The sequence below is a fragment of the Nocardiopsis dassonvillei genome (assembly GCF_964273065.1).
GTDB lineage: Bacteria > Actinomycetota > Actinomycetes > Streptosporangiales > Streptosporangiaceae > Nocardiopsis > Nocardiopsis dassonvillei_B.
In genome coordinates this window covers 4436296-4549899 of sequence record NZ_OZ186815.1, presented here as the reverse complement: position 1 = coordinate 4549899, position 113604 = coordinate 4436296, and the positions used below count along the sequence as shown (strand labels likewise).

The window sequence follows — 113604 nt, the reverse complement described above, 5'->3', positions numbered from 1 at the left end:
TCGTCCCCGTGCTCCGCCATCAGCGGCTCCAGCAGGGTGAGCGCCCCCAGCGGGTCCTTCTCCACCAGCGCCTCGGCCAGGCGCAGCCGCTCCACCTCCGCGGGCAGGCTCCGGCCCGGCCGCCGCCCGGCCCGGTCCAGGAACGCGCCGATCTCCTCCGGATGGCGGGCGCCCTCCAGCGCCAGGTCGCCCACCAGCAGGGTGGGCGAGGTGCGCACGCCCCGGGCCCGGCCGCGCAGCAGCAGCTCGCGTACCTCCCGGTCCCCCTCGCCCGCCCGCAGCAGGCGGCCCCCGTCCGCGAAGCCCGCCCGCTCAGCGGCCTCCTCCAGGGCCTCGTGGGAGCCGATGTCCCCGGCCTCCACGAAGTGGGTCCGCATGACCTCCTCGGCGACCGCGCCCTGGAGGGCGGGGCCGCCCTCGCGCTCGGCCAGGTGCAGCAGCCGGTGCGCGTCGTGGGAGCCGACGCGCCAGACCGCACCCCACCGGGGGAAGCCCTCGGCGGCGGCCGCCTCGGCCACCCGGGCCCGGTTCTGCTCCGGGGTCAGGTGCGGGGCGCACGCCCGGAGGGCCGTGTCCACGGAGGGATCGCGCAGCAGCTCCTCCAGCGGCCGGGCCCGCTCCGGGGCGGTGGGGTCGATTCGGTAGGGCCGCCACACCACCTCCACGGGCTCCCCGCCGCGCGCGGCCAGGGACCGCTCCACGCGCCGCTTGCCGATGTACGCCCAGGGGCAGACCACGTCCGCCCAGATCTCCATTCGCGTGTTCATGCGGAGAGGCTAAGCGACAACCGTCGCTTAAGCAACACCTGTTGTCTATACGACGGACGTCGTAGACTGGGGGCGTGAACCCCGACGACCCGCGCGCCCGCCGCACCCGCGCCGGCCTGCGCGCCGCCCTGCTGTCCCTGCTCGCGGACACCGCGCCCGACCGCGTCACCGTGTCCGCGGTCGCCCGGGAGGCGGGGATCAACCGCGCCACGGTGTACCAGCACTACGCCGACATCGACGCACTGGTGGCCGACGCCATGGAGGACGCGCTCGCGCACGTGGCGCGCTGCGCCGCCCTGTGCCCGCTGGAGGCCCCGGACGAGGGCGCCCCGGACCCGCTGGTGGACCTGTTCGCACACGTCATCGGGCATGCCGCGCTCTACCGGACGCTGCTGGCCGGCGAGTTCGCCCACCGGCTGCGCGCGGGTGTGGCCGGGGAGCTGGAGGAGCGGTTCGCGGCGGGCGCCCGGCCGCCGGGCACCGACGGGGTACCGGACCGGGCGCTCGCCGCCCACCTGTCCGGCGGCCTGGTCGCCCTGCTCACCGACCTGGTCGCGGCGGACGCGCCGGCGGTCTCCGCCGAGGAGGCCGCCGAGGTCGCCTGGCGCCTGCTCGCCCCGGTCCGGTACCGCTGAGGGGGAGCCCACCGGGGACGGCGGAGGGCCGTGCGGTGACACCGCACGGCCCTCCGAGGGTCCGGCCGCCGGTCAGGCGGCGGTGTGGTAGATGTTCTGGGCGCGTTCGAGGCCGTCGGTGAGGACCGTGCGGACCGCGTCGGCGGCGCGCTCGACGTTGAGGTCGAGCTCCCCGCGCTCGGTCGAGGAGAAGTCGCGCAGCACGTAGTCCGCCGGGTCCATCCGTCCGGGCGGGCGGCCCACCCCGAACCGGACCCGCAGGTAGTCCGGGCCGCCCAGGGAGGCGGTGATGGACTTGAGCCCGTTGTGCCCGCCCGAGCCGCCGCCCTTCTTGAGCTTCAGGGCGCCGAAGTCGATGTCCATCTCGTCGTGCACGACGACGACCCGCTCCAGCGGCACCTTGTAGAACCTGGCCAGCGCCGACACCGGCCCGCCCGACAGGTTCATGTAGGTGCGCGGCTTGGCCAGCACCACCGCCGTGCCGTCCAGGCGGGTCTCCACCGCCTCGGCGTGCGCCCTGTGCGCCTTCCAGCGCTCGCCGCCCGCCAGGGCGTCCACCACCATGAAACCCGCGTTGTGCCGGTTCCCGGCGTACTTGGGCCCCGGGTTGCCCAGCCCGACGACCAGCCAGCGCTCGGTCTCCGCCATGTCCTTGTTCCTCCAGCGTCCCCACACGGGAACGAGCCTACAGACGAAAGACCGAGCGCGCGGCTCCGGTGGGAGCCGCGCGCTCGGTCGGTGTACGGTGCCGGCGACTACTCGGCGGCGGCCTCGGCGGAAGCCTCGGAGGACTCGCCCTCACCCTCGGTGGGCTCCTCCTCGACGCGCGGGGCGGAGACGTTGAGGACGATCGACTCGGGGTCGGTCACCAGGGTGGCGCCGGCCGGCAGCTTCAGCTCGGCGGCGGTCACGGTGGTGCCGATCTCCAGCCCGGTGATGTCGTACTCGACACCCTCGGGGATGTGGGTGGCCTCGGCCTCCACGGTCACGGTGACGAGCTCCTGGGTGAGCACACCGGCGCCCTTGATCTCGCCGACCAGGTTGACCTGGAGCTCGACCTCGACCTTCTCGCCCTTGGAGACGACGAGCAGGTCGACGTGCTCCAGGAAGCCCTTGATGGCGTCGCGCTGGACGCTCTTGGGGAGGGCGAGGTTGTCCTTGTCCAGGCCCTCGAGGCGGAGCAGGACGTTGGGGGTCTTCAGGGCGAGCATGAGCTCGTGGCCCGGCAGGTTCAGGTGGCGGGGCTCGGTGCCGTGGCCGTAGAGGACGGCCGGCACCTTACCCGCGCGGCGGGCGCGACGGGAGGCGCCCTTGCCGAATTCCGTGCGGGGCTCGGCAGCGATACGTACCTCGGACACGACAAAACTCCTCGGGTTCAACCCCGTAGCACGGGGAACACGACTCCAGTAGTACGAACGATTCCCGCTCTCGGCGGGGAAGCGGCGGGGTCTCCCCGGTATGGGGACGCGACCGCCCTGGTTCCAGGCGTGCCCGGCGAGTCGCCACCGGACCCGTCCGGCCCGGGAACGCTCGTCGCGCACCCCTGCCCACGCGTCCGCACGAAGCCGAACGAGGCTCCGCTCGGGCACGGGGACACTCGGCCAAGTCTACTGGTTCCGGGGACGACTCCGAACACGCCCCACCACTCCCCCGCTCCCGGCCGTGCCACCACCGGGGCGGCGTGTCGGCGGGGGAACGGACATCCGGGCGGGGGATACGTCCGCACATCCCCCGCCCGGCCGGGTCCTACTCGAACAGGCTCGTGACCGAGCCGTCGGTGAAGACCTCACTGATCGCGCGCGCCACCAGCGGCGCGATCGACAGCTGGGTGAGCTTCTCGAACGACCGGGACTCGGGCACCGGCAGCGAGTTGGTGATGACCACCTCGGAGATGCGCGAGTTCTGCAGGCGCTCGGCCGCCGGGCCGGACAGCACACCGTGCGTGGCGGCCACCAGGACCTGCTCGGCGCCCTGCTCGAACAGCGCGTCGGCTGCCTTCACGATGGTGCCGCCGGTGTCGATCATGTCGTCCACCAGGACGCACACGCGGCCCTTGACGGTGCCGACGACCTCGTGGACGCGGACCTGGTTGGCCACGTCCGGGTCGCGGCGCTTGTGGATGATGGCCAGCGGGGCGCCCAGCCGGTCCGCCCAGCGGTCGGCGGTGCGCACGCGGCCCGCGTCGGGGGAGACCACGGTGATCTCGGAGCGGTCGACCCGGTTCGCGATGTGGTCGGCCAGGATCGGCAGCGCGAACAGGTGGTCCACCGGACCGTCGAAGAAGCCCTGGATCTGGTCCGTGTGCAGGTCGACGGCCATCATGCGGTCGGCGCCGGCGGTGCGGAACAGGTCGGTCATCAGGCGGGCCGAGATGGGCTCGCGGCCGCGGTGCTTCTTGTCCTGGCGGGCGTACCCGAAGAACGGGGTGACGATCGTGATGCGCTTGGCGGAGGCGCGCTTGAGCGCGTCCACCATGATCAGCTGCTCCATGATCGACTCGTTGATCGGGTCGGAGTGCGCCTGGATCACGAAGGCGTCCGAGCCGCGGACCGACTCCAGGTAGCGGACGAAGATCTCACCGTTGGCGAAGGTGTCGAACCGGGTGGGGACCACCTCGATCCCCAGTTCCTTCGCGACCTCCTCGGCCAGGCTCGGGTGCGTGCGCCCCGAGAACAACATCAGGTTCTTCTGGCCGGTGGCCTTCATCCCGGTCACGTGTTTCTCCCCCACAGTCACTACTGATCGTCGGCTCTGTGCCGCTCTGCGTCCTCGACGCCCTCCGCGTCCTGGGCCGACTGCGCCCGCCGCGCCGCCTCGGCCGAGGCGGTGCCCGGGCGCTTGCGCGCGGTCCACCCCTCCACGTTGCGCTGCCGGTGCCCCTCGGACACGGCCAGCGCACCGGGCGGGACGTCGTCCCGGACCACGGTCCCGGCCCCGGAGTAGGCGCCGTCGCCCACGGTGACCGGCGCGACGATGGTGTTGTCGCTGCCGATGCGCACGTGGTCGCCGATGGTGCTCCGGGACTTCTCGACCCCGTCGTAGTTGACGAACACCGACGAGCAGCCGATGTTGCTGCCGACGCCGATGTCGGCGTCTCCGACGTAGGTCAGGTGCGGGACCTTGGAACCGCTGCCGACGTTCGCGTTCTTGATCTCCACGAACGCGCCGGCCTTGGTCCGGTCGGCCAGGCGGGTGCCCGGCCGGAGGTAGGTGTAGGGGCCGACGTCGGCCCCGGGGCCGATCTCGGCGCGGTCCGCGGTGGTCCGGCGGACCTTGGCGCCGTCGCCCACGACGGTGTCGGCCAGGTCGCTGTCGGGGCCCACGACCGCGTCCTCGCCGATCACGGTGGCGCCGCGCAGGCGGGTGCCGGGCTCCAGGAGGGCGTCGCGGCCGATCCGCACGTCGACGTCGACCCAGGTCGTGGCGGGGTCCACGACGGTGACGCCGGCGAGCATGTGCTCGCGCAGGACGCGGTCGTTGAGCAGGCGGCGGGCCTCGGCGAGCTGGACCCGGTTGTTGACGCCCTGGACCTCGTCGGCGTCGTCGATGACCCAGGCGCCGACCCGGTGGCCGTCGCCGCGCAGCAGGGCGACGGCGTCGGGGAGGTACTCCTCGCCCTTGGCGTTGTCGCTGCCGATGCGCTGCACGACCCGCGCCAGCAGGGCGCCGTCGAAGGCGTACATGCCGGAGTTGATCTCGTCGACGGCGAGTTCGTCCGGGGTGGCGTCGGCCTGCTCGACGATGGAGGTGAAGTCGCCGTCGGCGTCGCGGACGATGCGCCCGTAGCCGTGGGGGTCGGGGACGCGGGCCGACAGGACGGTGACGGCGTTGCCCTCCTTCTCGTGGAAGGAGACCAGCCCGGCGAGCGTGGCGCCGCGCAGAAGCGGGGTGTCGCCGCAGGTGAGGACGATGGTGCCGGTGGGCTCGATGCCCTGGCGTGCCAGGTCCTCCAGGGCCATGCGCACCGCGTGCCCGGTGCCCTTCTGCTCCTCCTGGATCGCGGTGACGGCCTCGGGGGCGATCTGCGCGAGGTGCTCGGCGATGCGCTCGCGGGCGTGCCCGAGGACGACGGCCGTGTGCAGCGGATCGAGTTCGCGGGCGGCGGCCAGCACGTGGCCGACCATGCTGCGGCCGCCGATCTCGTGGAGCACCTTGGGGAGTTGGGACTTCATCCGGGTGCCCTCGCCGGCGGCGAGGACGATGACGGCAGCCGGGCGGTTCACGCTCACTGGAGGAGACCCCTCGTGATAGCTGGCTAGGAAGAAGACGATCTCGCGGCCGGCGTTCCGGCGGGGCGTTCCGCATGGCTGTCCCGCATGCCGCGCACGGCGGGCACCGGTCGTGCCGCCGACATGGGAAGGATACATCCGCGTCACAGGCCGCCGACGGCGGCAACGGCCGAGGCGGGAGGGCCGATCGCGTCCGGCGGCCGCTCACGGGCTCTGTTTCGGAAGGGATCGGCGGGGGATGTGATGTGTACCGCGCCGGGAGTGCGGGGCGTACCGCGTCGGCTCCCGGACCAGGGCTCGAACCTGGACGATGGGGACCAAAACCCCACATGCTGCCGATTACATCATCCGGGAACACGCCGGGCGCAGGCTTCCGCGCCGACATGACGGTCACCAAGATAGCGCCTCCACCGAGACCCTTGCCAAACCTACGGGGTCGTAGGTTACGGTTACGTAGGTATAGGTTGGGCCGTCGCGACGGATGCCCGAGCTCCCGGCAGCCCTGACCTCCAGACGACGTCTCCGATCACGAGGTAGGGACAACATGACCGCCGCACCCGAGTCGCCCGCCGCCAAGCGGGCGCCCATTCCCGAGTACGAGCCCGAGCTGCGCGGCCGGGCCGAGCGCTTCACGGTCTTCGCGTTCGTGTTCATCCCCCTCATCGCACTGCTCGCCTCCGTCCCGTTCTTCTGGGGCTGGGGCCTGAGCCTGCTCGACATCTCCATCGCCGTGGTGTTCTACGTGATCAGCGGCCTGGGCATCACGGTCGGCTTCCACCGCCACTTCACCCACGGCTCGTTCCGCGCCAACCGCCCGCTGAAGATCGCGCTCGCCGTCGCCGGCTCGATGGCCATCGAGGGCAGCGTCATCAAGTGGGTGGCCGACCACCGCCGCCACCACAAGTACGCCGACGCCGAGGGCGACCCGCACTCGCCGTGGCGGTTCGGCGACGACTGGAAGTCGGTCGCCAAGGGCCTCTACTACGCGCACATGGCGTGGATGTACCTGGACGACAAGAAGACCTCGCCCCGCCGCTTCGCCCCGGACCTGCTCAAGGACAAGGACGTGCTCCTCGTCGACAAGCTGTTCGGCCCGATCGTGATCTTCTCCCTGGGCGCCCCCGCCCTCATCGGCGGCCTGGTCACCATGTCCTGGTGGGGCGCGGCCACCGCCTTCTTCTGGGCGAGCCTGGTCCGGGTGGCGCTGCTGCACCACGTGACCTGGTCGATCAACTCCATCTGCCACACCATCGGCGAGGAGAACTTCGAGGTGCGCGACCGCTCCCGCAACGTGTGGTGGCTGGCCATCCCGTCGTTCGGCGAGTCCTGGCACAACCTGCACCACGCCGACCCGACCTGCGCCCGGCACGGCGTGCTCAAGGGCCAGATCGACATCTCCGCCCGCCTCATCTGGGTCTTCGAGAAGTTCGGCTGGGCCACCAAGGTGCGCTGGCCCGACAACGAGCGACTCGCCGCCAAGCGGGTCAGCGTTTAGGATTCTTGACCATCATGGGAGCAGCCGACAGCGAGCAGAGGGTCCGTGTGCGCCGCAAGCGCATGACGGGCGAGGAGCGTCGGCGGCAGCTACTGGAGATCGGCCGGGAGCTGTTCGCCGAACGCGGGTTCGACGCGACCTCCGTGGAGGAGATCGCCGCACGGGCGGGCGTGTCCAAACCCGTGGTCTACGAGCACTTCGGCGGCAAGGAGGGCATCTACGCGGTCGTGGTCGACCAGGAGATGCGCACCCTGGTGGGCATGGTCTCGGAGGCCCTCACCGCCGACAGCGCCCGCAACAAGATCGAGAAGGCGGCCCTGGCCCTGCTGCGCTACGTCGAGGAGAACACGGTCGGGTTCCGGGTGCTCACCCGCGACTCGCACGTGGCCTCCGGAACGGGGAGCTTCGCCGGCCTGATCAACGACATCGCCAGCCAGGTCGAGTACATCATGGTGGACGAGTTCGCCGAGCGGGGCTACGACCCCGCGCTCGCCCCCATGTACGCCCAGGCCCTGGTGGGCATGTGGGCACTGACCGGGCAGTGGTGGCTGGAGGTGCGCAGGCCCAGGCGCGAGGTGGTGGCGGCGCACCTGGTCAACCTGGCGTGGAACGGGCTGTCGAGCCTGGAGGCCAAGCCCAGGCTGCGGACCAGGCGCACCCGCTAGGCGCGGGGAGTCCGGTGGGGCGGGTGTGCATCGCATACCCGCCCCACTATCTTGATGTCAAGAGATAAGCTGGGTCCATGCGCGATGAGGTGGATGGGCTGATCGAGGCGTGGCGTGCCGAACGGCCGGACGTGGACGTGACGCCGCTCGAGGTGCTCAGCCGGGTGTCCCGGCTGGCCCGACACCTGGACCGGGCCCGGCGGACCGTGTTCACCGAGCACTCCCTGGAGCCCTGGGAGTTCGACGTCCTGGCCGAGCTGCGCCGCTCCGGGCCGCCCTACGAGCTGAGCCCGGGCCGGCTGCTGCGGGCGACGCTGGTGACCTCCGGGACCATGACGAACCGGGTGGACCGGCTGGCCGCCGCGGGACTGGTGCGGCGCCGCCCCGACCCCGCCGACAAGCGCGGCGTGCTGGTGCGGCTGACCGACCAGGGCGCCGAGCGCATCGACGCGGCACTGGAGTCCCTGCTGCGGTACGAGGAGACCCTCCTGGCCCCGATGGCGCCGCAGCAGCGCGAGCAGCTCGCATCGTTACTCAGATGCCTCCTGGTGCCCCTCGACACCGAACCTTCCGGTCGGTAAGTGTTGTTACCCGGCGGTATCCGTCCTCTCACCGGGGCCGCCACGGCGCGCATCCCTTGGACTTCACATCTGGTTGGAGAGCGACTGTGAGAATCCGGTGGAACGTCCGGTACGCCGCCGTCGCCGCGGTGGCCGCGACGGCCCTGGCGGCGACCGGCTGCGCGGCGGACGGGGAGGACGCGTCGACGGGGGCCCAGGAGCGGTACTACCTCTCCCTGGGCGACTCGCTGGCGGTGGGCGTGCAGCCGGGCGAGAGCGGGCCCTCCGAGACCTCCGACGGGTACACGGACATCCTGTACCGCACCCTGTACGACGCCGACTCGACGCTGCGCCACGAGCGCAGCGGCTGCGGCGGCGAGGACACCACCACCTTCCTGGAGGGCGGGATCGCCTACTGCGAGGAGCGGTACGGCGGGCGCCCGCAGATCGAGGCGGCCGAGGAGTTCCTGTCCGAGCACGAGGGGCGGGTGGACCTGGTCACCGTGACCATCGGCGGCAACAACTTCACCCGCTGCGTCCGGGGCATGGACGAGGCGCCGGGCGGGGGCGGCCCCGTCGTGGACACGGAGTGCATCGAGGACGGCCTGGAGCGCATCGAGACCGAGGCGCCGGTGATCGCCTCCCGGCTGCGCGCCGCGGCCGGCCCGGACACCCGGATCATCGGGATGACCTACTACAACCCGTTCCTCGCGGCGATGCTGCTCGAGCCCGGCGAGGACCCGTCGGACGAGCCCTCGGAGGAACCCTCCGACGCCACCCCGGTCGACCCCGAGGCCGGACCGGGGCTGGGCGAGGTCGAGGGCGAGATCCCCTTCGACGCGACCTTCGCCGGGTACGCCACCGAGGTCCTGGAGGCCATGAACGACTCCCTGCGGTCGGCCTACGCCGCCGAGGGAATCGAGGTCGCCGACGTGGAGGCGGCGTTCGACTCCACCGACTTCGACGTCCCGGAGGAGGGGGCCATGCCGGTCAACCTCCAGGCGATCTGCGACTACACGTGGATGTGCAACGTGGACCTGGGTCCGGACATCCACACCAACAAGGCCGGGGCCACGGTCATCGCCGAGGAATTCGCCTCCCACGTGCGCTGACCCCGCCGAAGGCGCCGGAGCCCCGCGGCCCGGCGCCTTCGCCCGGGGCGCCCGGGAGGACCCTCTCCGGTGGCAGCGGCAGGACCGCAAGGTCCTCGAGCGCACCGACACGCTCATCGAGGGCATCGGGCGCAACGGCGACGGGGGAACGGGCGGGCCCGAACCCCCGCGGCACGGTTTCCGGGGCTACCGGTCCCGCAGGACCACCGATGAACACCGGCCGGTGTACGAGGTCTCCGGCGACGAGATCCGCATCGCCGCCTGCCGGTACCACCACGGCGGGTGGGGCGCGGGTCAGGGGGTGCCGCGGGCGAGGGGGCCGAAGCGGGCGGTGACGGCGCCGAGCAGGAAGTGCGCGGCCTGGTGCTCGGTCAGCGGGATGACCCCCACGGGCATGGTGACCCGGTAGGGGTGCTCGTCGTCGGGGCGGATCTCGAAATCGTCGATCAGCCCCTGGGACAGCAGCAGGGTCAGCCCCTCCCGCACCTTCCCCGCCCGGTTGTCCGAAGCCCACATGACCATGCGGCAACCGTAACCGGCGCAGGCGGTGGACACGCCGCGCCGGGGGAAAACCACGGCGAACCATGCCCACCGTCCTTTTCCGGACATTCAGGGCGTGGTCAGTGGTCGACGGAGACCACGATCTTGCCCACCCGCGCGTCCACCTGCTCCATGTACCGGTGCGCGTCGGCGATCCCGTCCAGCTCGAAGCGGGTCGGGTCCACGGCGGGCCGGAAGGCCCCCGAGCGCAGGCCCGCCGTCACGAACGCGACCGCCCGCCGCCCGCGCTCCGGGTCCCGCACGGTCTCCGGCAGCGTGTAGGTGCGCATGTTCAGCGCGGGCACGCCCGGTTCGAAGGCCGGGTAGGGCGTCGCCTCACCGCCGGACATCCCGTACAGCAGCAGGGTCCCGCCGGGGGCGACCACCCGGGCCAGGTCGCGCACCCCCGGCCCCGCGACGGCGTCGAACACCAGCGGCACGCCCCGCCCGCCGGTGATCTCCAGGACCCGGCCGGCGACGTCCTCCTCACCGCTCACGACGACCTCCGCCGCGCCCTCCCGCAGCAGGGCGTCCCGCTTGGCGGCGGTGCGGGTGACGGCGATCGCGGTGGCGCCGACCCGCTCGGCGACGCGGAGGGCCGCCAGGCCGACACCACTGGAGGCCGCGGTCAGCACGACGGCGTCCCCCGGCCGGAGGCCGCCGACCTCCACGAGCCCGCCGTAGGCGGTGAGGTAGGGCATCCACACGGCCGCCCCGGCCTCGGCGTCGAGCCCCGCGGGGCGGCGGACCAGGGCGGCGGCCGGGACCACGGCCCGCTCGGCGTACACGCCGTGGTCGTTCTGGGAGAAGACCGGCAGAACACTGACCTCGTCCCCGACCCGGAGCCCGGTGACGCCCGGGCCCAGGGCCTCGACGGCGCCCGCCGCCTCCAGGCCCAGGCGGGCGGGGAAGCGGCGCACCGGTTCGATGTAGCGGCCGGAGCGGAAGAGCGCCTCGGCCCGGTTGAGGCCGATGGCGTCGACGCGGACGAGGGCCTCCCCCGCCCCCGGCTCGCCGGGCGGGGCGTCCGCGAGGGTCAGCACCTCGGGTCCGCCGTACTCGTGGAACAGCACCGTCCTGGACATCGCTCGCCCTCTCCCGCCGGGTTCCGTGGGCGCCATCCGACCACGAAAGTACGATCCCTGTCAAACTTTGATGACCATCGAACCAATGGGCCGGACCGTAGGATCGGGGTACGGCCGGGCGAACCGCGCCGGAGGCGTCCGTTGGGGGTGGTGGCGGGTGACGGGTGGGTACACGGAGTGGCGCGGGCGGGCGGGCGTCCTGTGGCGCGTCCGGGCCCAGGACCCCCACCGGGTGCTGCCCGACGCCGCAATGGACCTGATGTGGCACCGCGGCCGCCTCGTGGTGGCCGGGCCCGACACGGTCGCGCAGGTCGAGGGGCTCCGGCCCGGCGAGGAGACCTGGGGGCTGCGGCTGGCCCCCGGAGCGGCGCACGCGCTGCTGGGGGTGCCCGCGCGGGAGCTGGCCGACCGGCGCGTCGACCTGGCCGACCTGGTCCGCCCGCCCGCGGTGCGGGAGGACGCCCCTCCCGCGGTCCTGGAGCGCGTGTTCGCGGCGCTGTGGCGCGACTCCGATCCCGACCCCGCACCGCTGCGCCTGGCCGCCTCCCTGGACCGGGCGGCCCGCGGTCTCCGCACGGTGTCCGGGATCGCCCGGGCGCACGGCATGTCCGAGCGCTCGCTGCGGCGCGCCTGCGACCGGCTGTTCGGCTACGGGCCCAAGACGCTCATGTCGGTCCACCGCTTCCAGCGCGCCCTGCGCCTGGCCCGGTCCGGGACACCGCTGGGCGAGGCCTCCGCCACCGCCGGGTACGCCGACCAGGCGCACTTCACCCGCGAGGCGACCCGGCTGGCCGGCCTGCCTCCGGGGGCGCTGCTGCACCGCGCGGCGGGGTGACCGTTTCGTTCAAGACCCGGGCCGTGCGTGCGCGCCAGGCTGGGCGCATGCACATCGACACCGACCGGGTGTCCGCCTTCATGGCCGGACACGCCCGCCTGCTGGACCGCAGGCGCTTCGAGCACCTCGTCAGCCCCACCGAGCACACCGGCCCCGCGGTACTGGCGGCGCTGGACGCCTACCGCAATCCCGACGGCGGTTACGGCCGCGGCCTGGAACCTGACCTGCGCTCCCCCGAGAGCCAGCCCGGCGGCGCCCTGCACGCCCTAGAGGCGATGGCGGACGCCGCACCCGCGGCGTCCCCGCACACCCCGGCACTCCTCGGCTGGCTCCAGGGGACGACCCTGCCCGACGGCGGGCTGCCGTTCGCGCTCCCCGTCACGGATCCCGCCGCCTGCGCGCCCTTCTGGGTGTCGGCCGACCCGGAGTCGTCCTCGCCGCAGATCACCGCCGCGGTCACCGCGCAGGCCCACCGCCTGGCGCGGACGGACCCCCGCGTCGCGGCCCACCCCTGGCTCGCCACGGCGACGGAGTACTGCCTCCGGGAGGCCGCCGCGCTCGCCGAGGCCGGGGAGCCGCCCTTCGCGTACGTGCTGTCGTTCACCCTGGGGTTCCTCGACGCGGTCGCGGACACCCGCCCCGGGGCGGTGGCGCTGCTGCGCCGCCTGGGCCGGTTCGTGCCCGCCGACGGCCGGATCCCCGTGGCGGGCGGCGCGGAGGGCGAGACACTCCACCCCCTCGACTACGCGCCCGAGCCGGGCCGCCCGGTCCGGGAGACCCTGGACCCGGGCGCCGTCGCCGACGACCTCGACCGCCTGGGACGGGGGCTGCGCCCCGACGGGGGCTGGGAGGTCGACTTCACCTGCCACTCCCCCGCCGCGGCGCTGGAGTGGCGCGGGTACGCCACGGTGGGGGCGGTGGCGGCCCTGCGCGCCGGCGCCCGCTGACCGCGGCGGGTCAGTCTCCGACCAGCTCGGCCTGCTCCAGCCAGATCATCTCCAGCTCCTCCTTCTCGCCGGCCAGGGCCTTGGCCTCGGCGTCGAGCTCGGCGAGCCGGGTGTAGTCCTCCGCGGCGGCGGCCATCTGCTCGTGCAGCTCGGCCTCGCGCCTGGCGATCCTGTCCATCCGCCGCTCGACGCGCTGCATCTCCTTCTGGGCGGCGCGCCGGTCGGCCGCCGACACCGCCGGGCGCCCGTCCCCGTCCCCGTCCCCGGCCCCGGGCTCGGCGGTCCCGCCCGCGGTGGGCACCGCGACCTCGCCCCGGGAGACGGCCCGCCGCTCCAGGTACTCGTCCACGCCGCCGGGCAGGAACGCCAGGCTGCCGTCGCCCATGAGCGCCAGCACCCGGTCGGTGATCCGCTCCAGGAAGTACCGGTCGTGGGAGACCAGCACCAGGGAGCCGGGCCAGCCGTCGAGCAGGTCCTCCAGCTCGGTGAGGGTCTCGATGTCCAGGTCGTTGGTGGGCTCGTCCAGCAGCAGGACGTTGGGCTCGTCCATGAGCAGCCGCAGCATCTGCAGGCGCCGGCGCTCGCCGCCGGACAGGTCGCCGATCGGGGTCCACTGGCGGTCGCCGCGGAACCCGAAGCGCTCCAGCATCTGGCTGGCGGTGTAGTCGCGCTTGCCGATGGTCACGTGCTCGCGCACGTCCATGACGGCCTGGAGGGGCCTGGCCTGGGGGTCCAGCTCGGCCACGTTCTGCGACAGGTGGGCGAGCCGGACGGTGCGCCCGGTGCGGACGGTGCCCTCGTCGGGTGCCCGCTCCTCGGCGAGGATCTTGAGCAGCGTGGACTTGCCGGCGCCGTTGACCCCGACCAGGCCGATCCGGTCGCCGGGACCGAGCTGCCAGGTGAGGCGGTCCAGCAGGGTCCGCCCGGGGACGGTCGCCGTCACGTTCTTGAGGTCGATGACGGTCTTGCCCAGGCGGGAGCTGGCGAAGCGCACCAGTTCGACGGTGTCGCGCACCGGCGGCTCGTCCTGGATGAGCCGGTTGGCCGCCTCGATCCGGAACTTGGGCTTGGAGGTGCGCGCGGGGGCGCCGCGGCGCAGCCAGGCCAGCTCCTTGCGCATGAGGTTCTGGCGGCGCTCCTCGGTGGCCGCGGCCTGGCGCTCGCGCTCGGCCTTGGCCAGCACGTAGGCGGCGTACCCGCCCTCGTAGCGCTCGACGGCGCCGCGGCCCACCTCCCAGGTGCGGGTGGTGACGGCGTCCAGGAACCAGCGGTCGTGGGTGACGACCACCAGGGACTCCGGGCGGCCGCGCAGGTGCTCGGCGAGCCAGTGGATCCCCTCGATGTCGAGGTGGTTGGTGGGCTCGTCCAGGACGAGGAGGTCGTGGTCGCCGACCAGCAGCCGGGCCAGCCCGGCGCGGCGGCGCTCGCCGCCGGACAGCCCCGACATGGGGGTGTCCAGGCTCCAGCCGCCGAGCAGCCCGCGCAGGATGTCGCGGGCGCGTGCGTCGCCCGCCCACTCGTGCTCGGCCCGCTCGCCCAGCACGAACCCGCCGACGGTGGTGTCGGGGAAGTCGTCGCGCTGGTGCAGGAAGCCCACGCGCAGGCCGCGGTTGTGCACCACCCGGCCGGAGTCGGGGGGCAGGGCCCCGGACAGCACCGAGATCAGCGTGGACTTTCCGCCGCCGTTGCGGCCGACCACGCCGATGCGCTCGCCCTCGTCCACGCCCAGTGACACCGAGTCGAGGAGCACGAGGGGCCCGTAGGCCAGGGACACGTCCTGAAGGTTGACCAGATTCGTCATCGTCTCCATTGTCCCGGGTGTCGCCGGGTGCCCTGGACGGGGAGCCCGGGGCCGCACCACGCAAGGCCCCGGGCGGGCCCGTGTCACTGAATACCAGGATCGCACCCGCCGCCGGGCACCGGGGTCCGCCCGGGCGGCGGCTCACACCATGAAGAAGTCCCGGGCGGCCCGTGCGATTCCCGCGGCGTCCAGTCCGTGCGCCCGGGCGTGGTCGGCCGGGGTGCCGTAGGCGCGCAGCTCGGTGTCCCGGGACACCCCCAGGCCGAGCTGGCGGTGCCTGCGGTCGGCCAGCGCCTCGGAGACCTCGTGCGCGGAGGTGCCGCGCAGGTAGGGCTCCACCAGCATCACGTCGGCGTTCCCGGCCGCGGCGACCAGGGAGTTGAGCCCGGCGCGGTCGAAGGGGCGCACGGTGGCGGTGTAGGCGACGGTGACGTCGAGGTCGGCGGTGGCCTCGAGGGTGCGGTCGAGCATGGGCCCCACGGCCACCACCACCCCCGCGGAGCGGGCCGATCCGGACCTGACCACGGTCAGTCCGCCGGTGGGGGGCAGGGGCGCGCGGTTGGCGGTGCCCGAAAGCCGGATGTACACCCGGTCGTCGCCGGGCAGGGCGGCGCGCAGGACGTCGCGCACCTCGTCGGCGTGGCCGGGCACGTGGACGGTCCAGCCGGGCAGGGTGTCGAACAGGGCGACGTCGCCGGGCGCCTGGTGGGTGCGGCCCTCGACGGCGGCGTCGTAGGAGCCGCCGATGCTCACCAGGACGGCACCGGCGTCCTGGTGCCCGAGGTCGAGCTTGACCTGCTCGAAGGGCCTCTCCACCAGGAACGGCGCGTAGGTGTGCACCACCGGCCGCATCCCGGTGAGGGCGAGCCCTCCGGCCACGCCGATCATGGCCTGCTCGCGGATGCCGAGGTCGATCACACGCCCGGGATGGCGGGCCGCGGCCCTGCGGAACATGGCGTTCGAGATGACGGCGAGGACGACGGCGATGCGCGGGTCGCGCTCCATCTCCTCGCCGACGGCGGCGCCGAACGCCTCGCGCATACCGCTCGGGCCGATGGGGGGCGGCCCGGGCCGCCCCGCGGCGGGGGCGGCGGGGGCGGCGGTCGTGGTGCTGGTCACGGTGACTCCCTCGGGTCGGTGGTTCAGGAGGTGGGGCGGACGCGGGCGACTACGGCGAGCGGGCGGTCCCCCCAGGGGCGGGTGAACGCGGCGTGCAGGGCGTCGTGGTCGCGGCCCTGGACCTCGCGGGTGGCCCAGCCCTCCAGTTCGAAGCGGCGGGCGATCCCGCCGGGCCAGCCGTGCATGGCCGACCCGTTGTCGATGACCACGGTGGTGAGTGATCCCACACCGAGCCGTCCGGCGGCGGCGATGGCCTCGTGGTTGCTGCCCTCGTCGAGTTCGCCGTCGCCGACGAGCACCACGGTGCGCGGCGCGGTCCCGTCGGGACGGCGCAGGCCCTGGGCGCGCAGCCCGAGGGCGGTCCCCAGGGCCAGGGGCAGGCCGTGGCCCAGCGAGCCGCTGCCGATCTCCGCGCCGGGGACGAGGACCCGGTCGGGATGGTGCCCCAGGGCCGAGTCGAAGCCGGTCCAGTCGCGCAGCGCGGACACGTCGAGGAAGCCCTTGGCCGCCAGGACGGCGTAGAAGGCGGCGGGCCCGTGGCCCTTGGAGAGCAGGAAGCGGTCCCGGGCGGGATCCTCGGCGGTCTCCGGAGTGACGGCGAGGACCCGGTCGTAGAGGACCCAGATCACGTCGAGTGTGGAGTGGGCCGCCGCGCTGTGCTTCTCGTCGCCCTCCATCAGGCCGATGAGGGCGGGCAGGTCGGCGTACCGGGTGAAGGCTGCTGTCGTCGGCATGCCCCCAGTCTTGGACCTCGACCAAGGTTGAGGTCAATGCGGGGGCCGGGGGCTCCGCCCGGAAACCAAGAGTGATTTAGGTCACACGACAACGGTGCCGGGGACGTCCCCGTCGGCCGTCACGATCTGCTCGCACAGTCCGCTCGCCTCCAGCGCGGCCACCACCGCGGCCTCCCGCCCGGCGACCACCGACGCCTCCTCGGCGCCTCCGCCCACCAGGAACGCGCAGGTCGGCCCGGACCCGGACACCAGCGCGCCCAGCGCCCCGGCCGAGGACCCGGTCTCCAGCGTGCGCCCCAGCTCCGGCAGCAGCGACAGCGCCGCCTCCTGGAGGTCGTTGGTCAGCGCCCGGCCCAGGGCCTCCGCGTCCGCCGCCGCCAGCGCGTCCCGCAGAGCCGCGCTCAGCTCCGGGGCGGGGGCGTCCGGCCGCAGCCGGTCGTACTCGGCGAACACCGCTCCGGTGGACAGCCCGTGCGGGGACAGCGCGAACACCCAGCGGTACCGCCCGGGGCTCTCCACCGGCTCCAGGATCTCTCCCCGGCCCCGGCCCACCGCGGTGCCCCCCAGCAGGGGGAAGGCCACGTCGCTGCCGAGCTCGGCGGCCATCCGCAGCAGGTCCTCCCGGGACGCGCCCGTCCCCCACAGCCGGTCGCAGGCGACCAGGGCGGCCGCCGCGTCGGCGCTGCCCCCCGCCATCCCGCCCGCCACGGGGATGCGCTTCTCCAGGTGGATCCGCACCGGGCGGCCCCGGCCCGTCTCGCGTCCCAGCAGGTCGGCGGCGCCGGCGGCCAGGTTCGAGGAATCCAGGGGCACCCGTGACAGGTGGGAGACCGAGCCGCCGTCCGCGGTCAGTCCTGCGAGGAGGGTGCCCGCCTCCGGTGAGGTGCTACCGTCACTGCGCGGTTCCGCCTCCCGGACGGTAACCTCATCGAACAGCGAGACGGCGTGGAAAACGTTGACGAGGTCGTGGAACCCGTCCTCACGTCCGGGCCCCACCGCCAACTGGAGGTTGACCTTCGCGGGAACCCGCACGGTTACGGTGGTATCAACTGTCACGAGTCCCCAATCGTAAAGGAACCCCCTTGCGTGAACGCACACCCCCGCGGGGGAACCGCTGTGTTCGCGCCCGCCCGGTGAGACGAACACGATGTTCGACCGGAAACCGGAACCAGGGGGACGATTCCGGGATCGTCACCATTGTCATGTCAGTCACCGCCCTCCCCCGAGTCGGCCCGATCCGGTCCGTGAGTGGGAATCAGGGCACAAACACCGCTACCTTGGGGCAAGGCGGAGTTTGGACACCGTCGGGGAGGGTTACTTGCCGTCGGATGGGCTCCCGAAGAACCTGGAACCGCTGGGCGCCGGAGATCCGGCCACCATCGGGCCCTACGTGCTGTCCGGGAAGCTGGGCAGCGGCGGCATGGGCACCGTCTACCTCGGCAGCATGCCGGACCGGAACAACCAGGTAGCGATCAAGGTCATCCGCCCCGAGCTCGCCTTCGACGAGGCGACGCGGGCGCGGTTCCGCGACGAGATGGAGAACGCCCGCAAGGTCGCCTCCTTCTGCACCGCGAAGGTCCTCGACCACGGAACGTTCGAGAACCGCCCGTACATGGTGACCGAGTACATCGCGGGCACCGCGCTGGCCGAGCACATCGCCCAGAACGGTCCCCTGGACTCCTCCACCCTGCACGGGTTCGCGCTCGGGGTGGCCGCCGCGCTCGCCGCGATCCACCGCACCGGCCTGGTGCACCGCGACCTCAAGCCCGCCAACGTGCTGCTGTCGCTGTCGGGCCCGCGCGTGATCGACTTCGGCATCGCCCGTGCCATGAACACCGCCACCAACCACACCCAGACCGGCATCGTCATGGGCAGTCCGGGCTGGATGGCGCCCGAGCAGCTGCTGGAGGAGCAGGTCACCACCAAGGCGGACATCTTCGCCTGGGGGTGCCTGGTCGCGTTCGCGGGCAACGGCACCCACCCCTTCGGCAACGGCGACGCCATGACGCTGGGCAAGCGGGTGCTGTTCGCCGAACCCCAGATCGGCAACCTCGACAGCCCCCTGGACCGGCTGGTGCTGCGGGCCCTGGACAAGGACCCCAACCGCCGGCCCACCGCCCAGGACCTGCTCCTGGAGCTGGCGGGCGGCGAGGACTCCTCCAACCCCAACGACATGGTGTCGCACGCGCTGCACCAGTCGTGGCGGCCCAACCTGCCCCCGCACGCCCCGCCGATGCCGCACGGGCCGCAGGGTGTGCACCAGACCATGACGGGTATGCGCCACCCGGCCCCCGGGGCCTACCAGGCGCCCCCCGGGCCTCCCGCCCCGCAGGTCGGCCCGCACCAGAGCGGCACGTTCGTGCGCCCGGGGCACGGTCACCCCGTCGGAGGACACCCGCAGCAGGGCGGCCCGCCCCCGCGCCCGGCGGCCGGAGCGCCCGTCGGGCCGCCGCCCGCCCAGCACCCGGCCTCCACCGGGGCCATCCCGATCGTCCCGCCCGCCGACCAGCAGGCGCAGCGCCCGGGACCGCAGCCGTACGTCCCGCCGGTGCCGCCGCCCCCGCACCGGCCGACCGGCCCGGCCAACCGGCGCGGCCTGGTCATCGTCGCCGCGGCAGCCGCGGTGGCCCTGGTGCTCGCGCTGTTGGCCCTGCTGTACGTGGTGACCAACGCGGCCGACCGCGGGGACGCCGACGAGGGCGGCGGGCAGACCCAGCAGCCCGGCACCTCCGACACCCCCCAGGAGCAGCCGGGCGAGGGGGACGCGGGCGAGCCCGCGGCCCCCGGCAGCGGCCTGATGGCGGCCACCAGCGTCGACGGCCTGGCCCGCCTGGAGGTCGGGGACATCGAGTGCGGGCAGACCCGGATCCCCAGCCGCCAGGTGGCGGTGCAGGAGAACGGCCACTACTGCGTGCTCGACGTGACGCTGACCAACCTCGGCGACGACACCATGGAGCTGGGGCACGACGCCCAGACCATGATCACCGGGGACCTTCGGGAGGTGTCCGCGGAGCGGCCCAGCCGGGTCGAGGAGCAGGACTCCCTGTGGGCGCCGGTGCCCCCGGGCGGGTCCGCCAGCGGTCTCATGGTGTTCACGCTCTTCACCGGCGAGACCCCCGACACGCTGATGTTCCGGCACAACCCCTTCGCCGAGCCGACCGAGATCACCCTCCGCGAGGACGGCGACTGAGCCGCGCCCCCGCGGGTCCGCGGGGGCGCCGTACGCACGAGGGGGCCCGGCCGTACGGCCGGGCCCCCTGTTCGGCGGGAGCGCCTACTCCCACTCGATGGTGCCCGGGGGCTTGCTGGTGACGTCGAGCGTCACCCGGTTGATCTCGCGGACCTCGTTGGTGATCCGGTTGGAGATCTTGGCCAGCACGTCGTAGGGCACGCGCGACCAGTCCGCGGTCATGGCGTCCTCGCTGCTGACCGGGCGCAGCACCACCGGGTGGCCGTAGGTGCGGCCGTCGCCCTGGACGCCCACCGAGCGGACGTCGGCGAGCAGCACCACCGGGCACTGCCAGATGTCGCGGTCCAGCCCGGCGTGGGACAGCTCCTCGCGGGCGATGGCGTCGGCCTCGCGCAGGATGTCCAGCCGCTCGCGGGTGACCTCGCCGATGATGCGGATGCCCAGGCCCGGGCCGGGGAAGGGCTGGCGCCACACCATCTCCGGGGGCAGGCCCAGCTCCTCGCCGACCTTGCGGACCTCGTCCTTGAACAGCTCGCGCAGCGGCTCCACCAGGGTGAACTGGAGGTCGTCGGGCAGGCCGCCCACGTTGTGGTGCGACTTGATGTTGGCGGTGCCGGTGCCGCCGCCGGACTCCACCACGTCCGGGTACAGGGTGCCCTGCACCAGGAACTCGACCTCGCTGCCGTCCTCGCCGCTCTCGGCGACGACCTCGCGGGCCGCCTGCTCGAAGACGCGGATGAACTCGCGGCCGATGATCTTGCGCTTCTCCTCGGGGTCGGTCACCCCGGCCAGCGCGGACAGGAAGCGCTCCTCGGCGTCGACGACCTTGAGCCGGGCGCCGGTGATCGCCACGAAGTCCTTCTCGACCTGCTCGGCCTCGCCCTTGCGGAGCAGTCCGTGGTCGACGAACACGCAGGTGAGCTGGTCGCCGACGGCGCGCTGCACCAGGGCGCCCGCCACCGCCGAGTCGACGCCGCCGCTGAGCGCGCAGATGACGCTCTTGTCCCCGATCTGCTCCCGGACCCGGGCGACCTGCTCGTCGACGATGTTCAGCATCGTCCAGGTGGGGCGGCAGCCCGCGCCCTCGTACAGGAAGCGGCGCAGCACCTCCTGGCCGTGCTCGCTGTGCAGGACCTCGGGGTGGAACTGCACGCCGAAGAGGCGGCGGTCGGTGTCCTCGAACGCGGCCACGGGGGCGCCCGCGGTGCTGGCGACGGCGCGGAAGCCCGCCGGGGCCTCGATCACCGAGTCGCCGTGGGACATCCACACGGACTGCTCGGCGGGCAGCCCGGCGAACAGCAGGGAGTCCCCGTCGGCCACGTTGAGCGCGGTGCGGCCGAACTCGCTGAGGTCGGTCCGGTCGACCGTCCCGCCCAGGGCGCGGGTCATCGCCTGGAAGCCGTAGCAGATACCGAAGGTCGGGACGCCGGTCTCGAAGAGTTCGGCCCCGACGTTGGGCGCCCCCTCGGCGTACACCGAGGAGGGGCCGCCGGAGAGGATGATCGCCTTCGGCTTCTTGGCGAGCATCTCCTCCACGGGCATGGTCGAGGGCACGATCTCGCTGTGCACGTGAGCTTCGCGCACCCGCCGGGCGATCAGCTGCGCGTACTGCGCGCCGAAGTCCACGACGAGGACGGTGTCGAACGTGCTGTCAGCACCAACGGACACGACGGAGGACCTTCCGCAGGAGTTCAAGGGATACGCCCAGTCTAGGGCGTGTCCGGTGGATGCTCGCCCTCCTCAACGACGTCCCGGCACCCCCGCCCGTCGCCCGCCGCCGCCCCGGGGGCGGCCTCCGGCCGACCTGTCCTCCCCACCGCCCTCCCACCGGTCGGCGGGGAGCCCCGCACCGCCGCCCTCCCCGGCCCTGCGACGGACGCGCCGGGGCCACCGCCCTCGGCGGGCGCCTGCGGCGCGGTGCCCCCACCCGTGACGAACGGCATCCGCCGGACGCGCCCCGGCCCGCCCCCGCGTTCGGCGGGTCCGCGGCCGGTGCGCGGACCCGCTCAGCCCGCGAAGCCGCTCGGGTTGGCCGACTGCCAGCGCCAGGCGTCGGCGCAGGCCTCGTCCAGGTCGCGGGTGGCCTTCCAGCCCAGGTCCCGGGCGGCGGCGGAGGGGTCGGCGTAGCAGACGGCGATGTCGCCGGCGCGGCGCCCCACCACCTTGTACGGGAGGGTGCGGCCCACCGCGCGCTCGAACGCGCGCAGGCACTCCATGACCGAGTGCCCGCGGCCGGCGCCGAGGTTGTAGACCCGATGGCCGGGCGCGTCGGCCAGGTGGTCCAGGGCGGCCAGGTGGCCGCGGGCCAGGTCGACGACGTGCAGGTAGTCGCGGACGCCGGTGCCGTCGTGGGTGTCGTAGTCGTCGCCGAAGACCTGGAGGAACTCGCGGCGGCCGGCCGCGACCTGGGCGATGAAGGGGAGCAGGTTGTTGGGGACGCCCTGCGGGTCCTCGCCGATGAGGCCGCTGGGGTGGGCCCCGACGGGGTTGAAGTAGCGCAGGGAGATGATGCACCAGCGCGGGTCGGCGGCGGCCAGGTCGCCCAGGATGCGCTCGGAGAAGAGCTTGGTGGCGCCGTAGGGGTTGGTGGCCCGCAGCTGTGCGCTCTCGGGGATCGGCACCGTGTCGGGGTCGCCGTAGACCGTCGCGGAGGAGCTGAACACCAGCTTGCGGACGCCCTGCTCGTCCATGGCCTCGACCAGGGAGAGGAGGGAGTCGAGGTTGTTGCGGTAGTAGCGCAGGGGCTGGGCGACGGACTCCCCGACGGCCTTGAGGCCGGCCGCGTGGACGACGGCCTCGATGCCGTGCTCGGCCAGGACCCGGGCGACGGTCGCGCGGTCGGTGCAGTCGCCGTTCTCCAGCACGGGGGCGTGCCCGGTGATCCGCTCGACCCGGCGCAGGGACTCGGCGTGGCTGTTGACCAGGTTGTCAAGGACGACGACCCGGTGCCCGGCCTCCAGGAGTTCGGCCGCGGTGTGCGAGCCGATGTACCCGGCCCCGCCGGTGAGCAGTACGTTCATCTTCAGCTTTCCTGAGTGGTGAGGAGGATCCGCCGTGGGGCGGATGCCCACCAGCATAGGTTCCCGGGCTGTTCCGGGCGGCCGGGGAGCGTGGCACCCGCCCGGCCCGGGCCGCGGCCGTCCGGACACGGCCGCGCCCGGCCGCCGGGGCGGCCGGGCGCGGTGCGGTGCGGTCGGTCAGGGGCGGCCCGGCGGGGTGGAGCGGCGGGTGTCCAGCCACAGCACCTGCGGGTCGTGGTCGCTGACCTGGTCGTGGTACTCGGAGTTGATCCGGGCGATGCCGTAGTCCACGCGCCCTGCGATCGCCTGGTTGACCAGGATGTGGTCCAGAGCCTGGGAGTTGCCGTCGAACACGTAGTTGTAGCGCTGTTCGGCGGGCAGGTCCGTCATCGGGTTGTACAGCGGCCCGTCACCGGTGAGGATCTCCAGGGTCCGGGAGAACTGGAAGTCGTTGAGGTCTCCCATGACCACCAGGTTCGCCTGCGGGTCGACCGCCAGCAGCTCCTCAGCGAAGTCCGCCACCAGCTCCGCCTGCGCGTTGCGCTGCACCTCGCTGGTGCGGTTCGGAGGCTGCACCACCCCGTGCAGCGACTGGTCGCCGCCCTTGGAGTTGAAGTGGTTGGTCACCACGTAGATGTCGCGGTTGAGCGCCCGGAAGTGGCCCACCAGCGGTTTGCGGCTGCTCTCCCAGGCCGGGTCCCGCGGCTCGATGCGGCCCGGGGAGACCGACAGCTCGGCACCGCGGCGGCCCCGGACGACCTCGACGGCCGTGGTGGCGTCGCCGCCCGGCCGGTCCACGAACTGCACGCGGGCGGGGTTGAAAAGGAAGGCGTTGCGGATGTTGCCGCCGGGGGCTCCGCCGTCCCGCTTGTCCTCGGGGCTGATCTGCCGCCACTGGTAGGCGGGTCCGCCCTGGGCCCGGATCGCCGCGGTGAGCCGGTCCAGGGTGACCCCGGCGTCGACGGTGCCGTCGTCGACGGCGCCGTTGTCGTCCTGGATCTCCTCCAGGCCGATGATGTCGGGCGAGCCCAGGTACTCGACGATCCCGGCGGCCAGGGCGTCGTACTCGGCCTGGTCGTCCTCGCCGCCCAGGTTCTCCACGTTGTAGGTGGCGATGGAGACCTCGTGCCGGGCGGTGTCGCGGACGGGGGTGCGCTCCAGGTCGCCGGCCACGTGCTCGCCCAGGGTGGTGGCGCGGACGGTGTAGCCGCCGAACCGGCTGTAGTACACCGGTCCCTCGGTGATCCCGGCGAGGGTGTCGCCCACGTTCGCCTCGGGGAACGGGTGGACGCCCCGGTCCAGCAGGGACTCGACCTTGACCCGCCCGGCGTTGGGGTCGTCGTAGGAGCCGTAGACCACGCCGCCGTTGGCGGAGCGGTTGTGCTCCGGCTCCACGGTGACCCACAGCGCGTGGTAGCCGTCGGTGGGCGCGATGACGGGGGCGTCCTCGAAGCGCACCACCATGTGCTCGTGGGCGGCCCAGAAGTCCAGGGCGTAGGTGTCCGGGCTCAGTTCCAGACCGGAGATGTCGCCGCCGTGGTCGGGGGCGTACTCCCCGGGGACGACCCCGTCCTTCAGGACCACCGGCTCCGGGACGGCGTTCCCGGTGGACAGGACCGTCCACAGGGCCCGGTCGATCTGGGTGACGGTCTGCGTGTCGACGGCGGGCCGGTACTCGTTGACCCGGCCGGTCACCAGGACCTCGTCGCCGGGGGCGACACCGGGCGTGGTGGAGCCGGTGAAGACGAACAGGCCCTCACTGGTGCGCGGGTCGCCGTCGCCCCGGGTGTCCTGGAACCAGAAGCCCTGGGCGGTGCCGAACGCGTTGACGGCGGTGACCACGCCGGGCACGCCGGTCACGGTGTCCCCGGCGTACGGGGAGGTGCGGGTGACGCCCTGGATGTCGTGGATGCGCAGGTCGCCGGGCTCCTCGGGGCCGCCGGGCTCCTCCGGGCCCTCACCGACGCCCTCGCCCGCGGAGTTGACCGGGGTGGGCTCGCCCGCGGTGAGGTCCGCGCCGTTGTCGTCGGTGTCGGCGAGGTCGGCGCCGCGGGAGGCCGAGGTGGTGTTGGACAGCGCCGGGGCGGGTGAGCCCTCCCGGATGACGGCGCTCCCGTACCCGACGATGTCGACGACGGCCTCGTCCGCGGCGCAGTCGGCGGCGGTGCGGCACTCCACGGGCGCGGTGCCCGAGACCAGCAGGACGGTGCCCGAGCCCGCCGCCATGTTGGCCGATCCGGCGGCGTCGGGGGCGGGCAGGTCGACCGTCCCGCCGGCTCCGGCGGCCTGGCGGACCAGGTAGCGGCCCCCTGCGGGGACCTCCCCGGTCAGGGGGGTGACCTGGGCGCGGGTGGACGCGCCGGGGGAGGCGGGAAGGTACTGGACGCTCCAGCCGTCCACGGACAGCGGGGCGCCGGTGGGGTTGCCCAGTTCGACGAAGTCGTGGCGCAGGGTGGCGCCGCTGTTGCCGCCGCCTCCGTAGACCTCGGCGATCACCGGGGCGGTGGCGTCGGCGAGGGCGGCCGGGGCCGATCCCAGGGCCGCGGCCAGGAGCACCGCGGCCGCGGCGGACATCGGCGCGGTCAGGCGCCGGGGACGGTTGGGGGACACGTTCTCTCCGGGGGTACTGGGGAGTAGGGGCGGGGACATCATGGCCCGTACGCGTGTCCGTTGGTAGGAGGCGGCGTGAAAAGAAGGCGAAGCGGCTCCCGGTTGGTGTGATCCGCCCAGGGCCGCCCCGCCTCCTCTTCGTACGATCCGCCGGACGCGGGCCGCTACAGGCGGGGGTCGACCGGCTCCGTCTCCAGCGCCAGGGTCGCGAACACCGGCTCGTGGACCCGCCACAGCGGGTCGCGGCGGGCGTGCCGGGCCAGGGCCTCCAGCCCCAGCTTGTGCTCGCGCATGGCCAGCCCGAGCTTGCCGCCCAGCCTGCGGTCCTTGAGGACCGCCAGGCGTTCGGGGTCGGTGTAGTCGTGGCCGTAGATGATCCGCAGGTACTCGGGGCCGCGCACCTTCAGCCCGGGCTGGGTCAGCCCCTTGGAGCCGGTGGCGCGGGCGCCCTGGAGCGGCTTGACGACCATGCCCTCCCCCCCGGCGTCCACCATCTCCCGCCACCAGGCGGCGGCGGAGGAGCAGGCGGCCGGGTCGGTGGTGTCCACCACCCGGTAGCGGGTGGTGGACACCATCGGGTCCGCCTCGGCCAGCCGCTCCGCCGTGGCCATGTGCCACAGGTGGTCGGCGTCGGAGTACTCGCGCCCCTCCGAGGCCAGGACCGCGAAGGGCGCGTAGCGGAGCCCGGCGACACCGTCGGTGTCCCAGGAGTAGCGCCGGTACACCCGGCTGAACTCCTCCATCTGCTCCGTGCTCCGCGCGACCTTGTCCACCAGGCGGCCCACGTCCAGGCCGCGCCCGGCGGCCGCGGCCAGGGCGGCGCCGGCGGCGGGCAGGGCGGCGCGGGCGGCCGCGCCCACCGAGGCGTACTGGTCGCGGATGAGCGTGCGGGCCTTGGCCGACCAGGGCAGCATCTCCCCGTCGAGCGCGATCCAGTCGGTGCCCAGCCGGTCCCACAGCCCGGCCGCGGTGACGGCGGCGCGCAGCCGGTCCACCACCTCGGCCCGCAGCACCCGGTCGGCGAAGAAGGGCCGCCCGGTGCGGGTGTACACGACGCCCGCGGCTCCGGGGGCGAACCGCCGCTCGGCGGCCGCCTCGTCGCGGCACAGCACGGCGACGGCCCGCGAGCCCATGTGCTTCTCCTCGCACACGACCTGCCCGACCCCGGCGGCGCGGTACCAGGCGAACGCCTCCTCGGGGTGCTCCAGGTACCCGGCCTCGGAGCTGGTCGGTGCCGGGGCCATGGTCGGCGGCAGGTACAGCAGCCACCGGGGGTCGACGGAGAACCGGCTCATCACCTCCAGGGCGCCCAGGGCGGAGGCCCCGTTGACGCGCACGCCGCCGAACTCCGTGTCCACGAACAGCCCGGGGTGGCGGTCGCCGACGCCGACGTCGGTGATGTCCACGACCGTGTCGGAGCGGTCCCCTCCCTCCTGGGCCGGGGCCTCGCCGCCCAGCGGCCGCGAGGGCTCGTACCAGGTCCGGTGGGCGGCCACGTCGACGATCTCGCGCTCGGGGTAGCGCAGCGCGGTGAGGCTGCCGCCGAACACGCAGCCGGTGTCCAGGCACAGGGTGTTGTTGACCCACTCGGCCTTGAGCACGGGGGTGTGGCCGTAGACGACCGCGGCCCGGCCCCGGTAGTCGCGGGCCCAGGGCAGGCGCACCGGCAGTCCGTACTCGTCGGTCTCGCCGGTGGTGTCGCCGTACAGGGCGAAGGAGCGCACCCGTCCGGAGGCGCGGCCGTGGTAGGCCTCCTTGAGCCCGGCGTGGGCGACCACCAGCCTGCCGCCGTCGAGGACGAGGTGGCTGACCAGGCCGTCGCAGAAGTCGAGGACCTCCCGGCGGAACTCCTCGGTCTCCCGGCCCAGCTGCTCCAGGGACTCGGCGAGCCCGTGGGTGGGCGTGACCCTGGCTCCGCGCAGTGCCCGGATCAGCTTGTTCTCGTGGTTTCCGGGCACGCACAGGGCGTCGCCGTCGCGGACCATGCCCATGGCCAGCCTCAGCACGCCGGGGGTGTCGGGGCCCCGGTCGACGAGGTCGCCGACGAACACGGCGGTGCGTCCCCCGGGGTGGCGTGCGCCGACGGCCCGCCCCCCGGCGTCGCGGGTGAACTCGTAGCCCAGGGCGGTGAGCAGCTCCTCCAGCTCCTCGCGGCAGCCGTGGACGTCGCCGATGATGTCGAAGGGGCCGGTGAGCTCCGTCCGGTCCGGCCAGGCGCGCTCGCGCTCGATGACCGCGGCGTCGATCTCCTCCGCACCCTTGAGGACGTGGATCTTGCGGAACCCCTCCCTGCGCAGGCGTTTGAGGCCCTGGCGCAGGTCGCGGCGCTGGCGGGCGATCACGTGGTCGCCGAAGTCCCGGTCGGGCCGGGCCCGGTTGCGCTCCTTGGCCAGGGCCTCGGGCACGTCCAGGACGATCGCGGTGGCCAGCACGTCGTTGGCCTTGGCCACGGCCAGGAGTTCGGCGCGGGCCCTGGGCTGCACGTTGGTGGCGTCGACCACGGCCAGCAGGCCGCGGCGCAGCCGGATGTCCACGATGGTGTGCAGCAGGGAGAAGGCGTCGGCGCTGGCGGACTGGTCGTTCTCGTCGTCGCTGACCAGGCCCCGGCAGTGGTCGGAGGAGATGACCTCGGTGGGCCTGAAGTGCCGGGCGGCGAAGGTGGTCTTGCCCGAGCCGGACACGCCGACCAGCACGACGAGGCCCATGGCGGGTACGCCGAGGACCCGCGGCGCGGTGTCCGGAGCGGTCTCATCGGTGCTCATCGGGTGAACACTCCCATCTGGGTCGGGGAGCCGGTGGCCGGGTCCTGGGGACCCACCGGCAGGTAGCGGACGGTGTAGCCGTTGCGTTCGGCGACGGCGTCCGCCCACAGGGTGAACTCGGCGCGGGTCCACTCGAAGCGGTGGTCGGGGTGGCGGAACGCGCCCTCGGCCAGGCCCTCGAAGTGGACGTTGTACTCGGCGTTGGGGGTGGTGACCACCACGACGCGCGGGCGGGCGGCGGCGAACACGGTCTCCTCCAGGGCGGGCAGCCGCTCCGGTTCGATGTGCTCGACCACCTCCATGAGCACGACGGCGTCATGCCCGGCGAAGCGGGCGTCGCGGTAGACGGCCGAGCCGACGAGCAGCTCGGGCCGGGGCGGGCGCCCGTCCCGCTCCCGGACGCCGTCGGTGTCGGCGAACAGGTTCCGGTGCCGTCCGCGGCCGTTCGGGGCGCAGCCCCGGCAGGTCCTGCGGTGGGCCGTCTGGAGGGAGACGGTGTCGACGTCCACGCCGGTGACGCGCTCCAGGGTCGGGTCTGCGACCAGCCGGGCCAGCAGGGCGCCGGAGCCGCAGCCCAGGTCCAGGACGCTGGAGGCGTTCTCGGAGTGCAGCACGGCCAGGACCGCCCCGGCGCGCTGCTCGGCCAGGGACGGCGCGCGCTCCTCCCCCGGCGGGGCGGGCGGCGCGAGGACCTCCTCCACGCCCGGGTCCGCCTCCTCTTCCTCCGGTAGGTCGTCGGCCTCGGCCAGCCGGGCCAGCGCGGTGCGCACGTAGGCCTGGCGCCGGTTGAGGTAGCGGCGGGTGATCCAGGCGCGCTCGGGGTGGCGGGCCAGCCATGGGGAGCCGGAGTCGGGGTCCTCCTCGGTGGCGAGTCCTTCGGGCCCGGTGACCCGCAGGCCCCCGGCGCGCAGCAGCTTGTCGATCTCTCCGCGGTCCACCCAGTAGTGCTTGGCGCCGTCCATGGCGGGGAGCAGGACGTACAGGTGGCTCAGCGCCTCCGACAGCACCTGGTCGCCGGACAGGGTCAGCGACAGGTAGTGGGAGTCGCCCCAGCCGGGCAGGCCGGGGTCGAGCGGCACGGGCTCGGCGGCCACCCGCCAGCCCAGGGGTTCGAAGAGGGCGCGCGCCTTGTCGGCCCCGGCCCGGCAGGGCACCGCGGGCAGGTGGAGTTCGAGGGGCAGCGGTGCCGCGGCCAGCTCCGGCCGGGCCTCGCTGTGGCCCCTGAGCGCGGAGCGGAACACCCGGCCCAGTGCCACCGTGAACAGCGAGGAGGTGGCGAAGGGGCGGTCGTTGACGTACTGGGCCAGGGCGAAGTCGGGTGTGCTGACGGAGGTGCGCGCCCGCAGCAGCGCCTGGGGGTCGACCTCCAGGAGCAGGGCCGCGGTGCAGCGCTCGGCGGTGGCCTCGGGGTAGAAGACATGGGCGGTCCCGAAGGACTGCTCGAAGCTCTGCGCCCGCTCCGGGTTCTTGTGGAGCAGGTATCCGAGGTCCGTGGCCGGGGCCGCAGGGGTCGCCGTGGTGGTGATCGTCAGTAGCACCCGTGCATTGTGACCCGCTGCCCAGTCCGTTGGCGAGGACTTTTCGGGCGCGCTCCGGGGAGGTTCGCGGCCGCCCCGGGCCCCCGGGCCGTGTTTTTCGAACCTCCGCTCCGGTCCGCGTTCGGCGCCCCCGGAGGGCGGGAGCCCTCGGCCCCGCGGGGACGTCCCCGTTCCCCGGAGGCCCCCTCCGGGCCTGCAGAACCCCGCCGGCGCCTCACACACCCCCGCGGAACAGGACGGCATCCAAAGAACAGGCCCTAACCGTTCTCCCGCTCTCCCGGGGGCCCCGCGGCGCCGGGGCGGACCCCCAGTTCCTCCATGGCGCGGGCGACCTGGGGCCGGGCGGCGCCGAAGAACCCCCAGGGGATCTCGCAGTACAGGTTGCCGACGGCGGACAGGTGCCAGCGGGCGGCCTCGGTGAGCCCGGCGCGGTGGAACGCCCAGGCGAACAGGTGGTGGGCCTGCACGTCGCGCGGGTGCGGGACGGCGCCCCCGGCCCAGCCGCGGGCCAGCCCGAACAGCTCCGTGACCGCCTCGCCGTGCAGCCGCCCCATCGCCTGCCCGACCACGAAGCCGAACATCCCCTCGGCGGTGAACCGCTTCTGCTCGGAGCGCAGGAACTCGGCGTGGGCCAGGGCCAGGACGGCGGGCAGCGGGTCGCCCGCGGGGGCGGTGTCGGCTGCGGCCCCGGCGAACGCGAACATCTCCTCGGCCGTACCGCCCCGTGCCGGGGACAGCGTGCGCACCCGGACCATGTGGGCGGCGAACAGGTGCGGGGCCCGGTCCCGGGTCTCCCTCCACAGCCGGTCCTTCTCCTCGCGGTCGGCGCCCGCGCCCATCGCGACGGTCTGGAGCGCGGCCCAGGGGGCGGCGTCGTCGGGCCGCAGCTCGGCGGCGGCCGTCAGGGCCCGGCGGGCGTCGTCGAGCGTCGCCTCGGCGGCCTTGCGTTCGGCGGGCCCGCCGGAGACCCGCAGGGCGCGGTTCAGCAGGGCGTTGCCCAGCCACAGCATGAGGTCGGCCCGGTCCGCGGTGTCCAGGAGGTCGCCCAGGTCGTCGATCCGGTCCGCGGCCGCCCGGCCCAGCACCTCGGCGACGGACGCACGGGCCTCGGGGTCCTGCCTGCTCTCGGCGAGCAGCGGCAGGGCGGCGGCGAGGTCGCCCCCCTCCGCCTCCTCGGCCGCGGCCCGGAGCATGGGGTCGGTGCCCAGCGCCGCCGAGGCCAGCAGGTGTTCGACGGGGCCGCCGGGGGTCGGCTCGGGGTCACGGGGGTTCCATCGCCACATGTCGCCGAGCGTAGCGGGCCCGCCGCACCCGGGGAACCGGGCCGGGTGCGGCGGGCGCGGCGGTCAGGGCGCGGGGACCGGCTCCGCCTCCGTTGCGTCGGCCGCGGCGGTCCGCCGGGCCCGGCGGTGCGCGATCACCTGGAGGGCGATCAGGGCGACGCCCGTGACGGAGCCCGCCAGGACGAACCAGTCCGCGGAGACGGCGGTCGACGTCACCACCCCGAACAGGGCGCTCCACTCGGGGGCGACCAGGACCAGCAGCGAGGCGAGGGTGAAGGCGATCCGCTCGCCGATCGCGGTGGGCCGCAGGAAGTGGCCCTCCAGGGCGATGGCCGCGGTGGCCAGGGCGATGGATCCGGTGAACACCGCCAGGGCCAGGTCGGTGACCGGGCCGTCGATCTCCATGAGCGCCGAGTAGGCCATGAGCATCGGGATGAGGTAGAGGCCCTTGGCGAACTTCCACGCCGACAGCCCCGTGCGCATCGGGGACGCGTTCGCGACCCCCGCGGCGGCGAAGGCCGCGAGCGCCACCGGCGGGGTCACGTTGGAGTCCTGGCTGTACCAGTACACGATCATGTGCGCGACGATGACCGCCAGCCCCAGTTCCTCCAGGGCGGGGACGGCCAGGACGGCCAGGACCACGTAGGCGGCGGTGACCGGCAGCCCCACCCCCATGATGAGCGAGGCGATCGCGACCATGAGCAGGGTGAGCAGGAGGTTCCCGGCGAACACGGTGACCAGGACGTCGGACAGCACCAGCCCCAGCCCGGTCAGGCCGACCATGCCGACGATGATGCCCGCGACGGCGCAGGCCACCGACACCGGCAGGGTGTTGCGGGCGGCCAGGACGAAGACCTCGAGGATGTCCTTCGGTCCCAGGCGGCTCGCGGCCCGCAGCATCGCGACGGCGAACAGCGCCGCGCAGGCCCACAGGCCGGCCCGGGTCGGTGTGACGTAGTTCAGCAGCAGGACGATGAGCAGGAGCAGGGGCGCCAGGAAGTGCCAGCCCGCCGCCATGACGGTGCGCAGCCTGGGCAGCTCGGAGTCCTCGGCCATCCCGATGGAGTACTTGCGGGCGAGGATGTCCACGAACAGGAACATCACGCCGAAGTACATGAGCGCCGGGATGATCGCGACCTTGACGATGTCGGCGTAGGGGATGCCGGTGCGCTCGGCCATGATGAACGCGCCCGCCCCCATGATGGGCGGGAGGATCTGGCCGCCCGTGGAGGCCGCGGCCTCCACGCCCCCGGCGTCGTGCCTGCGGTACCCGACCTTCTTCATCAGGGGGATGGTGAACGGGCCGGTGCTGACGACGTTGGCGATGGCGCTGCCGGACACCGACCCCATGAGGGCGCTGCTGAGCACCGCGCCCTTGGCCGGGCCGCCGACCATGCGGCCGGTGAGCACGTAGGCCAGTCCGACGAAGAAGTTGCCGCCGCCGGTCTTGGAGAGCAGCGCGCCGAACAGGATGAACACGAACACGAACGTGACCACCACGCCCAGGGTGAGGCCGTAGATGCCGTCGCCGAGATAGGAGTGCGTGGCGATGCGCTGGATGGTGGCGCCGGAGTGCTGGAACTGCCCGGGGATGAGCGGTCCGATCCAGGCGTAGAACACGAACGCCGCGACCATCACCACCATGACCATGCCGACCGTGCGCCGGGTGGCCTCCAGCAGGACGACCATCGCGACCAGGCCCATGATCCAGTCGAGGTCGGTGTAGGCGCCCGCCCGGGAGGCCAGCTCGGCCTGGAACAGGATCGGGTAGAAGCTCGCGGCGAGGGCCGCGGCGATGAGCACCCCGTCCAGGACCAGCGCCGGCACCGACCGTCCCGCCCGGCCCGGCAGCGGCGGCTTGACCAGGAGGACCAGGACCAGGACGAACACCAGGTGGATGAGCCGCTGCTGGCGGGCGTCGAACCCGGACCACAGCGCGATGTAGATCTGGAAGAGGGTGAGGCCGATCGCCAGGACCAGGACGACGGGGGCGAGGACCGACGCGAGGCGGCCCTCGCCCCAGCGTTCGGTGGCCATCCTCTTCCAGACCGGGTCCGCCCCCTCCTCGTCGCCGTCGACGTCGGGAAGGGCGTCGGCGGACGTGCCGGTGCGCCTGCGGCGGGTCGCCCCGAAGCCCGGGGCGGCCTCGTCGGTGGCGACCGCCTGCGCGGCGGCCTGGGGTGCGGTGTTCTCTCGGTCCTCGTCCGGGGGGCGGGGGCCGCCCTCCCGTGCCTGTGCCGGTTCTTCGGCCATGGTCTTCCTCTGGCTCGTCGGGCCGCGGGGTGCGCTCGGAGGCGGGCCTCCCGGCGGCGGAGGTGGGATCGGGGTCAGCACTCCGGAGCGGGCGTGCGTGCGGTCAGGGAGCGGAGGGCGGACAGCCGGACCGGTTCGATGGTCACCCGGTGGGCGGTGAGGCACGGGGAGAGCCGTACCTCGGCACCGGGTGTGCGGATGCGGTGGTCCACGGCGGGCGAGCCCACCCGGATGGCCAGTTCGGGGCCGATGTCGCGGCCCATGTCCTCGATGACCCACCACGGGCCGTCGGCGCGGCCCCGGCCCTCACCGGGGATCTGTCCCATGCCGGCGCCGAACTGGCGGATCCGGGTGGCCTCGACGACGAGCCTGCCGTCCCGGACCGCTATGTCCTCCTCGATGGGCAGGCCGTCGATGGAGTGCACGTAGGCCACGGTGAACACCTCCCCCGGGGCCAGGGGCAGGTGGCCGATGACCTCGCCGCCGTCGGAGACGCGCAGGGCCGGGGCGACCGGCCAGGCCAGCGAGACCAGTGCGGCGAGGAGGGCCGCCGCCGCGGTGGCGGCCAGGGCCGCGAGCACCTCTCGGTCCACCGTCCCGGGGTGTGCGGGACGCGGCCGCCCGGCGGTGCCGGGGGCCGCGTCCGTCGCGGGGTCCGGAGTCATCGCCTAGGGACGCAGGTCCTCGGGGACCTCGACGCCGACCTCCTCGTAGTAGCGCAGGGCGCCGGGGTGGACCGGGACGGGGCTGTTGAGGATGCTCTCGGGGACGAGGTAGTCCTCGGCCGGGGCGTACACGTCCAGGACGGCCTGGATGTTCTCGAACATGGCCTTGGTGATCTCGTAGGCCTGCTCCTCGTTGAAGGAGCCGCCGACCACCAGGGCGTTCCACACGGCGATGGTGGGCACGTCCTCCTCGACGCCCGGGTAGGTGCCGGCCTCGATGACGTGCTCGGTGTAGCCGCCGTACCCGTTGACGATCGCGGACCGCTCCTCGTCGCACATCGGGATGATGTGCAGGTCGTCGGTGGTGCCCAGCTCCGTGATGCCCGCGTGGCCCTCGCCGACGACCCAGGAGCCGGCGTCGAGCTGGCCGTTCTGGAGCGCGCTGGCGGTCTCCGCGTAGCCGAGCTGGTCGATCTCGATCTCGGTGCCCGCGATCTCCAGGGACTCGAAGACCTGGTTGGTGGTGGCCTCGTTGCCGCTGCCGACGTCGCCGACGGAGTAGCGGCTGCCGACCACGTCGGAGAAGCACTCGAAGCCCTTGGACTCGGCGATGGAGTCGAGGGTGACCGCGTGGAAGACGTTGGGGTAGAGCACCGCCAGGGAGTAGGTCTGGATCTGGTCGCCCTCGAAGGCGGCGGCACCGTTGGCGGCCTGGTCGGCGGCGTCGCCCTGGACGATGGCCAGGTGGGCGGTGCCGGACCCGATGAGGCGGACGTTCTCCACGGAGGCGCCGGTGGCCTCCACCGACCCGGCCTGCCCGTCCAGGTTGTCGCCGATGATGCCGCTCAGCGCGCCGCCGATCGGGTAGTAGACGCCGGCGGTGCCGCCGGTGGCGATGCTCAGTTGGTTCTGCACGGGCCCCTCGCCGAGGCCGGCCTCCTCGTCGGCGCCCGTCTCCGCGGGCTGGGAGCATCCGGTCATCAGCAGGACGCCGGCGGTCAGGGCCGCCAGGGGAGGGAGGGCGCGTCGCATGGTCGGAGGTCCTCTCGAACTGCGGTCGGGGGCTGTGGCGAAGGGGCGGGCCCGGGACCGGAGCACCGGGAGGGAGGAACGGCTCCGGACCCGTGTGGCCCACACCACCTCGCTGGTCAGAAACGTAACCGCGGTCACCCGGAAACCCCGAGGGTGATCACCGCCTTTTGAGGTTTCTCTGAGGTTTCACGCGCCTTGCTATCGTTTCGCCATGTCGCGGATCACACTCGCCCTCCTGTGGCCCCTCACCGCGGCCTGCCTCGTACTCGCGGCGTCCGCCCCCCTGCTCACCGCCTCCGCCCCCGACGGACCCGAGCCCCTGCGGCTGACCCTGGGCACCGGGGGCAGCGGCGGCGTGTACCACGAATACGGTGCGGCGCTGGCCGGCATCGTCTCCTCCCAGCCCGGGGACGTGCGCATAAGCGCGCTGACCACCGCCGCCAGTGTGGAGAACAACCGGCTGGTGGCGAACGGCACCGTGGACGCCGCCTTCACCCTGTCCGACGTCGCGGCGCTGGCCGTGGCGGGCGACCCTCCGTTCGAGGAGCCCCTGCCGGTCAACGCGATCGCCCGCCTCTACGACAACCACACCCATGTGGTCGTGCGGGCGGAGTCGCCCTACCGGAACCTGGAGGACCTGGCCGGGACCGTCGTCTCGGTGGGATCCCAGGGCTCGGGCACCGAGATGATGGCCGAGAGGCTGCTGGACCTGGTGGACCTGGGCGGGAGGGGCGACCCTTCGGGCGGGCGCGTGTACCGGGTGCGGCTGTCCATCGAGGCGTCGACCACGGCCCTGGAGCGGGGGGACATCGACGCGTTCTTCTGGTCCGGGGGGCTGCCGACCCAGGCCGTGGCGGATCTCGCCGCCCGCCACCCCGTGCGCCTCCTCGACCTGTCCGAGCACGTGAGCACGCTGAGCGATGAGTACGGCGCCTACTTCTCCGAGCTGCCGGTCCCGGCCGACACCTACCCCGGGGTCCCGGCGGTGCGCACCATCGGGGTGCCGAGCCTGCTGGTGGTGAACGCGGACATGCCGAGGGCGGACGCCGAGGAGCTGACCCGGCTGCTCTTCGCCTCACGGGCCCGGCTGGCCGAGATCCACCCGGTGGCGCTCCAGCTGCACCCGCGGTCGGCGATCTCCACCCTGCCGGTGCCGCTGCACCCGGGGGCCGCCGACTACTACGCGGAGGTCAAGTACGCGCACGATCGGGCACCGGTGTCGTCCGCGGCCCCGTGACCAGCCGGATGCGCGCGTCGATGCCCCGGGGGCGGGCGGGCCTCAGGGCGAGCGAGCCCCCCTGGAGGTCGAGCAGGGTGACGACGATGGACAGGCCCAGGCCGGAGCCGCCGGAACCGCCGTCGCTCCAGAACGGGCGGGTGGCCGCCGCCAGCTGGCTCGCGGGCAGGCCCGGCCCGTCGTCGACGACGTGGACGTCCACGTGCCCGGTCCCGTCCGGCCCGGGAGGCGACTCCACGACCCGCACGGTGACCCGTACGCCCTCCCCGCCGAACTTCAGGGCGTTGTCGATGAGCGCGTCCAGGGCCTGGTCCAGGGTGCCCTCCACGCACCTGACCCGGACCCCGTCCCCGCCCTCCCGGACCAGGACGGCCCCCGCGCGCTCGGCGATGGGCTCCCAGGAGCGGAGCCGGTCCTCGACGACGCAGCCGACCTCCTCCCACACCTCGGTGTGCTCCGCGTCCTCGGTGCGGGCCAGGGTGAGCAGGCTGTCGCAGATGCGGGTGAGCCGGTCCACCTCGTCCAGGGCCAGCCGGTGGTCCTGGCGCCCCTCGGGGACCAGGTGCCGGGACAGCGAGTCCACCCGCAGCCGCAGCGCCGCCAGGGGGTTGCGGACCTGGTGCCCGGCGTAGGAGACGAACACCCGCTGGGTCTCCAGCATCGCGGTGATGGTGTCGGCCATCCTGTTGAACGACTCCCCCAGCCGGCGCAGTTCGACCGGCCCGGCCGCGGTGCGCACCCGGATGTCCAGGCTTCCCCCGGCCACCGCGCGGGTGGCCTCGTCCAGGTCGTCGATGGGCCGCAGGACCCACCGGGTGAGCGGCCCGGCGGCGGCGATGCCCACGGTCATGAGCGCGGCGATCGCCCCGGCGGCCAGCACCCACTGGACCAGGGTGGCGCGGCGCAGCGACCCGGTGGGCGAGGCGGTGACGGCCGCGCCGACGACCTCGCCGGAGCGCCCGACGGGCTCGGCGACGATGAGGGGGCCGGTCTGCCAGGGGTAGACCACCTTGTCGGCGCCCATGCGGTTCCCGGCCAGGGCGTTGCGGACCGCCTCGGGAGGCGGGTCGCCGGGCCGCGTGTCGGGGTCCATGGCGGCGAGGTCGAGCCCGGGCCGGGACGCGGCCACCACCTCGCCGTGGCGGTCCACGACGACGGCGCCGATGCCGTAGAGGCCGTCGTAGGCGGCCAGCTCCGCCTCCAGCATGCCGCCGGTGCCGTTGAGGACCGCGGGCTCGGCGATGCCGGCGAACCGGGCGGTGTCGTTGATCCGGTCCAGGAGCATGTCGGAGGTGCCCCGGGCGGCGATGCTCCCGCACAGCGGCAGGGCCAGCCCGAGGCAGGCCGCGACCAGCAGGGTGAGGTAGACGGTGATGACACGGCGGCGCATCGGAGCGGCCCCCCGGTCAGCGCGGCGACCCGGTCGGTGCGGCTTCCGCCCGCCCGGGCACCGTCATCCGGTAGCCGACACCGCGCACCGTCTCGATGAGGCCCGGCACGCCGAGCTTGGAGCGCAGGGTCCCCACGTGGACCTCCAGGGTGCGCAGGGTCCCCGGCCAGGTGGTCCCCCACACGCGCAGCAGCAGGTGTTCACGGGAGAGCACGGTCCCCGACTCCCGGGCCAGGGCCAGCAGCAGGTCGAACTCTTTGCGGGTGACCTCCACCCGGGCGCCGTCCAGTTCCACCGTGCGCCCGGCCGGGTCGATCCGCAGCGGCCCGGCGGCCACCGGCCCGTCGGCGGAGCGGCGGGTGCGGCGCAGCACCGCCTCCATGCGGGCGCACAGCTCCTCGACCGCCAGGGGCTTGACCACGTAGTCGTCGGCGCCCGAGCGCAGCCCGCGCACCCGCTCGCGCTGCTGCCCGCGCGCGGTCACCATGATGATCGCCGTGTCGCCGGTGTCGTGGCGCTCGCGCAGCATCCGGCACAGCTCGACGCCGTCCATGTCGGGCAGGCCGAGGTCGAGCAGGACGACGTCGGCGGGGTCCGCGGCCAGCGCGCGCTCGGCGGTGCGCACCTGGGTGACGGCGTACCCGTGGGGCTCCAGGGCTCCGGCGAGGGCGTCGGCCAGGCGGACGTCGTCCTCGACGAGCAGTACCGTGATCATGGTGACGGCTCCTCGGGGGTGCGGGGGACGGTACCCCCGCACCCTAACCCGAGGGTGTGCCGCGGAACACACCGAGGTGTTCCGGGCGTCATGCTCAGGCCCTGATGATGCCGACGTCCGGCACGATCTCGGGCGCCCCGTGCTGGATGGCGTCCGCCTCGTGGTCGGTGTCCTGCTCCTGGGCGGCGCGCTCGGCCTCGATGCCCTTGCGGTAGAACTCGACCTCGCGCCGGGTCTGCCCCTCGTCCCAGCCCAGCAGCGGTGCCATGAGCCCCGCGGCCTCCTCCGCGGCGGCGATGCCGCGGTCCCAGGTCTCGAAGGAGATCCGGGTGCGCCGGGACAGGACGTCCTCCAGGTGGCGGGCGCCCTCGGCACGGACCGAGTAGACGACCTCGGCGCGCAGGTAGTCGTCGGCCCCGGCGAGGGAGCGGCCCAGGTCGGGGTCCTCCCGGACCAGGTCGAGCAGGTCGCGGGCGCAGGTCCCGTAGCGGCGCAGCAGGTGGGCGATGCGGGAGACGTGCAGCCCGCTGCCCCGGGCCAGCCGGTGGCGCTGGTTGACCAGGGCCGAGTAGCCGGAGGCGCCCACCAGCGGGAGCCGGTCGGTGACCGACTTGGGGATGCCGCCGCCCAGGCCGTGGGCGACGGCGTCCACGGCGTCCTTGGCCATGACCCGGTAGGTGGTGTACTTGCCGCCCGCGATGAGGACGAGGCCGGGCACCGGGTGGGCGACCACGTGCTCGCGGGAGAGCTTGGAGGTCTCCTCCGACTCCCCCGACAGCAGCGGGCGCAGGCCCGCGTAGACGCCTTCGACGTCGTCCCGGCTCAGCGGGGTGCGCAGTACCTGGTTGAGGTGGTCCAGGACGTAGTCGATGTCGGCGCGGCTGGCGGCCGGGTTCTCCTTGTCCAGGTCCCAGGCGGTGTCGGTGGTGCCGACGATCCAGTGGCGGCCCCACGGGATGACGAACAGCACGCTCTTCTCGGTGCGCAGGATCATCCCGGAGGAGGCCTGGATGCGGTCGCGGGGCACCACCAGGTGGACGCCCTTTGAGGCGCGGACGTGGATCTGCCCGCGGCCGCCGACCATCTCCTGGATCTCGTCGGTCCACACGCCCGCGGCGTTGACGACCTGGCGGGCCCGGATGGAGACCTCCTCGCCCTTCTCCAGGTCGGCGGCGCGGGCTCCGACCACGTGCTCGCCCTCCCGCAGGAATCCGACGGCCTGTACCCGGGAGGCGATCCGGGCGCCGAGTCCGGCGGCGGTGCGCAGCACGGTGGTGACGTACCGGGCGTCGTCCACCTGGCAGTCCCAGTACTGGACGGCCCCGGCGAGCGCGTCCCGCTTGAGCGCGGGGAAGACCCGCAGGGCCCCGCCGCGGGTCAGGTGCCGGTGCGAGGGCAGCCCGCGGTTGTTGCGCGAGGTCATGGCGAGGGTGTCGTACAGGGTGACGCCCGCGCCGATGTAGAAGCGTTCCCAGTGGTGGGCGAACGGGAAGAGGAAGGGCACCGGGCGGACCAGGTGCGGGGCGATGGTGGTGAGCAGCAGGCCGCGTTCGTGGAGGGCCTCCTGGACGAGTTCGAAGTCGAACTGCTCCAGGTAGCGCAGACCGCCGTGGATCAGCTTGCTGGATCTGCTGGAGGTGCCCGAGGCGAAGTCGCGCGCCTCGATCAGCCCCGTGGACAGTCCGCGTGAGACGGCGTCCAGGGCGATGCCCGCCCCGACGATGCCACCGCCGACGACGAGGACGTCCAGTTCCTCGTCGCGCATCGCGGCCAGGGCGTCCTCTCGCCCGTCCGGTCCCAGCCAGGTCGTCGTCATCCCAGTCCCTCCGTCGCGATGGTTCTTCTCCAGCGCATACCCGCCGGAGAGGCCCGCCCACCGGAGCGGCGCCCCCAGGCTAACCGGGCCCGGGGCCGCCGCGCGGAACGCCACGCGTGGTGTCGGGTCACCCGGCGGAGGACCGGCCGGCACCGCGGCGGGGCAGCAGCAGGGCGGCGAAGGCGACCGCGACGGCGGCGGCGCCGCCGACCAGGGATGCGGTGCCCAGCCCGCCCCAGGCCCCGGCGAGGGCGGCCAGGACGGCCAGGCCCAGGGCTCCGCCGACCTGCTGGGCGGTGGAGGCCGCGGCCGAGGCCACGCCCTGCTCGCGTTCGCCGACCCCGCTGCCGGCGGCGGCGAACACGGCCGGGTAGACGGTGCCCGCGGTGACGCCGAGCAGGACCACGACGGGCAGCACCGCCCAGTAGGAGTCGACGGCCAGGGCGAGTGCGAAGGCCGCGGAGGTGAGGCCGACACCGGCGGTCCCCGCGAACAGGGCGGCGCGGGTGCCCCACCGGTTCAGCATCCGCGGCAGCAGCAGGGCAGAGCCGAGCATGGCCGCCACACCCTGGGGCAGGAAGCCCAGGCCCGCGGCGAGGGGGTCCATGCCCAGGGTGACCTGGACGTGGTTGGTGTAGACGTAGTGCAGCGTGCCGACGACGCCCATGAGGACGAAGACCAGGACCATGGACACCAGGAGGTGGCGGTCGCGCAGCAGGGAGGCGGGCAGCAGCGGGTCGGCGGAGCGGCGTTCGACGGGGGCGAGGGCGGCGAGGGCGAGCAGGCCCAGGAGCAGGGCGCCGCCGCCGTCGGGCGAGATCCAGCCGGACTCCTGGATGCGGAAGACGCCGAGCACCAGCAGGAGGGCGCCCGCGGTGACCAGGGAGGTGCCGGGCAGGTCGAATCCGCGCGGGTCGGGGCGGTGCCGGTCGGCGGGGAGCAGGCGGGGGGCGAGCAGGGCCACCGCCAGGGCGGGCGCGACCAGGGCCCAGAACACGGCGGGCCAGCCGAAGGCGCTGGTGAGGATGCCGCCGACCGCTCCCCCGGCCAGGGCGCCGAAGGCTCCGGCCGAACCCCACACGGCCATCGCCCGGTTGCGTTCGGGGCCGGCGGGGAAGGCGGTGCCGATGAGGGCGAGGGTGGCGGGGAAGAGGGCGGCGGCTCCCAGGCCCTGGACGGCGCGTGCGGCGATGAGGACGCCCGCGTGGGCGGCCAGGGCTCCGGCGACGGAGGCGAGGCCCAGCAGCAGGGCGCCCAGGACCAGCATGCGGCGGGCGCCGAGCCGGTCGACGGCGCGGCCGCCCAGGAGCAGCAGTCCGCCGTAGCCGAGGGCGAAGGCGTTGACCACCCAGGGCAGGGCGGCCCCGTCCAGGCCCAGGTCGCGGCCGATCTCGGGCAGGGCGATGTAGACGACGTTGAAGTCGAGCGAGAGCGTGAAGTGGGCGGTGGCCAGCAGGGCCAGGGCCGCGGCGCCGGCGGCGCGGGGGCGGGCCGCAGGGGCGGGCCTGAGGTCTGCGGGGGTCATGTGCGGTGTTCCTTCCCGAATGCACTACAGCACTGAATATTTCAGCGCAGTACCATTTGCCAATGGTTCAGCACCGGAACTTCCAGGGCGACACTAACCCACAGGTACTTCAGTACGCAACAATCCAGCGTGGTAGCATCTCGGCATGAGCGAACAAGGATGCCTCGACACGGACGAGGAGCGGACCTGGGACGCGGCCACACTGGCGTTCCGGCTGCTCGACCAGCGGGTGGAGCGGGACGTCCAGGCGGCGTCCGGCCTCCCCCTCACCTACTACGAACTGCTGGTGCTGCTCTCCAAGTCGCCCCGGCGGTCCCTGCGGATGAGCGAGCTCGCGGAGATCACCCACACCCGCCCCAGCCGCATCTCCCACGCCGTCGGCAAGCTCGCCGAGGGCGGGTTCGTGGAGCGCGTCCACTGCGAGAGCGACCGGCGCAGCTGGTTCGCCGTGCTCACCGACAAGGGCATGGAGACGCTGCGCACCGCCGGGGTGGAGCACGTGCGCAGCATGCGCGAGAACATGTTCGACCTGCTCGACCCGGAGCAGCGGGCCCAGCTGCTGGACATCTCCCGCACGCTGCTCGGGCACCTGGCCCCGGACGCGCTGGAGCACGCCACCCGGGTCCTCCGGCAGGCCTGAGGCCTCAGGCCGCCGCCGCGGCGCCCGCCCGCGGCTCCACCGCGGCGGTGGCCGCCTCCAGGCGGCGGATGAGCCGGTGCACGATGAGCAGCGGGATGATCCCGAAGACGCCGAACGAGATGTCGACGAGCTGCCACAGCCACGGGATGCCCCGGATCGGCCCGCAGACCAGCGCCAGCGGCACCACCATCGCGCAGGCGATCATCCCGAAGTGGATCACCCAGATGTTGCGCACCGGGTCCTGCCAGGGGCCGATGAACGCCACCGCGATGACCAGGTGCGCGAACGCCAGCCAGTCGGTGCCGTAGAGGACGAACGGGTACGCCGACTCGACCTCGTCGAGGCCGACCCGCACCCGGGCGACCCAGTCGGCCAGCCAGGGGGCGGCCTCGGACACCGGCGCGAACGGGCCCGCCAGCAGGGAGTCCAGCAGGCGCACCTCCGCGGGCAGCGGGAAGGCGGTGACCCCGCTCAGCACCAGGCCGACGACGAACAGGGAGATCCAGATCCGGATGCGGCGCAGCAGCGCCCGTCTCGTGTCCACACCCGGATTCTCCCGCGGTCCCGCCGGACCCCGACGGCGCCCCCGGTTCCGTGGGACCCGGCGGGCCGGACCGGGTCCTACGCCGACGCGTCGGCGTAGGCGTGGGCGTAGGCCAGGACGTCGGCGACGTACTCCGGGGAGCGGTTGTACGACAGGATCGCCGCCTCCCAGTCCTGCGCGGTGCTCAGGTCCCGGCCGTCCTCGCACAGGTAGCGCCCGGCGGACAGGGCCGCGTCGTCGATCTGGTGCGGGTCGGGCTCGCCGCCCGAGGCGGAGACCCCCCACCGCGCCCAGGTCTGGGGGATGAACTGCATCGGGCCGACCGCCCGGTCCCACTCGGTGTCGCCGTCCAGGACACCGCCGTCGGTGTCGGGGATCGCCCGGGTGTTGTTGGTACCGTCCAGCGGGATGCCGATGATGTTCACGGTGGTGACGCCGTCCTCGCCGATCTCACCGCCCGCGTACGTGCCGTGCCGCGACTCGACGAACCCGATGCCCGCCAGGGTCGGCCACGACAGGTTGCAGGAGGGCAGCTCCTCGGTCAGCGCCAGCTGGGCCCCGGCGTAGCCCTCCAGGGCCCGCACCGGGATGGTCGTGGCCGCCGACACCTGCTCCAGCCAGTCGTCGGCGGGGCGCTGCCCGCTCACGGGGGTGTGCTGCTCGTCGGCGCCCGCCGCGGCGTCCGGTCCCGTCTCGGCCCGGTTGACCTCGGCGAGCGCGGGTGGTCCGGTGAGCTCGTCGTGCGGAGGCGTCTCGATGGTGCCGTCCAGCGGCCCGTCCGCCGCCGGGGGCTCCCAGTCGGAGAGCGAGCGCGAGATCCGGTCGACGGCGAAGAGCACCCCGCCCGTCAGCACCAGGCACAGCGCCAGGGTCACGCAGACGGCGATGAGCGGACCCCTGCCCCGCCTGCCGCGGCTACCTCGCCCCAAAGCCCGCCCCTTTCCTCCGGAAGACTGTTCGGTCCGTCGGGTCCTGTGATGCCGACGGCCGGATCATGGTTGCACACCGGTGTTCGGGCCCTTCCGGGTGCACAACGGAAACGGGGGCGCGCCGGTTCCCCGGCACGCCCCCGCGGAACCCGTCAGCGGTGCGGGTTGACCACGACCTCGACCCGCTGGAACTCCTTGAGGTCGGTGTATCCCGAGGTGGCCATGGTGCGGCGGAGCGCGCCCATGAGGTTCATGGAGCCGTCGCTGGTGGACGCCGGGCCGTGCAGGATCGCCGACAGGTCGCCGATGGTGCCGACCCGTACCCGCTCACCGCGCGGCAGCTCGCCGTGGTGGGCCTCGCTGCCCCAGTGGTAGCCGGCGCCGGGCGCCTCGGTGGCGCGGGCCAGCGGGGAGCCCACCATGACGGCGTCGGCGCCGCAGGCCAGGGCCTTGGCGATGTCGCCGCTGGTGGTCATGCCGCCGTCGGCGATGACGTGCACGTAGCGGCCGCCGGACTCGTCGAGGTAGTCGCGGCGGGCGGCGGCGACGTCGCCGATGGCGCTGGCCATCGGCACCGCCACGCCCAGCACGGAGCGGGTGGTGTGGCCCGACCCGCCGCCGAAGCCGACCAGGACGCCCGCCGCGCCGGTGCGCATCAGGTGCAGGGCGGCGGTGTAGGTGGCGCAGCCGCCGACCACGACCGGGACGTCCAGGTCGTAGATGAACTGCTTGAGGTTGAGCGGCTCGGCGCGCCCGGACACGTGCTCGGCGGACACCGTGGTGCCGCGGATCACGAAGATGTCCACGCCCGCGTCGACGACCGCCTTGTGGTACTGGGCGGTGCGCTGCGGGGACAGCCGGGCCGCGGTGACCAGGCCCGCGTCGCGGATCTGCTCGATCCGGCGGCCGATCAGCTCCTCCTGGATGGGGGCCGCGTAGATCTCCTGGAGCCGCTTGGTGGCGGCCACGTCGCCCAGCTCGCCGATCTCCGCCAGCAGGGGCGCCGGGTCCTCGTACCTGGTCCACAGGCCCTCGAGGTCGAGCACGCCCAGACCGCCCTGGCGGCCGATCGCCACGACCGTCTCCGGCGAGGCGACGCTGTCCATGGGGCTGGCCACGAGCGGCGTCTCGAACCGGTAGGCGTCGATCTGCCAGGCGATCGACACCTCCTCCGGGTCGCGCGTGCGCCGGGCGGGCACGATGCCGATCTCGTCGAGCTCGTAGGCCCGGCGCCCGTTCTTGCCCAGCCCGATCTCCACCTGAGCCAACGCTTCGATCCCCTCTGACGTGCTGCCCCGGCCGGTGCGACCGGTGCGTTCACTACCGCCGAGAGTCTATCGGCCCGGGAGTCGGAGCGGGCCTGCCCCGCTCCTCCCCCTTCACGCCAGGGCCTGCTCCATGTCCTTCCACAGGTCCTCGACGTCCTCGATGCCCACGCTCACCCGGATCAGCCCCTCGGAGATCCCCGCCTTCGCCAGTCCCTCCGCGTCCAGTTCGCGGTGCGAGGTGCCTGCCGGGTGCAGGACCAGCGTCCGGACGTCGCCCAGTGAGGGGGCGAGCGCGGCGAGCCGCACCCGCGAGGCGAACGACCGGCCCGCGGAGAGCCCGCCGACCGGCTCGAAGGCGAGGACTCCCCCGAACCCGCCGTCCAGGATCCGGCACGCCGTCGTGTGCGCGGGGTCGTCGGGCAGGCCCGGGTAGTGGACGCGGGCGACGGCGGGGTGCGCCGCCAGCCGCGCGGCGAGCTCCCCGGCGTTGGCGCAGTGCCGCTCCACCCGCACCGCGAGCGTGCTCAGCCCCCGGGAGACGAGCCAGGCCGCGAAGGGGTCCATGACGGCACCGAATTCGGCGGTGCGCTCGCGCACCGTCCCCAGGGTGCCGGGGTCGGCGAACACCGCCACGCCCCCGGTGGTGTCGGAGTGGCCGCCCATGTACTTGGTCGCCGAGTGGACGACGATGTCGGCCCCGTACTCGACGGGGCGGCACAGCAGGGGGGTCGCGAAGGTGTTGTCCACGATCGTCGTGGCGCCGACGGCCCTGGCGAGCGCCGTGAGCACGGGCAGGTCGACCACCCGCCCGGTCGGGTTGGCGATGGTCTCCAGGAGCAGCACCCGGGTGTCCGGGCGCAGCGCGGAGCGCACCGCCTCCGGGTCCCCGGCGTCGACCTGGGTGACCTCGATCCCCCAGCGGGCGCGCAGGGCCTCCAGCAGGCCCTGGGTCCCCCCGTACAGCCGGTTCTGGGCGACCACGTGGCATCCGGTGTCGAGCAGGGCCCAGAGCGTGGCCGAGATCGTGCCCATCCCCGAGGCGGAGGCGATCGCTCCCGCTCCGCCCTCGAGGTCGGCCACCGCGGCCTCCAGGGCGTCGATGGTCGGGTTGCCGTAACGGCTGTAGACGTACGGGGCGCCCGGTCCCGCGAACGCCTCGGCCATGGTGTCGGTGTCGGCGAAGGAGAAGGTGTGCCCCTGGTAGAGGGGCACGCGCAGCGGGGTGCTGCCCCCGGTCTCGGGCAGGGGCTGGTGGACGGTTCTCGTGCCGGGTCGTGTCATGGGATCAACTCTGGCCGGGCCGCCCCTCCGGCGGCAGAGCCAATCCGGCACGATTGGCCTCATGGGCGATCCGATCAGTGCCGGCGACCTGTCCTCCCTGCTCGGCCGCTGGGCGGCCGGGCGCGGCCCGCTCTACTCGCTCCTGGCCGCGCGCATCCGCTCCCTGGCCGGGGAGGGGACGCTCGCGCCGGGCACGGGGCTGCCCGCCGAGCGGCCGCTGGCCGCGCACCTCAACGTGGGCCGCGGCACCGTGGTCCGCGCCTATGACCTGCTGCGCGAGGAGGGCGTACTGGTCCGCCGCCGGGGAAGCGGTACCGCCGTGGCCCCCCGCGCCGCCGCCGAACCGGGCGCGGGCGGGGTCCCGCGGTACGGCACGGCGTTCCTGGGCATGTTCGAACCGCTCCCGGGGGCCCTGGTGCTGACCTGTGCGGCCCCCGACTCCCCGCCGCCCGAACTGGGCGCGGCGTACCGGGAGGCGGTCGTGCGGCTGGCCGGGTTCTCCGACGACATCGGCTACCACCCCGCCGGGCTGCCGGAGCTCCGGGAGGCCGTCGCCGACCGGTTCACCGCGCGGGGGCTGCCCACCTCACCCGACGAGGTCCTCGTCACCACCGGCGCTCAGCAGGCGCTGGACCTGCTGGTGGGCCGCCACGTGCTGCCCGGGGACACCGTGGTCGCCGAGCGCCCCACCTACCCGGGGGCGCTGGCGCTGTTCGGCGAGGCCGCGGCCGAGGTGCGCGCGGTCGACACGGGGCCCGGGGGCGTGGACGTCCCGGCCCTGCTGGCCGCGATGGCCGACGGACCGGCCCTGACCTATCTGGTGCCCTCGTTCCACAACCCGACCGGGGCGGTCCTGGCGCCGCTGGACCGGCGGCGGATCGCCGCCGCGGCCGGGGCGCACGGGCTGCTGGTCGTCGACGACGAGACCCTGGTCGACCTGGGCTTCGAGGGGCCTCCGCCGCGGCCGCTCGCCTCCTATCCGGGAGGGGAGCGGATCGTCACGGTCGGTTCGCTGAGCAAGCTGGCCTGGGGCGGGCTGCGGGTGGGCTGGATCCGGGCCCGGCCGCCGGTGATGGACCGGCTGCGCCGCGCCAAGGCGCTCTCCGACATCGGCGGGGACGTCGCCTCCCAGCTGGCCGCCGCCTCGCTGTTGCGCGATCCCGACGCGCTGGTCCGGCGCCGCCGGGAGGAACTGCGGGCCCGCCACGACCGGCTGGCGGCCGGGCTGGACCGTGAGCTTCCGGACTGGCGGTACACGCCCGCGGCGGGCGGGCAGACGCTGTGGGTCCGCATGCCGCACGGGGACTCCGCGTCGTTCGCGCAGGTCGCGCTGCGCCGCGGGGTGGCCCTGTTGCCCGGGGCGGCGTTGTGCCCCGGGGGCGGCGGGGAGGCCTGGCTGCGCCTGCCCTTCCTCGCCCCGGAGGAGACCCTGGACGCCGCCGTGCGGCGGATCGCCGAGGCCTGGGAGCACTACCGCATCGCGGGGGGACCGCGGACCGGGCCGCCGCGCGTCATGGCCGTCTGAGGACGGGAACGGGCCGCCCGGGGGGCTCCGGGCGGCCCGTTGCGCCGCGGCGCCAGCGGTGTCAGCGCCCGTTGTAGTTGGGCGCCTCGACGGTCATCTGGATGTCGTGCGGGTGGCTCTCCCGCAGGCCCGCGCTGGTGATGCGCATGAGCTGGCCGCGCTCGCGCAGCTCGTCCAGGGTGCGGGTGCCCGCGTACCACATGGACTGGTGCAGGCCGCCGACGAGCTGGTGGGCGACCGCCTGGAGCGGGCCGCGGAAGGGCACCTGGCCCTCGATGCCCTCGGGGATGAGCTTGTCCTCGGAGGAGATGTCGGCCTGGGCGTAGCGGTCCTTGGAGAAGGAGCGGCCGCGCATGGCGCCCAGCGAGCCCATGCCGCGGTAGGCCTTGAACTGCTTGCCGTTGATGAAGATGAGCTCGCCGGGGCTCTCCTCCACCCCCGCCAGCAGGCTGCCGAGCATGACGCTGCTGGCGCCGGCGGCGATGGCCTTGGCGATCTCGCCGGAGTACTGGAGCCCGCCGTCCGCGATGAGCGGGACGTCGGCCGGGCCGCACGCCCTGGCGGCCTCCAGGATGGCGGTGAGCTGCGGGGCGCCCACTCCGGCGACGACGCGGGTGGTGCAGATGGAGCCGGGGCCCACTCCGACCTTGACGGCGTCGGCGCCCGCGTCCACGAGCAGCTGGGCGCCGGCGCGGGTGGCGACGTTGCCCGCGACGATGTCGGCCCGGGAGTTGGCCTTGAGCTTGGCGACCATGTCGGCGAGCCCGGCGGAGTGGCCGTGGGCGGTGTCCACGACGATGAAGTCCACCCCGGCCTCGACCAGGAGCCTGGCGCGCTCGGTGGCCTCCGGGCCCACACCGACGGCGGCGCCGACGACCAGGCGGCCGTCGGCGTCCTTGGTGGCGTCGGGGTACTGCTCGCTCTTGATGAAGTCCTTGACGGTGATGAGGCCGCGCAGGCGGTTCTCGGCGTCCACCAGCGGGAGCTTCTCGACCTTGTTGCGGCGCAGCAGCTGGAAGGCCTGCTCGCGGCTGACCCCGACCGGGGCGGTGACCAGGTTCTCGGTGGTCATGACGTCGCGGACCAGGCGGCCCCGGTCGCTCTCGAAGCGCATGTCGCGGTTGGTGACGATGCCCACCAGGCGGCCGGAGGCGTCGGTGACGGGGACACCGGAGATCCGGTAGTGCGAACACAGGCGCTCGACGTCGGCGAGGGTGTCCTCGGGCTTGCAGGTGACCGGGTCGGTGACCATGCCGGCCTCGGAGCGCTTGACCAGGTCCACCTGGGCGGCCTGGTCCTCGGCGGAGAGGTTGCGGTGCAGCACGCCGGCGCCGCCCTGGCGGGCCATGGCGACGGCCATGCGGGCCTCGGTCACGGTGTCCATGGCGGCGGAGAGCAGCGGGATGTTGAGGCGGATGTTGCGGGAGAGGCGGGTGGCGGTGGTCGCCTCGCCGGGCTGCATGTCGGAGTAGGCCGGCACGAGCAGCACGTCGTCGTAGGTCAACCCCGGCGGCAGCAGCTTGTCCCCGTAGTCGCCGATGTTCTCCTGACCCATGACACAACCTCCGCTGCTTCGCTCCGGCACGCCGGCCCTCCGGCGCCTCCGCGCGGTGCTCGCCCCCGCGTGTCGTCTCATCCTAGGTCGTCGCCCCGGTCCGCTCGGGGGGAACGGGGCGTTCTCCCCGCCACCGGGGCGGGAAAGTGACCAGTCTCACTGTTTGAGATGGGACCGGACGGGAGGCCGGTGGAACGGCCGCGGGCCGGAAGGACCCTGCCCAGGTCAACGCCCGCGCACGGGCGCGTTCTTCCCGGCCGCCGGGTGGCGCGCGCCATGGCGGCCGCGGGCACGGCGGGCGGAGGCGGTGTCAGTGGCGGCGGCGCGGGACGAACCGGACCGGGCCCAGGGCCCGGCAGGCCGTGTGCACGCGGGGGCGGTCGGGACAGGGGCGGCGCCCGTCGCCCGGGCGCCCGGCCCGCTCAGGGGAGGAGGCGGTTCGCCACGGCCACCTGCCGAAGCCGAGCGATAGCCCGGTGCTGGGCGACCCGTACCGCGCCCGCCGACATTCCAAGTACATGTCCCGTCTCATCCGCCGTCAGTCCTGCTATCACCCTCATGACCAGCAGTCGGCGCTGCTGTTCGGGGAGCTCGTCGAGCAGCTCCCGTGCGCGCTGGGCCTCGATGACCCGCACCGCCGCCTCCTCCGGCCCCGGCGCCTCGTCGGGCCGGTCCGGAACGGCCTCGGTGGAGACCAGCTCCACCCGGCCCGCGCCGCGCAGGGTGTCGGCCACCTTGTGGGCGGCGATGCCGAAGACGAACGAGGCGAAGGGGCGCCCCCGGTCCTGGTAGCGCGGGACCGCGGAGAGCAGGGCGATGCAGACCTCCTGCGCCACGTCGTCGGAGTAGTGCGCCAGCCCGGACACCCGGGCCAGGCGGGCACGGCAGTAGCGGACCACCATGGGCCGGACCTCGCGGAGCAGTGAGTCCATGGCGCCGTCCTCACCCCGGACCGCACGTGATCCCAGTCGGTTCAGGCCGGTGTCGCGCGAGGGATCGGGGTCCCCCGGTGTTCCTGGCCGCTGCGCGGTGGCGCCCCCCCGGGCGCTTGCATCCGTCACGCTAGTGATCATGCCCCCGTCGGCGGACCTGACCGCTCCAATCACCAACTACGGAATGGTTACGTTTTGGAAAATTCACCCGAAAACACCCCGAGGCGCGCGGCCAAACCCGAGGCGTGCGTGATAGTGCACACCTCCTGAGACCCCTGAGCATACGTGCGGGCCGGGACTTCTCCACACAGGCCGGTGGGCCGGTCCGGGAACCCCCGGGCCGGCCCACCGTCACCGTCCGCGGACGGAGGAACCCTGCCCGGCCCCTCAGTGGCCGTGGCCGTGGCCGTCGTCGTCGCCCTCGTCCTCGGGCTTGTCCGCGACCAGCACCTCGGTCGTCAGCAGCATGCCCGCGATGGAGGCGGCGTTCTGCACGGCCGAGCGGGAGACCTTGACCGGGTCGATGATGCCCTCGGCGGTCAGGTCGCCGTAGGTGCCCTTGGCGGCGTTGTAGCCGTGGCCGACCTCCTGCTCGGAGATGCGGTGGACCACCACGTAGCCCTCGGCGCCGGCGTTCTCGGCGATCCAGCGGGCGGGCTGCACCAGGGCGCGGCGCACGATGCCCACGCCGGTGGCCTCGTCGCCGGTCAGGCCCAGGTCGTCCAGGGCCGTGGAGGCGTGCACCAGGGAGGCGCCGCCACCGGCGACGATGCCCTCCTCGATGGCCGCGCGGGTCGCCGAGATGGCGTCCTCCAGGCGGTGCTTCTTCTCCTTGAGCTCGACCTCGGTGGCCGCGCCGACGCGCAGCACCGAGACGCCGCCGGCCAGCTTGGCCAGGCGCTCCTGGAGCTTCTCGCGGTCCCAGTCGGAGTCGCTGGCCTCGATCTCCTTGCGGATCTGGGAGATGCGGTCCTCGACCTCGGACTGCTCACCGCCGCCGTCCACGACGGTGGTCGTGTCCTTGGTGATGGTGACGCGGCGGGCGGTGCCCAGCACGTCGACGTCGGCGTTCTCCAGGGTCAGGCCGACCTCCTCGGCGATGACCTGGCCGCCGGTGAGGACGGCGATGTCCTGGAGCATGGCCTTGCGGCGCTCGCCGAAGCCGGGCGCCTTGACCGCGGCGACGTTCAGGGTGCCGCGGATCTTGTTGAGCACCAGGGCGCCCAGGGCGTCGCCCTCGATGTCCTCGGCGATGATCAGCAGCGGCTTCTTGTTCTGGACGATCTTCTCCAGCAGCGGCAGCAGCTCGTTGAGGTTCGAGATCTTGCCCTGGCTGATGAGGATCTGCGCGTCCTCCAGCACCGCCTCCTGGCGGTCGCCGTCGGTCACGAAGTAGGGCGAGATGTAGCCCTTGTCGAACTGGAGGCCCTCGGTGAACTCCAGGTCCAGCCCGAAGGTCGGGGACTCCTCGACGGTGATGACGCCGTCCTTGCCGACCTTGTCGAACGCCTCGGCGATCAGGTCGCCGATCTGGGCGTCCTGGGCGGAGTTGGTGGCGACGTAGGCGATGTCCGCGCGCTCCTCGACGGGGCGGGCGCGCTCCAGCAGGATCTCGGACACCCGCACGGCGGCGGCGTCGATGCCCTTCTTCAGGGACATCGGGGAGGCGCCGGCGGCGACGCTGCGCAGGCCCTCGCGGACCAGCGCCTGGGCCAGCACGGTGGCCGTGGTGGTGCCGTCGCCCGCGGCGTCGTTGGTCTTGGTGGCGACCTCCTTGACGAGCTGGGCGCCCAGGTTCTCGTAGGGGTCGTCCAGCTCGATCTCACGCGCGACGGTCACACCGTCGTTGGTGATGGTGGGGGCACCGAACTTCTTGTCGATGACGACGTTGCGGCCGCGCGGGCCCAGCGTCACCTTGACGGCGTTAGCAAGGCGGTCGACGCCCCGCTCGAGGGCGCGGCGGGCGTCGTCCTCGAACTCCAGGATCTTCGGCATTCCGGTTCTTCCTTGGTAGACCTGGCCAAAAGCGAGCATCCCGCCCGCCCGGCGAGATGCCGACCGGTGCGGGATGCGGAAACTGTTCCGTACCCGTGTGAACGGGCCGCGTCGAGGACTACTTCTCGACGACCGCGAGGAGGTCGCGGGCGGAGAGCACCAGGTACTCCTCGCCGTCGTACTTGACCTCGGTGCCGCCGTACTTGCTGTAGAGGACGACGTCGCCGACCTTCACGTCCAGCGGGATGCGCTTGTCACCCTCGTCGTCCCAGCGGCCCGGGCCCACGGCGAGGACCTCGCCCTCCTGGGGCTTCTCCTTGGCGGTGTCCGGGATGACCAGGCCGGAGGCGGTGGTCTGCTCGGCCTCCAGGGCCTTGACCACGACGCGGTCCTCGAGCGGCTTCAGCACGGTCTTGGTGGCGGTCGACACTGTGTGACCTCCCCCTTCAGGTTTTCGGTGTCCAGTACTCCGATCCGCGCACGGGAATGGCGCGGACCGGCTGCGAAAAAGGGGCGACCGCGGCGGCCTGTCGTCGCGGGTGCCAGACCGGCCTCGTCGCGATTAGCACTCTACCCCCGAGAGTGCCAGAATGGAAATGTGGCCGTGACCCCTGGTCAGTGACGTCGCCGGACCCGGACCCGAGCGGGCCGGCACCACCGTGTGAAGGAGTTCCATGCGCGTGTCCGCGTTCGAGGCCCTGCTGACCGGAGCGGGCCGGGACGTCCTGGCTTCGGTGGACGCCGAAGCGGCCTCCCGGGACGCGCTGACGGCGGCCTCCCGGTTGCGCGAGGACCCGCGGGTGGCCGCCCTCGACCCCGACCTACCCGTTTCAGAGCTGGTGAACGCGGTCCTCACCCAGATTTCACTGCGTGTTCGCGGACGGGCGAAGTTCGGTCCCCGGGCCGACCGGATGTTCTTCACCCCCGACGGGCTGGAGCAGTCCACCCGCGGGTCGGTCGCGGCGTACCGGGCCGAGCGGATCGCGGCCCGGGCGGGCACCGCGGCGCAGGCGGGCCCGGCGGGCGACCTGTGCTGCGGGATCGGCGCGGACCTGCTGGCGCTGGCCGCCCGGGGCGTGCCGGTGGAGGGCGTGGACCTGGACCCGGCGACCGTGGCGGTGGCCCGGGCCAACATCGAGGCGCTGGGCCTGGCGGACACCGCCCGGGTGCGGCGGGGGGACGTCACCGAGGTCGCCCCGGGCGAGTACCCGCTGCTGGTGTGCGACCCCGCCCGGCGCGGCGGGCGCGGCCGGGTCTTCGACCCCGCCGCCTACTCCCCGCCCTGGGACGTGGCGGTGGCGCTGGCCGAGGGCGCCGGGGCCGCGTGCCTGAAGGCCGCCCCCGGCATCCCGCACGAGGCGCTGCCCCCGACCGCGGACACCGAGTGGATCTCGGTGGACGGGGAGCTGAAGGAGGCGGCCCTGTGGTTCGGCGCCCTGGCGGGCGGGCCGCGCCGCCGGGCGACGGCGCTGTCCGAGCGGGACGGCTCGCGGACCCACCTGGACGAGGACCCCGGCCTGGGCCCGGCGCCGGTGGCGGCGGCCCGCCGGTACCTGTACGACCCGGACCCCGCGGTGGTGCGCTCGCACCTGGTGGCCGAGGCGGCGGCCCGGGTGGACGGGGCGCTGCTGGACGAGCGGATCGCCTACTTCACCGCGGAAACGGCGGTGCGCTCCCCGCTGTGGCGGGTGCTGGAGGTGGAGGAGGTGCTGCCCTTCTCCCTCAAGCGGGTCAGGGCCGCACTGCGCGGGCGCGGGGTGGGGACCGTGACGGTGATGAAGCGGGGGTCGGCGGTGGACACCGAGAAGCTGCGCCGCGACCTGCGGGCCTCCGGCCCGGGGACGGCGACGGTCGTGCTCACCCGGATCGGGGAGCGGCCCTTCGCCCTGTTGTGCCGCGAGCTGCCCGCCGCGGGACGCTAGGGCCGGAGCGGCGGGACGGCCCCCCGGGCCTGACCAGGGGCGATGGGCCGGAGCACCGGAGACGGCCCGGTCACCCAGAGTAGGAACCGAAGTATCGGATCGTTATCTCACGGGCCGATATCTTTCCTCATCCCCTGGGGAGCGGGCGCTCCGGGTCGTTAGACTGGCTCCGCGATTCCCTCCCTTCTCATGGGTCCACCCGGAAGGCCGTGCGTGAGTGATCCGCAACGCGGTTCGGTCGGCACTGCGCCTTTGCCTCGTGTGTATACGCACAGTCACACTCTGATCACATTGGGGCATGAACACCTGCGGGACCGCCGCCCGCCCGGGGACCATCGAGAACCCGACCTGCCCGGAACACCCACCGTCCATTCCCCCGGGCCAGGTGTCGGGAGCGCCAGAGAGAACAAGGAGCACCTCGGTGGAACAGAGCAATCACAACTTCCTCAACGGAGGAGGTCAGGCCGGGATCTCCGACCGCATGCGCGACCTGCTCTCCCAGGCGGCCCACGAGCACGACTCCGAGCAGAAGTCGCAGGGTGCGGTCACCGAGGAGATGCGCCAGCGCCTGGAGGGCATGGAGTGGCTCCTGCGTGAGCTGCGCGAGCGCGAGCTCGCCTCCCTCGCCGAGTCGATCACCGCGGTCGACGGCCGGATCGACGACTTCCTGGCCCGGCCCCCGGAATGGGCCGAGACCCTGGCCGAGCACATCGAGGTCGTCGGCCGCCAGGTCAAGCCGCTGTCGGACATGCCGTCCCTGCGCGCGGACACCCACCGCATCGCCGGGCACCTGGACACCGCGCTCACCCGCCTCCAGCGCATGTCGGAGACCGGGAACCGGACCGCCGAGCAGGTCGGCGAGCTGGGCGAGCGGCTGGCCTCGCTCTCGGAGGCCTTCGAGTCCCGGCTGGACGCCCTCGACGGGGCCCTGTCCGCGCTCAGCAGCAGGACCGAGGCCGTGGAGGCGTCGCTCACCGCGCTCGCCGAGACCTCCGGCACCCGGCACACCGAGCTCGCCGAGGCTCTGGCCGAGAGCCGCACCGCCCTCACCGAGGCCGTTTCGGGCGCCCGCGAGGAACTGTCCGGCGCCCTGGGCGAGGCCCGCACCGCGCTCAGCGAGCAGGCCGACACCAAGGCCGCGGAGCTGAACGAGGCCGTCACCGCCGCCCGCACGGAGCTGGCCGAGGCCGTCACCGAAGGCCGCACCGCCCTCACCGAGGCCCTGGGCGAGGCCCGCACCGACCTGGGCGAGCGCACCGACGGACTGCGCACCGCGCTCACCGAGCACACCGACGCCAGGGCCGCCGAGCTGGCCGAGGCCGTCACCGGGGCGCGCACCGCGCTCAGCGAGCAGGCCGACACCAGGGCCGCGGAACTGGCCGAGGCCGTCACCGCCGCCCGCACGGAGCTGGCCGAGGCCGTCACCGAAGGCCGCACCGCCCTCACCGAGGCCCTGGGCGAGGCCCGCACCGCGCTCAGCGGGCAGGCCGACACCAGGGCCGCGGAGCTGAACGAGGCCGTCACCGCCGCCCGCACGGAGCTGTCCACCGCGCTGGAGGAGAAGCACGAGGCCCTGCTGGCCCGCCTCCAGGAGAACACCGGTGAGCTGAACGGCGAGCTGTCCGCCCTGGCCGCCGCCGCGGGCGAGCGGCACGACTCCCTGGTCGAGCGGCACGAGGCGCTGGCCGCCAGGGTCTCCGACGGCGTCACCCAGCTGACCACCCTGGTCGAGGAGAACCACGCCGAGGCCACCGCCGCCGTCGCCGACGCCACCGGCGCCGTCGCCTCCCTGCGCAAGGACCACGAGACCTCGCTGCTGGACCTGCGCACCCACCTGCGCCAGCGCCTGTCCGAGTTCGACGAGCAGCTGGAGCTGGGCCGCACCGAGGCCCGCGAGCGCGCCGAGGCGTCCGCCGAGCGCATGGACGCGTCCTTCACCGAGCGCACCGACGCCCTCGCCTCCCGGATCACCGAGGACGCGGAGCGGGTCGCCGCTGGGTTCGAGGAGCTGCGCACGTTCGTGGCGGAGAGCTCCGCGCGCCTGGCCACCGACGCCGAGGACCGGTCCCGGACCCTCACCGAGGCGCTGACGGAGCAGGTCGAGACGCACCGCACCGCCCTGGACGAGCGCCTGGAGCGCCAGCGCGAGGCCCTCACCACCAAGGTGGACGGCCACCTCGCCCAGATCACCGGCAAGGTCGACCACGAGCTGGGCCGCCTCACCGACCGCTTCGACACCTTCGAGGGGCACTTCGAGGGCCAGTTCGAGGGCCTCGAGGGCAAGATCGACCGGATCGACGGACGGATGGACGGCATCAACGGCCGCCTGGACGGCATCGACGGGCGGGTCAACGGGGTCGAGGGCCAGTTCGAGGGCGTCAGCGGGCACTTCGACGGGGTCGACGGCCGGCTGGAGGCCGTGGACGACAGGCTGGAGGCGCTCAACCAGCGCCTCAACCAGCTCCCGCAGACCATGGAGGTCAGCGAGCTGCACCGCCGCCTGACCGAGCTGGTGGAGCGCCCCCAGATCGACCACGGCGACAAGCTCGACGAGATCGACGAGCACGTCACCTCGGCGGTCGCCCCGGTGCTGCGCGAGCTGAAGCAGCGCCCGGACCGGCACGAGCTGGAGGAGACGGTCACCGAGGCGGTCGAGAACTCCCACGACGACATCACCAAGCGCTTCTCCTCCCTGGAGGAGACGGTGCTGGCCCTGGCGGAGGCCCTGCTGCGGCCGGGCCGCGAGGGCGGCGGCTCGGTCGGGGCCGGCGGCTCCAAGCGCAAGCGCCGCCGGGACGACGAGGACGACGACGAGTAGACCGCGTCCGCGGGATCGCGATGGGGGCGGGGCGCCGGCGGTGCCCCGCCCCTTCGCGTTCCCGGCGGTGGAGCGGGTCCGGGGCCCGCGCCGCACCCGAGGACGGAGGGGACGGCGCGTCCTCCGGCCGTGTCCGGGGCCCGGGCGGCGGTCCTGCGCCCCTGGCGGCGCCGGGGCCCGGCCCGGGAGCGGTGCCCGCCGACGGGGTCCGCGCCGCGGTGTTCACACGGCGGGGAGCGGCACCCGGCGGAGAGCGCGGGCCGCGGGCCGGCCTCCCCCGCGTCCAGGCCCCCGGGGCGCGCCCGCGCCCCCGACCGTCTCCGAGACGGGAAAGCGGGGCCTTGCGCAGGGCCGGGACCGCGCCCCGCCCTCCCCCGCGGCCGGAACCCGCCGACCCGCCCCTCAGGCCCGGAGCATGTCCAGGTAGTGCGCGTTGTACATGACCCCGAGGACGTTGCCGAAGGGGTCGACCACCGACGCCGTCACGAAGCCCTCGCCCCGCACGGTGACCGGCTCGTACTCCTTCGCCCCCAGCTCCACCAGCCGGGCCAGCGCCGCCTCCGCGTCGTCCACGTGCCAGTAGACGACCGCGCCGCCGGGGCCGGTGTGGCCGGCGGGCGGCGCGTAGCGGCGGTCGGCGATGCCCAGCTCGTGCTGGTGGTCCCCGATCCGGAACTCCACGTACCCGGGCGGCAGGCCGTTGCCGGGCCGCTCGAAGTAGGGGTCGGTGCCCAGCACCCCGGCGTACCAGCGGGCCGCCTCGGCGACGTCGTCGGCCCAGAGGGTGACGGTGGTGAGTCCTCGCAGCATGGTGGTCCCCTTCGTTCCCCGCGCGGTCCGCGGTTCCTGCCCGTGGGGAAGACGCTAGGGGGAGTGGAGGACGGGTTCCGTCCTCCACTCCCCGCGATCCGGGAACGGGCTCAGACCGTGAAGACGACCTTGCCGAACAGCTCGCCGTCGGCCATCGCCCGGAACCCCTCGGCCGCCCGGTCCAGCGGCAGCACCCGGTCGACGACCGGCCGCACCCCCGTGCGGGCGCACATCTCCGTCAGGTTCGCCAGCTCGTCCCTGGTCCCCATCGTGGAGCCGATGACCCGCAGCTGGAGGAAGAACACCCGGGTCAGCTCGGCGGGAGGCGCGTCGCCGCTGGTGGCGCCGCAGACGACGATGGCGCCGCCGGGCTTGAGGGCACGCACCGAGTGCGCCCAGGTGGCCTGGCCCACCGACTCGAACACCGCGTCCACCCGCTCGGGCAGCCGCTCCCCGGTCGGCACCGCCGCGTAGGCGCCCAGGTCCAGGGCCTTCTTGCGCTTGGCCTCGTCCCGGCTGGTCACGTACACCCGGTGCCCGGCCTGCGCGGCGAGCCTGACCAGCGCGACGGAGACGCCGCCGCCCGCGCCCTGCACGAGGATCGTCGACCCGGGGCGCAGGTCGATCTTGCCGAACAGCATGCTGTAGGCGGTCAGCCATGCCGTGGGCAGGCAGGCGGCCTCCTCGAAGGACAGCTCCGGTGGCTTGGGCAGCAGGTTGGCCCGGGGCACGAGCACCTGCTCGGCGAAGGTGCCGTCGTACTTCTCGGACAGGATCGTGGGACGGCCCGCGCCGTCCTCGACGACGCCGTGGACGATGACCTCGTTGCCGTCCTCGTCGACCCCGGCCGCGTCGCAGCCCAGGATCATCGGAAGGCGCTCGGCGGGCAGGCCCACCCCGCGCAGGCTCCACAGGTCGTGGTGGTTGAGGGAGGCGGCCCTGACCCGGACCGCCGCCCACCCGTCACGGGGCTCGGGCTCGGGGCGCTCACCGGCCTCCAGGGCGGACAGGGGGTCGTCGAAGGAGGAGCGTGCTGCTGTGATCGCGAACATGTCCGTAGTCGACCACATCCACCGAACCGAGTTCTAGCCCGCCGGGGGACGTGTTCCGCGAGCGGGGCGGCCGCACGTCGGCGGCCGGGGACCGCGCACCGGTGGCCGGATGCGGACAGCGCCGCTGGGTGGCCCTCGGAATCGGCGCAGATGGGACGCGGTACCTCCGAGAGGGCCTGGAGAACCGGGCATTTCAGCCGCTTGCGGCGATCCCGCGTTCACGTTTTGCTGTCGAAGGCCCCCGGCACCCCACTCGTCACCCGGCACCGCGCCGGGTGGAAGGAGCCCCCATGTCCGGTTTCCGCAAGAGCACGGTCGTCGCCCTGCTCGCCACCGTCTTCTTCTCCATGGGCACCGGCGCGGCCCTGGCCGCCCTCCGGGAGGTCTCCGCGGGCGGCGGCACCTGGCGCTACGGCACCCAGAACGGCACCGCGCACTCGCAGTACCTGCACAACACCTCCTGTCACACGGCGACCGTCGCCCGCCGGGGAACCTCGGACAAGGACACCGACAGGGCTCCCGCCCGTGTCTGGGCGTTCGCCTCCCTCCAGGACACCTCGCGCCATATCGAGGAGGCCTTCTACAACAAGTGCTGATGACCCCACCGCCCTGATCCCCCACACACGGGGGCCGCAGCAGCGGCCCCTTCCGCTGAGAGGTCCCGTGCACCGCATCCTCGCCTTCGTCCACGCCACGGCGATCGTCATGGCGATGGTCCTGGGATTCCTCACCATGGCCGCCATGCACAGGTACAACGACTTCGGACCGATCCATTACCTGAGTATCGATGGCAACGAGGGCGGTGCGGACTCGGAAGAGGTCGTCGCCGCACTGACCGCGCTGTCCGAAGAGCACGCGATCTCCGTCATGGCCACCCGTGCCGCCCCCCGCGACCTCGAAGGGGGGATGGAACTGTACGTGCTCTCCTCCTCTCCGGGGAGCGCCATGCACTCCTGGGCGGAGGACGGCTACCCGAACTTCACCCCCGTACCGCGGCTCCGGGTCCACGCCCTGGCAGAGCTGGACGAGGACGACCCGCGCGGGTCCTACTGGGTCGAGGGCACAGCGGCCGACGCGGAACTGGTCCTGGAAACCCTGGGGTCCATCGGCCTGGTCGGCACGATCGACCTGTCCCCGCCGGCCCTGACCCTGTATCCGGCCACCGTCACCTTCAACGACGCACTCGGCACCATGCTGCTGTTGACCCTGACCTGCGTGGTCGTCACCGCAGGTGCCGGAGTCCTGCTCAACGCCCGGACCTACGGCGTCAAAAGGCTGCACGGCCACTCCTACACCCGTATCCTCGCCGCCGACCTGCGCGGGTTCTCCCGGCTCTGGGGAACCCTGGCGCCCGCGGGCACGGCCGTGTTCGCCGCCTTCCTCTGGTGGTACAACGATTTCGCCCGTGTGGGGGAACTGGCAGCGGTGACCACCGTGCTCGCATGCCTGCTCCTGGTCACGGCGCTGGGCTCCCACGCCGCCGCCCTCGCCCTCCTGCACCTCACCCCCGTGCCCACCGCGACCAAGGGGCGGCTGCCCGTGCGCAGCGTCGCGGTGTCGGTGTACGCGGTACGGATCGCGTCGGTGGCGCTGGTCCTGTCCGCGGCGGCCGCCACCCTCACCTACGGGGAGCGGGTGGCCGAGCACCGGGCCGGACTCCACACCCTGACCGGCACCGAGGACATGGGGGCGCCCCGTATCGGAGGCGGCGCAGGCATGGAGGAGTCGTTCGAAGCCTACGAGACCATCGTCGACCCCTGGATCGTGGAGGCCGAGGCACGCGGCGAAGTGATCATGGTCGAGCAGCAACTCGCGGAGGCCGTACTGGCGCCCGGGGTCCGCGCCACCGGATTCGACGTGCTGTCGGTCAACGAGACCTATCTCGCGCACGCGGGGGTCGACGTGGGCGAGGATGTGCTGTCCGAACCCGGGGTGCGCATCCTGGTGCCGGAATCCCTGACCGGGTACTCCGATCTCCTGGTGGAGGGCGTGCGGAACAACGTCGAGTACTTCGCGGCCGAGGGACACCGCGGCGGCCCGGTCACCGTCCTCACCTACCCGGACGGGCGCGCGTTCCCCACCTACGCCACGACCTCGGACCTGACCTGGAGCATCCGGCCGGTCCTCAGCGACCCGGTGGTCATCGTCCACCCCCTGGGGTACTACGGAGGCGGGACGTATTCCATCATCGCCTCCAGCGGCGGCATCATCTTCCTCGACGGGGACGCGGCCGCCCGGGACGCCTCCGAGGCACCCCTGTCGTCCTACCTGGTCGCGGTGGAGTCCATCCCCGAGCGGGCGGCGCTGGACCACGGCCGCTGGCTGGGGGACCTGCGGATGAGCGTGTTCAACCTGGCGGCGTCGGCCGCGGTGCTGGTCCTGACCTCCGTCGCCGCCTGCCTGGTGTACACCCGGGCGCGGGCGCAGCACATCTTCGCCCGGCACATCTCGGGGTGGTCGTTCGCTGCGACGCACCGGGGGTTCCTGCTGGTGGAGGCGGGGCTGGTGGCGCTGTTCACCGGCTACGCGGCCAAGGGGCTGTGGGACGCCCTGGCGGGGTTCCGGGTCATCGAGCTGGGGGTGTTCGAGCCGGACGTGCTACGGGCCCAGACGCAGTTCGCGCTGTCCGTGGCGACCGGTGTCGCGGTACCGGCCGTCGTGCTGGCGGTACTGGCGTACTTCCATCACCGGATCGTCCGGGAAGGCGCCTCCCAGGCCTGACCGAGGGTTCTGGAACACAAGGAGAGGAACCGCCTGGATGGCGACGACGACCCACTGCGAGCTGCGCGGCGTGTGCAAGGAGTACGGCGGCCGGGCCGTGCTCGACGGCTTCGACCTCGCGGTCGGGGCCGGGGAGATGGTGGCGGTCACGGGGGCGAGCGGTTCGGGCAAGTCCACGGTGCTCAACCTGATGGGCCTGCTGGAGGCCCCGGACGGCGGCGAGGTCCGACTGCTGGGCGAGCGCGCGCCGCGGCCGCGCAGCCGGGGAGCGAAGAAGTACCTGCGCTCGCACCTGGGGTACCTGTTCCAGAACTTCGCGCTGATCGAGAGCGCGACGGTGCGGGAGAACCTGGAGGTGGCGCTCGCCTACGCACCGCGTGTCGGGGCGGCCGGCTCGAAGAGGGAGCGGATGGCCGAGGCCCTGGAGCACGTGGGGCTGGCGGGAACGGAGGAGCGGAAGGTGTTCTCCCTGTCGGGGGGCGAGCAGCAGCGGGTGGCCATCGCCCGGCTGATGCTCAAGCCCTGCGAGGTGGTGCTCGCGGACGAGCCGACGGGGTCGCTGGACGCCGACAACCGGGATGTGGTGCTCGACCTGCTGCGCGGGATGAACGAGGCGGGCAGGACGATCGTCATCGCCACCCACGACCGCGCGGTGGTGGAGGCCTGCGGGCGCGAGGTGGGCCTGGCCCACACCGGCCTGTGACCGGGCGCTCCCTCGTCGCCCACCGCGCCTCCGCCGCGGCCTCTCCCGAACGGAGGCCGCCCCCGGCAGGCCTTCCCCCGGCCCGGGGTTCCGCGCCGCCCTCCCGGGTCATCGAAGCCCCGCCCCACCGCCAGGGCGCGTACCTCACCGGCGTCCGGAGCGTGAGGACGCCCTCCCACGAGCCTTCCGAGCCCCGCCACCGACCGCTTCTGCGAGGTGCCCCCGTGGTCCGAAACCCGTCCTTCCGCTCCCTGTCGACGGCCGCTGCCGCAGGCACGGCCATGGCCGTGCTCCTCGCTACCGGCTGCGGGACCCGGGGCACCGGCACGGTGTCGGGGACGGTCACCGACACCTCCGGAGCACCGATCGCGGGCTGCGGGATGGTCCCGGAGGTGACCTCCCACCCGGCCCCGGCCATGACGGAGATGGGATACACCACCTCCGAAGACGGCGGCTACACCATCCCCCTGCCAGCCGCCACGTACACCCTGACGGCCTACTGCTTCGACGGCCGGGAGGGTGCGGACGGCACGCGCTCCGTCAGGGACCTGGCCGTCCGGGAGGGCGGGGAGCTGGTCGTCGACTTCGAGTTCCCGCAGGTCCCGGAATCCGACCCGCACACACCGGTGTCACCGTCCGGGAGGGGGAGCCCGCCGGGGACGGGATCCCCGCATCCTCCCACCCTGATCCCGGGGATACCGCCGCAGCGGACCCCTCCCTCGGCGTCCACCGCTCCCGACGACCCCTCGGGGTCCTGACCCCCACCGCGCCCGCGTCCGGCGGGAGGCACCACCGGCGGACCTGCGGTGGACCTCAGGTGAGGTCGACCGTGCGCCCCATGTCACCGGCGGCGCCGCGTTCCTAGCGTTGAGCGTATGACCGAACCCCCTCGAAACAGGCTCCGCCGACAGGCGGAGACCCCCTCCCGCCGGGCCCTGCCCCTCCGCGAGATCCTCGTCTTCGTCGCCGTCGCGTACGCCCTGGCGTGGGCGGTGCACGCCCCGCTCCTCATCGGTGGGACCGGGCCGGCCGATCCCGCCTACGGACTCGCCGCCACCGTCTACATGTTCACGCCCGCCCTGGCCGCGGTCGCCGTCACCCTGTTCGTGTGGCGGCCGTCCGGGTTCGCGCGCGCCCTGGGCCTGGCCGCCCGGGGCTCGTGGCGCCGGGCCGGCGGGTACTCGCTGCTCGCGTTCGCGCTGATGCCGCTGCTCGGTTTCGCGGCCGCCCTGGCCGCGGGCCTGGTCGGAGCCGTCCGGCTGGACCTGGTGGACTTCTCCGGCCTGCGCGGGGTCCTTCCGGACTTCGTCCCGGACCTGGCCGCGACGATGCCCGCCACCGGGTTCCCGTGGACCGCCTTCCTGGCGGCGCTGGGGATGGTCCTGCTGGCGTCCGTGCCCGCCCTGGTGCTCGCCTTCGGGGAGGAGCTGGGCTGGCGCGGCTACCTGCTGCCCCGGCTCCTGCCGCTGGGGGTGTGGCCCGCGCTCGCGGTGAGCGGGGTGGTGTGGGGGCTGTGGCACGGGCCCCAGCTGCTCATCCAGTACCTGCACGGCGGGTTCGACGCCGCACAGGTCGCCCTGTTCCTGGTCTTCTGCGTGGTCGCGGGCGTGGTCATCGGCTGGTTCCGGCTGGCCTCGGGGTCGGTGTGGCCCGCCGTGCTCGCGCACGGGGCGAACAACGCGCTGAACACGATCGGCTTCGTGGCACTGGCGGACGCCGGGACGCCCACGGACGACCTGCTGTACCCGGGCGGCCTGGGCGGCCTCGTGGGCCTGGGCGTCCTGGTCGCCGTCGCGGCGGTGCTCGCCCTCACCGGGCGGATCCGGGTGCGGGACTTCGACCGCCCCCGCGCCGTCTCCGGCGGACCGCAGGAGCCCCTGAGCGCCTGACCGGTGTCCCCCGATCGGGCCTCCCCCGTTCCCTCGAACCGGGGAGGGCCCGCCGTGCCGTCGCCGTGGCCACCGCCGGTCAGCGGCGGGCGTCGAGCCAGGGGCTGGGCAGCGCACCGCCGTTGCGGAGGTGGTTGTGGAGGGTGTCGAAGGCGCGGTCCGCGTGGCACAGGACGGCCGCGGTGTCGGCGTCGGGGTCGGCGGCGTCGCGGAGGAGGGAGGAGAGGCGGTCGAAGAGTTCGTCGGCCCGCTCCCGCTGGGCGCGGGTGGCGGGACGGTCGGTGCGCGCTGCGGTGGAGGTGCGCGGAGAGGTCATCGCGGGGTCCTTGCCTTTCTTCTTGCGGGTGCTGGAGACGCGTCGGGGCAGCGGCCCCGGAAGGCGATCGGCGGCCGGGGCCGGGCGGGTGCGGGGTGCGGTGAGCCGTGCGAGGTCGGCCCAGGTGAGAGCGCGGCGGCCGAGGAGTTCGGCGACGAGGTCGCGGGCCAGGGTGTACTCGGTGCCCTCCGGGGCGATGGGGATGGTGACGCGGGGGTCGCCCGGCATCGTCCGCCACCAGTGGTGGTCGGAGTAGCGGATGTCCACCCGACGCCCCGCGTACTCGGCCCGCACAGATCCCGGCAGGTCGCCGTCCGTCGCGGCGATCCCCCGCCGCCGCAACGCCGAGTGCAACGCCATGACCGCCGTTTCCTGCGCAGAAGGTGATGTGTCGTTACCGCTTGCATCCATGACTCCAGGGTTCGGGAAGACCTGGAGATTACACAGGGTTCAACATGTTTCCTGGATTCCCCGGGCAGCCGTGCAAGCAGGAAGCTAATCTCCGGTATATGGCGGCACAGGACTTTGCGCAGACCCTCACTCGCTACCGTGAAATTGCAGGGCTGACGCAATATCAGCTTGCATCCAAGGCCCGAACCTCGGCCTCCTCGGTCTGCCGCTGGGAGGGTGGGGTCGTGCTCCCGAAGCGCCGGAACGCAGAGCTGCTGGACAGCGCCCTCGACGCCCAAGGGAAGCTGTTCGCAGTGTGGCGGAACGCAGCGGGCGGAAAGGCGGTGCCCGAGTGGGGTGCGGACGTGGCCGAACTGGAGGGCACAGGGATCAGCGTCGAGTGGATCTGTCCGCTACCGGCGGTTCCGGGCATCCTCCAATCGCCGAAGTACGCACAGATCGTGTTCACCGAGGCACAACCGTTCCTCCCCGCCAAGGAGATCGACCGGCTCACCGCACTGCGCTGCGGACGGTTGGAACAGGTCCCGGACCTCCAGATCACTGCGGTCTTCCCCGTGTCCGCCCTCACGACCTTCCCCGAGGAAGCGCGTAAGGAGCAGGCAGCCCACCTGCTGAGGCTGCTGGACTCGGGGCGCGTGCGAGTGCTGATCATTCCGGAAGGGACGATCTTGGTAGGACTGCCTTCCCCACTTCTGGTGTTCCGGCTACGGGACGGCTCCATCGTCGCGAGCAGCGATCACGCGAACGGCAATATCGTGTACCGCGAGGGCGAGGGGCTTGAACGCCTCACGGAACTGGCCAAGCGGTTCATGCAATCCGCGCTCCCCGCCCGGGAATCCCGCAAGGTCTTGGAGGAACTACTTTGAGCGACTGGCACAAGTCCAGCTACAGCAGCACCAGCGGTCAGTGTGTCGAGGCACGCGAGGGCTCCCATGGCGCGGACGTCCGCGACACCCAGAACCGGGTGGCCGGACACCTCACCTTCGACCCCACCGAGTGGTCCGCCCTCCTCGCCGGAGTCCGCACCGACCGCTGACCCCGCCCACACCCGCCCCCGCGAAAGCGGGGGCTTTTTCATGCCCGAGTGACCGAAAAACACCTTTGGAGCCATAAGCCAGAAAAATTCCCAGACGGCATCCTACCTGCACGAACACCATCCGATAAAGTTTTCTGACATTACTCGCCCGTAGCTGCCCCTATCGTCTTTCCCATCGCATAATCTCTGCTCGACAACCGAACACAGTGACCCCGCGGCGCTTAGCTAGCGCCCGGGGTCGTGGCCAGCATCAAACCCTTAACCCAAGGAATGCCAGCGTGAGCCAGTTTAGCGCTGCGCTTTTGAGCCATGCCCTGCGCATGCTCCAAGCGCTCCTCTCCCCTTCCCGGGGCCGCCACTCCCGGACCCCCCTCCTCGGGCTCCGCCGCAGGTCGGCGCGGGTGCGCCGGTACGCCGCGAATCCCGGACCGGCCCGACGCCCCACCCTCCGACTCCCCGACGAGCGCCCCCGACCGCGGCCCCTGGCCACGGCGGCCGAAGTCTTCGCGGCCGAGGACGTCGCCCTGGTCCGGCCCTACTACACCGCGCACGAGCGCTCCCTCGCCGGCAGCGACGAGGACCGCGTGCAGGCCGACGCCCGTGCCCGACTGGCCCGCTGGACCAAAGAACCTCCCCCACCTCCTGCTCCCGTGCGTGTTCCGGCACCGCGCCCGATGCCCGCCGGGGACCTGCTCGCACCCACCGCACCCACCGCACCCACCGCACCCACCGCACCCACCGCACCCACCGCACCCGGGTCGACATCCGTGCCCGGCCCGTTGGTGCCCCCGGACCTGGCCGATCTGCAAAAGGCGGTCCGGACCTGGGTGGCACAGCAGCGCCGCCGTGAGCACACCGCGGGGGTGGGGGCATGAGGGGGGTGTGTGCCTGGCCTCCCCGCCGCTACACCGGGGCCGTCTCGGAGCCGGCCCGGATGCGCGCCGACCTGGCCGCGGACCTGGACGGGTTCGCCCCGGACACGGTGGATGCGGTGGTGCTGTGCGGCAGCGAGCTCTTCACCAACTGCGTCAGGTACACCGCCTCGGGGCGTGCGGGCGGGCAGGTGATCCGGACGCTGTGGGCGATCGGGGGCCGGGTGTGCGTCGGCTTCACCGACGACGGCGACTCCGGCGGCCGTATCCCGCAGATCCCCCGCACCCGGACGGTGCAGGAGTGGGCGCTGGCCGAGGGCGGGCGCGGTCTGCTGCTGATCGAAGCCACCGCCACCGTGTGGGGGCACGCGCCGGTGTGCGAGTGCTGCGACCTGGGCCGCCACACCTGGGCCGCGTTCGCCCTCCCCGACACCGGATGAGTCCTCCGGGCCGCGGGCACCCGCCCGCGGCCCCTCCCCCTCCCCCTTGAGTCCGCAACGAGTGATGAGAAGAGGTTCGATGCCAGGCGAAGAGCATGAGATCCCCCTGAAGATCTTTCGGAACGCACCCGAGCTGGTGGTGCCCCTGCTGGAGGGTGTGGGTTTCGAGCTGCCGGAGTTCACCGAGGTCACGCATACCTCGGCCGAGTGCACCGACAGCAGACCCCGGGTCTACAACGCCGACGGCGCCTACGTGTTGCGCAACGGCACCGAGAAGGTCCTGGCGGTGGTGGTGGAGCGCCGGCACAAGCGGGAGGAGGACAAGTTCTGGACCTGGCCGGTGTACCACGCGACGGTGCGTTCCCAGGTGGGCTGTCCGACGGTACTGCTCGTCCTGTGCCCCACCGATGCGCTGGCCCACTACTACACGGGGCCCATCGCCACGGGGTATCCCGGGGACCGGATGACACCGGTGGTGCTGGGGCCGGGTCGCACACCTTTGGTGGTGGACCCGTTGCAGGCACGGGTGCTACCGGAGTTGGCGGTGCTGTCGGCCAAGGCGCACGGGGATGCCGATCACCGGGCCCTGGACGCGGTGATGGCCGCTCTGGATGTCGTGACCTCGGATGACCGCGCGTTCTACTATGACTATGTGCTGGCCGGGCGGTCGACCGCCGCCCGGAAATACTTGGAGGACTTGATGTCTGTGGAGACCTACGAGTGGCAGAGCGACTTCGCCCGTAAGTACGTCGGCATCGGCCGCGAAGAGGGCATGGAGAAGGGTGTCGCTGCCAGCGTGATCCTCTTCTTGGAGGAGCGGGGGCTGGTGGTCTCCGCGGACGTTCGCGCTCGGATCGAGTCCTGTGACGATCTGGACACCCTGAACTCCTGGGTGCGCAGGGCCGTCCGCGTCGACCGCGCCGAGGACCTCTTCGACTGACGTCACAGCCACCCGAGGACCCTGGTCCGGCCTTCGGGAACCCGACCCACCGGGCGCCCCCTCGCTGAGCGGGGGGCGCTCCGCCGTCGGCGGCGGCCGCGGCCGCGTGCGGCGCCGGCGCCGTGTGCGGCCCGGGGAGGGTCCCCGGGCCGCACACGGATCACAGGGCCGTCTGGCCGTAGGGCACCAGCCGGACCGGACCGAGCAGCCCGTACTCCTGGCGGCGCACCCCGCCGTAGACCTCGGGCCGGAAGACCCGCATCCGGTTGATGAGGGTCGTGGCGACCTCCACCTCGATGGTGTTCTCCCCGGCACGCAGCCACGGGCCGACGTCGACCGAGGTGGTCAGCCGGTCGCAGGGCGGCAGGGCGGTGCCGTTGACCGTCACGCGGAACGTGTCGCTCACCCGGCCGAGGTCGAGATGGGCGCCGTGACCGCCCGTCCACCCCTCGCCCAGTTCCACCGTGGTCGTGTACCGGCCGATGCCGGAGACGTCGGCCAGGCCGTCGATCTCCGTCCACGGCGCGAGCCCGGTCAGGGAGAGGTCGTGGGACCGCACCTCGGTCTCGGTGGCCGAACCGCCCGGCCGCCAGTCCTCCACCTCCAGCTCCCAGGCGGTGAGCTCCAGCTCCGGGCCGACCCGGTCGACGGTGCTCCGCACCGTCGAGCCGTCGGCGTAGGTCGTCGTGCAGGTGCCCGGCTCGGACATCCGGACCACGGCGGCCCCGTCGACCACGCGCACGGCGTCGGCTTCCGTGGACGACAGCCTCAGCTTCCTCAGCCGCCCCGGGGGCACCCGGTCCCCCGCGGCCCCCAGCTGGGCGCCCCAGGTCGGGCGGGCCAGGGCGATGACCGCGGAGGCCCCCGGGGCCAGTCGCACCGGAACGGTGACCGTGCCCTCCCCGGCGCGGTGCAGCGGCAGCGGCTCGATGCGGCCGGTCCACAGGTCCAGGGAGAACGGGTATGCCTCGTCGACCGTGGTGGAGAGGGTGACCTCGTGGTCCACGGCCGCCGTGTCGGATCCGTTGGTGAAGTAGTACAGCTCCATGTCCTCGCCCCGGCGGCGGGCGTGCAGCAGGGGCGACGCCTCGGCGTAGGACACGTCGGGCCGGGCGTCCAGGGCGGACAGGCCCGCGGGGATCTCCTCGCGGGTCCCGACCCGGTGGACGGTGGGCTCGGCGAGCAGGTCGGCCACGACCCCGGCCAGTTCCGCGGCCCCGTCCTGGTCGATACCGGGCTGCTGCGGTGCGCTCCAGTCGCCGACCACCAGGATCTTCAGGCCGTCGCGGGCGTATCCGAGCAGGCGCCGCGCCGTCTCCGTCGGGAGGGTGGGCACCCTGCCGTTGAAGGCGTCGCCCTCGAACACCAGCAGGCTGTAGCCGGGGCCGTCCGGTGCCAGCCGCCCGTCCGCCACCTTCGGGTCGGTGATCTCCAGCAGGCGGGGGCCCGCGAACTGGTGGGTCCACCCCTGGCGGACCCCGACGGAGCTGAAGTGGGCGGCTCCGAAGCCCGAGCCCGCGTAGCCCTTCTGCCGCAGGAAGACGACGTCCGCCTTGGACGTGCCCCACTGGAGCACGTACTGGGCGCGGGCGAAGAACCCGGCGATGTCGGGGACGTGCTGCCAGGTCGGGTGGCGCGGCCCCCAGGACTCGCTGTACCCCACCCCGGTGCCGCCGTAGGGGGTGAAGGCGGCGAAGCCCGGCCACTGCGCCCCGGGGGCGTCGGCGTAGGAGAACCCGTGCAGGACGGCCAGGTTGACGCCCGCGGAGTACTCCCGGGAGATGGTCCGCACCGTCTGCTCCCACGTGGTGCTGTAGGAGCCGCCGTAGACCGCGCCGGCCTCGCTGGAGAGGATCTTCTTCCCCGCCAGGTCCCGGCCGCCGGCCAGGGAGCGGAAGTCGTCGAGGTTCTTGAACCCGAGCGACTCGCCCTCGGCGATGTCGACCAGGGCCGTCTTGGCCAGGGCGTCGGTCTGGAGACCGTAGGGCTGGATGCGGTAGGTCATGCCCAGGCCGTGCGCCCAGTCCCGCAGCGGGAGGACGTGGTGGTCGATGTACGCCTGGCCGAGCAGGTCGTTGAAGTCGTCCAGGGCCCGGCGGTCGGTGTCGGGGTCGAAGGTGAAGACCTTCCTCTCGTCCACGCGCACCAGGACGGGCAGGTAGGGCAGGACGTCGTAGCCGTGGTGGTCCCGGAAGGACTCGGGCAGACCGTGGGTCCACAGGGTGGCCTCGGTCTCCATCTCGATGGAGTCCTCGAAGATCGATCCGCCCGCGGGGCCCGCCAGGAGCTCGCGCACCCGGTCGGTGAGGATGTTCTCCTCCCAGAAGTCGGTGACCGCCCGGGCGCCCGCCGCGCCGAAGTGGTCGACCACGTAGGAGACCGGCTCGGTGTGCGGACCGCCCTCCGGGCGCTGCCCGGAGCCGCGCTCCCAGTAGGCCAGGAGGACCCAGGTGGAGCCGTCTCCGTCGCCGGGGGCGGTCCAGGACAGCTCCTCCCCCTCCACGTCGCCGGTGAGGTCGACCAGGGTGTCGGGGACGAGCGCGCACACCCTGTCCTGGGGGGTGGCGCCGTCCGCCAGGCGCACGGCCTGCACGGCGACCAGGGTCCGCTCCGTCACCCCGGCGGCGGGTTCGACGACCGGTTCCGGCAGTGCCCCGCCGACGCTCTCCCCCGAGGCGAGGAAGTGCCTGCCGTGGGCGAGTTCGCGGGCGGCGGCCGTGTCCTGGGGGGTGACGGTGGGGACGGCGGCGGGCCAGGACGGGCCGATGGTGATGTCCATCGCCACGCCGCGCCGCTCCGCCCGGGCGAGCGCGGTCTCCAGGGCCGCGCGCCAGGCGTCGGTTCCCCAGCCGTGGCCCCCGGGGTCCAGGTGCTCGGTGGAGCTGTGGTGGACGTCGGCGATCTCCATGCCGCCGAATCCGGCGTCGGCGATCTGGTCGACCTCCCGCTCGATCTCGCGGAGGTCGACCAGGCCGTGCGGCCACCACCAGCGGAACCGGGCCCGCGCGGCGGCGGCCGGGTCGACGAACGCGTCCGCGAACGCCCTGCGGGCGGGGGCCGCGGGGAGTGCGGCGGCCGCGGCCGCCGGGGACGCCGGAAGGCCGAAGGCGGCGACCGCGCCCGCGGCGGCGCCCAGGCCGAGGAAGGACCGGCGGGCGACGCCGTCCGGTCGCCGGTCGGGGGCTGCCGGGTCACGCATGGGGGCTCCTTTCCGCGCCGCGGGGGCGGCGTGGGCTCGGGGGTGGGGAGGATGCGCGCGCAGTGGTGGGGAACCACCTATTAAAACGTTTCACAGAAACTACCAAGACCGGTGTGATCCAGGCAATACCCCCACCGGCACCATCGGCCACTCAAGGCACAAGAAACCTGCCATCTGGGTGGACACTCCAGCGCCGGAGAGCATCCGCGGCCCCCAGAGATTCGAACGTTTCACAGAAACCCCCTCCCACCCGCCCCCACCCGGCTCGTACGGAAAGGCGAAGGGGCCCCGGAGCGGTGCTCCGGGGCCCCTGACGGGGTCGGGTCGGCTGGTCGGCGGGAACCCCGCCGACGGGAGGGCGTCCGCCGCCGCGGCCCGGCGGACCCCCTCCTCCGCCTTCGCGCTCCGGCCCCGAAGAACCGGGGGAGGACCCGCCTCCCCGGGAACGGGCCACCGGTGGGACGGCACCGGGCACCACCGCGGCGACGGCGCTCCCCCATGCCGAAGCGTCCACGAAGGCCGCGGACCGCGGCTGCTGTCGGCACGCACCCCCTTCCCGCGGGCGGCCCCGCCCGTCCCGGAGGTCCGTTCGCCCGCCCACCGAGGAGCGCACGGGATCCCGGAGGAGTGCGGACGGGCGCCGCCGGACGCGGGGGCCCGGTCGGCGCACCGCTCCGGGGGCCGCCCCGCGGGCGGGCCGTGCGCACCCGCCTGCGGGGCGCCGACCGGCCGGGGCGGCCGGGGCGGCCTTCGGCGGTCAGGTGGCTTTCGTGACCGGTTCCGGCACGCGGCGGTCGGCCGGTTCCGAGAACCCCCGCCGGAGCAGCAGCAGCCCGAGGGCGATCTCGAAGAGCCCGCCGGGGATCGCGAGGAGGACCCCGGCACCGGCGACGGCGAACTCCAGCATCGCGCCGGCGGCGAGCAGGGCGTATCCGAGGACACCCCATCCGGCGAACCAGCGGGGCGCCCACCGCTGCGCCGCCAGCGCGCGGCAGAACGGGATGCTGCCCACGCCGAGCACGAGCATGGCGGCCCCGTACACGATGTCATTGCCCGCGGCCGGCCCGAAGGCCAGGAACAGCGTGCCGAGGGCGAGCAGGACGGCCTCCAGGAGCCTGACGGTCAGATAGGACCAGGCGGTGCGCGGTGCGGCCTCCCGCAGGGCGCGAAAGGCCGCGGCGCCGATCGTCGCCACCGCGGCGGAGTTGAGGAGCATGAGCCCCAGGCCGAGGGGGCGGTCGGCGAGCGCGCTGCCGCCGCCGTAGAAGAGGAACGCTGCCAGGAAGAGGGCGCCGGCCAGTCGGCCGGCATTGCGATGGGACACGGGGCGCTCCTGTCGTACTTAGTACGTTTACTAAGTACGATAGAGTCGGGCATCCGGGCTGTCAATGCTGCTGAGTGAGGTTCACGTGTCCGAAACCGCACGGGGCGGGGGTTCCCGGAGGCCGAATCCCCTGGACCGCGACCGGATCCTGGCTTCCGCGGTGGCCCTCGCCGACACCGACGGACTGGGGGCGGTGACGATGCGGTCGCTGGCGCAGGCGCTGGACGTGAAACCGATGTCGCTGTACCACTACGTCCGCGGCAAGGAGGACCTGCTGGACGGCATGGTCGACCTCGTGTTCGGCCGGATCGACCTGCCGGATGTCGACAGGCCGTGGCGGGCCGAGATACGTCGGCGCGCCGTCTCTGCACGCACGGTCCTGGCCCGGCATCCGTGGGCGCTGGCCCTGATGGACACGCGGACGGCGCCGGGGCCGGCCACCCTCCGCCACCATGACTCGGTGGTCGGCGTACTGATGAACAGCGGGTTCTCGCCGGCGATGACCGAGCGCGCCTACGCGATCATCGACGCCTACGTCTACGGCTTCGTGCTGCAGGAGGCGTCGCTGCCCCTCGACGACCGGCGCGGCACCGCCGAGGTGGTGAGGTCGGTCATGGCCGGCTTCGACCAGGAGCGGTATCCGCACCTGGCCGGGTTCGCCTCCGTACACCTGATGCGGGCCGACCACGCCTTCGGCGGGCACTTCGAGCCCGGTCTCGACCTGGTCCTCGACGCGGTCGGAGCGCTCGCGGACCCCTGAACCCCGATGGAGCCCCCGGTCCGCCCCGACCCGGAACGGATCCCCGAGGCGGCGGCACGACAGGTCCTCGACCCGGGGGCACTCCGGGCGCGCGGACGGCCGCCGGGGACGCGGTCGTCCGGGCGGCGAGGACGGCGGTGCCGGGCACCGGAGCAGGATCCGGGCGGAGGAACGGCCCCCGGGAACGAGGCGCCCCGCGCGGTCGTACACGGCCGGCGGGGCCGCACGGAAAGGCGAAGGGGCCCCGGAGCGGCGCTCCGGAGCCCCTTCGCGGGCGGTACGGGTCGCCCTAGCGGGCCAGCGGGGACCCCACCGGCAGGGAGGTGTCCGTGGCCAGGTCCAGCGACGACGGCGGCAGCCCCGCCGCCACGACCTCCGCGCCCAGGGCGGCGATCATCGCGCCGTTGTCGGTGCACAGCCGGGGCCGGGGCACGCGCAGCGTGATGCCCGCCTCGCGGCAGCGCTGCTCGGCGAGGGCGCGCAGCGCCGAGTTGGCCGCCACGCCGCCGCTGATCACGAGGGTGCTCACGCCGTGCTCCACGCAGGCGTCCACGGCCTTGCGGGTGAGCACGTCCACCACCGAGTCCTGGAACGCGGCGGCGATGTCGGCGACCACCAGCGGCTCGCCCCGGCGGTCTGCGTCCTCCACGTGGCGGGCGACGGCCGTCTTGAGCCCCGAGAACGAGAAGTCGTACGTGCCGTCCCCCCACTTGCCGCGCGGGAACCGGATCGCCCTGGAGTCCCCCTGCTGCGCCGCCCGGTCGATGGGCGGCCCGCCCGGGTAGGGAAGGTCGAGCAGCCGGGCCACCTTGTCGTAGGCCTCGCCCGCGGCGTCGTCCACGGTGTCGCCCAGCGAGACCACGTCGGTGGCCAGGTCGTTGACCAGCAGCAGCGAGGTGTGCCCGCCGGAGACGAGCAGGGCGATGGCGGGCTTGGGCAGCGGCCCGTGCTCCAGCTGGTCCACGGCCACGTGCCCGACCAGGTGGTTGACCCCGTACAGCGGCTTGTCCAGGGCCATCGCGTACGCCTTGGCGGCGGACACCCCCACCAGCAGCGCCCCGGCCAGGCCGGGGCCCGCGGTGACGGCGATCGCGTCGACGTCGGCCAGCCCGACGCCCGCCGAGTCCAGCGCCCGGTGCACGGTGGGCGTCATGGCCTCCAGGTGGGCGCGGCTGGCCACCTCGGGCACCACCCCGCCGAAGCGGACGTGCTGCTCGACGCTGGAGGCCACCGACTCGCCGAGCAGCTCGCAGCCGCGCACGAGGCCGACGCCGGTCTCGTCACAGGACGTCTCGATGCCCAGGACGAGCGGCAGGTCGCGGTCACTCATGGGTAGCCTCCTCGGCGATGCGCCGCATGACCAGGGCGTCCGCCCCGTTGTAGTAGCCGCGCCGGACTCCGATCCGCTCGAATCCGAAGCGGGCGTAGAGCTTCTGGGCGCGCGGGTTGTCCGAGCGCACCTCCAGGAACATGTCGCGCACACCGCGCCGGGCCGCCTGGTCGAGCAGCTCGGTGAGCAGCGCCCCGCCGACCCCCGTGCCCCAGGCCTCCCGGGCGACGGCCATGGTCTGCACGTCCCCCTCGGGCGGGACGAAGCGCAGCCCGGCGTAGCCGACCAGGGCGTCGTCGTCGGCGACCGCCACGGTGTAGCGGCGGGTGGCGGTCTCGGCGAGCTCGTCGCGGAGCATCCCCTCGCTCCAGGCGTCCTCCGGGAAGAGGGAGCGTTCCAGCGACATGACGGCGTCGACGTCGTCGGCGGTCATCGGGCGCAGGACCACGCCCTCGGGCGGGGCGGTGCGCACGGCGTCCAGGGCGGTGTCGCGCACCGGTGTCACTTCACCCACTGGCGGACCTTCTTCGGGGCTCCGGGCACCACCGCGTCGGGGCGGCGCAGGTAGAGCGGTTCGGGGGCCGGGAGGTCCTCGCCGCGGTGCAGCCGGTACAGGGCGAGCTCGGCCAGGGCGGCGGCGTCGGGGTGCACCGGCTCCGGAGCGGCGGCGGCCGCCCCGAACACGTCGGCGTACATGCGGGCGCCCTCGCCCACCAGCGGCAGCCCGCCGGTGTCGAGGTCGGCCGGGCGGTCCACGGCGACCTCGCCCACCCGGGTGAGGCGGTCGTCGTAGCGCGCCCAGAACACCTCCTTGCGGCGGGCGTCGGTCATGGCGACGAAGGGTCCGGTGCGCCCGGTGGCGAAGGCCAGTGCGTCCAGGGTGGCCACCCCGTGGCAGGGGACGCCGAGCGCGTCGGCCAGGGCGTTGCCCGTGGCCAGCCCCACGCGCAGGCCTGTGTAGGGGCCGGGGCCGATCCCGACGGCGACCGCGTCGAGGTCGGCCAGGGCGACCCCGGCCTCCGCGGTGAGCCGCCGGATGGTCGGCGAGAGCAGTTCGCCGTGGCGGCGGGCGTCCACCGAGGACGCGCTCGCGCGCAGGGTGAAGGCGCCGTCCGCGCCGGACTCGCCGATGGCGGCGGTGACGGCGGGGGTGGCGGTGTCGAAGGCCAGGAGCAGCACGGGTCTAGTCTTCCGTGTTCTCGTCGTCGACGGCGACGGGCAGGGCGACGTCCGCCCAGCGGTCGCCGACCGGGGTGAGGTGGACGGTGCGGGTGTCGTCGGGGTGGCGCTCGATCCGGATCTCCAACCGGTCGTCGGACAGCCCCTCGGCGACGCCCTCGCCCCACTCCACGACGGTGACGGAGTCGGGGAGGGTCATGTCGAGGTCGATGTCGTCGATCTCGTCGGGCCCGCCCAGCCGGTAGGCGTCCACGTGGACCAGGGACGGGCCGCCGGTCAGGGAGGGGTGGATCCGGGAGATGACGAAGGTCGGGGAGGTGACCGAGCCGCGCACGCCCAGTCCCCGGCCCAGGCCCTGGGTGAGGGTGGTCTTGCCCGCGCCCAGCGGGCCCGAGAGGATCAGCAGGTCGCCGGGGCGGCTGAGACCGGCCAGGGCGCGGCCGAGGGCGCGCATGGCGCCGTCGGTGGCGGCGGTGACCGCGGTGGGCGCTTTCGTCGTGGTCGTCACGTCAGTCATCGGGCTCGCAAGGCTCGTCGGTACGGTTCGGGCGGTGGCCGACCGGGGCGGGGCACGACCTCGGGCGTCCCCTCCATCCCAGGTTAGGCGGGTCGGACGGGACCTGTGTCCGGCTGTGGACGATCGGCCGCGGTCGGCACTGCGGCGTCCGGACGGGCCGGAACGCGGCCGGCGCGCGGTCGTCCGCCGCGGGTCAGGTGCCGCCGACGTACTCGCGCGGGACCCGGGGCCCCACCCGGGTGACGATCTCGTACGGGATGGTGTCCAGGACCCGGGCCCAGTCCTGGGCGCTCGGTGCCCCCGGGTGCCCGGCGGGGTCGCCGAACAGCACCGCGTACTCCCCGGCGGCCACCTCGTCGTCGCCCACGTCGACAACGAACTGGTCCATGCACACTGTTCCCGAGATGACGCGCTCGCGGCCGCCGAGCAGCACCGGCCCCCTGTTGGTGGCGGCCCGGGGCACGCCGTCGGCGTATCCCAGGGGCACCAGGGCCAGGGTGGTCTCGCGGTCGGTGACGTAGCGGTGCCCGTAGGAGACGCCGCTGCCGGGCGGCACCCGCTTGGTGAGTGCCACGCGGGCACGCAGGGTCATCGCGGGCCGCAATCCGGGCACGTCGTAATCCGGGATGGGGGAAAGGCCGTAACTCGCGATTCCGCCGCGGACGAGGTCGAAACGCGCCTCCGGCAGGGTGAGCAGGGCGGCCGAGTTGGCGATGTGGCGCACCTCGGGTGCGAGACCGACCTTGTCGGCGGCCTCCAGCGCGTCGTGGAACACCGAGAGCTGGGCGGCGATCGAGGGGTGCCCGGGCTCGTCCGCGCAGGCGAAGTGCGACCAGATCCCGCTCACCCGCAGGTGCCCGGCCTCCTCGGCGCGGGCGGCCGCCTCCACCAGGGAGCCCCACTCGGCCCGGCCGACGCCGCCCCGGTTGAGGCCCGTGTCGATCTTGAGCTGCACCCGCGCGGTGCGGCCCAGGCGGCGGGCCTGCGCCACCACGGTGTCCAGCACGGACGCGTCGCCGACCCCCAGGTCGATGTCGTTCTCCACGGCCCGGTCCACGGGTTCGCCGGGCGGGATGATCCAGGCCAGTACGGGTGCGGTGATCCCGGCCGCGCGCAGCCCGAGCGCCTCGTGGATGAACGCGGTGCCCAGCCACGTCGCCCCGCCCGCCAGCAGCGCGCGGGCGGCGGGCAGCATGCCGTGCCCGTAGCCGTCGGCCTTGACCACGCCCATGAGCGCCGCCCCGCCGGCGCGCTCGCGGAGCAGCCGTGCGTTGTGGGCGATCGCGTCCAGGTCGACGCGGGCGTGCGCGAAGTGAGCCATGCTCCCAGTCTTCCACGTATGGGTTACCTGCGCGGAGCTTCGGGTATGTGGGCTACGACCGAGTTCGGACGTATCCGGATGTGTACGGAGTGCGACGATACTCGAGGCCGTATCTGGGGGTAACGGCATGAGCGAGTTCGCAACTGAACGACCCGTCAACGCGGTCCGCCTGTGGACGGGCGGCCTGGCGACGGCGGTGGTGGCCGCACTGGTGGTCCTGGTGGGCACCCTGTTCTTCAGGGGTGCCCTGGGGGTTCCGGTGCTGGCCCCGGAGGAGGCCGGTTACCTCGGTGACGCGGGGACCGTGGCGTACGCCTTCATGGCGGGAGTCGCCGCACTGGCGGCCACGGCCCTGATGCACCTGCTGCTGGTGGCGGCGCCGCGCGCCCGCGCCTTCTTCGTCTGGATCATAGGGCTGATCACCGCTCTCGCGGTGGTCACCCCCTTCACCCAGGGCGCGCCGGGCGACAGCCAGACCGCCACCGCCGTGATCAACCTGGTCACGGGCGTGGCCATCGCCATCCTGGTGAACAGCGTGGCGCGGACCGCCGTGGTCCGCGGCAGGCGCCCGGCCGGTGAGAAGCCGGTCCTGCACCAGGAGGGCATCCTGCCCGAGGTCCGCGAACCCCGCCGGGAACCGACCGAGTCCCCGGGGGAACCGCGGGGCCTGTGACTCCCTGACCCAGGGTCATGACGCGGGAGAACGGGGGGCGGAGCCGAAGGGCTCCGCCCCCCTCCGCGTGTCCGGGCCGGAGCGGTCAGGCGGTGCCGGCGATGAGGCGGTCGGCGTGCTCCGGGCTCAGGCAGTGCTCGATGACCAGGACCGCGGCGCCGACCACGCCCGCGCTCTCGGCGGCGGCCGACGACACGATGTTCAGGTGCTCGGTGGCCAGCGGCAGCGACCGCTGGTAGATGACCTCGCGGACCCCGGCCAGCAGGTGGTCCCCGGCCAGGGCCAGCGCGCCGCCGATGACGATGACCGACGGGTTGAACATGTTGACGGACGCGGCCAGCACCTCGCCGATGTCGCGGCCCGCCTGGCGCAGGGCGCGCAGCGCCGGGACGGACCCGTTGCGGGCCAGTTCCACCACGTCGCGGGCGCCGTGGGCGGGCACCCCCTCGGCGGTGAGGGACTCCGCCAGGGCGGCGCCGCTGGCGACGGCCTCCAGGCAGCCGGTGTTGCCGCACCGGCAGGGCCTGTCGGCACCGCTGGGGACGTGGATGTGCCCCATGTCCCCGGCCGCGCCCTGGGCGCCCCGGTACACGTGCCCCTCGCTGACTATGCCGCAGCCGATGCCGGTGGCGACCTTGACGAACATGAGGTGGCTGGCGGTGGGCCAGGCGGTGTGGTGCTCGCCGATCGCCATGATGTTGACGTCGTTGTCGACCAGTACCGGCACGGCCAGCCGCCCGCCGACGTAGCCGGGCACGTCGAAGCCGTCCCAGCCGGGCATGATCGGCGGGTTGACGGCCCGGCCGGTGGAGTGCTGGACGGGGCCGGGCAGGCCGATGCCCAGGCCCAGCAGCTCGGAGACGTCGCGGTCGGCCCGGGCGAGCAGGGCGCGGCCGTGCTCCACCACCCAGTCGAGGACGCGCTCGGGGCCCAGGGCGATGTCGAGGTCGGCGCGCTCCTCGGCGATGACGTCGGCGGCCATGTCGGTGAGGGCCAGCCGGGCGTGGGTGGCGCCCAGGTCGGCGGCGAGGACGACCCGGGCCCGCGGGCGGAAGGAGAACGTGGTGGGCGGGCGCCCGCCGGTGGAGACGGCCTCGCCCGCGGGGCCGATGAGGCCGCTGGCGAGGAGCGCGTCCACCCGCTGGGTGACGGTCGAGCGGGCCAGACCGGTGGCCCCGGCCAGCTCGGAGCGGGTGCGGGGGCGGCCGTCGCGCAGGAGCCGGAGCAGGGTCCCCGCCCCGGGCGCGGTGGTGGTGGGAGCGGCCCGGAGTCCGTGGACCGCCGGACCGGTCAGCGCATCTTCCGTCATGGGACAAGTCAAGCACAGGATCTATTGACCGGCCCTCCGCAATCTATTGCGGTCACATTTCTCAACTTCTGCTTGACCATCGTCATAAGTCCGGCGTACGGTGCCACCATGTCAGTGAGTAAGGTCACAACCATCGGCGGCGGATCCGATGTCGGGGCGGCCGTGCCGAACGCCTACCGGGCCGCCGTGATCGGCACCGGGTTCATGGGCCGGGTCCACAGCCACGCCGTCCGCGCCCACGGGGGCGCGGTCGTCGGGGTCGCGGGCTCCTCCCGTGAGAAGGCCGAGGCCTTCCGCTCCGCCAACGGCGTCGGGCGCGCGTACGCCGACGCCCTGGACCTGATCCGCAGCGACGACGTGGACGTGGTGCACGTCTGCGTCCCCAACCACCTGCACGCACCCCTGACGCTCGCGGCCCTGGCCGCCGGCAAGCACGTGGTGTGCGAGAAGCCCCTGGCCACCGACGCTGCCACCGCACGGGAGATGACCGCGGCCGCCGCGGACGCCGGCCTGGTCGCCGTCGTCCCCTTCGCCTACCGGTTCCACCCCATGGCCCGCGAGGCCCGCGCCCTGGTCGCCGCCGGCGCCGTGGGCCGGGTCGGCCTGGCCCACGGCGGCTACCTCCAGGACTGGCTGCTGTACCCGCAGGAGGACAACTGGCGGGTGGACCCGGCCATCGGCGGACCCACCCGGGCGTTCGGCGACATCGGCTCGCACTGGTGCGACATGCTGGAGTTCGTCACCGGCGACCGGATCACCGAGGTCTGCGCCCGGACCGGCCGGTTCAACGACGTCCGCGACGGCCGCCCGGTGGACACCGAGGACCTGGTCACCCTCCAGTTCGCCACCGCGGGCGGAGCCGTGGGCGGCGCCGTCATCAGCCAGGTCTCCCCCGGCCGCAAGAACAGCCTGGTGCTGGAGGTCTCCGGCACCGAGGGGTCGCTGCGCTTCGACCAGGAGCGCCCCGAGACCCTGTGGGCGGGCGGGCGCGGCCGCACCTCGGTCATCTCCCGCGACGCCCCGGACCTGAGCCGCGACGCCGCCCGGCTCGCCACCGTCCCCGTCGGCCACCCCCAGGGCTACCAGGACTGCTTCAACGCCCTGGTCGCCGACACCGCCGACGCCGTCTCCGGCGGCTCCCCCGAGGGGCTTCCGGTCTTCGCCGACGGGCTGCGCGCGGCGGTCATCGCCGAGGCCGTGCTGCTGTCGGCCCGCGAGCGCCGCTGGGTCGACGTATCCGAGGTGGATCCGGGATGAGCACCGCCGCCCCCGCAGCACCGGTGGTCCGCATGAGCGGCATCACCAAGTCCTTCCTGGGCGTCCGCGTCCTGCACGGCGTCGACCTGGAGCTGTACCCGGGCCGGGTGCACGCCCTGGTCGGCGAGAACGGCGCCGGGAAGTCGACCCTGATGAAGGTCCTGGCCGGGGTCCACCCGGCCGACGGGGGCACCGTCGAGCTGGACGGCCGCCCCGTCTCCTTCGAGCACCCGGTCCAGGCCCAGCGGGCCGGGGTGGCCACCGTCTTCCAGGAGTTCAACCTGCTCCCGGAGCGGACCGTCGCCGAGAACGTGTTCCTGGGCCGGGAGATCCGGGGCCGCCTCGGCGCCGTGGACGGCCGCGCCATGGAGCGCGCCACCGCGGCCCTGCTCGCCGACCTGGACCTGGTCGGCATCGAGCCCTGGGCCCGGGTCCGCTCCCTGTCGGTGGCCCAGCAGCAGGTGGTGGAGATCGTCAAGGCGCTCTCGCACGACGCCCGCGTCATCTCCATGGACGAGCCGACCGCCGCACTGGCCGAGAGCGAGGTGGAGGTGCTCTACCGCATCATCGGCCGCCTGCTCGAACGCGGTGTGGCGGTGCTGTACGTCTCCCACCGGATGCGGGAGATCTTCGACCTGGCGACCCGGATCACCGTCCTGAAGGACGGCCGCCTCGTCGACACCGTGGACGCCGCCGACACCCGCCCGGCCGACCTGGTCCGCATGATGGTGGGCCGGCCGGTCTCGGCGGTCTTCCCCGAACCCCTGGAGCCCCGGACGCCCGAAGAGGGCGGCGGGCACCACGGCGACGTGCGCCTGGAGGTGCGCGGTGGCGGGAACTCGCAGCTGCACGACATCTCCTTCCAGGTGCGCGGCGGCGAGATCGTGGGCCTGGGCGGGCTCCAGGGCAGCGGGCGCACCGAGATCGCGCACGCCCTGTTCGGGATCGAGCGCTTCACCCGGGGCGAGGTCGCCGTGGACGGGCGCCGGGTGGACCCGCGCTCGCCGCGGGCCGCGATCCGGGCCGGGCTGGTGCTCGTGAGCGAGGACAGGAAGACGCAGGGCCTGGCCCTGAACCAGTCGGTCCTGGCCAACGCGCGACTGGTCCTGGACGCCGTGTGGCCGTTCGGGTCGGGGGCCCGGGCCGCCCGGCTGCCGGGGGTGCTGTCGTCCCTGGAGCTGGTCGCGCGCGGCGGGAACGCGCAGGAGGTCCGCTACCTGTCGGGCGGCAACCAGCAGAAGGTCGTGCTCGCCAAGTGGCTGGCCACCGAACCCGGGGTGATGGTGCTGGACGAGCCCACCCGGGGCATCGACGTCGGCGCCAAACAGGCCGTCTACCGGCTGATGCGGGAGCTGGCGGCGCAGGGCGTGGCCATCGTCCTCATCTCCTCGGAGCTGCCCGAGCTGATCGGCATGGCGGACCGCCTGGTCGTCCTGGCCGACGGCCGGGTGGCGGGCGAACTGCCCGGCGGCTCCGGCGAGGAGGAGGTCATGGCGCTGGCCACCGGCTCCTCCGTGGAGGCCGCCGGACCGGGGGTCGAGGACCCGCGGATCAGCGCCGCGGTGGCCGAGCACTCCGACGACCCCCGGCACGAGGAGGCCGCACCGTGAGCACACCCCCCGCCTCCCCCCTGGCCGCGGTCCGCGCCCTGTGGGCCCGCACCGGCACCACCGGCGCGGTCTACCTGGCCCTGGCCCTGCTGCTGGTGCTCAGCACCCTCTACGTGGCGTCCCAGGGCAAGAACCTCTTCACCACGGCCAACACCGTGGACCTGTTCACCCGCAGCAGCCTGCTCGGGTTCCTCGCCATCGGCCAGACCCTGGTGATCCTGTGCCGCTCCCTCGACCTGTCGGTCGGGTACGTGGCGGCCCTGTCCACCGTCGTCGCGGCCACCGTCATGGCGGGCGACCCGGCCCGCGTCCCGCTGGGGATCGCCGCCGCCCTGGGCCTGGCCGCGCTGATCGGCCTGGCCAACGGCGGCATCGTCACGTGGCTGCGGGTCAACCCCTTCATCGCCACCCTGGGGACCGGCCTCATCATCAAGGGCTACCTGGACACGAACTTCCAGGGACCGGCCGGGTCGGTGCCCGCCGCCTTCCAGGCGTTCGGCTACACCCGCATCGGGGTGTTCCCGGTGTCCACCCTGGTCATGCTGGTCCTGGCCGCCGCGGTGATCGTGTTCCTGCACCGCACCCGCACCGGCTACCACATGTACGCGGTGGGCGGCGACGCCGAGGTCGCCCGCCTGTCCGGGGTCCGCGACCGGATCCCCGTCATCACCGCGCACGTCCTGTGCTCGATGACAGCCGGGGTCGCCGGGCTGCTGCTGGCCGCCCGGTTCGGCACCGGCAGCGCGCTGGTCTACAACAACGGCTACGAGCTGGAGGCCATCGCCGCGGTGGTGCTCGGCGGGACCTACCTGATGGGCGGGCGCGGCGGCGTGGCCGGGACCATCGCCGGGGTGTTCATCCTGGCCACCCTCGACACGGTGTTCAACGTGCTGGGGGTGGACCCGTTCGTCAAGGACGTGCTGCGCGGCGTCATCGTCATCGCGGCCGTCGCCATCTACGCCCGAGGCCGGCTGTCCCGGTCGGCTGTGCGGGTGCGCTTCCCCTCCGGTGGCCCGCCGCCCGCGGACACCGGTCCCCCACCCGCTCCGGGGCCGGAGGGCGCCCCGGTCCCCGAGACGACACCCCAGGGAGGTGGCCGATGACCGAGTCGCCCGCCCGGCACTCCGTGCTCCGAGCCCTGCCGTCCCTCCTGGGCCGGGGCGGCACCACCACGGTGCTCCTGCTGCTGGTGCTGATCTTCGTGGTCATCGCCACCCAGAACCCGTCGTTCTTCCAGGGCCCGCCGCTCATGGCCTTCGCCAAGAAGGCGGCCCCGCTCGTCATCCTGGCCGTGGGCCAGTACCTGGTCATCGTGTCCGGTGAGTTCGACCTGTCGGTCGGCTCCCTGGTCGGCGCCCAGGTGGTCATCGCGGCCCGGCTCATCGACGGCGAGGAGGGCATGACCTGGCCGGTCATCCTCGTCATGCTCGCCTTCGGCCTGCTGGTGGGGCTGGTCAACGGCCTGGTCACGACACTGCTCAGGGTGCCGTCGATCATCACCACCCTGGGCACGATGCTCGTCCTGTTCGGCGCGGTCCGCTTCTGGACCGGGGGCGCGCCCACCGGCTCCCTGTCGGAGGCGTTCCGCGTCCCGGGCCGGGGCGGGATCGAGGGCGTGCCCTTCCTCGGGCAGCTGCCCTGGGCGGCGCTCATCGCCCTGGCGCTGACCGTCGGCGCCGTGTTCCTCATGCGGTCCCCGTTCGGCCGCGCCCTGATGGCGACCGGCGACAACGACGTCGCCGCCGCCTTCTCCGGGGTGCGGGTGCAGCGGGTGCGCACCCTGGCCTTCGTCGGCTCCGCCCTCATGGCGACGGTCGCGGCGATCCTCATCGGCGGCTTCGCCGGGGTCACCGCGCAGGTCGGACAGGGGCTGGAGTTCACCGCCATCACCGCCGTGGTGCTGGGCGGCGTGGTCCTGGGCGGCGGCCGGGGGACGGTCGTGGCCGCCGCCCTGGGCGCCCTCACGGTCGACGCCCTGTTCACCCTGTTCAACCAGCTCTACCTGCCCTCGACCATCCAGCCTTCGGTACAGGGGCTCATCATCATCGCCGCGGTGGCCTACGCCGCCCGCCGGGGCGATCTGCGACCGCCGGGGCGCCCGCGCCGGCGACCGGACAACGAACCCGAGCGGCAGCTCGGGACCCCCAGGAGGTAATCATGCGCATCTCACGCATGCTGCTCGCCGGTACCGCCGGCCTGACACTGATGCTCTCGGCGTGTACCACGGACACACCGGACGACGCCGCCCCCGGGGGCGGGGGCGGTGCGGAACCGACCCCCGACGCCGAGTGGTTCGACCAGGCGGAGTACGACGCCCAGCTCGCCCAGCGGGAGATCGAGCCGGAGGGCCCGGCCGACCAGCCCTGGCTCCAGGCGATCGAGCCGGAGTGGACGGACACCTCGGAGTTCGCGCACGACTCCCCGGAGGACGCCACCGTCTGCTTCTCCAACGCCTCGGTCTCCAACCCCTGGCGCGTCACCGGCTTCATCACCATGGAGCAGCAGGTGGAGGCGCTCCAGGAGGAGGGCCGTATCGGCGAGTTCCGGGTGTCCGACGCGGCCGACGACGACAACCAGCAGATCTCCGACATCCAGGCGTTCGTGGACTCCGGCGACTGCGACGCCATCATCATCTCGCCGTCCACCACCGCCACCCTGACCCCGGCGGTGGAGACCGCCTGCGAGAGCGGCGTCCCGGTCATCGTGTTCGACCGCGGCGTCAACAGCGACTGCATGGTCACGTTCATCCACCCGATCGGCGGCTACGCCTACGGCGCCGACGCCGCGGAGTTCCTGGTGGACAACCTGGAGCCCGGGTCGACGGTGCTGGCGCTGCGCATCCTCCCGGGCGTGGACGTGCTGGAGCACCGCTGGGCGGCCGCCCAGCAGATCTTCGGCGGGAGCGACCTGGAGGTGCTCGGCTACGAGTTCACCGAGGGCGACGGCGCCAAGATCAAGGACCTGGTCTCCCAGCACCTCCAGCGCGGCGAGGTGAACGGCATCTGGATGGACGCCGGGGACGGCGCCGTGGCCGCGCTGGAGGCGTTCGAGGACGCCGGACAGCCCTACCCGGTGATCTCCGGTGAGGACGAGCTGAGCTTCATGCGCAAGTGGGACGAGGAGGGGCTGACCGCGATCGCGCCGGTGTACTCCAACTTCCAGTGGCGGACCCCGGTCCTGGCCGCGTCCATGATCCTGGCCGGGGAGGAGGTCCCCGCGGAGTGGATCCTGCCGCAGGAGCCGATCGGCCAGGGCGAGCTCCAGGACTTCCTGGAGCGCAACGCCGACATGCCGTCGCTGCACTACGCCAAGTTCGGCGGGGAGGACCTGCCCGGGTTCCCCGACGCCTGGACCGACCGGTAGGAGGAGGGGACGATGCGCGCGCTGGGGGTCAACACCTGGGTGTGGACGTCGCCGCTGACCGGGGCGGCTCTGGAGAGGATCGCCCCGCGGGTGGCCGCGTGGGGGTTCGACGTGATCGAACTCCCCGTGGAGGACGTCGGCGACTGGGACCCCGGCCGCGCGCGGGACCTGGTGAGCGGGCTGGGTCTGGAGCCCCGAGTCGTACTGGTCATGGGCCCGGGTCGGGAGCTGGTCGCGACCGACCCGGGCACCCGGCGGACGACACAGGACTACCTGCGCCGGGTCGTGGACGCGGCGGCGGCGGTCGGGTCGCCCGTCGCCGCCGGTCCCGCCTACGCGTCGGTGGGCCGCACCTGGCGGATCCCCCCGGCCGGGCGGGCGTCCCTGGCGGCCGAGCTGACCGAGGCCCTGGCCCCGGTCGTGGAGCACGCCGCCCAGGCCGGGGTCCGGCTGGCGGTGGAGCCCCTCAACCGGTACGAGACCAGTGTCCTCAACACCGTGGACCAGGGCTTGGAGCTGTTGGCCGACCTGCCGTCGGAGCACTGCGGCCTGGCGCTGGACATCTACCACATGAACATCGAGGAGAGGGATGTGCCGGCGGCCATCCTGCGGGCGGGCGGGCGGGTCGCCCACGTGCAGGTCTGCGCCAACGACCGGGGCGCCCCCGGCGCGGACCACCTGGACTGGCCCGGGATCGTCGGCGCGCTGGACGCGATCGGCCACGACGGCCCCCTGGTCATCGAATCGTTCACCGCGGAGAATGCCAGCATCGCCACCGCGGCCTCCATCTGGCGGCCGCTGGCGGAGACACAGGACGCGATCGCCGTCGACGGGCTGGCGTTCCTGCGGTCCCTCCTGAACGGAAGGTGAGGAGTGGGGGGCGGCGGGGCCCGGTCCGTCTCCGACCGTGCGCGCACAGCGGTCGGGCCGGTCCCGCGTCCGCGACGGCACACCCCCACCCCGCTCGGCACCGCGCTCGCCGGAAAGCGCCGCCGGGAGCAGGGTGACTTCCACCCGCTAGGAGACGTCACCATGCCCGACGACCACCGGACCCCCCTGATCGAAGAAGACCAGGCCCCGCCTCCCCCCGGGGCCCCGCCCGAACCCCAGCACGCCACCCCCCTGACCTGGTGGCTCACGATCGGCGCGATGGCGGTCGTGCTCGCCCTGGCCGCCGCGCTCGTCCTGTCCCCCGGAGAGGAGGCGGAGAGCGGGGACACCGAGGCGGTGGCGGCGCTGGCCGAGGCCGCGATGGCCGCGCGCGCGGAGCTGGCGCCGGTCGTGGAGGAGATGGAGGTCTGGCTGCCCGTGGACGGCTCCCACCCGCCCCTGGAGGTGGTCGACGCGGGCACCGTGCACGGGTGGCGGACCACCGCGCACGAAGTGATCACCTCCCTGGGTTCCGAGGGCGACCCGGACCCCGTCCGCACCGCCCTGGTCTCGTCCGCCTCGCTGCTGGTGGTGACCTCCGACACCTACTCCAAGGCGGCGCTGGTGGAGGACGAGGACCTGCGCATGGACCTGCTGCACGTGGCGATGGGCGTGCGGAACGAGGCCGTGGTGGGCTGGTCCGCCGCGGCCGCGCACCTGGACGAGGCCGCGGTCGCCGCGGGGCTCGGCCACGTCCACGCCCACCTGCCCGCCGCCCCGGGGACGGGAGCGCTGGAACCCGACGGCACCGCCGGGGCCCGGGCGGAACACGACGACCACTGACACCGACCACGACGACCACCGGGCCCCGCCGCACGGCGGGGCCCCTTCGGCGCAAGCGCGAGGGCGCACCGACGAAAGGCCCGACATGACACGACCAGTCACCCTCTTCACCGGACAGTGGGCCGACCTGCCCTTCGAGGAGGTGTGCTCCCTGGCCTCCTCCTGGGGCTACGACGGGTTGGAGGTCGCCTGCTGGGGGGACCACCTCGACGTCACCCGGGCCGCCGCGGACGACGACTACGTGCGCGACCGGCTCGGCATCCTCGAGCGGCACGGCCTGGGGCTGTGGGCGATCTCCAACCACCTGCTCGGCCAGGCGGTCTGCGACGACCCCATCGACCACCGGCACAGGGACATCCTGCCGTCCCGGGTGTGGGGCGACGGCGACCCCGAGGGCGTGCGGCGGCGCGCGGCCGAGGAGATGAAGACGACCGCGCGGGCGGCGGCCCGGCTCGGGGTGTCCACGGTGGTGGGCTTCACCGGGTCGGCGATCTGGAAGTACGTGGCGATGTTCCCGCCGGTGGGCGAGGACGTCATCGAGGCCGGCTACCGGGACTTCGCCGACCGCTGGAACCCGATCCTGGACGTGTTCGACGAGGTCGGGGTGCGGTTCGCGCACGAGGTGCACCCCTCCGAGATCGCCTACGACCACTGGTCCACGCAGGCGGCGCTGGAGGCGGTGGGACACCGGGAGGCGTTCGGCCTGAACTGGGACCCCAGCCACATGGTGTGGCAGGACATCGACCCGGTGTCGTTCCTGTGGGACTTCCGGGACCGGATCTACCACGTGGACTGCAAGGACACCCGCAGGCGGACCGGCAACGGCCGCAACGGGCGGCTGGGCTCCCACCTGCCGTGGGGCGACCCGCGGCGCGGCTGGGACTTCGTGTCCACCGGGCACGGCGACGTCCCCTGGGAGGACTGCTTCCGGGTCCTGAACTCCATCGGCTACACCGGACCGATCTCGGTGGAGTGGGAGGACGCGGGGATGGACCGGCTGGTCGGCGCCGCCGAGGCGGTGCGGTTCGTCCGCTCGCACGCCTACGACCCGCCCGAGGCGTCCTTCGACTCGGCGTTCGGCTCCGGCTGAGCCCCGGCCCGGCCGCCGCGGGTCACATCATCGGGGCGATCACCACCCTGTACCCGCGGCCGCCGGCGACGACGTCGCGCCTGAAGTCGTTGAACCGGTTGACCGAGTCCTGGACCGTCCGGCCACTGAACAGTGCCGGGTCGGCGGCGGGCAGGCGGGTCAGGACGGCGCGGACGGCGTCGTCGACGGACAGCACCGTCTCCCGGTGCTCCGGGACGATGCGCGCGTCGTCGAGACGGCTGATGGCGATCCGGAACATGGCCGGTTCTCCTCGAACATGGGGGCGGCTGTGGGAGAGCGGGGTCTTCCCCGATTGTCCCCCATCGCCGCCCCTCCCGACCGCTTCCGGATCAGACCTCCAGGCCCTCCTCGACACCCTTGAGCCGGTGGCGGGCCAGGGCGAGGTTGCCCCGGGTCCGGTCCAGCGCCAGGTAGAGGAAGAGCCCCTGGCCCTTCCGGCTGGTGAGCGGGCGGATGATGTGGTACTGCCCGGACAGCGTGATGAGGATGTCCTCGATGGCGTCGTTGAGGCCGAGCTGGTCCATGGTGCGCATCTTGGCGCGGACCACCTCGGTGTTGCCCGCCGCGGCGACGGTGAGGTCGAGCGTGTTGGTGGAGGCGAGGGTGCCCAGCGCCATCCCGCTGCTGTAGTCGACGACGGCGGCGCCGACCGCCCCGTCGATGGCCATCATCTCTTTGAGACCGGTTTCGATGTTCGGCATGTCGTTCTCTCTCCTTAGCGTGGTTCGGCCCGTCCGCCCCCGACCGGTGATCCAGCGGCGCAGCCCGCGGACCGCGCGGCGCGGGGAGTCCCCACCGCTCACGCGGTCACCGTCCGGTCGGGGCGGTCGGTGGACAGGGTGCGCAGTGCGGCGAGGACGCGTTCCAGGACGCCGCGGTCCACGGGGACGGCGGTCCGGGGGCGGGGGACGGGCCCCCGGCCCGGCAACGGGGGCCGGTCGTCGTCGCGGCGGGGCGCGGGCAACCGGGCGGTGCGCGCGAGTCGGCGCAGGTCCCGCAGGGCGGAACCGAGGTTCCCCCCGGCCCGGGACACCCGCACCCGCAGGCACAGGTCCGCGGATCCGGCCAGGACGGCGGCCAGCACGTGGTGCCCGGCGTCGGAGACGACCACGTCCTCCAGGTCCTGTGCCGCGCACAGCGGCCCGGCGTGCACGGTCCGCAGGATCGCCACCGCGTCCTCCGTGCGGTCCTCGTCGCCGACGTGGACGAGGGTCCGCCCGCTCCGCCAGTCGACGAGGTGGACGCTGCGCACACCGGGTGTCTGGAGCAGTTCCCTCATCTGTCGGTCGATCGCGCGCACATCGGTCCTTTGCGAGACGGGGCCGGGCGGCCCGCGGCGGCCGGGGCCGCGGGCCGCCCCTGTACGGACAGGCACGACAATAGAACGACGCGGAGGGATTCGCTGGCTTTTCGGAAATTTATTGCGTTATGCCTGACAGGAGAGCCGAGTCGGCAATGCCGGGACGACAATGGTCACACAGGATTACGGTGGCGCGACACCATGAAAACGGCGATCGCCCGGAATGATACGGGCGATCGCCTTTATCGCTTTATGAGCTTTTATGGCACCGGCGCCCCGGAGCGGGACCTACGTCCCGGCTCAGAGCCAGTCGACCCCGTACCCCTGGAGGTCGTAGCGGGCGGCGACGACGTCCAGCTTCCCCGCCTCGACGAAGGGCCGCAGCTCCTCATCCTCGCGCAGCAGGTCCGCGATGTGCACGGAGTTGGCGCGTACGCAGTCGTCGAGGAAGTCGCCTCCCCCCTCGGGGGTGGACTCGACGACCCCGAGGATCTGCTCGACGAGGTAGCCGACGTGTCCGTGCGGGAGCTCGCCGGTGCGGTGGGCGTCCACGGCGGCGCCCACCGCGCCGCAGGAGGAGTGGCCCAGGACCACGATGAGCGGGACGTGCAGGTGTTCGACGGCGTAGGAGATGCTGCCGAGCACCGAGGAGTCCAGGACCTCGCCCGCCGAGCGGACGGTGAACAGGTCGCCCAGGCCCCGGTCGAAGACCAGTTCCGGGGCGACGCGGGAGTCGGCGCAGGCGAGGACGAGCGCGAAGGGGCTCTGCCCCCGGGCGACCTCGGCCCGGCGCCCGGGCCCCTCGTTGGGGTGGCGGGAGGCGAACCGGCGCCAGCGCCGGTTGCCCTCCTTGAGCAGACGCAGGGCGTCGCGCGCACCGCCCTCGAAGGCGGTGTCGGGTGCGCCCCAGGCCGGCGCGGGAGCCGCGGCGGCCAGGGCGGCTCCGGCGCCGCCGAGGAGGGAGGCGCGTAGGGCGTGACGACGTGAAATGGCCATGGGGAGTCTCGTTCTTCCTCGTTTCGAGGCGGGTCCCGCCTCCTGTCAAAGAAAGCGAAGAAAAGCTACGCTCCTCCCAAAAAGGGCACAAGTCACTTAACGCATCCTTAGCGCCCAGAACGCCCCGTCACTCTTCCCCGTTCCCGCACATACCGGATCCACCCCCCGGCGGTGCCGGCCCGCCACGGGCCGCCCACCTCTACCGATGCGCCCGGATGCCCCGTAGACTCCACACCGACCGATCGTTCGGTAACCGACCCCTCGTGTGACGACCGCGACGCGCGGCCCGCGACCGGGTGATCGGTCCGCGACCGACACCCGACACGAGATAGATTCGACGACCGTGCCCCGAACCAGCCCTGGCGAGCCCGCGCCCCCGCGCTCCGGTAGGCGCCGCTCCGGACGCCCCGGCCACGACGCCGACTCCGTCCTGCACGTGGCGGCCCGCGTCTTCAACGAACGCGGCTACGACGGCACCAGCATGGAGGACCTGGCCCGCGCCCTGGGAGTCACCAAGTCCGCGATCTACCACCACGTCTCCAGCAAGACCGAGCTGCTGCGCCGGTCCCTGGACCTGGCCCTGGACGCCCTGTTCGCGGTCACCCGCGAGGAGGCCTCGGTCACCGGCCCGGCCGTGGACCGCCTCGACCACGTCCTGCGCGGCAGCGTCCAGGTGCTGGTGGAGCTGCTGCCGCACGTCACGCTGCTGCTGAGGGTGCGCGGCAACACCGAGGTGGAGAAGCACGCCCTGGAGCGGCGGCGCGAGTTCGACCACCTGGTCGCCGACCTGGTCCGCGAGGGCATCGTCGCCGGGGACATCCGCGACGACGTCGATCCGGCGGTCGCCGCCCGGCTGCTGTTCGGCATGGTCAACTCGATCGTGGAGTGGTACAAGCCCGACCGCGGGCTGTCGGCGGAAGAGGTCGCCGACACCCTCGCCACCATCGCCTTCCAGGGGTTGCGCCGGCCGCCGCGCCCGTCCTGACGCCGCGCCCGCCCAGGGACCGTGGCCGGTGACACCGGACACGGAGATAACGGTCACCTTCGGTCACATGCCCGAAGGAATCAGGGATTCCGACCGCGGCGGGGCCTCCGAAAACGAAATCACGTGATATTCGGAGACGCCTCTCCGATATGTGCTTTCTATGATTTTCTCGTCAGGGAATCGCACATTCGGGATGGACCAGCATGATCGACCACTTCGCCCACGGACCGTGGACACCGGTCATCGCCTACGCGGTGTCGGTCCTCGGCTCCTTCATCGGCCTGATGCTCTCCGTCCGGGCCCGCCGCAGCGCGGGCCGTTTCGCCCGCTGGCAGTGGCTGGCCCTGAGCGCGGCCTGCCTGGGCGGCACCGCCGTGTGGTCCATGCACTTCATCGCGATGATGGGCTTCCGGGTCTCGGGGACCCCCATCCGCTACGACACGCCCCTGACCCTCGCCAGCGGTGCGGTCGCGATCCTGGTCATGGGGGTGGCGCTGTACCTCACCATCCGCCGCGGGACCAGGGCCGGGCTGCTGGCCGGCGGCGCCATCGCCGGGTCCGGGATCGTCGCCATGCACTACATGGGCATGGCCTCGATGAACATGCACGGCGAGCTGCACCACGACCCGGTGTACGTGGCCGCCGCCGCGGCGATCGCCCTGGCCGCGGCGACCGCGGCCCTGTGGTTCGCCCGGCGGGTGGAGAGCCCGCCCGCCATCGCCCTGGCCTCGCTGCTCATGGGGGTCGCCGTCTCCTGTATGCACTACACCGGCATGTTCGGGATGAGCGCCACCGTGGACGCGGAGCACCACCTGTCCGCCCCGGAGGGGGCCACCTCCTCGGACCTGCTGCTGCCGCTCGTGGTGGCGCTCTTCGTCTTCCTGCTCGTGTGCAGCCTCTTCCTCATGCTGGGCGTGGAGGACACCCCGCGCCGCCCCGCCGCGCCCGCCCCGGCCCCGGAAAAGGAGAAAGCGGAAAGCGGAGAGTACTCCCCCCGTCACGTTTTCGATCCGAACCGGTCGCGCGACCGCTAATTCCCATCCGGACATCGGGAGCACGGGGCGGCAAAACTCCGCCCGCCTCGCGAATTGGCCACATCGGGACAGTCGGATTCCGTTTGCCCCCTGGTCTTTTCTTCGTTTCCTGCATAACATCCATAATCCGCGCCCAGTGTGACGCAGGTCATGGAAAGTAGAGTCCCGTGCTCGACGATGTCTTCGGCCAGGACTGGCTGACCCCCGCCATCGCCTTCACCGTCTCGGTGATCGGATCCTTCCTCGGACTCTCGTTCGCCTACCGGGCCCGCCGCGCCCCCGGCCTGGCCCGGTGGGGCTGGACGGTCCTGTCCGCCTTCGCCCTGGGCGGTATGGCCGTGTGGTCCATGCACTTCATCGCCATGATGGGCTTCCGCCTCCCGGACACCGCCATCCGCTACGACCCGCTGCTCACCCTCCTCAGCGGCGCCATCGCCATCGTGGTCATGGGAGGTGCGCTCACCCTGAGCCTGCGCCGCCGGAGCACCCCCGGGCTGCTGCTCAGCGGCCTGCTGCTGGGCGGCGGCGTCCTCGCCATGCACTACACCGGCGTCGCCTCCATGAACGTCCACGGCGAGCTGCACCTGGACCCCGGATACGTGGCCGCCTCCTGCGCCATCGCGCTCGTCGCGGCCACCGTGGCCCTGTGGTTCGCCACCCGGGTCACCGGTCTGGGCGCCAACCTCGGCGCCTCGCTGCTGATGGGCGCCGCCGTCACCTCGATGCACTACACCGGGATGGCGGGCATCCACCACGAGGCCCCCGACTTCGTCCGCTACGGCGCACCCGAGGGCTCCACGGTGCCCGACCTGCTGCTGCCGCTCATCGTGGTGCTCTTCGTGTTCCTGCTCGTGTGCAGCCTCTTCCTTCTGCTGGGGGACGACGAGGAGCGCACCGACTACAGCCGCCGCCCCGTGCACGCCGCCGCCCCGGCGGACGAGGAGGCCCCGCGGCCCGGCGACGCCGGGTACAGCCCGCGCCACGCCACCGCGCGCCCCGCCGCACCGGCGGCGGACGGGCGACGGCCCGCCGACGACGTGTGGACGCGCAACCGCTGACGCCCGCGGAAAACCACTGGCCGCCACGGACCCGCCGAGTGTAGTTTCGGCGGGTCCGCGTGCGCCCGCCGCGGAACGCCATGGAGAGGAGGACGACCGATGCCCGTGTCCGTCCCTGCCCGCAAGCCCCGCCTCCCGACGTTCCGCGAGCCCTGAGCGCACCCGGTCCCTCCCGGGTGCCCGGCTCGCCTTCTTCCCGAGAGAAAGAGCCGTACCGTGAACACCCGTGTCACCGACACATCCCCGCATCCGCTGACCGCCCTGGGCTGGAGCCCGCGCGTGGCGGCGGCCTTCGACTCCGCGTCCCACGCCTCGGAGCACCTCCTGGTGCCCGGACGCGTCTGTGCCGCCCGCCGCGGCGGCTCGGTGGTCCGCGTCCCCGACGGGGAGGTCCCCGCCGACCACTCCCCCGCCGTCCTCAGGGACGCGCGGACCGACCCCACCCTGGCGCCGTGCACCGGCGACTGGGTCGCCGTGCGCCGCTCCGGTGACACCTGGCTGGTGGAGGCCGTACTGGAGCGCTCCGGCACGCTCGTCCGCCAGGGCATCGCCAAGGACTCCCACGACCAGGTGCTCGCCGCCAACGTGGACCGGGTACTCATCTGCGAGGCCGCCGACCAGGGGCCCAACGTGGGCCGCCTGGAGCGGTTCCTCAGCCTGGTCTGGGCGGGCGGCGCCGAACCGGTCGTCGCCGTCACCAAGGCCGAACTGGCCGGGGACCGGCTGCCCGAGGTCACCGAACTCGTCCGCTCGGTCTCGCCCGGCATCGAGGTGCACGTGGTGAGCGCGCACACCGGCCAGGGGCTGGACGGCCTCGCCGAGCGTATGGCGCCCGGCTCCACCTGGGTGCTGCTGGGCACCTCGGGGGCGGGCAAGTCCAGCCTGGTCAACGCCATCGCCGGGCACGACCTGATGGACACCGGCGAGATCCGCGGCGACCGGCGGGGGCGGCACACCACCACCCACCGCCAGCTGCTGCTCATGCCCGGCGGGGCGGTCGTGCTGGACATCCCCGGGGTGCGGCGCATCGACGTTCCCGGCGAGGCCGAAGGCGTGGACCGCACCTTCTCCGACGTCACCGGCCTGGCCGAGCTGTGCCGGTTCCGGGACTGCGCCCACGAGAGCGAACCGGGGTGCGCGGTCCGGGCGGCGGTCGACGAGGGCGAGCTCGACCTGAGCCGCCTGGAGCGCTGGAACCGGCTGCGCCGCGAGGCGGAGCGGAACCGGGCCCGGGGCGACGCCCGGCTGCGCTCGGAGCAGACCCGCAGGTGGAAGGCCGCCACCAAGGCGGGCCGCGAACGCGGCCGGCTCAAGCGCGGCGGCCGCTGACGGCGGCGGGCACCCCCGGGCGCCCGCCCCGGGGCCGGGCCGCCGCCGGCCCGGCCCCGGGAACCGGACCCCTAGAAGCCGAAGGCCCGCTTGGCGTTGCCCGCGATGGTCGCGGCCAGCTCGTCCTCGTCCATCCCCTTGGCCTCCGCCAGCGCCCGCAGCGTGTGCGGGATGAGGTAGGGGGCGTTGGGGCGGCCCCGGTACGGCCTGGGGGTCAGGAACGGCGCGTCCGTCTCCACCAGCATCAGCTCCGCCGGGGCCGCCTGCGCGGCCTCGCGCAGCGACTCGGCGCTGGCGAACGTCACGTTGCCCGCGAAGCTCATGAAGTAGCCCAGTTCGGCGCAGCGGCGGGCCATGGCCGCGTCGCCGGAGAAGCAGTGGAACACCACCGTGTGCGGGGCGCCCTCCTCCTCCAGCACCCGGAACACGTCCTCGTGCGCCTCCCGGTCGTGGATCATGAGCGCCTTGCCGTGCCGCTTGGCGATCGCGATGTGCCCGCGGAACGACTCCTCCTGCGCCCGCGCCCCCTCCGGGCCGGTACGGAAGGTGTCCATGCCGGTCTCACCGACCGCCACCACGTGCGGGCGGGCGGCCAGGGTGTCGATCCCGGCCAGCTCCCGCTTCAGGGCCGCGAAGCCCCCGGGCCGGCGGGCCTTGCCCGCCCAGTCGCTGTCGTCGACCTCCACCCCGTCCGCGCCGTCGCCGTGCACGATCCGGGGCGCCTCGTTGGGGTGCAGGGCGACGGCCGCCCACACCTTCCCCGGGTTGTCCGCGGCGACCTCCGCCGCCCAGCGCGAGGACGCCAGGTCGACGCCGACCTGGAGCAGCGGGGTGACCCCGACCGCCTCCGCGGCGGCGATGATCTCCGCGACCTCCGGGGTCTGCATGTCCATGTGGGTGTGGCTGTCGGCCACCGGGACCCGCAGCGGCTCCGGCGCCGGAGGCGGCGTCTGCGCGTTGCGCGCCTCGACGGCCTTCCCAGACCGCTTGCCCATGTTCTTCCCTCCGCGACGAGCCGCGCCGACGGGATGGCCCGTCGGCGCGGCGGTGTCCGTGTCTTCCGGTGTCCGTGCGGTCCTGCTGCGGCCGCCCTACCCGGCGGCGCCGCCCTCCAGGCGGGCCAGCTCCTCGTCCACGACGGACGGGTCGAGTTTGGCGAACAGCGGCTCGGGGCGGCTCAGCGGGGTGCCCGGCACGATCGGGAGCGACTCCCAGCGGGCGGCGTTGTCGGCGTAGTCGCCGGTGATGACCGGGTAGTCCACCTTCTCCGCCGAGCCGCCGATGTGGTCGTGGCCGGTCTCCAGACGGGGCATGCCCGTCCAGGTGCCCTCGCCGCCCAGCATCGCGTACACCTTGTTGGCCGACTCCGGCAGGAACGGCGTGAGCAGGGTGTTGGCGTCCTGGACCAGTTGGAGCGCCACGTGCAGCACGGTGGCCATCCGCTCCGGGTCGGTCTTCTTCAGCGCCCACGGGGCCTGCTCGGAGATGTACTTGTTGGCCTCGGCGACGGTCCGCATCGCCTCCTGGAGCCCGGCCTTGAACTGCGAGCGCTCCAGGCGGGCGCCGACGGTGTCGAACGCCGCCCGGGACGCCTCCAGCACCCGGCGGTCCTCGTCGGTGAGCTCGCCCGCCGCGGGGATCTCGCCGAGGTTCTTGGCCGCCATCGAGATGGAGCGGTTGACCAGGTTGCCCCAGGCCGCCACCAGCTCGTCGTTGTTGCGGCGCACGAACTCGGCCCAGGTGAAGTCGGTGTCCTGGGTCTCGGGCCCGGCCGCCATGATGTAGTACCGCAGCGCGTCGGCGGAGTAGCGCTCCAGGAAGTCGCGCACGTAGATGACGACGCGGCGCGAGGAGGAGAACTTGCGCCCCTCCATGGTGAGGAACTCGCTGGAGACCACCTCGGTGGGCACGTTGAGCCCGCCCAGCGGACCCGCCTCGCCGCCCCGGTCGCCCCGGCCGCCGGCACCCAGCAGGATGGCGGGCCAGATCACCGAGTGGAAGACGATGTTGTCCTTGCCCATGAAGTAGAAGGACTCCGGGTCCTCCCCCTGCCACCAGCGGCGCCACGCCTCCGGGTCGCCGGTGCGCTCGGCCCACTCGATGGACGCGGACAGGTAGCCGATGACCGCGTCGAACCACACGTACAGCCGCTTGTTGGCGTTGTCGCTCCACCCGTCCAGCGGGATCGGCACGCCCCAGTCCAGGTCACGCGTGACCGCGCGCGGCTGGAGGTCGTCGAGCAGGTTCAGGGAGAACTTGAGGACGTTGGGGCGCCACTGGCCCTCCTTGCCCTTGAGCCACTCCGAGAGCACGCCGGCGAACGCGGGCAGGTCGAGCATGAAGTGCTCGCTGTCCACGAACTCCGGGGTCTCGCCGTTGATCTTGGAGCGCGGCGAGATGAGGTCGATCGGGTCCAGCTGGTTGCCGCAGTTGTCGCACTGGTCGCCGCGCGCGCCGTCGTAGCCGCAGATCGGGCAGATGCCCTCGATGTAGCGGTCCGGCAGGGTGCGCCCCGTGGACGGGGAGATGGCGCCCTTGGTGGTGCGGGCGAAGACGTAGCCGTTGTCGTAGAGCGTGGTGAAGAGCTTCTGCACCACGTTGTAGTGGTTGCCGGTGGTGGTCCGGGTGAACAGGTCGTAGGACAGGCCCAGGGCCACCAGGTCCTCGGCGATCACCCGGTTGTAGTGGTCGGCCAGCTCGCGGGCGGTGACGCCCTCCTGGTCGGCCAGGACCTGGATCGGGGTGCCGTGCTCGTCGGTGCCGCTGACCATCAGCACGTGGTTGCCCGACATTCGCTGGAAGCGCGAGAAGACGTCGGAGGGGACTCCGAAGCCGGACACGTGGCCGATGTGGCGCGGTCCGTTGGTGTAGGGCCAAGCGACCGCGGTCAGGATGTGGCGATTCGACGACATGACCTAAGCCTAAAGCCGCCGGAGGCCTGGCACGCACTCCGTCGCCGGCGCCCCGTCGGCGTTCACCCCGGGCCGGGAGATTCCCCGGGTCCGCGTGTACCCGTATGCTCTCCTGGACGAACACGCGCGCAGTGTGACGCATGCGACTCGGCGCCAGGCGGCGCTCCGGACCTTAGGCGGTGGTCACCACGGCTCCCCGTGCCCTGGCCCGTGCCGTCCGCGCCCGGGCCCGCGCCCTCGCCGGCCCGCTGGCCGCGGGAGTGGCCCTCCTCGTCGTGTTCTCCGTCCCCGGGTTCGCCGCGGACGAGCCCGCGCTGCCGGCGCTGCCCTCCTACGGGGTGGCCAGCGCCCTGCGCACCGCGGACTCCGAGCCGGAGGCCGCCGACGTGGAGCGGGCCGGACACGGCGGACACCAGGTCACCGTCGGCCCGCCGCCCGCGACCTGCGAGACCAGGTCCTCCGGGCGCGACCTGCCCGACGTGCTGCCCGTCCCCGCCCTGCGCCCCGTCTCCTGGGACCGGCCCTGGTGGCCCGCCGACCCGCCGCGCGCCGAACCGGCGCCCGAGCAGGGGGTACCGCGGGACCTGCCGCCCACCCGGGCCCCGCCTCTCACCGCACTCCCGTCCTGATCCCATCCCCGGGCGCCGTGTCCCCCGGCCCCCGTGCCCGCCGCGCGCCCGGATCTCCATCGGCTTTTTCGCAGTGAGAGGTAACGACCCCTTGGCCACGTCCACATCGACATCGACGGGATCGGGGGCGCGCTGGTTGCGCGCCCTCGTGTCCCTGCTCGTCATCGCCGTCGCCTTCGGCGCGGCATGGTTCATCCCGCCCCGCCTGGGCCTCGACCTGAGCGGCGGCACCCAGATCGTCCTGGAGACCCAGGACGGACCCGACGGCACCCCCGCGAACTCGGAGAACACCGACCTGGTCGTCGAGGTGCTGCGCCAGCGCATCGACCGCCTCGGCGTGGCCGAGGCGACCATGTCCCGCTCCGGTGAGAACCGCATCATCGTGGAGCTCCCCGGCGTCCAGGACCCCGCCGAGGCGGCCCAGATCGTCGGCCAGACCGCCCAGCTGTCCTTCCACCCCGTGCTGGGAGTGGGACAGGGCGGCGGCCAGGGCGTCCAGGCGCCCGGCGACTTCGCCAACGCCCCGCAGGGCGAGGCCGACGAGGCCCGCGCCCCCCGGGACACCGAGGACGCCCCCGCGGACGGGGAGGCCCCCGCCGAGGACGCCCCCGCCGAGGGCGGCGAGGGCGGCGAGATGACCGACGAGGAGCTCCAGGAGCTCCTCAGCGGCATGGGCGGCCAGGGCCAGCAGCCCGGCCAGGCCGGCCCCAGCGCCGAGAACCCCGAGGACGTCGTCATGACGCTCCCGGACGCCGACGGCACCTACCTCCAGCTCGGCGAGACCGCCATCCGCGGCGACCGGGTGTCCAGCGCCGAGGCCGTGCTCGACCCCGTCAACCGCGCCCAGTGGACCGTCAACGTCAACTTCCGCGGCGAGGGGCGCGACCAGTGGCGCCAGCTCACCGGTGAGGCGGCCTGCTACCCGACCGGCGACCCGCGCCGCCGGGTGGCGATCGTGCTCGACAACCAGATCATCTCCGCCCCGGAGGTGAACCAGGAGTACGGCTGCGACAACGGCATGCCCGGTGGCAGCACCACCATCACCAGCTCCACCTTCACCAAGGAGAGCGCCAACGAGCTGGCCGTCCTCATCGAGGGCGGCTCGCTGCCGCTGCCGGTGACCGAGGTCCAGCGCCAGACGGTCGGCCCGACCCTGGGCGCCGAGGCCATCCAGGCCAGCGCGATCGCCGCGATCCTGGGCATCGCCTTCACCGCCCTGTACATCACGCTGGTCTACCGCCTGGTCGGCTTCCTGGCCTCGCTGGCCCTGGCGTTCTACACCCTGATCGCCTACGGCGCGCTGGTCGCGCTCGGGGCGACGCTCACCCTGCCCGGCCTGGCGGGCTTCGTGCTCGCGATCGGCATGGCCATCGACGCCAACGTGCTGATCTTCGAGCGCGCGCGTGAGGAGTACCAGCGCCAGCAGGCGGTCTACCAGGCCAACCGCTCGGCCGGCATGAAGGAGGGCGACGACGACGGCAAGACCGGCGGCGCCCTCGCCCGCCGTCGCCGCCGCGCCGTGCCGCCCAGCCTGGAGAAGTCCTTCGTGGAGGGCAGCGGCAAGGCGTGGAGCGCGGTGGTGGACACCAACGTCACCACGCTGCTGGCCGCGGCCCTGCTGTTCTTCCTGGCCTCGGGCACCGTCCAGGGCTTCGGCGTCACCCTGAGCATCGGCACCATCGTGTCGATGTTCTCGGCACTGGTCATCGCCCGCGTGTTCGTGGAGTGGGCGGTGCGCCGCGCGGTCATCCGCAAGCACCCGGCCATCAGCGGCCTGGACCGGGTCGGCCCGGTCCGCTCCTGGCTGGTGAAGAAGAGCCCCGACATCATGAAGCACCGCTCCAAGGGGCTCATCGTCGCGGGCCTGCTCGTGGTGGCCGCCCTGGTGGCCCCGCTCGTGCAGAACGTCAACCTGGGTGTGGAGTTCACCGGCGGCCGGGTCCTGGAGTACGAGATCACCGGCGACCGGGACCTGGGCATCGACGAGGCCCGGGCGGTCGTCTCCGCCCTCGGCTTCCCCGGCTCGGACACGGCCGTGGTGCAGGAGGCCGGCGACGGCGACATCTCCGTGCGCACCGGCCAGCTCGACGACACCGACGCGGCGTCGATCACCGAGGCCCTGGCCGAGGAGACCGGCGGCGTCGAGGTGGTGAGCGACGAGCTCATCGGCCCGAGCATGGGCGACGAGCTGCGCAACCGGGCGCTCATCGCGCTGGGCGCGGCGCTGGCCCTGCAGATGATCTACCTGGCCTGGCGGTTCCGCTGGTCGTTCGGCGTCTCCACGATGCTGTCGCTGGCGTTCAACATGCTGCTGGTCATCGGCCTGTTCATCTGGCTGGGCAAGCCGATCGACGGCGTGTTCCTCGCCGCGATCCTGAGCGTCATCGGCTTCACCGTCAACGACACGGTCGTGGTGTTCGACCGCGTCCGCGACGAGTGGGCGCGCGACGAGAAGTCGTCGTTCACGGACATCGCCAACCGGGCGATCGTCAACACCCTGCCCCGTACCGTCAACACGACCGTCGGCGGATGGATCATCCTGGGCTTCCTGACCTTCTTCGGCGGGTCCTCGCTCCAGGACTTCTCCATCGCGATGCTGGTCGGTCTGACCACGGGCGTGGTGTCGACGGTCTTCGTCGCCGTCCCGCTGGCCGTGTGGCTCCAGAAGTGGGACAGGACCCCGCCGCCGCACGTCATCAAGGAGCGCAAGGCCAAGCAGCGCGTCGCCGCCAAGGCGGCCCGCGAGGCCGACGACGGCGCCGTCGTCTAGCGCCTTTTCCCACAGCGGTGGCGCCCACGGGGTTCTGGACTCCCGGAGCGGGCTTCCGGGGAAAAGCCTGCGGCCGCAGGTCCCCGTTCCCCGGGCGCCGTCGCACGGGCCGAAGCGAACACAGGGGCCCCGGCGCACACGGTGTGCGCCGGGGCCCTCCCCCGTTCCCGGGGCGGTCAGCCGGCCTGGACCGGGACCGGCGCGCCCTCGGAGGCCTGCACCAGGACGAAGCCCTGGCCCTCGAAGGACAGCTGGAACGCCTCGCCGCTGCCGCGGCCGATGAGCGCCCCGGCCTTCATGGTGCGCCGGACGCCGGTGCGCAGGGAGGAGGCCCAGGCGACGGCGGAGTCGGTGTCCACGTAGGTCGGCTGGTCGACGTTGAGCAGCACCGGGGTGCCGTGGCAGGCGATGGCGATGCGGCCCTGCCCGCCGAACGTGGTGTTGAACAGTCCGCCCGCGGCGATCCCGGCGCCCTGGACGCGCTGGATGTCCCAGGACAGGCCGGACTCGAAGGCCAGGACGTTGTCGCCGTTGACGGTGATGGGGTCGTTGCCCTCCAGGTCGATCAGGTGGATGTCCCAGGCGTCGCGGGCCAGGAACACGTCGCCCCGGCCGCTCACCTTCATCAGGGGCATGCCCTCACCGGTGAACGCCTTCTTGAGGAACCTGCCGACGCCGCCCGCACCCTGGTAGTCGAAGTCCACCTGGCCCTGGTAGGCGATCATGGCGCCCTGCCGGGCGTAGAACTCGCCGTTCAGCCCCACGCGGAGCATCTTGTGGTTCTGCAGGTGCATCCCCGGCTGGCTGATCTCCTGCGCCTGCTGGAAGAGCTGGCTGCGCATACTGGTCTCCTCGTGGTGAAGGGTGCTGCACCTGCTTTGACGCCGGGGCCCCGGAAAGGTTCCGGGTCATTCGGCGGCTTCACCGGTGACCCCGTGCACCAGGTCGTAGACACGGCGCTTGGGCACGCCCGCCTCCTTGGCCACCCGGGCGATCGCGTCCTTGCGGCGGACGCCCTCCTCCTCCAGGGCGCGCACCGCGGCCAGCAGGTCGCCGTCGGCGGCGGCCCCGCCCGCGGGCCGGGCGCCCTCCACCACCACGGAGACCTCCCCGCGGACCCCCTCGGCGGCCCAGGCGGCCAGCTCGGCCAGCCCGCCGCGTCGCACCTCCTCGTAGGTCTTGGTGAGCTCGCGGCAGACCGCGGCACGGCGGTCGGGCCCGAACGCCTCCGCCATCGCCGCCAGGGTGGCGGCGACCCGGTGCGGGCTCTCGAAGAACACCATGGTGCGCCGTTCGGCCGCCAGCTCCGCCAGATACCCCGCCAGGCCCCTGCGCGGGGGGAAGCCCTCGAAACAGAACCGGTCGGTGGGCAGGCCGGAGACCACCAGCGCGGTGGTCACCGCCGAGGGGCCCGGCACGGCCGTGACCGGGATGTCCTCGGCCGCGCAGGCCGCGGCCAGCCGGTAGCCGGGGTCGGACACGCCGGGCATGCCCGCGTCGGTGACGACCAGGACGTCCCGGCCCTCGCGCAGGTCGGTGAGCAGCTCGTCGGTGCGGCGGCTCTCGTTGGCGTCGTAGTAGGACACGACGCGGGCGCCCTCCGCGCCGCCGGGCCGCACCCCGGCCCGGGTCGCGAACTGGCGTAGCCTGCGGGTGTCCTCCGCGGCGATGACCCGGGCCTCCTCCAGGACACGCAGCAGCCTGGGCGGTGCGTCCTCGAGGTTGCCGATGGGGAGCCCGGCCAGGGTCAGGGTTCCGACCCTCCGCTTACCATCGCCCTCAACCACTGTCATCCCCGTCCTGTCACGCTACGGTGGCATCTGTCACGCCACCCGAAACCTGTCTCGCGGCCCGTCCGCAAAGGGACACGACCATCTCCGACCCCAACCTACGAGCCGAGATGACCACCACCGCACTTTCCTCCGAGGTCGAGCCGACCCCGCCCCCGCGCTCCTCGTCCCTGCGGACCCGGTTCCTGCCCGCCGACCCGACCCCGGTGTGGATCGCCTGGACGGGGGCCGTCCTCGTCGCCGCCTTCGCCGGTGCCCTCCGGTTCGTCGGCTTCGGCCGGCCGGAGCGGATCTACTTCGACGAGACCTACTACGCCAAGGACGCCTACGGCCTCCTGAACTACGGCTACGAGCACGAGACCGTCGAGGAGCCCGTCGACGCGGACGCCCTGCTCCAGAGCGGCGGGACGGACATCTTCACCGGCGGGGGCGACTTCATCGTCCACCCGCCGGTCGGCAAGTGGATGATCGCACTGGGCGACCGGCTGTGGGGCCTGCTGCCGTTCGGCGAGTCGATGACCCCCGAGGCGTGGCGGTTCGCCGCGGTCCTGGCGGGCGTCGCCTCGGTCCTCATCCTGGTCCGGGTGGCGACCCGGATGACCCGCTCGGTGCTGCTGGGCTGCACCGCCGGCGTGATCCTGGCGCTGGACGGCCTGCACTTCACGCTGAGCCGCGTCGCCATGCTCGACATCTTCCTCACCCTGTGGATCCTGGCCGGGTTCGCCTGCCTGGTGATCGACCGGGACAGGACGAGGGAGCGCCTGGTGAGACTGGCCGAGGCCGGGGTGGACGTGACCTCCGTCGGCTGGCTGGGGATGCGCTGGTGGCGGCTGGCCGCCGGGCTGTGCTTCGGCCTGGCGGTGGGCACCAAGTGGTCCGCGCTGTTCTTCATCGCCGCGTTCGGCCTGCTCACCGTGGCGTGGGACTACGGGGCGCGCAGCAGCGCCGGCCAGAAGGGCGCGGGGCTGCGCTGGTTCGGCTTCGACGCGGTCCCGGCGTTCGTGCAGACCGTGGTGGTGGCCGGGGCCGTCTACCTGGTGTCGTGGTCGGGCTGGCTGTTCACGCGGGGCGGCTACAACCGGGACTACGCCGACGGCACGGCGCCGGACCTCCTGCCCGGCTTCCTGGCCGCGCCCTGGGAGGCCCTGGCGAGCCTGTGGAACTACCACACGCGCATGATGGGCTTCCACGACAACCTCAGCAGCGACCACACCTACATCTCCCAGCCGTGGGAGTGGATCGTCATGCGCATGCCGGTGATGTTCCACTACAACGGCGAGGCCGTGGGGTGTCCGAGCAACGACTGCGTGACCTCGATCGTGTCCATCGGGACGCCGGTCGTCTGGTGGCTGTCCATCCTCGCCCTGACGGTGCTGGTGGGCTGGTGGGTGACCTTCCGCGACTGGCGTGCCGGGGCGGTGCTGCTGGGCGTGGCCGCGGGGTGGCTGCCCTGGTTCGCGTTCCCCGACCGGCCCATGTTCCTGTTCTACGCGCTGCCGATGCTGCCGTTCCTGGTGCTGGCGATCGTGCTGATGCTGGGCCTGGTGATGGGCGCCGGGGAGGAGAGCCCGCGGTTCTCGCCCTATCTGCGGGCGCTGGGGGGAATCGTGTTCGGTGTGGTGATGCTGCTGATCATCGCGCACTTCGCCTACCTCTACCCCGTTTTGTCCGCCTATCCGATGGACCGGGAACTGTGGGACGACAGGCTGTGGTTCCGGGTGTGGATCTACGGGCGCGAAGCACTGACGTGACCTGCGCGGGAGAACGGGCGCGTTCTCCATTAGTGGCAGGGCGGAAGGAAATCAATGCTTTCGCGTAGCCGAAACAGGACACCCCGCACGGGGGGTTCACCCGGTCGAAAGCCTCGGCAGGGGACCCCCCTCCCTGGTACTGTCTGCAACTGGTTGCTGTTGTAGTTTCCATGGATGCCCGAGGCGCCTCGCGGAACTTCACGTGGGCGCTTTTGCGGGGGACCGTTCTCTTCACTTCGGCGCCCGGCGACCCGGGGCCAGCAGGGTGCGGCCCCGTTGTAGTCCCCAAGGGAGAGCACATGGCTCAGGGCACCGTGAAGTGGTTCAACTCTGAAAAGGGTTTCGGGTTCATCGCCGTCGAGGGCGGGCAGCCCGACGTGTTCGTGCACTACTCGGCGATCGCGGGGAGCGGCTTCCGGAACCTGGAAGAGGACCAGCGGGTCGAGTTCGACATCATCCAGGGCCCCAAGGGCCCGCAGGCCGCGGACGTCCGCACCATCGCCTAGACAGATCGTGGCGGGTCCTCGGTGACCCGGCGGAACCGTCCAGGCGGGCGTTTCCCTCCACATGCGTTCCCGACCCCCGCCCCTGGCCACAGGGGCGGGGGTCGGCCGCGTCCGGGGCGTTCCCCGGGTGTCCGCCCCGCGATCCGGTCATGGTTACCCAAGCGCACCGAGACCGGTTAACCTGCTTGAAGCCGGTCGATATCCCGAGAACGAGGATCGCGCATGTTCAACATCAGCGGAGGAGAGTTCGTCGTCCTCCTTCTGCTCGCGCTGCTGATCTTCGGGCCCGACCAGCTCCCCAAGGCCGCCCAGCAGGTGGGCCGGGTGCTGCGGCAGCTGCGCACCATGGCCAACTCCGCCTCCAAGGACATCAAGGAGGGCCTGGGGCCGGAGTTCAAGGACTTCGACGTCCAGGACCTCAACCCCAAGCGGTTCGTGCAGAAGCACTTCTGGGAGGAGGGCGAGGACGAGTCGCAGGCCAAGCCGGCCGCGCGTCTCAACGGCCGCCGCCCCCCCTTCGACGACGAGGCGACCTGACCGGCCTCACCCTGCCAGGACCAGGACGAACGCCCCCAGCGCCAGCAGGATCAGCGACCCCACGATGACGGCGGGCGAGCCGAAGGCCAGGACGAGCACCTCCGCGGCCAGCGCCCCGCCGATCGCGGCCGCGGCCCAGGGCCAGCGCGCCTCCGGCGTCCAGCCGTTGCGGCGCTCGCGGCCGGCGGTGACGCCGAGTGCGAGCGCGATGAGCGCCCAGAACACCAGGTGTGCGACGACCCGCACGGAGGGGTCGACGTAGTCGGCCATCCCGCCGACGACCATCACGTACAGGACCGTCGCGGTGGCCAGGCGCCAGTGGCCGCGGCCCCGCTCGACGGGGATGTCGCGCAGCCGGGCCGGGGTGGTCCGGCGGAAGCGCTCGGCCGCCACGGGGCGCGGTTCGGGTTCGGGGGGCGGGGGCGGCTCGGGGCGGGGCCGGGGCGGTTCGGGCGGCGGCTCGTAGCCTCCGACGGGCTCGGGGCCCTCGGGGTACTGGTGGCCACCGGGGTACTGGGGGGAGTCGGACACGGTCCGCCCCTTCACGGTCGGCGCTGTCCGGCCTGGCGGCCGGGGGACTCTGCTCCTCCCCTACCCGGAGCCCGGCGGTGTCAAATCTCCGCCGGTCCCGGCGGGCGGGGGAACATGAGGAGGGGCCCGGGCCCCGCGAACGTGTTCGCCGGAGGCCCGGGCCCGCAGACCTCAGTGGACTAGAGCCAGGAGAATCCGCTGGAGCGGGAGCAGAGCGCCTGCTTGATCATGACATGTACCTTTCGTGTGGCTTCAGCCCATCCCTGGACCACCTTGGACCACCCGACCGACCCCGACAAGACCTCCACCCGAATGTTCACCATTTTATGACGTATCGGGGCACAAAGGACGGAAGGGTCGCGACCTCGCGAAGCCGGTACCGCAGAAAGCCCAGATCAGCGACACGGACTTCTCGATCGCAACTCCCACCGTCCCCGACGACCTGCAAAAACAAGACCGCCCCCCGGCAAAATCCCCCCTGGGGCATTAACCGAGAGTAACCACCGGCGCATTGTCGCCCCACCTCCGGAACGCCACACCGATCGGAATTGCGATCCATTCTCCCAGAATATCGGACGACCTCCGATAAACCCCGGGAGCGATCCGTCCGCTTCGCACGAAAAGGAGGACCACCGCCTTGACACTCTCCGTGATCACCTTGCGGAATAGTTTCTCGGGCGACAGGTATTCCACGGAACTCCGGCCCCTCTTTACGGACGGACCGAACCCGGGAATATGACCACCCCCTTTCAAGCCACCGGATCTCGCCCCCCTCCCCACCCCACCGAGGTGCCTGTTTCCTGTCGGTTCGACCCGTAGAGCGCCGGATGTGCCGCAAAACCCGGGCGAACGGGCGCACCCGAGGGCTATCCTGGGTCCGCACCGGCCCCCGCTCCAGGGGATAGCCGCTTCGCCGGTGACACTCGGGGCTCCGGTCCGGAATCGACACCCCGCGCGAGGGGATATCCGGCCGGCCCGACACGGGGGCCGTGCAGCGCACGGCCCCCTTCCGCGTTCAGCCGCCGAACCAGCCCTGCGCGTCCAGGCGGAAGGCCTCCGTCCCGGTGACCGCGGCCGGCGCCTCCTCCAGGCCGCGCAGCCGGTCCCCGCCGAGCTCGGCCGCCCGCTCCCCGCGCAGCCGGTCCAGGACCTCCGCCGACACGGCCAGCGCGTCGAGTCCGCGCCCGGTCAGGCGGACGCGCCTGCGCCGGGCGTCGGCCGGGTCCTCCACCCGTTCCACGTAGCCCGGCCGCTCGACGGCTTCCTGCGGCCCAGCGGCCTGTTCGAGGCGACCACCCTGGACCCGACCGCCCGGGAGACCGTGATCATGACCGTGGCGACGCACCACGGCTGCCACGTGTGCGTCGCGATGCACAGCGCGGTCCTGGCGGGGGCCGGGGCGGACCCCGGGCTCATCGGCGCGCTGCGGGAGCGGCGGCCGCCGCCCGACCCGCGGCTGGAGGCGCTGCGGGTGTCCGCCCTGGCCGTGATCGGCTCCGCCGGGGCGGTGGACGACGCCGGCCTGCGGGACTTCCCGGACCGCGGGTACACCGCGCAGAACGCGCTGGAGGTCGTCCTGGGGGTGGGCGCCCACACGCTGTCGGCCTTCGCCGACCGGCTCACCCGGGCGCCGCTGGACGCCCTCCACGGGCACGCCTGGGAGGGGTGAGCCGGGGCCGCGGCGCGGGGGCCGCACCGGTCGGGTGCGGGGCCTCCGCGCGGAGGGGCCGGGCCGGGGGCGGCGCCGGGAGGAGCAGGCCGGGGCGGACGCCCCGCGGGCCGTACCCCGCCGCTGTACGCACACGACGAAGGCCCCTCCCGAACCCGGGAGGGGCCTTCTACCTTCGGTGGAGCTATGGGGATTTGAACCCCAGACCCCCTCGATGCGAACGAGGTGCGCTACCGGACTGCGCCATAGCCCCTTGAAGACGAGATAAGCCTAGCAGGGATCCGGGGATGCTCCGAACCGGTTCCGGAGATCCCCGGCGGCCTCAGTCCCCGGCCGCCCGCAGCCGGGCGTCGGCGTACTGGTCGTAGACCTGGTTGCGGCGGTCCCGCAGGGCGATGATCTCCGCCTCGCGCTCCGCCTCCCGCTCGGCCTCCCGCTCCTGCCGCTCGGCCAGCCTGCGGGCGCGCAGGGCGGCACGGCGGCGGGCCTCCAGGACCGCGGCCCGGTGTTCGGCGTCGGCCTTGGCGGCCTCGCGCAGCAGCACGAGGTGCCCTCCCAGCAGGAGCACCGGCGGCAGCGTCACCCACCAGGGGCCCAGCCCGAAGGCGACGGCGACCACGGTGCCCGCGGTGAGCAGGACGAGCGTGGTGGTGCGGCGGCGCCGGCGGGCGATGACCCGGGAGCGCCGCTCGCGGGACCGCGGGCCGGGGAGCGGCCCGACCTCGGCGGCGACCGCCTCGGACTCCTCGGCCCCCTCCTCGACGTCCTCCGCGCCCTCGACCTCCGGGTCCCGCGCCGCGGTCCCGGTGTCCTCGTCCTCGCGCCGCGGGTCCTCGGGGACGGTGTCCACCGGGTCCTTCCGCAGCAGCATCGGGACGAGGACGATGAGCCATACGACCACGATGGCCAGGTACAGAGGAGAGCTGCTCATCACCCCTCCTCACGATGACGGCCACTGAACGTTGATCGACACGTCGTCGACACCGCCCCGCACGGTCCGGCCGGGGAGGGGAACGTCCGTCCTGGGGACGGGGCTCCCGACCTCGGACCCGTCCGGGAGGACTCCCGGACATATCCGCGCGCTGCCCGCATCGTCAATGCGTCTATGTTCCGCACGGTACGACCCCGTGTCCATAAATGCGCCACATTCTGACCGGAGTGTCGCAAGATTGTGGACCCTCAGTTTCGGCCGTCCGAGGCGTTCGAGCGTCGGCGCAGGTCAACAGGTGACTGCGCAGAGCAATGCCAATTCAACGCAAAGTAATTGATCAATGTCGTTAAAGAGAGGTTTAAGTTCCGGTCACACCCGTGATGGTGCCACGTTCAGTTCGCCCCGGGGTGCGGACTCGCCGGGTGGTGGGGATCTCCGCCGCCGTTCGGGCCCTGTGGCCCCAATGGGGAACCGGGGCCGGAACCGGACGCCGGCGGAGTCCCCGAGGCTCTTCCCTGGCGCCACCGGTGCAGCAGTCCGTCCGGTACCTCCTCGGCCGTGAGCGCGTAGCAGATGTGGTCCCGCCATTCCCCGTCGATGTGGAGCTGGCGTCTGCGCACGCCCTCGTCCCGGAAGCCGAGCTTGGTCGCGACGCGTCTGCTGGCCCGGTTCTCGGGGCGGATGTTGGCCTCGACCCGGTGCAGTCCCACCCGGAAGAAGGCGTGGTCCACGGCGAGCGCCACGGCCGTCGGGGTGATCCCCCGGCCCGCGTGGGCGCTGTCGATCCAGTACCCGACCTGCGCCGACCGGGCCGAGCCCCAGACGATGCCGCCCACGGACAGCTGCCCGACGAAGCGGCCCTCGTAGTACACCGACCAGGGCATGGACAGGCCCTGGCGGGCCTCCCGCCGGATGGCCTGGATCATGGCGACGTAGGGGGACAGACCGGTGCTGCGCAGCGGCATCTCCGGATAGGTCGGTTCCCAGGGCCGCAACCACTCGGCGTTGCGGGCCCGGGTGTCGCGCAGGGCGGTGGCGTCGCGGAGCCGGAGGGGCCGGAGCTCGACCGGACCCTCCTCCAGGGTGACGGGCCACCCTTGTCTGCGATTCACGACCGTCCCTTCGCCGACACCCGCCGGGTTCCGGCTCCGGCGGGGGTCTCCAGTATTCCACTCCTCGGGCACGGCGTGTCGGGGGTCACTCGCCACCCCGAAAACGGACGGGTCCTAATGCCACTGGTTCCTCACCGGAAAGGGGTCGCTAGGTCAAGGAATTCTCTGTGGACGGAATGCCCGAGATGTGATTCCCGTCATTGCCCGGTTCATTCGGAGCCCGGGTGATCCGCGCCACCCAACTGGTCGAGGGCGTGGCCCAGGACCGGTTCCAGAACGTCCATTCCGTCGCTCGCCCCGCCCCGCGAACCGGGCAGGTTCACCACGAGCACCCGCCGTTCACCGCGCACGATCACCCCGGCCAGGCCGCGCGAGAGGATGGCGGTGGGCACGCCCTTCTCCCGCCCGGCGGCCCGGATCGCCTCGGCGATACCCGGCACCTCGTAGGCGAGCAGGGCCCGCGTGACCTCGGGGGTGAGGTCCTGCGGGGTCACCCCGGTGCCCCCGGTGGTCAGCACCGCGTCGGCGCCCTCGGCCACCGCCCGCTCCAGTGCCCCGGCGACCGGCGGGCCGTCCGGCACCACCCAGGGCCCCAGCGGCGCGAAGCCCATGGCGCGCAGCCGCTCGGCGATGACCGGTCCGGAGCGGTCGGGGTACACTCCCGCCGCCGCCCGGTTGGACGCCGTCACCACGGCCACGCGCCGCGGGGGGGTGTCACTCACCGCGCCTCCAGTGGCCCTTCTTACCGCCGGTCTTCTCCTCCACCCGGACCCGGGTGATCTCGGCCTCGGGATCGACGGCCTTGACCATGTCCACCAGGCCCAGGGCGGCGGTCATGACGCTGGTCAGGGCCTCCATCTCGACCCCGGTGCGGTCGGCGGTGCGCACCGTCGCCCGGATGTCGACCCCCTCGTCGACGACGGTCAGCTCCACGTCCACGCCGTGCACGGCGATGGGGTGGCACAGCGGGACCAGGTCGGGGGTGCGCTTGGCGCCCTGGATGCCGGCGATCCGCGCCACCGCCAGGGCGTCGCCCTTGGGAACGCCGCCCCCGCGCAGGGCGGCCACGGCCTCGGTGCCGAGCAGTACCCGGCCGGTGGCGGTGGCGGTGCGCGCGCTCACGTCCTTGGCGGAGACGTCGACCATGCGCGCCGCTCCCGACGCGTCCAGATGGGTGAGCCCTCCGGGGTTCCCGTCCGCCCGTGGGGTGTCGCTCATCGTCGTCCTCCGTGTCCGTGACCGTGTGCACGGGCCCGCCGGGCCCCCCACGAAGGTACGGCACACGGGGCCCCGCCCGCCCCCTCGGCCCCGCGGGGCACGGATCCGGGCGGGCCGGGCGGTCAGACCGGGTCGGGCAGGATCAGGGTCTCCACCACGGTGCCCGCGGGAAGTTCCGTGGTGTCCTCGGGCACGACGATCAGCGCGTTGGTGGTACTGAGCGCGGTGAGCTGGTGCGACTCCTGCCGGGTCAGCGGGGTCACCGCGGCCTCGCCGCCCGGGGCCGCGGGCGCCAGGACGCCGCGCAGGTAGGAGCGGCGGCCGGGCGGCGAGGCGACCGGTGCGGCCAGCCGGGCGCGCACACCCTCCAGGGAGGTCGGCGGCAGGCCGCGCAGGCGGCGCAGCACCGGCAGGACCAGCACCTGGAAGGAGACGAAAGCGCTCACCGGATTGCCCGGCAGGGTGACGATCGGGGTGCGGTCCGGGCCGATGACCCCGAACCCCTGCGGCTTTCCCGGCTGCATCGCCACCTGGGTGAACTCGACGGTGCCCTGGGCGCTGAGCACCTCCTTGACCACGTCGTAGGCGCCCATGCTCACCCCGCCGGTCGTGACGACCAGGTCGGCGCGGACGAGCAGTCCCTCCAGGGTGTCCAGGACCTTGGCCGGGTCGTCGCCGACGAACCCGTGGCGGTGCACCTCGCAGCCGGCGTCGCGGGCGGCGGCCGCCACCATGAAGCTGTTGGACTCCCAGATCTGGCCCGGGCCCAGCGGGCGCCCCGGCTCGACCAGCTCCTCACCGGTGGAGAGCACCACCACGCGCGGGCGGGGGAAGACCGACACGGTGCGGCGGCCCACGGCGGCGAGCACGCCCATCTCTCCGGCGCCGATGCGGGCGCCGGGTTCCAGGACCACGGTCCCGGCCTCGATGTCGCCGCCGGCCCGGCGGATCGCGTTGCCCTCCCGGACCGGCCGGGAGAAGGCGGCCCGGGCGGCGCCGCCGTCGGTCCACTCGACCGGGACGACCGCGTCGGCGCCGACGGGCAGCGGCGCCCCGGTCATGATGCGGGCGCACATGCCGGGCCGGATCGCGGTCGGGGACGGGTCGCCCGCGGCGATGTCGGCGACCACCGGGAGGCGCACCGGGGCCCGGGGCGAGGCGTCCGCCAGGTCGGCGGCGTGCACGGCGTACCCGTCCATGGAGGAGTTGTCGAAGCCGGGGAGGGACACCGGGGAGGCGACCGTCTCGGCCAGCACGGTGCCGTGCGCCTGGAGCAGATCGACCTCGACCGGCCGGGGGTCGTCCACCACGGCCAGGATGTCGGTGATGTGCTGTTCGACGCTCTTCACGGGGGCTCCTCCGATTCGCGGCCAGGGCGTGGGCGCCCGCGGGCGCCCACGCCCCATTGTGGCCGGATCCGGGTCGGGGGACGGGCACCGTCCCCCCGGTCCGTGCGCCGGGGCGCTCCCGGCCGCGGGGCGCTCAGCTCCCGGCGGTGTGCCCGTCCACGAACTCGCGCAGCCACGGCAGCAGCTCGTCGGCCAGGTCCGGGCGGCGGCAGGCGAAGTCCACGACGGTGCGGATGTAGTCGGCCTTGTTGCCGGTGTCGTAGCGGCGGCCGCGGAACAGGACACCGCGGACCGTGCCGCCGTCCTCGGGCTTGCGCCGGGCCAGCTCGCGCAGGGCGTCGGTGAGCTGGATCTCGCCGCCCCGGCCGGGCC

The 113604-nt window shown here is 73.4% G+C and carries 102 protein-coding genes, 1 tRNA gene and 1 pseudogene (2 of these 104 cut by a window edge); 44 read left to right on the top strand and 60 right to left on the bottom strand.

Annotated features, from left to right (window positions below; all coding sequences use genetic code 11):
• Positions 1-767 carry the 5' portion of a DsbA family oxidoreductase gene (locus ACSUPR_RS20395; protein WP_436886303.1) on the bottom strand. 199 nt of this gene lie to the left of the window's left edge, so the window shows 767 of its 966 coding nt (coding positions 1-767); its start codon is at positions 765-767; the stop codon falls past the left edge of the window.
• 74 nt (positions 768-841) lie between these two features.
• On the opposite strand from ACSUPR_RS20395, the gene ACSUPR_RS20390 reads away from it, so the two are divergent.
• On the top strand, positions 842-1402 hold the full coding sequence (locus ACSUPR_RS20390; RefSeq protein ID WP_436886302.1) for a TetR/AcrR family transcriptional regulator: 561 nt from the start codon (positions 842-844) through the stop codon (positions 1400-1402).
• Positions 1403-1474: 72 nt separating this feature from the next.
• On the opposite strand, the gene pth is transcribed toward ACSUPR_RS20390, so the two are convergent.
• The 4 genes from pth to glmU form a co-directional block, all read right to left on the bottom strand.
• Entirely contained in the window at positions 1475-2050 is a 576-nt protein-coding gene (gene pth / locus ACSUPR_RS20385) for an aminoacyl-tRNA hydrolase (protein WP_436886301.1), read from the bottom strand.
• A gap of 107 nt (positions 2051-2157) precedes the next feature.
• Positions 2158-2760: a 50S ribosomal protein L25/general stress protein Ctc gene (locus ACSUPR_RS20380; RefSeq protein WP_436886300.1), complete on the bottom strand. Its 603-nt coding sequence runs from the start codon at positions 2758-2760 to the stop codon at positions 2158-2160.
• Positions 2761-3148: 388 nt separating this feature from the next.
• Complete coding sequence (locus ACSUPR_RS20375) at positions 3149-4117, bottom strand: ribose-phosphate diphosphokinase (protein WP_436886299.1); 969 nt, start codon at positions 4115-4117, stop codon at positions 3149-3151.
• A gap of 20 nt (positions 4118-4137) precedes the next feature.
• Positions 4138-5631, bottom strand: a complete 1494-nt coding sequence (gene glmU / locus ACSUPR_RS20370; RefSeq protein ID WP_436886298.1) for a bifunctional UDP-N-acetylglucosamine diphosphorylase/glucosamine-1-phosphate N-acetyltransferase GlmU — start codon at positions 5629-5631, stop codon at positions 4138-4140.
• Positions 5632-6175: 544 nt separating this feature from the next.
• Here glmU and ACSUPR_RS20365 point away from each other — a divergent pair.
• From ACSUPR_RS20365 to ACSUPR_RS20345, 5 genes and pseudogenes are all read left to right on the top strand, one after another.
• Complete coding sequence (locus tag ACSUPR_RS20365; protein WP_436886297.1) at positions 6176-7126, top strand: acyl-CoA desaturase; 951 nt, start codon at positions 6176-6178, stop codon at positions 7124-7126.
• 14 nt (positions 7127-7140) lie between these two features.
• Positions 7141-7791 (top strand): TetR family transcriptional regulator, encoded by a 651-nt coding sequence (locus ACSUPR_RS20360; protein WP_436886296.1) that lies wholly within the window; start codon positions 7141-7143, stop codon positions 7789-7791.
• Positions 7792-7868: 77 nt separating this feature from the next.
• Positions 7869-8372 (top strand): MarR family winged helix-turn-helix transcriptional regulator, encoded by a 504-nt coding sequence (locus ACSUPR_RS20355; RefSeq protein ID WP_436886295.1) that lies wholly within the window; start codon positions 7869-7871, stop codon positions 8370-8372.
• A gap of 86 nt (positions 8373-8458) precedes the next feature.
• The gene (locus tag ACSUPR_RS20350) at positions 8459-9463 is read left to right on the top strand and encodes an SGNH/GDSL hydrolase family protein (RefSeq protein WP_436886294.1); all 1005 of its coding nucleotides are present in this window, start codon (positions 8459-8461) and stop codon (positions 9461-9463) included.
• Between the two features lie 100 nt (positions 9464-9563).
• Positions 9564-9677: pseudogene (locus tag ACSUPR_RS20345) on the top strand (Txe/YoeB family addiction module toxin); the annotation flags it as partial.
• An 80-nt stretch (positions 9678-9757) separates the two neighbouring features.
• Here ACSUPR_RS20345 and ACSUPR_RS20340 read toward each other — a convergent pair.
• Positions 9758-9985, bottom strand: a complete 228-nt coding sequence (locus tag ACSUPR_RS20340; RefSeq protein ID WP_436886293.1) for a hypothetical protein — start codon at positions 9983-9985, stop codon at positions 9758-9760.
• Positions 9986-10083: 98 nt separating this feature from the next.
• Complete coding sequence (locus ACSUPR_RS20335) at positions 10084-11088, bottom strand: zinc-dependent alcohol dehydrogenase family protein (protein ID WP_436886292.1); 1005 nt, start codon at positions 11086-11088, stop codon at positions 10084-10086.
• Between the two features lie 70 nt (positions 11089-11158).
• Between ACSUPR_RS20335 and ACSUPR_RS20330 the strand changes: the two genes are divergently transcribed.
• Together ACSUPR_RS20330 and ACSUPR_RS20325 are read left to right on the top strand one after the other, a co-directional pair.
• On the top strand, positions 11159-11923 hold the full coding sequence (locus ACSUPR_RS20330) for a helix-turn-helix domain-containing protein (RefSeq protein ID WP_436886291.1): 765 nt from the start codon (positions 11159-11161) through the stop codon (positions 11921-11923).
• Between the two features lie 47 nt (positions 11924-11970).
• Entirely contained in the window at positions 11971-12870 is a 900-nt protein-coding gene (locus ACSUPR_RS20325; protein WP_436886290.1) for a hypothetical protein, read from the top strand.
• A 10-nt stretch (positions 12871-12880) separates the two neighbouring features.
• Here the strand turns inward: ACSUPR_RS20325 and ACSUPR_RS20320 are convergent, their stop codons facing one another.
• The 4 genes from ACSUPR_RS20320 to ACSUPR_RS20305 all read right to left on the bottom strand — a co-directional run bounded on the left by ACSUPR_RS20320 (position 12881) and on the right by ACSUPR_RS20305 (position 17556).
• Positions 12881-14671, bottom strand: coding sequence for an ABC-F family ATP-binding cassette domain-containing protein (locus ACSUPR_RS20320; protein WP_436886289.1), 1791 nt, complete (start codon positions 14669-14671; stop codon positions 12881-12883).
• 141 nt (positions 14672-14812) lie between these two features.
• Positions 14813-15712: a transketolase family protein gene (locus ACSUPR_RS20315; RefSeq protein WP_436892072.1), complete on the bottom strand. Its 900-nt coding sequence runs from the start codon at positions 15710-15712 to the stop codon at positions 14813-14815.
• A gap of 101 nt (positions 15713-15813) precedes the next feature.
• Positions 15814-16524 (bottom strand): thiamine pyrophosphate-dependent enzyme, encoded by a 711-nt coding sequence (locus ACSUPR_RS20310; protein ID WP_436886288.1) that lies wholly within the window; start codon positions 16522-16524, stop codon positions 15814-15816.
• Positions 16525-16605: 81 nt separating this feature from the next.
• Positions 16606-17556, bottom strand: coding sequence for a 4-(cytidine 5'-diphospho)-2-C-methyl-D-erythritol kinase (locus ACSUPR_RS20305; RefSeq protein ID WP_436886287.1), 951 nt, complete (start codon positions 17554-17556; stop codon positions 16606-16608).
• 286 nt (positions 17557-17842) lie between these two features.
• Between ACSUPR_RS20305 and ACSUPR_RS20300 the strand changes: the two genes are divergently transcribed.
• Positions 17843-19714 (top strand): serine/threonine-protein kinase, encoded by a 1872-nt coding sequence (locus ACSUPR_RS20300; protein WP_436886286.1) that lies wholly within the window; start codon positions 17843-17845, stop codon positions 19712-19714.
• An 84-nt stretch (positions 19715-19798) separates the two neighbouring features.
• Here ACSUPR_RS20300 and guaA read toward each other — a convergent pair whose 3' ends face one another.
• The 9 genes from guaA to ACSUPR_RS20255 form a co-directional block, all read right to left on the bottom strand.
• Positions 19799-21382: a glutamine-hydrolyzing GMP synthase gene (gene guaA, locus ACSUPR_RS20295; RefSeq protein ID WP_436886285.1), complete on the bottom strand. Its 1584-nt coding sequence runs from the start codon at positions 21380-21382 to the stop codon at positions 19799-19801.
• Positions 21383-21720: 338 nt separating this feature from the next.
• On the bottom strand, positions 21721-22734 hold the full coding sequence (gene galE / locus ACSUPR_RS20290; protein ID WP_436886284.1) for a UDP-glucose 4-epimerase GalE: 1014 nt from the start codon (positions 22732-22734) through the stop codon (positions 21721-21723).
• Between the two features lie 177 nt (positions 22735-22911).
• The gene (locus tag ACSUPR_RS20285; RefSeq protein WP_436886283.1) at positions 22912-25344 is read right to left on the bottom strand and encodes an endonuclease/exonuclease/phosphatase family protein; all 2433 of its coding nucleotides are present in this window, start codon (positions 25342-25344) and stop codon (positions 22912-22914) included.
• A 164-nt stretch (positions 25345-25508) separates the two neighbouring features.
• Positions 25509-28106, bottom strand: coding sequence for a polynucleotide kinase-phosphatase (locus tag ACSUPR_RS20280; protein WP_436886281.1), 2598 nt, complete (start codon positions 28104-28106; stop codon positions 25509-25511).
• The gene (locus ACSUPR_RS20275; RefSeq protein ID WP_436886280.1) at positions 28103-29644 is read right to left on the bottom strand and encodes a methyltransferase domain-containing protein; all 1542 of its coding nucleotides are present in this window, start codon (positions 29642-29644) and stop codon (positions 28103-28105) included. Before ACSUPR_RS20275 ends, ACSUPR_RS20280 begins: the two co-directional genes overlap by 4 nt.
• Positions 29645-29901: 257 nt before the next feature.
• Entirely contained in the window at positions 29902-30927 is a 1026-nt protein-coding gene (locus ACSUPR_RS20270; protein ID WP_436886279.1) for a hypothetical protein, read from the bottom strand.
• 63 nt (positions 30928-30990) lie between these two features.
• Positions 30991-33180: a TRAP transporter permease gene (locus ACSUPR_RS20265; RefSeq protein WP_436886278.1), complete on the bottom strand. Its 2190-nt coding sequence runs from the start codon at positions 33178-33180 to the stop codon at positions 30991-30993.
• Between the two features lie 74 nt (positions 33181-33254).
• Entirely contained in the window at positions 33255-33845 is a 591-nt protein-coding gene (locus ACSUPR_RS20260) for a DUF1850 domain-containing protein (RefSeq protein WP_436886277.1), read from the bottom strand.
• A 3-nt stretch (positions 33846-33848) separates the two neighbouring features.
• Entirely contained in the window at positions 33849-34877 is a 1029-nt protein-coding gene (locus ACSUPR_RS20255) for a TAXI family TRAP transporter solute-binding subunit (protein ID WP_436886276.1), read from the bottom strand.
• A gap of 211 nt (positions 34878-35088) precedes the next feature.
• On the opposite strand from ACSUPR_RS20255, the gene ACSUPR_RS20250 reads away from it, so the two are divergent.
• Entirely contained in the window at positions 35089-36114 is a 1026-nt protein-coding gene (locus ACSUPR_RS20250; protein WP_436886275.1) for a TAXI family TRAP transporter solute-binding subunit, read from the top strand.
• Here ACSUPR_RS20250 and ACSUPR_RS20245 read toward each other — a convergent pair.
• The 4 genes from ACSUPR_RS20245 to ACSUPR_RS20230 form a co-directional block, all read right to left on the bottom strand.
• Complete coding sequence (locus tag ACSUPR_RS20245) at positions 36068-37504, bottom strand: ATP-binding protein (RefSeq protein WP_436886274.1); 1437 nt, start codon at positions 37502-37504, stop codon at positions 36068-36070. The two genes, ACSUPR_RS20250 and ACSUPR_RS20245, sit on opposite strands and share 47 nt — an antisense overlap.
• A gap of 16 nt (positions 37505-37520) precedes the next feature.
• Entirely contained in the window at positions 37521-38219 is a 699-nt protein-coding gene (locus ACSUPR_RS20240; protein WP_436886273.1) for a response regulator transcription factor, read from the bottom strand.
• A 94-nt stretch (positions 38220-38313) separates the two neighbouring features.
• Complete coding sequence (locus ACSUPR_RS20235) at positions 38314-40035, bottom strand: glycerol-3-phosphate dehydrogenase/oxidase (RefSeq protein WP_436886272.1); 1722 nt, start codon at positions 40033-40035, stop codon at positions 38314-38316.
• 127 nt (positions 40036-40162) lie between these two features.
• Positions 40163-41560 (bottom strand): MFS transporter, encoded by a 1398-nt coding sequence (locus ACSUPR_RS20230; protein WP_436886271.1) that lies wholly within the window; start codon positions 41558-41560, stop codon positions 40163-40165.
• Between the two features lie 145 nt (positions 41561-41705).
• Between ACSUPR_RS20230 and ACSUPR_RS20225 the strand changes: the two genes are divergently transcribed.
• A complete protein-coding gene (locus ACSUPR_RS20225) occupies positions 41706-42200 on the top strand; it encodes a MarR family winged helix-turn-helix transcriptional regulator (RefSeq protein ID WP_436886270.1) in 495 nt (164 codons plus the stop codon).
• Positions 42201-42204: 4 nt separating this feature from the next.
• Here the strand turns inward: ACSUPR_RS20225 and ACSUPR_RS20220 are convergent, their stop codons facing one another.
• The 4 genes from ACSUPR_RS20220 to ACSUPR_RS20205 form a co-directional block, all read right to left on the bottom strand.
• On the bottom strand, positions 42205-42744 hold the full coding sequence (locus ACSUPR_RS20220) for a hypothetical protein (RefSeq protein WP_436886269.1): 540 nt from the start codon (positions 42742-42744) through the stop codon (positions 42205-42207).
• Positions 42745-42821: 77 nt separating this feature from the next.
• Complete coding sequence (locus ACSUPR_RS20215) at positions 42822-43673, bottom strand: lytic transglycosylase domain-containing protein (RefSeq protein WP_436886268.1); 852 nt, start codon at positions 43671-43673, stop codon at positions 42822-42824.
• A gap of 152 nt (positions 43674-43825) precedes the next feature.
• A complete protein-coding gene (locus ACSUPR_RS20210) occupies positions 43826-44932 on the bottom strand; it encodes a GuaB3 family IMP dehydrogenase-related protein (RefSeq protein ID WP_436892070.1) in 1107 nt (368 codons plus the stop codon).
• A gap of 120 nt (positions 44933-45052) precedes the next feature.
• On the bottom strand, positions 45053-46222 hold the full coding sequence (locus tag ACSUPR_RS20205; RefSeq protein ID WP_436886267.1) for a trans-sulfuration enzyme family protein: 1170 nt from the start codon (positions 46220-46222) through the stop codon (positions 45053-45055).
• A 61-nt stretch (positions 46223-46283) separates the two neighbouring features.
• Between ACSUPR_RS20205 and ACSUPR_RS20200 the strand changes: the two genes are divergently transcribed.
• Positions 46284-47747 carry a PLP-dependent aminotransferase family protein gene (locus ACSUPR_RS20200; protein ID WP_436886266.1) on the top strand — a complete coding sequence of 488 codons (1464 nt, stop codon included), beginning with the start codon at positions 46284-46286 and terminating at the stop codon, positions 47745-47747.
• Positions 47748-47808: 61 nt separating this feature from the next.
• Here ACSUPR_RS20200 and guaB read toward each other — a convergent pair whose 3' ends face one another.
• The 4 genes from guaB to groES all read right to left on the bottom strand — a co-directional run bounded on the left by guaB (position 47809) and on the right by groES (position 52659).
• Positions 47809-49302, bottom strand: a complete 1494-nt coding sequence (gene guaB, locus ACSUPR_RS20195; RefSeq protein ID WP_436886265.1) for an IMP dehydrogenase — start codon at positions 49300-49302, stop codon at positions 47809-47811.
• 422 nt (positions 49303-49724) lie between these two features.
• The gene (locus ACSUPR_RS20190; protein ID WP_436892069.1) at positions 49725-50279 is read right to left on the bottom strand and encodes a sigma-70 family RNA polymerase sigma factor; all 555 of its coding nucleotides are present in this window, start codon (positions 50277-50279) and stop codon (positions 49725-49727) included.
• Positions 50280-50621: 342 nt separating this feature from the next.
• Complete coding sequence (gene groL / locus ACSUPR_RS20185) at positions 50622-52229, bottom strand: chaperonin GroEL (RefSeq protein WP_436886264.1); 1608 nt, start codon at positions 52227-52229, stop codon at positions 50622-50624.
• Between the two features lie 118 nt (positions 52230-52347).
• Positions 52348-52659, bottom strand: coding sequence for a co-chaperone GroES (gene groES, locus ACSUPR_RS20180; protein WP_436886263.1), 312 nt, complete (start codon positions 52657-52659; stop codon positions 52348-52350).
• 244 nt (positions 52660-52903) lie between these two features.
• Here groES and ACSUPR_RS20175 point away from each other — a divergent pair, with 244 nt between their 5' ends.
• Both ACSUPR_RS20175 and ACSUPR_RS20170 read left to right on the top strand, forming a co-directional pair.
• Entirely contained in the window at positions 52904-54151 is a 1248-nt protein-coding gene (locus ACSUPR_RS20175; RefSeq protein ID WP_436886262.1) for a THUMP-like domain-containing protein, read from the top strand.
• A 421-nt stretch (positions 54152-54572) separates the two neighbouring features.
• The gene (locus ACSUPR_RS20170) at positions 54573-56969 is read left to right on the top strand and encodes a hypothetical protein (protein WP_436886261.1); all 2397 of its coding nucleotides are present in this window, start codon (positions 54573-54575) and stop codon (positions 56967-56969) included.
• Positions 56970-57371: 402 nt separating this feature from the next.
• Here the strand turns inward: ACSUPR_RS20170 and ACSUPR_RS20165 are convergent, their stop codons facing one another.
• Entirely contained in the window at positions 57372-57779 is a 408-nt protein-coding gene (locus ACSUPR_RS20165; RefSeq protein ID WP_436886260.1) for a VOC family protein, read from the bottom strand.
• Between the two features lie 110 nt (positions 57780-57889).
• Positions 57890-58831, bottom strand: a complete 942-nt coding sequence (locus ACSUPR_RS20160) for a zinc-binding dehydrogenase (protein ID WP_436886259.1) — start codon at positions 58829-58831, stop codon at positions 57890-57892.
• Positions 58832-59121: 290 nt separating this feature from the next.
• On the opposite strand from ACSUPR_RS20160, the gene ACSUPR_RS20155 reads away from it, so the two are divergent.
• From ACSUPR_RS20155 to ACSUPR_RS20135, 5 genes are all read left to right on the top strand, one after another.
• A complete protein-coding gene (locus tag ACSUPR_RS20155) occupies positions 59122-59427 on the top strand; it encodes a lactococcin 972 family bacteriocin (protein WP_436886258.1) in 306 nt (101 codons plus the stop codon).
• 67 nt (positions 59428-59494) lie between these two features.
• Positions 59495-61552 carry a hypothetical protein gene (locus tag ACSUPR_RS20150; protein ID WP_436886257.1) on the top strand — a complete coding sequence of 686 codons (2058 nt, stop codon included), beginning with the start codon at positions 59495-59497 and terminating at the stop codon, positions 61550-61552.
• A gap of 37 nt (positions 61553-61589) precedes the next feature.
• On the top strand, positions 61590-62255 hold the full coding sequence (locus ACSUPR_RS20145) for an ABC transporter ATP-binding protein (RefSeq protein ID WP_436886256.1): 666 nt from the start codon (positions 61590-61592) through the stop codon (positions 62253-62255).
• A gap of 224 nt (positions 62256-62479) precedes the next feature.
• On the top strand, positions 62480-63013 hold the full coding sequence (locus tag ACSUPR_RS20140; protein ID WP_436886255.1) for a carboxypeptidase-like regulatory domain-containing protein: 534 nt from the start codon (positions 62480-62482) through the stop codon (positions 63011-63013).
• Positions 63014-63130: 117 nt separating this feature from the next.
• Positions 63131-64144 carry a CPBP family intramembrane glutamic endopeptidase gene (locus tag ACSUPR_RS20135; protein ID WP_436886254.1) on the top strand — a complete coding sequence of 338 codons (1014 nt, stop codon included), beginning with the start codon at positions 63131-63133 and terminating at the stop codon, positions 64142-64144.
• A 79-nt stretch (positions 64145-64223) separates the two neighbouring features.
• On the opposite strand, the gene ACSUPR_RS20130 is transcribed toward ACSUPR_RS20135, so the two are convergent.
• The gene (locus ACSUPR_RS20130) at positions 64224-64820 is read right to left on the bottom strand and encodes a hypothetical protein (protein WP_436886253.1); all 597 of its coding nucleotides are present in this window, start codon (positions 64818-64820) and stop codon (positions 64224-64226) included.
• Between the two features lie 149 nt (positions 64821-64969).
• On the opposite strand from ACSUPR_RS20130, the gene ACSUPR_RS20125 reads away from it, so the two are divergent.
• The 5 genes from ACSUPR_RS20125 (at position 64970) to ACSUPR_RS20105 (ending at position 68159) form a co-directional block, all read left to right on the top strand.
• A complete protein-coding gene (locus ACSUPR_RS20125; RefSeq protein WP_436886252.1) occupies positions 64970-65737 on the top strand; it encodes a Scr1 family TA system antitoxin-like transcriptional regulator in 768 nt (255 codons plus the stop codon).
• Positions 65734-65907, top strand: a complete 174-nt coding sequence (locus ACSUPR_RS20120; RefSeq protein ID WP_436886251.1) for a DUF397 domain-containing protein — start codon at positions 65734-65736, stop codon at positions 65905-65907. The genes ACSUPR_RS20125 and ACSUPR_RS20120 overlap by 4 nt, the downstream gene beginning before the upstream one ends.
• Before the next feature lie 278 nt (positions 65908-66185).
• On the top strand, positions 66186-66782 hold the full coding sequence (locus ACSUPR_RS20115; RefSeq protein ID WP_436886250.1) for a hypothetical protein: 597 nt from the start codon (positions 66186-66188) through the stop codon (positions 66780-66782).
• The gene (locus ACSUPR_RS20110; RefSeq protein ID WP_436886249.1) at positions 66779-67219 is read left to right on the top strand and encodes an ATP-binding protein; all 441 of its coding nucleotides are present in this window, start codon (positions 66779-66781) and stop codon (positions 67217-67219) included. Before ACSUPR_RS20115 ends, ACSUPR_RS20110 begins: the two co-directional genes overlap by 4 nt.
• 79 nt (positions 67220-67298) lie before the next feature.
• The gene (locus ACSUPR_RS20105) at positions 67299-68159 is read left to right on the top strand and encodes a hypothetical protein (protein ID WP_436886248.1); all 861 of its coding nucleotides are present in this window, start codon (positions 67299-67301) and stop codon (positions 68157-68159) included.
• Between the two features lie 160 nt (positions 68160-68319).
• Here ACSUPR_RS20105 and ACSUPR_RS20100 read toward each other — a convergent pair whose 3' ends face one another.
• Both ACSUPR_RS20100 and ACSUPR_RS20095 read right to left on the bottom strand, forming a co-directional pair.
• Positions 68320-71358: a glycosyl hydrolase gene (locus ACSUPR_RS20100; protein WP_436886247.1), complete on the bottom strand. Its 3039-nt coding sequence runs from the start codon at positions 71356-71358 to the stop codon at positions 68320-68322.
• 757 nt (positions 71359-72115) lie between these two features.
• Positions 72116-72682 carry a DUF4386 family protein gene (locus ACSUPR_RS20095; RefSeq protein WP_436886246.1) on the bottom strand — a complete coding sequence of 189 codons (567 nt, stop codon included), beginning with the start codon at positions 72680-72682 and terminating at the stop codon, positions 72116-72118.
• A 160-nt stretch (positions 72683-72842) separates the two neighbouring features.
• On the opposite strand from ACSUPR_RS20095, the gene ACSUPR_RS20090 reads away from it, so the two are divergent.
• On the top strand, positions 72843-73442 hold the full coding sequence (locus ACSUPR_RS20090) for a TetR/AcrR family transcriptional regulator (protein ID WP_436886245.1): 600 nt from the start codon (positions 72843-72845) through the stop codon (positions 73440-73442).
• A gap of 289 nt (positions 73443-73731) precedes the next feature.
• Here the strand turns inward: ACSUPR_RS20090 and tsaD are convergent, their stop codons facing one another.
• From tsaD to alr, 5 genes are all read right to left on the bottom strand, one after another.
• Positions 73732-74772 carry a tRNA (adenosine(37)-N6)-threonylcarbamoyltransferase complex transferase subunit TsaD gene (gene tsaD / locus ACSUPR_RS20085; RefSeq protein WP_436886244.1) on the bottom strand — a complete coding sequence of 347 codons (1041 nt, stop codon included), beginning with the start codon at positions 74770-74772 and terminating at the stop codon, positions 73732-73734.
• Complete coding sequence (rimI, locus tag ACSUPR_RS20080; protein WP_436892068.1) at positions 74765-75205, bottom strand: ribosomal protein S18-alanine N-acetyltransferase; 441 nt, start codon at positions 75203-75205, stop codon at positions 74765-74767. The genes tsaD and rimI overlap by 8 nt, the downstream gene beginning before the upstream one ends.
• Before the next feature lie 68 nt (positions 75206-75273).
• Positions 75274-75951 (bottom strand): tRNA (adenosine(37)-N6)-threonylcarbamoyltransferase complex dimerization subunit type 1 TsaB, encoded by a 678-nt coding sequence (tsaB, locus tag ACSUPR_RS20075; protein ID WP_436886243.1) that lies wholly within the window; start codon positions 75949-75951, stop codon positions 75274-75276.
• Positions 75952-75955: 4 nt separating this feature from the next.
• Positions 75956-76468, bottom strand: coding sequence for a tRNA (adenosine(37)-N6)-threonylcarbamoyltransferase complex ATPase subunit type 1 TsaE (gene tsaE / locus ACSUPR_RS20070; RefSeq protein WP_436886242.1), 513 nt, complete (start codon positions 76466-76468; stop codon positions 75956-75958).
• A gap of 193 nt (positions 76469-76661) precedes the next feature.
• A complete protein-coding gene (alr, locus tag ACSUPR_RS20065) occupies positions 76662-77789 on the bottom strand; it encodes an alanine racemase (RefSeq protein ID WP_436886241.1) in 1128 nt (375 codons plus the stop codon).
• Positions 77790-77916: 127 nt separating this feature from the next.
• Here alr and ACSUPR_RS20060 point away from each other — a divergent pair, with 127 nt between their 5' ends.
• A complete protein-coding gene (locus tag ACSUPR_RS20060; RefSeq protein ID WP_436886240.1) occupies positions 77917-78462 on the top strand; it encodes a DUF6069 family protein in 546 nt (181 codons plus the stop codon).
• Positions 78463-78547: 85 nt separating this feature from the next.
• Here the strand turns inward: ACSUPR_RS20060 and ACSUPR_RS20055 are convergent, their stop codons facing one another.
• Entirely contained in the window at positions 78548-79771 is a 1224-nt protein-coding gene (locus ACSUPR_RS20055) for an ROK family transcriptional regulator (protein WP_436886239.1), read from the bottom strand.
• A 114-nt stretch (positions 79772-79885) separates the two neighbouring features.
• Between ACSUPR_RS20055 and ACSUPR_RS20050 the strand changes: the two genes are divergently transcribed.
• The 8 genes from ACSUPR_RS20050 (at position 79886) to ACSUPR_RS20015 (ending at position 88804) form a co-directional block, all read left to right on the top strand.
• Positions 79886-81028, top strand: a complete 1143-nt coding sequence (locus tag ACSUPR_RS20050; protein ID WP_436886238.1) for a Gfo/Idh/MocA family protein — start codon at positions 79886-79888, stop codon at positions 81026-81028.
• A complete protein-coding gene (locus ACSUPR_RS20045) occupies positions 81025-82638 on the top strand; it encodes a sugar ABC transporter ATP-binding protein (protein ID WP_436886237.1) in 1614 nt (537 codons plus the stop codon). The genes ACSUPR_RS20050 and ACSUPR_RS20045 overlap by 4 nt, the downstream gene beginning before the upstream one ends.
• Complete coding sequence (locus ACSUPR_RS20040; protein ID WP_436886236.1) at positions 82635-83741, top strand: ABC transporter permease; 1107 nt, start codon at positions 82635-82637, stop codon at positions 83739-83741. Before ACSUPR_RS20045 ends, ACSUPR_RS20040 begins: the two co-directional genes overlap by 4 nt.
• Positions 83738-84793 carry an ABC transporter permease gene (locus tag ACSUPR_RS20035; protein WP_436886235.1) on the top strand — a complete coding sequence of 352 codons (1056 nt, stop codon included), beginning with the start codon at positions 83738-83740 and terminating at the stop codon, positions 84791-84793. Before ACSUPR_RS20040 ends, ACSUPR_RS20035 begins: the two co-directional genes overlap by 4 nt.
• A gap of 2 nt (positions 84794-84795) precedes the next feature.
• On the top strand, positions 84796-86001 hold the full coding sequence (locus tag ACSUPR_RS20030; RefSeq protein ID WP_436886234.1) for a substrate-binding domain-containing protein: 1206 nt from the start codon (positions 84796-84798) through the stop codon (positions 85999-86001).
• Between the two features lie 12 nt (positions 86002-86013).
• A complete protein-coding gene (locus tag ACSUPR_RS20025) occupies positions 86014-86871 on the top strand; it encodes a sugar phosphate isomerase/epimerase family protein (RefSeq protein ID WP_436886233.1) in 858 nt (285 codons plus the stop codon).
• Between the two features lie 162 nt (positions 86872-87033).
• Entirely contained in the window at positions 87034-87714 is a 681-nt protein-coding gene (locus ACSUPR_RS20020; protein WP_436886232.1) for a hypothetical protein, read from the top strand.
• Positions 87715-87799: 85 nt separating this feature from the next.
• On the top strand, positions 87800-88804 hold the full coding sequence (locus ACSUPR_RS20015) for a sugar phosphate isomerase/epimerase family protein (RefSeq protein WP_436886231.1): 1005 nt from the start codon (positions 87800-87802) through the stop codon (positions 88802-88804).
• Between the two features lie 22 nt (positions 88805-88826).
• Here the strand turns inward: ACSUPR_RS20015 and ACSUPR_RS20010 are convergent, their stop codons facing one another.
• From ACSUPR_RS20010 to ACSUPR_RS19995, 4 genes are all read right to left on the bottom strand, one after another.
• Positions 88827-89063 carry a hypothetical protein gene (locus ACSUPR_RS20010; RefSeq protein ID WP_436886230.1) on the bottom strand — a complete coding sequence of 79 codons (237 nt, stop codon included), beginning with the start codon at positions 89061-89063 and terminating at the stop codon, positions 88827-88829.
• A 91-nt stretch (positions 89064-89154) separates the two neighbouring features.
• Positions 89155-89526 carry a hypothetical protein gene (locus ACSUPR_RS20005; RefSeq protein ID WP_436886229.1) on the bottom strand — a complete coding sequence of 124 codons (372 nt, stop codon included), beginning with the start codon at positions 89524-89526 and terminating at the stop codon, positions 89155-89157.
• Between the two features lie 98 nt (positions 89527-89624).
• Positions 89625-90125 (bottom strand): hypothetical protein, encoded by a 501-nt coding sequence (locus ACSUPR_RS20000; protein ID WP_436886228.1) that lies wholly within the window; start codon positions 90123-90125, stop codon positions 89625-89627.
• Between the two features lie 300 nt (positions 90126-90425).
• The gene (locus tag ACSUPR_RS19995) at positions 90426-91121 is read right to left on the bottom strand and encodes a carbonic anhydrase (RefSeq protein WP_436886227.1); all 696 of its coding nucleotides are present in this window, start codon (positions 91119-91121) and stop codon (positions 90426-90428) included.
• Between the two features lie 436 nt (positions 91122-91557).
• Here ACSUPR_RS19995 and ACSUPR_RS19990 point away from each other — a divergent pair, with 436 nt between their 5' ends.
• The 4 genes from ACSUPR_RS19990 (at position 91558) to rsgA (ending at position 95527) form a co-directional block, all read left to right on the top strand.
• Positions 91558-92106, top strand: a complete 549-nt coding sequence (locus ACSUPR_RS19990; protein WP_436892067.1) for a TetR/AcrR family transcriptional regulator — start codon at positions 91558-91560, stop codon at positions 92104-92106.
• A gap of 203 nt (positions 92107-92309) precedes the next feature.
• Entirely contained in the window at positions 92310-93140 is an 831-nt protein-coding gene (locus ACSUPR_RS19985; RefSeq protein WP_436886226.1) for an MHYT domain-containing protein, read from the top strand.
• 167 nt (positions 93141-93307) lie between these two features.
• A complete protein-coding gene (locus ACSUPR_RS19980) occupies positions 93308-94198 on the top strand; it encodes an MHYT domain-containing protein (protein WP_436886225.1) in 891 nt (296 codons plus the stop codon).
• Between the two features lie 216 nt (positions 94199-94414).
• Entirely contained in the window at positions 94415-95527 is a 1113-nt protein-coding gene (gene rsgA / locus ACSUPR_RS19975) for a ribosome small subunit-dependent GTPase A (protein ID WP_436886224.1), read from the top strand.
• Between the two features lie 71 nt (positions 95528-95598).
• On the opposite strand, the gene ACSUPR_RS19970 is transcribed toward rsgA, so the two are convergent.
• Both ACSUPR_RS19970 and metG read right to left on the bottom strand, forming a co-directional pair.
• Complete coding sequence (locus ACSUPR_RS19970) at positions 95599-96522, bottom strand: TatD family hydrolase (RefSeq protein ID WP_436886223.1); 924 nt, start codon at positions 96520-96522, stop codon at positions 95599-95601.
• A 96-nt stretch (positions 96523-96618) separates the two neighbouring features.
• The gene (gene metG, locus ACSUPR_RS19965; RefSeq protein ID WP_436886222.1) at positions 96619-98439 is read right to left on the bottom strand and encodes a methionine--tRNA ligase; all 1821 of its coding nucleotides are present in this window, start codon (positions 98437-98439) and stop codon (positions 96619-96621) included.
• 179 nt (positions 98440-98618) lie between these two features.
• Between metG and ACSUPR_RS19960 the strand changes: the two genes are divergently transcribed.
• Together ACSUPR_RS19960 and secD are read left to right on the top strand one after the other, a co-directional pair.
• Positions 98619-99068: a hypothetical protein gene (locus tag ACSUPR_RS19960; protein WP_436886221.1), complete on the top strand. Its 450-nt coding sequence runs from the start codon at positions 98619-98621 to the stop codon at positions 99066-99068.
• A 91-nt stretch (positions 99069-99159) separates the two neighbouring features.
• Positions 99160-101838: a protein translocase subunit SecD gene (secD, locus tag ACSUPR_RS19955; RefSeq protein ID WP_436886220.1), complete on the top strand. Its 2679-nt coding sequence runs from the start codon at positions 99160-99162 to the stop codon at positions 101836-101838.
• Positions 101839-102014: 176 nt separating this feature from the next.
• On the opposite strand, the gene ACSUPR_RS19950 is transcribed toward secD, so the two are convergent.
• Both ACSUPR_RS19950 and rsmI read right to left on the bottom strand, forming a co-directional pair.
• A complete protein-coding gene (locus ACSUPR_RS19950; protein WP_436886219.1) occupies positions 102015-102680 on the bottom strand; it encodes an AIM24 family protein in 666 nt (221 codons plus the stop codon).
• A gap of 66 nt (positions 102681-102746) precedes the next feature.
• Positions 102747-103631, bottom strand: coding sequence for a 16S rRNA (cytidine(1402)-2'-O)-methyltransferase (gene rsmI, locus ACSUPR_RS19945; RefSeq protein ID WP_436886218.1), 885 nt, complete (start codon positions 103629-103631; stop codon positions 102747-102749).
• A 107-nt stretch (positions 103632-103738) separates the two neighbouring features.
• On the opposite strand from rsmI, the gene ACSUPR_RS19940 reads away from it, so the two are divergent.
• The 3 genes from ACSUPR_RS19940 (at position 103739) to ACSUPR_RS19930 (ending at position 106422) form a co-directional block, all read left to right on the top strand.
• Entirely contained in the window at positions 103739-105379 is a 1641-nt protein-coding gene (locus ACSUPR_RS19940) for a dolichyl-phosphate-mannose--protein mannosyltransferase (protein WP_436886217.1), read from the top strand.
• A 299-nt stretch (positions 105380-105678) separates the two neighbouring features.
• Positions 105679-105885 carry a cold-shock protein gene (locus ACSUPR_RS19935; protein ID WP_436886216.1) on the top strand — a complete coding sequence of 69 codons (207 nt, stop codon included), beginning with the start codon at positions 105679-105681 and terminating at the stop codon, positions 105883-105885.
• A 222-nt stretch (positions 105886-106107) separates the two neighbouring features.
• Complete coding sequence (locus ACSUPR_RS19930; RefSeq protein WP_436886215.1) at positions 106108-106422, top strand: sec-independent translocase; 315 nt, start codon at positions 106108-106110, stop codon at positions 106420-106422.
• A 6-nt stretch (positions 106423-106428) separates the two neighbouring features.
• Here ACSUPR_RS19930 and ACSUPR_RS19925 read toward each other — a convergent pair whose 3' ends face one another.
• Together ACSUPR_RS19925 and ACSUPR_RS19920 are read right to left on the bottom strand one after the other, a co-directional pair.
• Positions 106429-106953, bottom strand: a complete 525-nt coding sequence (locus tag ACSUPR_RS19925; RefSeq protein WP_436886214.1) for a hypothetical protein — start codon at positions 106951-106953, stop codon at positions 106429-106431.
• Positions 106954-107968: 1015 nt separating this feature from the next.
• A complete protein-coding gene (locus ACSUPR_RS19920; RefSeq protein ID WP_436886213.1) occupies positions 107969-108193 on the bottom strand; it encodes a hypothetical protein in 225 nt (74 codons plus the stop codon).
• An 87-nt stretch (positions 108194-108280) separates the two neighbouring features.
• On the opposite strand from ACSUPR_RS19920, the gene ACSUPR_RS19915 reads away from it, so the two are divergent.
• Positions 108281-108622, top strand: coding sequence for a hypothetical protein (locus ACSUPR_RS19915; protein ID WP_436886212.1), 342 nt, complete (start codon positions 108281-108283; stop codon positions 108620-108622).
• A 179-nt stretch (positions 108623-108801) separates the two neighbouring features.
• On the opposite strand, the gene ACSUPR_RS19910 is transcribed toward ACSUPR_RS19915, so the two are convergent.
• The 7 genes from ACSUPR_RS19910 to galU form a co-directional block, all read right to left on the bottom strand.
• A tRNA-Ala gene (locus ACSUPR_RS19910) sits at positions 108802-108875 on the bottom strand.
• 69 nt (positions 108876-108944) lie between these two features.
• Positions 108945-109553 carry a divisome protein SepX/GlpR gene (gene sepX / locus ACSUPR_RS19905; protein WP_436886211.1) on the bottom strand — a complete coding sequence of 203 codons (609 nt, stop codon included), beginning with the start codon at positions 109551-109553 and terminating at the stop codon, positions 108945-108947.
• A gap of 392 nt (positions 109554-109945) precedes the next feature.
• A complete protein-coding gene (locus ACSUPR_RS19900; protein WP_436886210.1) occupies positions 109946-110665 on the bottom strand; it encodes a GNAT family N-acetyltransferase in 720 nt (239 codons plus the stop codon).
• Between the two features lie 209 nt (positions 110666-110874).
• Complete coding sequence (locus ACSUPR_RS19895) at positions 110875-111387, bottom strand: MogA/MoaB family molybdenum cofactor biosynthesis protein (protein WP_436886209.1); 513 nt, start codon at positions 111385-111387, stop codon at positions 110875-110877.
• Entirely contained in the window at positions 111380-111883 is a 504-nt protein-coding gene (gene moaC / locus ACSUPR_RS19890) for a cyclic pyranopterin monophosphate synthase MoaC (protein WP_436886208.1), read from the bottom strand. Before moaC ends, ACSUPR_RS19895 begins: the two co-directional genes overlap by 8 nt.
• A gap of 122 nt (positions 111884-112005) precedes the next feature.
• Positions 112006-113232, bottom strand: a complete 1227-nt coding sequence (gene glp, locus ACSUPR_RS19885) for a molybdotransferase-like divisome protein Glp (protein ID WP_436886207.1) — start codon at positions 113230-113232, stop codon at positions 112006-112008.
• 133 nt (positions 113233-113365) lie between these two features.
• On the bottom strand, positions 113366-113604 hold the 3' end of the coding sequence (gene galU, locus ACSUPR_RS19880) for a UTP--glucose-1-phosphate uridylyltransferase GalU (RefSeq protein ID WP_436886206.1). Its footprint extends 691 nt past the window's final position; the window shows 239 of its 930 coding nt (coding positions 692-930); its start codon lies beyond the right edge, outside the window — the gene reads right to left on this strand; the stop codon is at positions 113366-113368.

Bases quoted from the DNA above. Each gene is read 5' to 3' on its own strand.
- pth (WP_436886301.1), bottom strand. From the start codon at position 2,050: ATGGCGGAGACCGAGCGCTGGCTGGTCGTCGGGCTGGGCAACCCGGGG.
- ACSUPR_RS20365 (WP_436886297.1), top strand. From the start codon at position 6,176: ATGACCGCCGCACCCGAGTCGCCCGCCGCCAAGCGGGCGCCCATTCCC.
- ACSUPR_RS20360 (WP_436886296.1), top strand. From the start codon at position 7,141: ATGGGAGCAGCCGACAGCGAGCAGAGGGTCCGTGTGCGCCGCAAGCGC.
- ACSUPR_RS20355 (WP_436886295.1), top strand. From the start codon at position 7,869: ATGCGCGATGAGGTGGATGGGCTGATCGAGGCGTGGCGTGCCGAACGG.
- ACSUPR_RS20340 (WP_436886293.1), bottom strand. From the start codon at position 9,985: ATGGTCATGTGGGCTTCGGACAACCGGGCGGGGAAGGTGCGGGAGGGG.
- ACSUPR_RS20335 (WP_436886292.1), bottom strand. From the start codon at position 11,088: ATGTCCAGGACGGTGCTGTTCCACGAGTACGGCGGACCCGAGGTGCTG.
- ACSUPR_RS20330 (WP_436886291.1), top strand. From the start codon at position 11,159: ATGACCATCGAACCAATGGGCCGGACCGTAGGATCGGGGTACGGCCGG.
- ACSUPR_RS20325 (WP_436886290.1), top strand. From the start codon at position 11,971: ATGCACATCGACACCGACCGGGTGTCCGCCTTCATGGCCGGACACGCC.
- ACSUPR_RS20320 (WP_436886289.1), bottom strand. From the start codon at position 14,671: ATGACGAATCTGGTCAACCTTCAGGACGTGTCCCTGGCCTACGGGCCC.
- ACSUPR_RS20315 (WP_436892072.1), bottom strand. From the start codon at position 15,712: ATGCGCGAGGCGTTCGGCGCCGCCGTCGGCGAGGAGATGGAGCGCGAC.
- ACSUPR_RS20310 (WP_436886288.1), bottom strand. From the start codon at position 16,524: ATGCCGACGACAGCAGCCTTCACCCGGTACGCCGACCTGCCCGCCCTC.
- galE (WP_436886284.1), bottom strand. From the start codon at position 22,734: ATGAACGTACTGCTCACCGGCGGGGCCGGGTACATCGGCTCGCACACC.
- ACSUPR_RS20280 (WP_436886281.1), bottom strand. From the start codon at position 28,106: ATGAGCACCGATGAGACCGCTCCGGACACCGCGCCGCGGGTCCTCGGC.
- ACSUPR_RS20270 (WP_436886279.1), bottom strand. From the start codon at position 30,927: ATGTGGCGATGGAACCCCCGTGACCCCGAGCCGACCCCCGGCGGCCCC.
- ACSUPR_RS20265 (WP_436886278.1), bottom strand. From the start codon at position 33,180: ATGGCCGAAGAACCGGCACAGGCACGGGAGGGCGGCCCCCGCCCCCCG.
- ACSUPR_RS20260 (WP_436886277.1), bottom strand. From the start codon at position 33,845: ATGACTCCGGACCCCGCGACGGACGCGGCCCCCGGCACCGCCGGGCGG.
- ACSUPR_RS20255 (WP_436886276.1), bottom strand. From the start codon at position 34,877: ATGCGACGCGCCCTCCCTCCCCTGGCGGCCCTGACCGCCGGCGTCCTG.
- ACSUPR_RS20250 (WP_436886275.1), top strand. From the start codon at position 35,089: ATGTCGCGGATCACACTCGCCCTCCTGTGGCCCCTCACCGCGGCCTGC.
- ACSUPR_RS20245 (WP_436886274.1), bottom strand. From the start codon at position 37,504: ATGCGCCGCCGTGTCATCACCGTCTACCTCACCCTGCTGGTCGCGGCC.
- ACSUPR_RS20240 (WP_436886273.1), bottom strand. From the start codon at position 38,219: ATGATCACGGTACTGCTCGTCGAGGACGACGTCCGCCTGGCCGACGCC.
- ACSUPR_RS20235 (WP_436886272.1), bottom strand. From the start codon at position 40,035: ATGACGACGACCTGGCTGGGACCGGACGGGCGAGAGGACGCCCTGGCC.
- ACSUPR_RS20230 (WP_436886271.1), bottom strand. From the start codon at position 41,560: ATGACCCCCGCAGACCTCAGGCCCGCCCCTGCGGCCCGCCCCCGCGCC.
- ACSUPR_RS20225 (WP_436886270.1), top strand. From the start codon at position 41,706: ATGAGCGAACAAGGATGCCTCGACACGGACGAGGAGCGGACCTGGGAC.
- ACSUPR_RS20205 (WP_436886267.1), bottom strand. From the start codon at position 46,222: ATGACACGACCCGGCACGAGAACCGTCCACCAGCCCCTGCCCGAGACC.
- ACSUPR_RS20200 (WP_436886266.1), top strand. From the start codon at position 46,284: ATGGGCGATCCGATCAGTGCCGGCGACCTGTCCTCCCTGCTCGGCCGC.
- guaB (WP_436886265.1), bottom strand. From the start codon at position 49,302: ATGGGTCAGGAGAACATCGGCGACTACGGGGACAAGCTGCTGCCGCCG.
- groL (WP_436886264.1), bottom strand. From the start codon at position 52,229: ATGCCGAAGATCCTGGAGTTCGAGGACGACGCCCGCCGCGCCCTCGAG.
- ACSUPR_RS20175 (WP_436886262.1), top strand. From the start codon at position 52,904: ATGCGCGTGTCCGCGTTCGAGGCCCTGCTGACCGGAGCGGGCCGGGAC.
- ACSUPR_RS20165 (WP_436886260.1), bottom strand. From the start codon at position 57,779: ATGCTGCGAGGACTCACCACCGTCACCCTCTGGGCCGACGACGTCGCC.
- ACSUPR_RS20160 (WP_436886259.1), bottom strand. From the start codon at position 58,831: ATGTTCGCGATCACAGCAGCACGCTCCTCCTTCGACGACCCCCTGTCC.
- ACSUPR_RS20155 (WP_436886258.1), top strand. From the start codon at position 59,122: ATGTCCGGTTTCCGCAAGAGCACGGTCGTCGCCCTGCTCGCCACCGTC.
- ACSUPR_RS20145 (WP_436886256.1), top strand. From the start codon at position 61,590: ATGGCGACGACGACCCACTGCGAGCTGCGCGGCGTGTGCAAGGAGTAC.
- ACSUPR_RS20135 (WP_436886254.1), top strand. From the start codon at position 63,131: ATGACCGAACCCCCTCGAAACAGGCTCCGCCGACAGGCGGAGACCCCC.
- ACSUPR_RS20130 (WP_436886253.1), bottom strand. From the start codon at position 64,820: ATGGCGTTGCACTCGGCGTTGCGGCGGCGGGGGATCGCCGCGACGGAC.
- ACSUPR_RS20125 (WP_436886252.1), top strand. From the start codon at position 64,970: ATGGCGGCACAGGACTTTGCGCAGACCCTCACTCGCTACCGTGAAATT.
- ACSUPR_RS20110 (WP_436886249.1), top strand. From the start codon at position 66,779: ATGAGGGGGGTGTGTGCCTGGCCTCCCCGCCGCTACACCGGGGCCGTC.
- ACSUPR_RS20105 (WP_436886248.1), top strand. From the start codon at position 67,299: ATGCCAGGCGAAGAGCATGAGATCCCCCTGAAGATCTTTCGGAACGCA.
- ACSUPR_RS20100 (WP_436886247.1), bottom strand. From the start codon at position 71,358: ATGCGTGACCCGGCAGCCCCCGACCGGCGACCGGACGGCGTCGCCCGC.
- tsaD (WP_436886244.1), bottom strand. From the start codon at position 74,772: ATGAGTGACCGCGACCTGCCGCTCGTCCTGGGCATCGAGACGTCCTGT.
- rimI (WP_436892068.1), bottom strand. From the start codon at position 75,205: ATGACCGCCGACGACGTCGACGCCGTCATGTCGCTGGAACGCTCCCTC.
- tsaE (WP_436886242.1), bottom strand. From the start codon at position 76,468: ATGACTGACGTGACGACCACGACGAAAGCGCCCACCGCGGTCACCGCC.
- alr (WP_436886241.1), bottom strand. From the start codon at position 77,789: ATGGCTCACTTCGCGCACGCCCGCGTCGACCTGGACGCGATCGCCCAC.
- ACSUPR_RS20060 (WP_436886240.1), top strand. From the start codon at position 77,917: ATGAGCGAGTTCGCAACTGAACGACCCGTCAACGCGGTCCGCCTGTGG.
- ACSUPR_RS20055 (WP_436886239.1), bottom strand. From the start codon at position 79,771: ATGACGGAAGATGCGCTGACCGGTCCGGCGGTCCACGGACTCCGGGCC.
- ACSUPR_RS20045 (WP_436886237.1), top strand. From the start codon at position 81,025: ATGAGCACCGCCGCCCCCGCAGCACCGGTGGTCCGCATGAGCGGCATC.
- ACSUPR_RS20035 (WP_436886235.1), top strand. From the start codon at position 83,738: ATGACCGAGTCGCCCGCCCGGCACTCCGTGCTCCGAGCCCTGCCGTCC.
- ACSUPR_RS20030 (WP_436886234.1), top strand. From the start codon at position 84,796: ATGCGCATCTCACGCATGCTGCTCGCCGGTACCGCCGGCCTGACACTG.
- ACSUPR_RS20025 (WP_436886233.1), top strand. From the start codon at position 86,014: ATGCGCGCGCTGGGGGTCAACACCTGGGTGTGGACGTCGCCGCTGACC.
- ACSUPR_RS20020 (WP_436886232.1), top strand. From the start codon at position 87,034: ATGCCCGACGACCACCGGACCCCCCTGATCGAAGAAGACCAGGCCCCG.
- ACSUPR_RS20015 (WP_436886231.1), top strand. From the start codon at position 87,800: ATGACACGACCAGTCACCCTCTTCACCGGACAGTGGGCCGACCTGCCC.
- ACSUPR_RS20010 (WP_436886230.1), bottom strand. From the start codon at position 89,063: ATGTTCCGGATCGCCATCAGCCGTCTCGACGACGCGCGCATCGTCCCG.
- ACSUPR_RS20005 (WP_436886229.1), bottom strand. From the start codon at position 89,526: ATGCCGAACATCGAAACCGGTCTCAAAGAGATGATGGCCATCGACGGG.
- ACSUPR_RS19995 (WP_436886227.1), bottom strand. From the start codon at position 91,121: ATGGCCATTTCACGTCGTCACGCCCTACGCGCCTCCCTCCTCGGCGGC.
- ACSUPR_RS19985 (WP_436886226.1), top strand. From the start codon at position 92,310: ATGATCGACCACTTCGCCCACGGACCGTGGACACCGGTCATCGCCTAC.
- ACSUPR_RS19970 (WP_436886223.1), bottom strand. From the start codon at position 96,522: ATGGGCAAGCGGTCTGGGAAGGCCGTCGAGGCGCGCAACGCGCAGACG.
- metG (WP_436886222.1), bottom strand. From the start codon at position 98,439: ATGTCGTCGAATCGCCACATCCTGACCGCGGTCGCTTGGCCCTACACC.
- ACSUPR_RS19950 (WP_436886219.1), bottom strand. From the start codon at position 102,680: ATGCGCAGCCAGCTCTTCCAGCAGGCGCAGGAGATCAGCCAGCCGGGG.
- rsmI (WP_436886218.1), bottom strand. From the start codon at position 103,631: ATGACAGTGGTTGAGGGCGATGGTAAGCGGAGGGTCGGAACCCTGACC.
- ACSUPR_RS19940 (WP_436886217.1), top strand. From the start codon at position 103,739: ATGACCACCACCGCACTTTCCTCCGAGGTCGAGCCGACCCCGCCCCCG.
- ACSUPR_RS19935 (WP_436886216.1), top strand. From the start codon at position 105,679: ATGGCTCAGGGCACCGTGAAGTGGTTCAACTCTGAAAAGGGTTTCGGG.
- ACSUPR_RS19930 (WP_436886215.1), top strand. From the start codon at position 106,108: ATGTTCAACATCAGCGGAGGAGAGTTCGTCGTCCTCCTTCTGCTCGCG.
- ACSUPR_RS19915 (WP_436886212.1), top strand. From the start codon at position 108,281: ATGACCGTGGCGACGCACCACGGCTGCCACGTGTGCGTCGCGATGCAC.
- sepX (WP_436886211.1), bottom strand. From the start codon at position 109,553: ATGAGCAGCTCTCCTCTGTACCTGGCCATCGTGGTCGTATGGCTCATC.
- moaC (WP_436886208.1), bottom strand. From the start codon at position 111,883: ATGAGCGACACCCCACGGGCGGACGGGAACCCCGGAGGGCTCACCCAT.